Below are 101,494 nucleotides of genomic sequence, written 5' to 3'. Positions count from 1 at the left end.
TGAAAAATTTAAAAACAATCACCGCCGCAATTTTTATTGCACTGTTAATGAACACAACCACAAGCTTTGCCTTTCCGGCAATTAGCGCAACAGCCAACTCAGACAAGGAGCTTTACACAGCCATTGAACAATTGGTTCAATTCACAGAAGAACTTGCCGACCGCAGCGAATCAGCTTATGTTTGGACCACTTTTAAAGTAGACGAAGATGGCTGGCTCCAGGTAAAAGATGTAACAGGTAAAAAAGTTTTTGCCGACTACATCAAAAAGCAAATGGAACTCATATCTTTAGAAAACCCGGATCTTTTTGGAAAAACTTACCGGATTAAAATTAACTTTGATTTCAAGACGAAATAAGCAGTAATTTTTTCATAGTTGAACAAAGAAAAGGCGTCCTACAGATGAAGGACGCCTTTTCTTTGTTTGTAGCAAAAAACTATTTTAAATATTTATCGAGCCAACCAAAAAATTCACGTTGCCAGAGAATGCTGTTTTGTGGTTTCAGCACAAAATGGCTTTCTTCAGGAAAATAGAGTAGGCGGCTCGGCACATCGTTAAGTTGTGCAGCGTTAAAAGCCTGCAGTGATTCAGTATAAGGAATACGAAAATCTTTTCCTCCTGTTATAATCATTATCGGCGTATCCCAGTTTTGCACAAATTTGTGCGGTGAATTTTTATAAGAACGCTGCGCCACTTTATTATCCTTTTCCCAATAAGCTCCGCCAATATCGTGATTGGGGAAGAATGTTTCTTCAGTAGCAGCATAGAAACTCTCAAAATTAAACATTCCACAATGCGAAATAAAGGCACTAAAGCGACCTTCGTGATGACCGGCAAGGTAAAATACTGAATATCCGCCATAGCTGGCTCCCACAGCACCAAGACGGTCTTCGTCAATAAAAGGTTCTTTTTTTACTGCATCGATGGCTGAAAAATAATCTTTGATGTTCTGTCCACTGTAGTCGCCAGAAATTTGTTGGTTCCACTCCTGCCCAAAAGTAGGCAGACCACGGCGGTTAGGTGCAACAATAATATAATCGTTAGCTGCCATCATTTGGAAATTCCAACGGTAAGAGAAAAACTGACTTACCGCGCTTTGCGGGCCTCCCTGACAATAAAGCAATGCTGGGTATTCTTTTGTTTCGTCGAAGTTTGGCGGATAAATCACCCAAACCAACATTTTTTTGCCATCAGTTGTTTCTACCCAGCGCTCCTCAGATTTTCCCATGGTGATATGGTCATAAATATGCTTGTTCACATGGGTAAGCCTCGTTTCCTCTCCGCTTGCTTGGTCAATCACAAATAATTCGCTGGCCATACGCTGTTTCATTATCATACCGAGCAATTTCTCCCCGTTCAATGCAAATGACTGGTAGTTGTGATTACCGTCTGTAATTTGAGTGACCTCGCGTGTGGCCACGTTCATTTTGTATAACTGATATGTGGCATGTATACCGCTCACAAAATAAATTTGTTTGTTGTCTGGTGACCAGGTAAGGCCCGATACATTTTCCTCAAAATTTTTCGTAAGGTATTCACGTGTTTGTTTCTCTGTATCGTATACGAATAACCTGTTTTTATCAGACTCATATCCGGGTGTTTCCATTGATTCGTATGCAATGTAACGACCATCATGCGAATATGTCGGATATTTATCGAATCCCTTATTAGCTTCGGTGATATTGGTAGTCTCGCCATTGGCAAGGTTATAGAGATAAATATCAGAATTTGTGGAGATTGCATAATCCTTACCTGTAAGTTTTTTACAAGTATAAGCAATGGTTTTACCATCGGGCGACCAGGTTATTTGGGTATTGTCGAACCAGGGCGACAGCGGTGAATCCCAGGGTTCATCTTTCATTATATCTTTTCCATTTTTAATCAGTCCTTTTCCGGTTTCTGCATAAAAAATGTGACTGAATTTATCGTCGTTCCAGTGATTCCAATGCCGGTACATTAAATCATCAGCTGATATAGCATTGGCTTTTGGTAAATCGGGGTGCTTATCAGAAAGGTCTTTTATTACCTTGACATCTTTAGTGTATAGAATTTTACCACCGCCGGGGCTGTATTCAAAGCTATTGATACCACCTTTAATATCGGTAACTTTTTCCGGGCTTCCATCAGCTACAGTGGCTTTATAAACCTGTGCGCTACCCTGATGGGTGCTGATAAAAGCAAATTTCTCATTGTCGAGCCAACGCTGGTTAAATTGCGAGCCGTCCAGTTCAAGAACTTTCCGGGCATCTCCGCCGTTGAAAGGAATTACAAAAATCTCGGTCTTACTTTTATTGGTGGGTACATCATACACTGTAAGGCCAAAAAGCACCTGCTTTCCGTCCGGAGATAGCTTTGGGTCGCTTAAGCGGCGAAATTTCCAAAGAATTTCGGGTGTCATTACTCCACCCGCTTTCTCAGCCTGCGTCAACTCAATATTGAATTTTGGCTGTGGAGTGTCTTTTGAGGCTGTTTTACCAGCATTTTGATTACATGACCACGCAATGGAAGTAAGCACAATCATTATACTTATCAGGATTCTCATAATATTGATATTTAGTTAAGTTTGCTTATTGACGCTGTTTATTATACTTTTCGCTTAGCCGTGACAGGGCATTGTATGCTAAATCGAATTCGGGGTTTATTTTCAAACACATATCGTAACTGGCCATTGCCTTTTTTTCCTTGCCTGTAGCTTCATAACACTGGCCTATCCTGTAAAAAACACGATAATCTTCCGGATACTTTTCAATTACTTTTTGGTAATAATAAATTGCACTGTCAGGGTTCGATTTATAATTTTCCAGAATATATCCCAAATTGAATAAAAAATGCTGGTGTGTACTGTCAATGGTTTTTAATCCTTTTTTATAAGTCTCTATAGCTTTATCAAACTGCTTATTTTCCTGATAATACATTCCCAGATTATAAACGGCTTCGGGATTACCGGGTTGCACACGCATAGCATTCATGTAATGGTCGATTGCAATATCTTTGTTTAAACGCGCATTGATAAGGCCGAGCATCACATGAGCATCGTAATAATCCGGGTCGTATTTTAATGCGTCGTAAAGATCCTCAATTGCTCTTTCAGCATCACCCATTTCCTGAAAAATCATGCTACTTAGGAGATACAAGCGTGGATTTTCGGGTTCTACCCTGGAGGCTTTAATAAGATATGTTCGAGCTTCCTTATACTGCTCAACGGCCATATAAATATTGGCTAATCTTACCATAGCTTCCACATTTTCAGGAAACTTTTTATGGCATGCTTCCAATAAATCTTTTGCAATACCGGACTCACCTCTTCTCAGCTCCAGGTCAGCCAAATCAAGATAATAGACCGGTTCTTCGGGATTGAGTTTTTTTGCAATTTCCAAATCGTTCACCGCATTTTTCACATCACCATTCATCAAATGATATTGTGCCCGTTGATAAAAAAGGGTGTCTTCTCGGGGCGTTTCCCTAATGGCGCCCGACAAACTGTCAATCTTGAGTTGAACAGTATCTTTTGCCTCATTTTCTGATTGCCTGTCAGCAGCTTGTTCCTGATGATCCTTGCCGGAACAATTCCACATGAAAGCCGAAGCGGTGATTAAGATCAATATACTTTTGAACCACATAATATTTTCCTTACCTGTTAGTTATAAAAAAGCCGGATTAAGGGTTAACTTCTCCGGCAATTTATCGTTATTTAAATTATTCTTCTGGATTATTGAGTTTATCAATAATTTTTTGCTGCAGTTCATCAGCAAGTTCAGGATTGTCCATCACTACCTGCTTTACAGCTTCGCGGCCCTGTCCAAGTTTGGTTTCGCCGTAGCTAAACCATGAACCGGCCTTTTTGATAATTCCGTAATCTACGCCCAAATCAATAATTTCGCCTGTTTTAGAAATACCTACTCCATACATGATATCGAACTCTGCTTTACGGAATGGAGGTGCAACTTTATTTTTTACAATTTTGGCACGCGTACGGCTTCCTGTTATCTCGTCACCATCTTTAATGGTACTTATTTTCCTGATATCGACGCGCACTGAAGAATAAAATTTCAGGGCATTACCACCGGTTGTAGTCTCCGGATTGCCAAACATGACTCCAATCTTTTCGCGCAACTGATTAATAAATACACAGGTCGTATGTGTTTTACTAATATTGGCTGTAAGCTTTCTAAGTGCCTGCGACATAAGACGAGCCTGAAGTCCCATTTTCGAATCGCCCATTTCACCTTCAATTTCGGCTTTTGGCGTCAAGGCTGCTACCGAGTCTACCACAAGAATATCAATTGCCCCTGAACGTATGAGGCTATCGGTAATTTCCAAAGATTGCTCTCCGTTATCGGGTTGTGAAATGTAGAGATTCTCAATATCGACACCCAGTTTTTCAGCATAGAAGCGGTCAAAGGCATGTTCTGCATCAATAAATGCAGCAATACCTCCTGCTTTTTGAGCTTCAGCAATGGCATGTATGGCGAGTGTAGTTTTACCTGAAGATTCGGGGCCAAATATTTCTACAACTCTGCCACGTGGGAACCCTCCTACTCCGAGGGCAAAGTCCAGGCTAATGGAACCGGTTGAAATTGATGGAATATCTTCTATGGCACTATCACCCATTTTCATAATGGTGCCTTTACCATAACTTTTTTCAATTTTGTCGAGGGTAGCTTGCAAAGCCTTTTTCTTTTCAGCGTTTAAATCTGCGTTTTTTTCTTTGGTCATGTTATTTTATTTTTTCCAATATTTGATTGGTATGATCTTTTGGTTTTACTTGCTTAAAAATGTATTGAATCACTCCTTGCTCATCAATCACAAAAGTGGTACGGAGTAAACCCATGGACTTTTTTCCGTACATATTTTTCTCTCCCCACACACCATATTTGTTAATTACTTCTTTGTCAGGATCTGCTATCAGGTGAAAGGAAAGATTGTGTTTGGCAATAAACTTCTGATGTGATTCAATACTATCCGGACTAACCCCAACAACTTCAAAACCTTTCTCAGTCAATTCACTGTAATTATCGTTGAGGTTACAGGCTTCGGCAGTACAGCCGGGGGTATTGTCTTTGGGATAAAAATAAAGGATAAGCTTTTTCCCTTTGAAATCACTTAATGAAACAGGGTCACCATCTTGATTTTTAGCCTGAAATTCTGGTGCTTTATCTCCAGGTTGTAAGGTTATCATATTTTTTGCGTTTAACAGGTTAAATTTAATAAAATTAAAAGATGTATCCTGAAGGAGACAACAGAAATAAAAAAATTGTTCATAAAAAAAGGCTGCCTTTACAGACAACCTCTTTTTTTACTCAGTCAAAGTATTATTTGACCTCCCATGTATCACCTGTACGCATGAGGTCATCCATATTTTTAACTTTAGATTGTTTTTGCACATCCTTTATTTGCTGCTCAACGCGCTCATCGTAAGTAGGCTCAGGCATAGCCCTGATAACGCCAACAGCCACCGGAAAGTCCGGATAGCGCATATTGGCAAGCATAAGATGCATTCCGGGATTGGGCTCATGGGCATCGTGGGTTAAAATATCCTCAATAGTGTAACCATCTTTGCCAATGTTGACCACTTTCAGTTTTAATCCATCACGCACCAATCCTTTATCCTGATCTTTGCCGAAGATCATTTTTTCGCCATGCTTAAGCAAAATGGTTCGATCATCACGCACATCGCGATTTATAATATTTTCGTGAATGGCATCGTTAAAGATCACACAATTTTGTAAAATTTCAACTACAGATGTACCTTTAAAACGCGCTGCTTGCTCAAAGATTTCAGTAGTCACCTTAACCTGATTGTCAATAGCCCGTGCAAAAAAGTTACCCTGTGCGCCAATAACAAGTTCACCGGGATGGAAGGGTTTTTCAACAGTTCCGAATGGTGAGGTTTTAGATCGGGCTCCCAGTTGCGATGTTGGGGAATACTGTCCCTTTGTTAAGCCATAAATCTCATTATTGAACAACAGCAAGTTCATATCAATGTTGCGGCGAATCACATGGATAAAATGGTTTCCACCAATTGCCAAAGCATCGCCGTCGCCGGTAATTTGCCAAACCGATAATTCCGGATTGGCCACTTTGAGGCCACTGGCAATGGCTGCTCCACGTCCGTGAATACCATGAAAGCCATAAGTATTCATATAATATGGGAAGCGTGATGAACAGCCGATACCTGAAACCACGGCAAATTTCTCACGTGGGATACCGAGATTCGCCATAGTTTTTTGTACAGCATTCAGAATCGCGTGGTCACCACAACCCGGGCACCAGCGTATTTCCTGATCACTTTTAAAATCTTTCGGAGTTAATTTATTTACTTCAGCCATTGCTATTTATCCTCCAATATTTTGTTAAACGCATTTGTTAATTCATCGATGGTAAAAGGAAGACCTTGTACCTTATTATACTTTTGGTATTTAAAACCAGGAACTTTAATACTTAAATAATCAGCAAATTGCCCAAGGTTCAATTCACAAACAATTATATTGTCGAAATTTTCAAAAATCTTATCCACCCCTTTAGGTAATGGATAGATATAATTAAAATGTACAAAGCTTATCTTTTTCCCTTCTGCCTGCATTTTAGTCACAGCGGAATGAAGATGCCCATATGTTCCGCCCCATCCAACTACTAAAAGTTCTCCTTTGTCATCTCCTTCGATAGCGGGTACAGGAAAGTCTTCGGCAACTTTATTGACTTTTTTCTGACGGTACTCACTCATGAGCTGGTGATTTTCCGGGACATAGGAAACGTTCCCGGTCTTATCCATTTTTTCCAATCCACCTAATCTATGCTCAAAACCTTTCATACCGGGCACTGCCCATTTACGCACCAGCGTCTCAGGATCTCTTTCATACGGTAAATAATCTTTTTCGTCTTTATCAACGAATGGTGGATTAATTTTGGGAAGTGAACTCATTTCGGGCACCCGCCATGGTTCTGATCCATTGGCCAAAAAACCATCTGTTAAAAGAATTACGGGAACCATATGTTCAAGGGCAATTTTGCCAGCTTCAAAGGCATAATGGAAGCAATTTGAAGGGCTGCTTGCTGCTATAACTACTGCCGGACTTTCACCATGTCGTCCATATATGGCCTGCAACAAGTCTGATTGTTCTGTTTTGGTGGGTAATCCGGTAGAAGGGCCTCCACGCTGAACATCTACAATTACAAGTGGCAACTCAGTAATTACAGCCAACCCAACAGCTTCTGTTTTTAGTGCCAGACCAGGGCCTGAGGTAGTGGTAACAGCTAAATGGCCGGCAAAGCTTGCTCCTATGGCGGTGGTAATTCCAGCAATTTCATCTTCGGCCTGAAAGGTTTTTACACCCATGTCTTTGCGGGCAGAAAGCTCATGTAAGATTTCAGTAGCCGGTGTAATTGGATATGAACCGCAAAAAAGAGACATTTCAGCCTTCTCTGAAGCTGCAATCAAACCCCACGCTGTAGCCGTATTACCATTGATATTACGGTAAATACCTTTCTCAAGCTCAGCTTTTTTTACCACATAATGCGAGCTTAATGCTTCAACAGTATTGGCATAATTATAGCCGGCATGAAGTGCCAAAATATTAGCCTCAATGATTTCTGGCTTTTTGGCAAATTTTTGCTCAAAAAATTCTTCTGTGTGATTCATTGGTCTGTTGAATAACCAATATGTGATACCCAGGGCAAACATGTTTTTTGTTCTTTCAATCGATTTCATGTCCAGCCCCAAATCTTTCACAGCTTCGCGAACGAGTGTTTGTATTGGTGCTTCAATAACGTTATACTCTCCCTTTTTAAATTCAGGTAGTGGGTTTTCTTCAAAACCTGCTTTTTTAAGGTTCTTATCAGTGAAACTATCAATATTGACGATAATGGTACCGCCTTTCTTAACCCATCTTGTGTTAGCTTTAAGCGCAGCAGGGTTCATTGCCACCAGCACGTCGCAATAATCCCCCGGTGTGTGCACTTTCGCATTTCCAAAATGCAACTGAAATCCTGAAACACCACCAACGGTTCCCTGGGGCGCCCTGATTTCTGCCGGGTAATCGGGAAACGTCGCAACGTCGTTACCCAAAAGTGCAGTTGTGTTAGAAAATTGTGTACCGGTCATCTGCATTCCATCGCCGGAATCACCTGAAAACCGGATAACAACCTCTTCTTTTTCAATCTTCTTTTTTGTAGTTGCCATAGCTTATTTATTTGATAAACAAAAAGCGAACCTCGTGCGTATTATAAATGCTGTGCGAATAAACACACAGCACCTTAAAAATTTATGTACGCAAACAGATTCGACTTCTAATTTTGAATTTAACCCCATATAAGTTAAATTCTTTTTGATTGATTGATAAACGTTTTGGTTTGTATTTGAAAACAAAGTTAAGGCAATCTTAAATTTGGGCAAACAAAAATTGAAGTGTTTTTCATAGTTTTGTTGCCCAAAATGTTATTTATAACAATTATAAGTAAAAATATACTATGGCATTAATAAAATCAGTAAGAGGCTTTGATCCCGGGTGGGGATCGGAATGTTTTTTTGCAGATAACGCTACCATTATCGGAGATGTAAAAATGGGTGATGAATGTACCATTTGGTTTAATACCGTTTTGCGTGGTGATGTAAACTCAATCCGTATAGGAAATAAGGTGAATATACAAGATGGAAGCGTGCTGCATACATTGCATCAAAAATCGCAAGTACATATTGGCAATAATGTATCTGTTGGTCATAATGTAACGATTCATGGAGCAACCATTTTGGATAATGTATTAATTGGAATGGGGGCCACAGTACTGGACCATGTAGTGATTCACAGCAACACAATTATTGCTGCCAATGCTTTGGTATTGGCCGGTACCGAAGTGGAACCCAATAGTATTTATGCCGGTATTCCGGCAAAAAAGGTAAAAGACATTGACCCGGAACAAACGCAGGAAATGATTGAGAAAATTGCCAACAATTACACTATGTATGCTGGTTGGTACAAAGAGGATAAAACATCCGAAAAACAGGGTGATTAAAGATCTAATTTATATGTCTCGTACAGACCCTTTACAAAGGTACCGGCAAAATTTTTCAACTTATTTAAATCCCCGGTTGTATATAGTTGTACTTTTCCTTTTGAATTTGTTGTTACCGCCTTGTGGCTAAGCAATAATTGTCTTGTGCGCCTGGCTACAGGTAGTGCCGGGTCAATTATTTTTAGGGTAGGTGCAACTTTTTTGATCGTATTTATCAAAAAAGGATAATGTGTACAGCCGAGGACCAAATAGTCTGCGTGCTTCTCAATCATTGGTTTTGTGTATTCTTTAAGCAAATGGAAGGCTTCTGAACTGTTAGATTCATTGTTTTCGACCAGCTCTACTAATCCACATCCTTTCTGGATTAGGACTTCGACATGGCTAGCATATTTTTCGCGCGTTTCCTGGAAAAGATGCCCGTTGAAGGTATTTGGTGTGGCCAAAACACCAACTACGTTGGTTTTTGTGAGCTCTGCCGCAGGTTTAATTGCAGGCTCCATGCCCACAAAAGGCATGTGGTATTTTGATCTTAAATAATCAATGGCCGCGGCAGTGGCAGTATTACAAGCCACAACAATCAGTTTAACACCACGACCGATCAAGTAATCAACGATTTGGTCAATCCTTTTCCTGAGTTCGTCATAGCTCTTACTCCCGTAAGGGCACCATGAACTATCGGCCACGTATATAAAATGCTCATCAGGTAAAATATTTACCAGATGGTTTAAAACACTTATACCACCCAGACCAGAATCGAAAACACCAATTGCGTTATTTTTATGCATAAAAAAAGGCTATCTAATGCAAAGATAGCCTTCTATTTTAATTGTGAAAATCTCTTATTGAATACCCAACTTCTTTTTTACCATTTGGGTAATATCAATACTTGTTGGAGCTGTGTATAGCACGGGGCCACCTTCAACAGCATCAAGAATATAGGTAAAACCATTTTCTTGTGCTACATCATCAATAGCTTTTTGCACTTTAGTGATAATGGGCTGTTGCAGTTCCCTTTCTTTTTTTCTCAAATCTTCCTGCGCTGAATTTCTAAAGTTTTCCATTCTCCGTTGCAATTCTGTAATTTCTTCTTCTTTGGCTTGCCGCAACAGGGGCGAAAGAGAATCAGCTCTTGATGAGTAGTTTTGATATTTGGTTTGCAATTCTGTTTGCATTTCACCCAAAGCACTTTCAAGGTCCTTGGCGTGCTTTTGGAGTTCTTTTTGGGCTCGCTCAAATTCTGGCATTTGCTGCACCAACACATTTGAGTTAATGTGTCCTATTTTGAGGTCCTTTTGCGCAAAGGATACACCACCAGCAATGGTTAAAGCCGCTAAAAATAATAATACTCGCTTCATTTCTTTATCTGTTTAATTTTACATTCAAATTTATGTGATACAAATATACAAAGTTAATTCTGATAACCCAGTTTTTCAAGTACTTCATCGCTTTTATCGTACTTAGGATCATTGTACAAGATTCCCATGCCAGATGCTACATCAAAAATTATTGCATAGTTACCATTCTCTCCTATTTCTTTTATAGCATTAAAAACTTCATCCTGAATGGGCTTAATTAATTCCTGTCTTTTTTGAAAAAGGTCGCCTTCCTGACCAAAATGTTTCTTTTGCAACTCTTTAACTTCCCGTTCTTTCTGCAATATTTCTTCTTCCCTCTTTTTCTTCAGCTCATCACTGAGCAATACCTTTTCTACCTCGTATTCCTTATAAAGTTTTTCAATTTCGGTATACATGGTTTCTATTTCATTTTGCCATTCCTGGGCAATTATATCTAATTGCTTTTGGGCTGATTCATATTCAGGAATATTGTCCAGTACGTATCTTGTATCTACGTATGCAAACCGTTGGGCTTTGCCAATTCCTGCAAAAAGCAAAAGCGTCAGCAATATTAGACTTATCCTTTTCATATTTATAATTTTTAGAAACGTTGACCAATTGTAAATGCAAACTGTCCTTTATTGGCATCAGGTAAATTAGGAATATCATCGAAACCGTATCCATAATCGATACCCAGCATACCAAACATTGACAGATATATTCTAAGACCTACACCAACTGAACGTTTTAAATCAAATGGTGAAAACTCATTGAAATCGTACCAGGCATTACCAGCCTCAAAGAATGTGAGTGCATAAAATGTAGCATTCGGGTTCAATGACAATGGATACCTCAATTCAAAAGTGATTTTTTCGTAAAGGTTACCTCCGCCTTCTGGGGTTAAAGAACCATATTGACCTTGTAACCCCTGATTAGCATATCCCCTTAATCCAACTGTTTCTGTTCCATAAAGATTGTAGCCTGATAATCCATCACCACCTAACTGAAAGCTCTCAAAGGGAGATGGCCCGATACTATTGCTGAAATATCCCAAATAACCAAATTCCAGATTCGTATTCAAAACTAATTTACCAATTATTGAAGTATAGTTTGATGATTTGAATTTCCACTTATGGTATTCAATCCATTTGTATCGCTCTGCATTTTGACGTTTATCAATTTCGTAATTAGCTGCTGCTTCATCATCGGGGTATGTTTCATGAATATTGTCTTTTTCAGACTCAGACAACTTCCAAAAATCTTTTTCTTTAAATAAAGAGTATGGTGGTGTTATCTGTAGTGATAAGGACACGAGAGACCCGCTGCGTGGATAAATGGGCTGGCTAATGGAGTTTCTGGAGAATACCGTAGTTAAACTGAAATTATTAGAGCGCCCATTATCAATGAAGAAATAGGAATTGTACTCTTTAAGGTTATAATGTTCAAAACTTAGACTATTGTTTAATAAGAAATAAGTGTCTGGCCAGTCTAACCGCTGTCCTAAACCAACAGACCCTCCGGTTACTTTCATAAAACGCTGCACATCGTACAAACGCTGATCGACTGAACGCACGGTATGATAGAACGATACCGATAGTGAATTTGGTTTACGTCCGCCAAGCCATGGTTCGGTAAACGACATACTAAGTGCTTTGTAGTATGTACCGTTTGTTTGTCCACGTATATTCAGGGACTGACCATCGCCTGTTGGCAGTGGCCGCCAGGCACCTTTTTTGAAGAAGTCGCCTATAGCCAGGTTAGTAAGTTTTAGTCCAATTGTACCAATAAACATACCAGCACCATATCCTCCAGAAAGCTCTATCTGATCGCTCGGGCGTTCCTCGACAATATATTCAAGATCTACTGTACCATCAACCGGATTGGGTTGTGGGTTTACATTAAGCGTTTCAGGGTTAAAATAACCGAGAGTTGCCAACTCCCTGATTGACCGTTGCACATCTGTTTGACTAAAGAGCTCACCCGGTTTAGTTCGGAGCTCACGACGAATTACATGATCGTGTGTTTTGGTGTTACCTACCACGGTTACTCTGTTAATGCGTGCTTGCTTGCCCTCGTATAAGCGCATTTCAAGGTCAATACTGTCTTTAGTCACATTAACTTCTACCGGCGTAGCATTAAAGAACAAATAACCATTGTCGAGATACAACGTACTAACGGCATCTTGTGCTCCTCTTAACCGCTTCTGAAGAATTTTTTCGTCATAAACATCACCACGCTTAATACCTAAAACCATACTTAACTGCTCGTTAGAGTATTGGGTGTTGCCTATCCATTCTATATCTCTGAAATAATACTTATTTCCTTCCTTTATAAAGATATCAATTACAACAAGGCTATCCTCATTTCTATATATTGAATCACGCATAATTTTCGCATCGCGATAGCCATTTTCGTTATAAAAATCTATAATTTTCTTTTTATCTTTTTCATAGATGGCTTCAATAAATTTAGATCGCTTAAAAATATTATACCATGTTTTTTGTTTTGTATCCTTCATTTTCCGGCGTAATTGTCCGTCTTTGAAGGTTTCATTTCCATGGAAATTTATGGAAGCAATTTTTACCCGCTCATTTTTATCAATCTCGAATCCAAGAAGCATATGATTATTCAGCGCGGTATCCTGTTTTTTAATTACCTCGATTTCAGCATCGAGATAACCTTTATCGACAAAATAATTAGTAATGGTATTAACGGCTCGCTGAATTTTATTTTTTGTGACTTGTGTACCTCTTACTAAACTGAGTTTTTCTTTGATATCAGAGGCCTGGGATTTTCTTATCCCTCTAAAATAAAACGCCGAAAGACGCGGTCGTTCCTGAAGATAGATATCTAAAAATATTTTATTACCTATAATCTTTGTGGCTTTTACTTCCACGTCTGAAAACAATCCTTGTTCCCACAATTTTTTAATGGCTTTGGAGATTTTTTCTCCGGGTACTTCAATGGTTTCTCCTACTTCTAATCCCGATAGGGATACCAATACACCATGATCAAGAAATTTGACCCCGGATACAGTAACCCCACCAATTTCAAATGTTCTGGGGTTATTGTAATCAAGATTATTGAGTGTATTATTTAGCGAAACCTGTGTAAGTCCTGATAAAGATATGAAACTAAAGATTACTAATAAAAAGCTTATTCTACGCATTCCCGTCTAATTATTTTTTTTGTAGTTGTTCACTAATTTTGCCAAAACGTCTTTCTCTACTTTGAAAAGCTAAGATGGCCTCAAAGAAATCATTTTTTCTGAAATCTGGCCAAAGTTTTGGGGTAAAATATAATTCGGCATAGGCCAGTTGATATAATAAAAAATTGCTTAGCCTTTGCTCTCCACTTGTTCTGATCAGCAATTCCGGATCAGGCATATTGGCTGTTTCAAGATGATTTTTAAAAATTTGCTCGTTAATTTGCTCTGCATCTATTTCACCTGCCTTTACTTTTTGTGCAATATTTTTGAGTGCTTTGTTAATCTCCCATCGCGAACTATAACTCAATGCCAGCGTTAAGATTGTACGCTTATTATTGAGCGTTTTTTGCTTTGCCTCCACAAGTTTTTTCTGTACATCTTTTGGTAGCGAAGCAATATCCCCAATGGTCTCAAGTTTTACATCGTTTTTTAGCAGTGTGGAGGTCTCCTGGTTAATGGTTTGTATGAGCAATGACATTAATGCATCAACCTCAGTTCTTGGCCGATTCCAGTTTTCTGTTGAAAAGGCATACAATGTAAGATAGTCTACCCCAACCTCTGCGGCAGCTTCTGTTGTTTCCCTAACAGCAGCAACACCATTTTTGTGTCCAAAAATTCGTTTATTACCTTTCTTTTTGGCCCATCGGCCATTACCATCCATGATAATGGCAACATGTTTAGGTAGCTGGCCTTCAGCCACTTGTTCCTTCAGGGTCTTCATCGTCCTCTCTCTTCTGTTATTTTATAAATAGGCGGGGCAAGTTACACAATCTTTCAATTTATACGATAGGAAAACACCAAAAAATGTAAACCAATCGTCGTTTTGAGGATTCGCCCTCTGCTTTAACGGAAAACTTCCTGAGGAATTATATCTCCAGTCAGAAATTTTATCTAAATCGTCACGAAATGTTCTGTTTAATGTATATTCTAGTCCCATGGCCAAACGCTCTGTGAGCCCAATCTTCACTCCAACGCCAAACGGAATTGTAATATTCTCCATTGCATTTGGAGCCAATTTAAAATCGACTAGCATAAAGCCCAGGCCCGCTCCAATATAAGGGCTGGCATACCGATGTCTGACTGCTTGTTCGAACCGCAAAAAATTAAATTCGAAAAAAGCTGAGGCGCCCAGAATATCACTAGTAAACTGTTGGTTTCTCAATGTTTGATAACTAAATTCAGATAACGCATCATCTCCTGCAAGTCTGGTATATTGGAGGCTTCCTTTAAGGGCAAGCCGGCTATGAAAATTATACCTGTAAAACAGGCTTCCTGCTGGCCTTACAATTCTGAAGGGGGTCTCCTGATTGACATCCCCAAGGTATGTTGCTCCTCCTAACAATAAACCAATATCGGCGTTCTTTTGAGAAACGCCGATATGAAAAGTTATTAGAAGAATGATGGATATTCCTATTTGTTTCATCCGTTTATAATTTTGATTTTAGTTGTCGGATGGAACCTCCTTTGACTGACATTCCGTTGTTTACATGTAGTATTCCAAGTAATCATGGTCGTGTGTGTTAAGAGTCTTGTCATGGAGGTTTCATAGATACTATCGGTATAACCGAAGTCTTGGTTGTCCTTGCCTTCCGGTTTTCAGTTTGAAATTCAATGTGGCTGTGATAAATTGATACTGATCGTACCAATCACCATGACTTCTTTGTCCGCTGGGGACATAATCTTCTAGAGATTGCTGTAATTGGTCACTCATACGGTCAAATCCATGCGCCCGGTATGACAGTGCTGCACGGGTATAGTCTCCATTGGCCACTGCTTCTTCGAGGTCGGGATAATCTCCGTGTCCCAGGTCATCCATATAATCGGTAAAGGCTATACGCCACCCTGCCTCAATATTTAGAGAAATGTATTTTGCAATTTTAAATTGCACTCCAATACCAATTGGTATTGCAAGTGCTACAGGAAAATATGTTTCCTTACCGTTGGGCAGCACTTCGGTATTGTATTGACGCAACGATACCCATTGATCGTCAAATAAAGTTTTAGGATTGAAATACACGCCACTAATTCCGGCAAACAGATAGGTGGGTAAAATAAAATTCTTAAATCGTTGCGATGCGCCTAAGAAATTATAAATATTCCTTTTCTTCTGTTCTGTAATTATATAAAATTCATATTGTGCAGAGAATTCCGTTATGGAAGTTCTGACTTCGTATTGGTTCTGAGGGAATGCTCCATAAGCGTCATTTGCATAAAGAAAACCAGTAGTAACTACGGCCTTGGCTTTATGCCTGTCGCTAAATGCCATACGCATTCCAATTACACCAACAGGGCGCCATGCGTTTACATTTGTCCAAAAATATTTTGATAATCCACTATTTTCAGCTTCGCCCACATCGCTCATAAAATTAGAGATACCGCCTCCAGCGATAAGTTCGTAACGCAATTTGCGCCATTTGTATACCTGGCCGTCTGCATTAATACTGAAGCTTACAAAAAGCACCATAAAAAGCAGGAAATGCGTTATAAACTTCATATGTGATTGTTTTTGCATTTTGTTCTTACTTTTAACTAACAAATATAGATTAAAATTTTGGCATTCCATTACGACCAGTGCGTAATTTATAGGTTACGTTAATAACCATAAACATATAATAATCGTTGTATTTGGGGTTTCCTCTGATATCATTAGGGCCAACAGTAGGATAATCGTCAGTACTTGGATCCTGCAGGTATTGTTCTACGGGGTCATTAAAAAATGCCGGATCTACATATGTTGTACTTACATCGTCAATATAGTCGGTAAAGGTTATACGCCCTCCGTACTCCAAACCTATACTAATCTTCTGTGTTATAGGGTATTTAACACCAAACCCCAAGGGTATGGAAACCTGTAAACGGTTATATTTCTCGCGAGTCGCAATTTTGCCCTGCCCCTCAGTACCTATAGGTTGTAAGTTATACCATTTCCCATCTTGTGCCTTTGCCTGGGGATTAAACCAAAATAAATTAACACCCGTAAAAACATACGTATTAAGATTCAGATCAGCTAACGAAAAGCCTCCACGTCTTCTGGATCTCCGATAGCGACTAATTCTTTCTTTGATGATGGAATATTCGACCTGCGCGCCTAATTCTATTATTGGCGACCTGAAATGCAAGTTTCTATTGTAGCGATCCTCATTTTCAGATTCTTTATCATCTCCACTCAGATATCCAAAAGTTAATGCTCCTTTAACAGCAAGGGGTTCAAGAATCTTAAAACGCATACCAACAGATATGAGTGGCCTTGTTGATGAGAAATCGAAATCCTGCCAAAACTGACCGCCTGATTTTTCGCTACCCCCTAATTCTCCGAGAAAGTTTGTTGCCCCAAGTCCCCCATACAACTCGTAACGAGTACGTTTCCATCTCAAACTTTGTGCTGAAATTAGATTAGGCAGGAGGAGGGCTAATATGCCGATTACAACTATTTTTTTCATTCCATCGATTTTTAGAAAGCTGTATTTTTCCAGTTGGTAAAAATATACATATTTAAGAATCTATCAAAAGCTTAGAGCAATTTTAGACATATTTTACTGAACTACAATGATATTTTGATTAAACTACTAATTCCTTTTATCAATTCCCCACATGAGTTTATTCCTTATTGTACTAAAATAGGAATGCCCTTCAATCTTAATGATCTTTATAAAAAATGGTGCTTTTTTTACAGAAAACTTCATTGTTTTATTAAAGAAGTATGTTCGTGCATCAAGCGAAGCCACATGAGTTTCTGTACGGCTTTCTACATGAAAGGTTATTTTATGGTCGGCATTAACTACTAACGGCCTAACCGTTAAGTTATGAGAAGCAATCGGACTTATTATAAAATTATTTGTTTCCGGAACAACTATTGGTCCCCCAACAGACATGGAATAAGCTGTTGATCCGGTGGGTGTGGAAATAATAAGTCCATCGGCCCAATAAGTATTTAAAAACTCCCCATTGACCCATGTATGAATTTTTATTAATGTGGCCTGATCGTTTTTACGAATAGTGAAATCATTTAATGCAAATGGAAAATCACAATCGAAAGCCTCAGAAGTTTCCAGGGTAATAAGTGAGCGATTTTCTATTGTAAATTTTTGATTAAATACATCATTAAGGGCCTCAATAATGTTTTTCGGTGCAATATCGGCCAAAAAGCCGAGTCGACCACTATTAATTCCTAAAATCGGGATATTTCTGTTTCGTATAAAAGTGACTGTTTCAAGGAATGTGCCGTCGCCACCAATGCTTATCATCATATTTAATTCCGGATTCATATTGTCATAATGGTCAAATTCTGAAACATTATTCATATCGAAGCCGGCTTGCCTTAACTGGCTGGCAAATGCAGAATGGATGTGCAGTTTTGCAGATCGTTCATCAAAAAAATCCAATATTTCCTTCATTTTAGGAAAAAACTCCTTTTGAATTGACCTGCTATAAATTCCAATTTCCATTAATTTCTCTAATTAAAGGGGATCATTAAAGCAACGAATATAAAGAATATTTTCGGCTGAATATCAATAAAATCATACGATTTTGAAGCTTTTATGTTTGCGGTACCATTTAAGGTTGATTTTTAATCTATTGTTGAATTTATCAGAATGCCTGAATAGACAAAAAAATTATGTAAGTTTGCGGCAAATTTGAACAAAAATGGTACTGGAAGAAAAAATACTAATTCTTGATTTTGGGTCACAATACACACAGCTAATAGCAAGACGTGTAAGGGAACTAAACGTATATTGCGAAATTCACCCATACAATAAAATACCAAAGCTTGACACAAGTATAAAAGGAGTTATTCTTTCAGGAAGTCCTTTTTCTGTTCGTGACAAAGATGCTCCAGTACCTGATTTATCGGAAATAAAAGGTAAACTTCCTATGCTGGGGGTTTGTTACGGGGCGCAGTACCTTGCTCATGAAGCAGGAGGTGACGTGAGTCCATCAAAACACCGTGAATATGGCCGTGCCAATCTGACTTCTATCGATCAGGAATCGCCGCTTTTTAAAGGATTAACTTTGAATACACAAGTGTGGATGTCGCATGGCGATACAATAATTGATATGCCCAATTCTTTTAAAACCATTGCCAGCACACATGACGTCAAAAATGGGGCATTTCAAATAGGAGATCAAAATACATTTGGAATACAATTTCACCCCGAAGTCTATCATACAACAGAAGGCAAGACACTACTTGAAAACTTCGTAAAAAACATATGTGGCGTGTCAGGAAACTGGACAGCCGCTTCATTTGCAGAAGCTGCAATAGAGGAATTAAAAAACACTATTGGCAACGAAAAAGTGGTACTGGGTTTATCCGGAGGCGTAGACAGCAGTGTAGCAGCGGTATTACTTGACCAGGCCATCGGAAAACAATTGAATTGCATTTTTGTCAACAACGGACTGTTACGTAAAAATGAATTCGATGAAGTGCTCGCATCATACAAAGATATGGGTTTGAATGTAAAAGGTGTAGATGCCAGCGACAAGTTCCTTGATCAGCTTGAAGGTGTAAGCGACCCGGAGCAGAAAAGGAAAATAATAGGTCGTGTTTTTATTGAAGTGTTTGATGAAGAAGCCACCAAAATAAAAGATGTAAAATGGCTTGCCCAGGGTACCATCTATCCTGACGTAATTGAATCGGTATCAGTGAATGGTCCATCGGCTACCATTAAATCGCACCACAATGTTGGTGGATTGCCTGAAAGCATGAATCTGAAAATTATTGAACCATTGAAACTTCTTTTTAAAGATGAGGTTCGTAAAGTAGGAAAAACCCTGAATATATCACAGCAATTAATCGGACGGCATCCTTTCCCCGGCCCGGGATTATCAATTCGGATTTTGGGAGAAATTACCAGAGAAAAGGTACGGATTTTACAGGAGGTTGATTCTATTTATATTGGCCACATGCGTGAGGAAGGGCTTTATGATAAGGTTTGGCAGGCAGGTGCCATTCTTTTACCCATTCAATCGGTAGGTGTAATGGGGGACGAAAGAACCTATGAACAGGTGGTAGCGCTACGAGCCGTGACATCAACAGATGGTATGACTGCCGACTGGGTACATCTTCCATACGACTTCCTCAGCAAAGTCTCAAGCAAAATCATCAATAATGTTAAAGGGGTAAACCGTGTGGTGTATGATATCAGTTCAAAACCACCGGCAACAATCGAATGGGAATAATCCAGGTTATTAGCAATTATTTCTTGCCTTTAAAATCATCCAGTTCTCTGCGTTCTTTCTTGGTTGGCCGACCTTCGCCTCGTTGTCGGTAGCCATCTATATTGAAACGCATCATATCGAGTTTGGCAAGTTCTTCTTCCGGTGTAAGATCCTCCATATAATCTTTTACAAGTTTAGCTCCCATCCTTTTTTCGGCAAGTGCCAATACTTTGTATGTATGAATCAGGGGTGGTTTCTTAACATCAATAATTGTACCTACATTAACTGTTTTTCCTGGCTTTACAACATCACCATCGATAAGCACTTTCGATTTTTTACAGGCTTCAGCTGCCTGACTTCTGGTTTTAAAAACTCTTACAGCCCAAAGCCATTTATCAACTCTTACTGCGTCGGATTCACTCATAAAAAGATAATTTTCAACAAATGTAATAATCATATACAAAAAGTGAATTCTATTCGTTCTCAAATTCGGGAAAACGGGCAGAATTGTATGGATTTGTTTTAAAATTAATTATTAGTTTTGTAGCACTTTGATTTATAGTATATGCGGACGATTGTTGCTTTATTAAGCTTTCTTTTCATAGGACCTATTTTAACTTATAGCCAGACCAGTGAAAACTACATGGTGGGCAACAAAGTTTTAAATGCTACACAGGCAATTGACCCCAATTCCTTTCAAGAAACCTTTATAGAAAAACTGGTTTTTCTTCGTATCAATAAAGTGCGCACAGAACGTGGTTTTGATGCCTATCAGCAATCAGAAATTTTGGAAAAAGCTGCTAAGTTGCAGGCCAATTACATGGTAAAAATTGACGATCGTACCCACGAAAACGACAATAAAAATCTTGAAACCACATCAGAGAGGCTAAAACATTTCGGAGGCTCCGGACGAGGTATTGAACTTATTGAACAAGAATCGATTAAAAAACGTGGAATTTATTATACCTATAAGCAACTTGCTGACAACATTGCATTTGAATGGTTCAATTCAAGCCGAGATTCAAAGTATCTTTATTCAGACCAATACACCTTGATGGGATTAGGTATTTCACTGGGAAAAAAGAAAAGGCGCGTTTATATTTCGTTGCTCCTCGGAAATTTTCTTTCTAATAACGCAGGAGCTAAGCAAATAAAAACGCTAGCAATAGATGTTACACAACCAGCATTCTTTTTCTGGAACAGACTTGATCAATACGATGACCGGGCGTGCAGGCGCATTAACAGGTTGGAAAACCTGAGTTTGCTGCAATCGGCATTGACCATCAATGATGAAAATGAAATATATCTGGATTTTGACAATGCTCGTCCGCTAAAAAAATTTTTAAGAGAAAGAAAAGATGGCCTGGCCATTGACATTATCATCAAAGACCAGTATTTATGCGGTAGCCCCAACAAAGTTGACTATAGCTTAGTAAATCGTGGACTGAGACTTGACCCTGTATATAGTAATGCCTTTTGGCGTAAAAACGAAGTTGAAGGTAAATATGTGAGAACGGTTAAAGTACCTCTCGGAAAGCTGCCAGAAGAAGTGGCCAATAAGGATTACGAATTCAACCTGTTGCTCATACAGGACAATCATGTGTGCAAGAGTATTCCGGCATCATTTCTATCAGATTGCGAAGGTAAGTATGAACAACCTCTAAAAGTACTGGCCGACACTATAACAATAAATTCAAAATTCAACTATCATCCGGTAGCAGACAGTACAAAACTTAGTTTCAGGATTCCTTTCGAAAAGAAAAAACACACCTACCGCACCGAAGATATTGAGCCCTTTCTAAAGCTTTTGAACGAACCGGATTTTCTTATTTATGAACTTAAAATTTCGGCCTACTCTTCTATTGAAGGTATGAAAAAAGAAAATACCATGCTCCAAAAAAGACGGGCTCAAAGCATTGTAAATGCATTACGAGAAAGGCAAAAAGACAGCATCATTTCTGAAATAAAAACAAAACCGGCCTGGGAACAGTTCCTAAAAGATATACAGTCGACCCAACACAATGTACTTGCTTCAATGAGTATGCAGGAGGCACAGGAATACATTAGAAAATACAATTTGTCGAAAAAGCTGGAACCTATACTCAAAAAACACAGGTATGCCCAAATAGACATGAAGGTAACCTATGATATCTCGGGGCCGAAAGAGCAGGAATATGTACTTAGTAAATTCAATAAGGCAATAAAAAAAAGAGATTTGCCGCTTGCGCTTTCCATACAAAAGTACATTATGAAGAAAGTCATCGATGGACAATATCCAATGTCAGCAGTTTATAATCAGGAGATTCCCGAAAAACAAAAATTTGCCGGGTTACTCATGAACAAACTCTGGCTTCAGATGAAGGGCACAAATACAAGTGCAAGAGAACATAAAGAGCGTATCGCTGAATTACACAAACTGGACAGGTACAATGAGTACATTGCTTTCAATCATGCATTGTGCAGGGTGAAATATGAGCCAGTAAAAGGCGAAAGACAAATTCAGGATATACAGAACGATATTGATCGGTTTTACTACAAATCTTTTACAAAAGAAACTGTAGACAACCTCAACATGCGTTTTCAGTTTAAGGTGATTAATGCAGCCGATTCACTCAGTGAAGACCGGGATGATATTATTGAGAATCGCTTAGAAAAGATTAAAGAGATTGTAGATATTACAGAAGAAAGCATAGAGAATTCGCTCAGATTGGCGGAGCTTTTTATTCAAAATAAAGATTATACGTTTGCTTTGAAAATGCTTGATGCTTTTGTAGAGTCGCCAGCAGCTCCTGAAAACATGGTCTTTACCTACCTCTCGCTGTGTAGCCGTTTTGAAAATATGATGCTAAGCCGCAAATTTGCCAGGGTAATGCAAAAAGCCTATCAGATAAACCCTGCCCGTTTTTGCATGCTTTTCGATGGCAATCATTTTTCTTACCGGGTATTTGAGAACCCCTACATTAAAAAGTTTTATTGCGAAGAATGTGGCGATCCGAAAATATCCAATAACGGTGAATAAAGTATTCGATTATTTATTGTTGAACTGGTTCATGGCACGTTGTATCCCTACTGTACCAAAAGCTTTTATGGCTTCCATGCAAGTATCAATCCTTTCTGGGAGTAGCTTTTTCTCCCGGGCACTCCATTTGCCCAGTACATAATCGATCTGGTGCCCATGATGAAACTCATCACCTATTCCAAAACGCAGCCGTGCATATTTATTGGTCCCAATAAGTTCATTGATGTTCTTTAACCCATTGTGACCGCCGTCTGAACCTTTGGACCGAAGTCTTATTGTCCCGAAATTAAGTGCAAGGTCATCAGTTAATACGAGAAGATTTTCAACAGTAAGCTTTTCTTTTTGCAGCCAATAGTTTACGGCTTTTCCACTTAAATTAACATAAGTAGAAGGTTTAATAAGAATAAACTGGCGTCCTTTGAATTTAACATCTGCACGGTCGCCATAACGTGCAGGCGTAAAAGCAATATTGGACGCTTCGGCAAAAGCGTCCAATATTTGAAAACCTATATTGTGGCGTGTACCTCTGTACTCTGCGCCAATATTTCCTAAACCTACAATCAGGTACTTCACGGTTGAATGTAGTTTTTATTCTTCGCTGGATCCTTCTGTATCTCCTTCTCCTCCAGCCTCTTCTCCTTCGGCCTCTTCTCCTTCTTCAGCTTCTACTTCAGGTTCTTCAATAGTCATAGCGGCAGCAGCGGCACGACCAGAGATTACAGCTACAACCTGGTTATCGTGACGATCGAGGAATGTAAGGTTATCGCGTTTTAAATCACCTACCTTGAATCCGTCGTTCACCTTAAGTTTAGAAATATCTATTTCGATATTCTCAGGTATGTCTTTTAACAATCCCTGAACTCTAAGGTAACGTTTACGCAAACGCAGTTTACCACCACCTTGTACAACACCGGGTGCTGTTCCTACAAATTTAACAGGAAGCTTAACAGCAAATGGTTCTGCTTCGGTGATATTAAGGAAGTCGACGTGCAAAATATCGTCCGTTACAGGATGGAATTGCAGATCCTGCATGATTGCATCATACTTTTTTCCGTCGATGTCCAGCTGGATACGATATACATTATCTGTATATACGAGATCTTTAAACTCATTTTTATGAGCATAAAAATGCACGATCTCACCTGCTCCATACATTACACAGGGTACCATTTCCTGCTTACGCAGTTTAACAGTTTCCTTTTTCCCTGTTTTCTCTCTCTTCTTTGTTTTTAATTCAAATACTTTCATTTTTAAACGTTTTTGTGTTACTCAAACCTGCGATCAAAGGGTAACAGTTTCCCATCACACTTTAAACGTCATTTTTTCAGGGCGCAAAGATATAAAAATTATACAATAAAATTGCCACTTATGGATTCTCTGTGATAAACTTTTTTTATGGTATCGGCAAAAATGTTGGATACAGACAATACCGTAATCTTATCGCATTTTTCGCGAAGCGGAATTGTATTACTTACAATTACTTCTTTAATAGGTGATTTCTCAATTCGCTCTATTGCCGGGCCTGACAATACCGGATGTGTAGCTACCACGCGCACGCTGTTTGCTCCTTTTTCCATCATTATTTCTGATGCTTTGGTTATGGTACCTGCTGTATCAATCATATCATCCACAACTACCACATCGCGGTCTTTCACCGGACCTATTACAGTCAATTGACCTACCACATTAGCTTTCTCTCTCGATTTATGACTTACCAGCATGGGGGTTTCCAAAAACCTGGCATAAGCATTTGCACGTTTTGTACCGCCCATATCCGGTGAGCCAATCACCGGGTTTTTCAGTTTCAGGGATTTAATATAAGGTACAAATAAAGATGAAGCGTATAGATGATCAACGGGGATATTAAAAAAGCCTTGAATCTGGTCGGCATGCAAATCCATTGTCATTACACGGTCAACACCCAATGAGTGTAATGTATCTGCAACCACTTTAGAACCTATACTCACTCGGGGTTTGTCTTTACGATCCTGTCTGGCAAAACCAAAATATGGCATCACAGCAATAATCTTATATGCTGATGCGCGTTTTGCAGCATCAATCATCATCATAAGTTCAACCAGATTGTCGTTGGGTTGAAAAGTAGACTGAATTATGAATACATGGGCGCCTCGCACAGATTCCTCAAAGGAAGGCTGAAATTCACCATCACTGAATTTCTGTAAGGTATACTTACCTAATCTAGTGCCATAAGCACGTGCTATCTCTTCGGCCAGGTAGGTTGATTTTTCTCCTGCAAAAATCTTTATGGGTGATTCAATTGACATTTTGTATGGGTTTTGGGAATTTTTATGCAAAGGTAAAGATTTAATTGTACCGTTAAATTCAAATATGAATTTTAAATTATTTCTTTATTTCGGGTCTACTGAAAAAGTCTTAGGCGATTTAGTAATTAGTGCTTACCCGAAAAGTCCAATTTATTCGCATTCATAATAATCTAAAATTTGCTCATGAGCTAAAGATTCTGCGCTGCGCCGTCGGCAAGCCTTTGGCGGCCGATGGTTACGCCCTTTCTTGATTATCATGGCGGTTACTGTCTTTCAGCAGTCCCTAATTCTTTATTAACCTGTTCTATATAATCAAGCAACTCTTCGCGGCCCTGATTTTTCAATACTGACGTTACGAAAATTTCAGGTAATACTTCCCAGGTTTTTAATAACTCCCTCTTGTATTGTTCAATATTGAGGTTTAACTCATGCTGCCTGGGTTTATCTGATTTTGTAAATATTAGTGCTATTGGAATACCAACTTCACCAGCCCACTGAATAAATTCCAGATCGCTTTTAATGGGTTTGTGCCTGCTGTCAATCAGGATAAATAACATTGTCAGCTCTTTTCGGTTAAGCACATATGATTGAATAATTTTTTTTAACCGGGCCCTGAGTTTTTTTGATCGCCTGGCAAAACCATAACCCGGCAAATCAACCAGATACCATTGATCATTGATCAAAAAATGATTAATAAGCATGGTTTTACCAGGGTTTTCAGAAATCTTCGCCAGACCTTTTCGATTGGTAAGCATATTTATCAAACTGGATTTACCCACATTTGAACGACCAATAAATGCGTATTCGGGTTTATCATGATCCGGACATTTGCGGTAATCCTCGTTACTAATTATAAACTGAGACTGTATTATTTCCATATTTCAAAAGTTATAATCCGGATTATCTGGTGAAAACTCCATGGGCGAAAATACAATATTATTTTTGAACCAAAGGTACCTATATCGTTCAAATACACCATTATGGTCGTACACAACTATTGACTGAATAAACCGGGCAACAGGATTTATGATAATTTCTATTTTTCTTGCATAGGAAGAAGGGATCTTAACCAAATCACCTTCATTTAATTCCGATGAGACCGATAAATCATCGTTAAGTAACACGATAGAGTAAAAGTTTACATGATGCATTTTGGCAAAATCGTGTATCGTGATGGATTTCTCTATACCAACCTGTTCTATTTGGTAATGTGTGTTAAGGTAGGTAATCTTTTTGTATGATCGATTATCGATTGTTGTATCCTTACAATTTATTGTGCATCTATCGGGTTTGCATTTTTCAAACATATAAAAAAGTTGTTCCAATGTATAGAGCGGGTCGGCTTCAAACACACTGTGATGCTGTCTCCGCAAAATATAAGGCGAATATGGGGATAAATGCAAATTGGTATATGGAAAGCCGGCCGGGTTTATCAAGGCTTTCTTACTATTCACGGTCTCGTCAAAAAGCAGTTCTATTTGATTTCGTTCAAATTGCCGGTAATAAATTTTTAATGGATTTCGCTGAAATTTGAATAATGCCACCTGATGATAATCTTTGCCCTGCATACGGGCCACTAACTCTGCCTTAAACTCCATTCCATTGCTTTTACTTAAGACACTGTCCAGTGCTTCCAGCAAATCAACAGCCTGCGGATCAATTCTTTGGGCCCGGGTTTTCCCAACCCAATAAAAGCTATTCAGAAACAGAAACAGGATCAGGAATATATATTTCCAATAATTCGACAGATTCATCCGGAATGAGATTTATAGATTCAAAAACAGCCGGAATTAAAACAGTTTCGCCCTTTTTTATAAACTCCGTTTTTCCTGGCCTGTATTCAATAACAGCAGTTCCTTCGACACACATATAAGCCACAAATGAGTCTACAAGATTATATTCCGCATTATATGGTTCTGTGAGGGTTAGTTTTTTCACAATGAAATGTGGTGCATCCACTATTGTTGCGGGTCGGTTGGTGGCAGAGCTGAAGTGCGATTTATAATCATCGAGAACTTCAAAATCTAATGCTTCCAAGGCTTCCTGAACATGTAATTCACGAAGTTTACCATCAGTATCTTTCCGGTCCCAATCGTATACCCGATAAGTAACATCCGAAGCTTGTTGTATTTCGGCAAAAAGCACACCCGGCCCTGTTGCATGAATTCTACCGGCAGGGATGTAAAACACATCTCCTTTCTCAACAAATTCCTTGTTCAGTACTTCTTCAACTGTTTTTTGTTCAATATTATTCCGGAAAGCTACCGTTGTGAGTTTTTGGTTAAAACCTGCATACAAGAATGCATTTTCCGCGGCATCAACCACATACCATACCTCAGACTTGCCGTTAATACCATATTTATCCATAGCCATCTCATCATCGGGATGTACCTGAACGGAGAGCAGATCCTGGGCATCGATAAATTTTAACAGTAACGGAAACCTTGTCCCAAAACGCTCAAAAACAGATTCCCCGACAAGGTCGCTCATGTATACTTCAATAATTTCTGAAAGACTATTACCGGCAAGAAATCCGTTTTCCACTATCGATTCGCTATTTTCAAGTGGCGATATTTCCCAACTCTCACCTGTATTTTCAGATGTGTTAGTTTTCTTTAAAACTTTTTTCAGGCGATTGCCTCCCCAGATTTTCTGCTTATAAATTGGTGTAAATTTCAATGGGTATAATGCACTCATAGACCACTATAATTTTAGGATTGGTGAAGATATAAAAAACAGGAAAATAAGAATCAATCAATTGTAAAAACATTATATAACAAACTACCAATCTTGCAATTTTATATGCTCAGCCTAAAAATTGCTTTTCATAACGGAAGGATTTTTTTAACTTTAAGCCCAAAAATGATTATAGGCATTGCTGGCGGAACAGGATCTGGTAAAACAACAGTTGTTCGAAAAATTATTGAATCCATACCAGATAAGATGGTAAGTATACTATCGCAAGACTCTTACTACAAAGACAATAGTCACCTTCCCATGGAAGAACGCATGGAAATTAATTTTGACCATCCCAACTCATTGGAATTTGATTTACTTATAAAACACCTCAAGGAACTTCAGGAAAACAAAACCATTCACGAACCTATTTACTCATACGTAACATGCACTCGCAGCGATGAATACACAGAAGTAGAGCCCAAAAAAGTAATCATTGTAGAAGGTATACTTGTACTGACAAACCCGGAACTAAGGGACCTTTTTGATATTAAAGTTTTTGTACACGCCGATGCAGATGAACGGCTTATGAGAGTAATTAGCCGTGATATGGAAGAAAGAGGTCGTTCCGTTGCAAAGACGCTGGAGCGATACAACAAATCAGTTAAACCTATGCATGTGCAATTTATAGAACCCTCGAAATCTTATGCTGATATTATTGTCCCGCAGGGCGGTAAAAACAAAGTAGCCATTGATATTCTGACACAAATTATAAAAATGAACATCCAATAATTTTGTAGCATGCAAGAAAAAAGGCTTTACGACATAAAACTTAGCGATATACTGTTTCTTGATATTGAAACCGTACCCCTAAGATCTGCTTACGAAGAATTAAGTGAGACCGAAAAGGAGTTATGGAACAAAAAGGCTACAAAAATAGCCAAAACAGACGAAGATAATCCGGAAAACCTATATTCACGTGCAGGTATCTATGCTGAATTTGGTAAAATTGTGTGCGTTTCTTGCGGTGTTGCTGCGTTTGATCAACGTATCAGAATAAAATCATTTGCTTCCGACGATGAAAAAAAGCTTTTGGAAGGCTTTGCACAAATGCTGAACAAAAGTTTTGCAGACCCGTCAAAAATTATGTGTGCCCACAACGGCAAAGAATTTGACTTCCCGTATATTGCGCGCCGTATGCTTGTGAATGGTATTTTTTTACCAAACATACTTCAGATTGCCGGTAAAAAACCATGGGAAGTACCACACCTTGACACGCTGGAACTATGGAAATTTGGTGATTATAAAAACTATACCTCCCTGGCAGTGCTTACCCATTTATTTGATATTCCCACACCCAAAGACGACATCGACGGAGGCGATGTACACCGTATATACTGGGATGAAAAAGATTTGGACCGCATTGTAACCTATTGCCAGAAAGATGTAATTGCAACAATGCAATTATTTCGTCGGTACAGAAACGAACCGCTCTTTACCGAAGACCAAATTGAGTACGCTGATTAGTCCAGAAATTCTTTCACGACCTGCATAAAAGCATCAGGCTTTTCAGCATGTAACCAATGGCCGGTTCCTTTTATGGTTTCTACCTCCGAGTAAGGAAAGATAGCCCGGATTAAAGGCAGAACATCATCATCGATATAGCCGCTTTTTTCACCTCTTATAAACAAAACCGGAAAAGCTGTTAAAGGGCTGGTCATTTCGGGATCGATGCCCTCCAGAATATTATCCAGACTGGCCCATAAGGCTTCAAGGTTGAGCTGCCAGTAAAAAGACTTATCATCAGCCTTTCTTTGCAAATTTTTCAATAAAAACTTTCGGATTCTTTCTTGCGGAATATATTCAGCCAATTGTTCTTCAGCTTCTGTTCTGTTGTTTAGTTGCGACAAATTAAGTGACTGAAGGCCCTTAAAAATTTCTTTATGGTAAAGGGTTTTAGCATCCTCCATACTGTCATAAGCCTTAGGAGACATGTCAACTACAATCAAAGCGCTCACACGCTCGGGATGTGCAAGGGCAAAAAACATTGCTGTTTTACCGCCCATACTGTGCCCCAATATTACAGCTCGTTCTATTTGATGTTCATCCATATATTGCAGCAAATCACCTTCCATGGCTGTGTAATTGTGCTCATCGGAATGTGGCGAATTACCATGGTTTCGCTGATCAACAATGTGAACCTCATACTGTTCAGATAATTCTTTACCGTGCGACAACCAATTGTCTGATGAACCGTAAAGACCATGCAAAATGATAAAAGGATGTCCGTTACCTATAATTTGACTATTCAACTTCATAAACAACTTTTTCTATATGGTATAATACTAATGACTGGCATTTTGTATTTTACGCAAATACATCTGTATCACATTCTCCAAGCCAAAATACAATGCATCGCTAATTAAAGCATGCCCAATTGAAACCTCATGCAATGGCTGTACCTGCTTTACAAAATACTCCAGATTGTCGAGATTCAAATCATGGCCGGCATTGACCTCCAGCCCAATTTCTCCTGCCAGTTTTGCAGCTTCTGCAAAAGGAGCAACTGCCTCTGCGGGATTCTTAACAAAATCCGAAGCATAAGGTTCCGTATAAAGCTCAACACGATTGGTACCTGTTTCTTTTGCATGCCGAATAAGCTCCAGATCAGTTTCAATAAATATGGAAGTTCTTATTCCAGCAGCCTGAAACCTTGCAATCACATCTTTTAAGAATTCTTTATGCTTAATAGTATCCCATCCGGCATTGCTTGTTAAGGCATCAGGCGGATCAGGAACAAGGGTAACCTGATCGGGCTTAATCTCAGTAACTAACCTTATAAACTCTTCTGAAGGATATCCTTCTATATTGAATTCTGTAACTATTTCGGGCTTAATATCGCGCACATCCTGGTAACGGATATGTCGCTCATCAGGCCTTGGATGCACAGTAATACCTTCAGCACCATAACGCTGACAATTGATTGCTGCAAGCCTGACATCTGGCATATTCCCGCCACGTGCATTTCGAATAGTGGCTATTTTATTTATATTTACGCTAAGTCTCGTCATAAAATATTTTTTTTTGCACAGGATTTGTTTACATTGGGACTACAAATGTAACGTTTTTTAATCATTATGGTTGCTGAACAAATAATGTCTGATGTAGTTCCTGCACTCAAACCAAAGGACTACTGTAATACTGCCCTCAGTTGGATGGAAGTCTTTAAGCTTTCGCATTTACCTGTGGTGCATAATCAGACTTTTCGTGGACTTATTTCAGATACCATGATATACGATGCCAATGCATTTGACGTTCCGGTTGATTCGCTGAAAAAAAACTATATCAATGCTCTTGTAGAGCCACACCAGCATATTCTGGAAATAATAAACATGTTTCATAAATTTCAGCTCACGGCTCTGCCAGTAGTAAAAAACGAAAAAAATTTTAAAGGCCTCATCACACTGCCAACACTTATTGAAAGCATTTCAGAACTGTTTGCTACAGATTCACCCGGCAGCATTATTATTTTAGAAATGCATGCCAACGACTATTCTTTAAGCCAAATTGCACAAATTGTAGAAAGTAATGAAGCCAGAGTTTTAGCCTGCTATGTTTCCAACATCCCCGACTCCATGAGGATGCGTGTAACAGTAAAAGTCAATAAAGAAGATCTGACATCCATACTACGAACATTTGACCGTTATGAGTATGAGGTAAGCGCCTCTTACTCAGAAGAAGACAAGATGGATGATGTAATTAAAGACCGTTTCGATTCATTCATGCAGTATTTGGATTTCTGATGCGTTTGCTCTTAATTTTGTTCATATGCTTTCATACTACTTTTATACTGTTTGGTCAAAAACAGGACACAACCTTCATTAACAGAATTATTTTCCAGGGCAATGAAAAAACACATAGAAAAGTTCTGCTAAGAGAATTACCATTTAAAGCAGGCGATACGGTATTAAAATTAGAACACAAATTAGCCCTTACAAAAAATAATCTCATCAACACCAGGCTATTCCATTATGTGAAAATAGACCACATACGCCACAAAAAAATGATCAATGTAATAGTTGAAGTACAGGAAAGGTGGTACCTCTGGCCCATCCCAATTTTTGAATATGCCGATTACAATCTGGCCAGTTGGGTAAGAAGAAAAGAAATAGATTACCTTAATTACGGTCTCATAATCGAAGAAAGAAACTTCAGAGGCCGCAACGAAAAACTAAAACTCAAAGTACGTTTGGGTATAAGAGAACAATACGGCATCAATTACTCATTTCCGCGTATATTAAATCATCCTGATATTGGCGGTTATTTCGACATATCATATTTCAGACAAAAAGAAATTCGTCAATCAATCATTGACCAACAATATACTTATTTAAATGAGGATCAATACATTTTTCACGAAGGTCGTGCGATAGCGGGTATAAGATGGCGTCCGGGTTTTAATTATAGCCATCTTTTTTATGGTGGTTTAAGGCAATATCAGTATCACGAAAATATCGATACACTATTCAATGAGCCATCGCCAGAAAAGTTAGAATATCTCAGCATTGGCTATTCATTCCAATTTTTCAAAGGCGACTACATTGTTTATCCACTGGATGGAAACAAATTAGCGTTTACGGCTGAATATGGAACAGGTACAAACAACTATTTTTATACGGATGTAGCCTACAGCTCCCACTACCCTGTTCACCCAAAATTCACTTTGTCGTATGGGTTCAATGGTTATGCTTCTTTTACAAACCAATATCCGTACTTCCTGTTTACGGGACCCGGAAAAACCTGGTATATAAGAGGTTTTGAGGATTATGCCTACAATAAAGATTTACTTATACTTAACCGATTACAGTTAAAGTACACGTTTTTAAAAAGAAAGTCTTTCCATTTCGACTGGATTCCAACTGAGAAATTCAATTCACCATACTTATCAATCTTTTTCAACGCATTTATTGAAGCAGGCTATGGAACAAATTTCAATGCTGACCCAGAGGAAATAACGCCCATTAGTATAGGTTCAGGGATTGATTTTCTGACTTACTATGATTGGATTGGTAGAATAGAAGTAACTGTGAACAATAATGAGGAAACCTTTTTCAACATTCACTGGGGTTATATTTTTTAATATATAGTCTTTACAAGAAAACGCTAAAATACTGCGTTACGCTCACCTTTGAAAGCTTTGTATCTGACGCTTTCTTATCACAGACTAAAAATTGCACAGTTTTCTTACTGGCTCTATATAGAAGATAACTATCATGCCATTAACAAATTTTCTTCAAAGGGAACTTAACCAATAAACCTGGGTAGGCTTATTTCTGGAAAGGATTTATCAAAAGTTCCCATTGATCATTTCCACGAATCAATTGAAAAGCTTTTTGTTGATTATACGGCCATATGATTATATCACCATCACGGGCAGCGGTGGCATACTTGAACTCCTCACGGCTCTCTGTTTCAAATAATGATTCGTTTTTGTAGCGCGGGCTAAAGTGGCCTGTAAGTAAGTGTTTAATTTGTGTTTCGCGGGCAAATATCCCTGCCTGGCGAGCCGTAGTATGTGTGGTTTTTCTTGCCAGGGAAATATTTTCATGCAAAAAGGTAGCTTCATGATAAATCAGGTCTGTTTTCATTAGTAAATCCCTGTGCTGCCTGGAAAAGAGCGTATCAGTCATAAAAGCATATGACCTCGGTGGCAGTGGGTCATGGGTCAACTCCTCATTCGAAATTATCTGGTTATTTCTTTCGATATGTGCACCGTTCTTAATGTACTGTATTTCAGGAATTGAAATATTATATTCTGAAATTTTCACCGGATTGATTTTCCTGAGGCGTGGTTTTTCCTTAAATAAAAACCCCCAGACTGGCACAGTGTGTTTTAATGGAAACGCCGTAACCGTAAGGACTTTATCTTCATAAATAACGTCAGGGGACTGTTGATTGAGCGGGTGAAAATTAATTGGGAAAGGTGTTTTTTCAAATTGGGGTTTTAAAACCGTCTGTAGTAAATGTTTTAACTCAGGAGGTCCAAAAATATTGAGTGCTCTGTCTCTGCCAACCAGTGCCATGGACGAAATAAGTCCAAAAAGCCCAAAAAAATGGTCTCCATGCAGGTGGCTTATAAGGATATGGTTAATATGATTAAAGGATACTTTAAATTTGCGTAATTGATGTTGGGTACCCTCACCGCAATCAATTAAAAAAAACCGCTCAAGCACATTAAGTACCTGAGCGGTTGTATTTCGGTTTGATGTGGGTAATGCAGATCCGGAGCCAAGAATTGTCAGCTCAAAACGCATTACTCTTTATCAAGTTCTTTATTTAACATTTCTTCAGCCTGCACCATATCATCTGCAATGTTCAATACAGTATCAAGCTGAGATATAGTAATTAAACGTTCAACAGCAGTTTGAAGACCGGATAGAACAAATACACCATTGGCATTTTTGCAAAGGCGATTCGCAACCAGAATTGCACTAAGCCCTGAGGAATCGCAGTAACGTGCGTTACTCAGGTCAAGGATAATGTTTTTTTCACCATTTCCGGCAATAAGCACTAATTCTGATTTTAGAGATGGGGCAATATGGGTATCCAATTTGTCTACCATTACCTGAATCTCTGTGTACTTATCTTTCTTTTCTATTTTAAAATCCATAGGAGTAGAGAATTTTAGATAAAAATACGATATCCTTTCCAGTCATCCAAAAAAATATGACGCTATTACTCATCTTTTTTTGCCTCATCAGCCTTATCATCACTTTTTGATTTGGCCTTGGAAGCTGATTCATTGTCCATTTCATCCTTAAGGGCAGCCAGTTGTGAAATATCACCAAGGGTTGTTTTCTCCAGGTTATCTTTCATTTTTTTAGTTGCACTCTTGGTTGCTTTGCGTGTGGCCTGATTTTCTGCACGTTTTTCGTCTTCGAAAATACGACTATGCGAAACAATGATGCGTTTAGCGTCTTTGTTAAATTCAATTACTTTAAATTGAGCTCTTTCGTCAATGCCAACTTTACTGCCATCTTCTTTCACCATGTGTTTTGGAGTAGCAAAACCTTCTACACCATATGGAAGCGCAATTACAGCCCCTTTTTCGGTCATTTCTGTAACGGTTCCTTCATGAATAGAATCCACAGCAAAAATGGTTTCGAACACTTCCCATGGATTTTCTTCCAATTGTTTGTGTCCAAGGCTCAAACGACGATTATCTTTGTCGATTTCAAGCACAACAACTTCGATTTCTGCACCGATTGCAGTAAATTCAGCAGGGTGTTTCACTTTCTTAGTCCATGAAAGATCAGAAATGTGAATTAACCCGTCTACACCTTCTTCAATTTCTACAAATACACCAAAGCTGGTGAAGTTGCGTACTTTTGCTTTATGTTTAGAGTTAAGCGGATACTTTTTCTCGATATCTTCCCATGGATCCGGTTTCAGTTGCTTCATACCCAGCGACATTTTGCGCTCTTCGCGGTCAAGGGTAAGAATAACAGCTTCGATCTCATCACCTACTTTCAGGAATTCCTGTGCACTACGCAGGTGCTGTGACCATGACATTTCTGAAACGTGAATTAAGCCTTCTACGCCTGGTGCAATTTCAACAAATGCTCCGTAATCGGCCATCACTACAACTTTACCTTTTACTTTGTCACCAACTTTCAGGTTAGGATCAAGTGAATCCCATGGATGCTCAGTAAGTTGTTTTAGTCCAAGTGCAATGCGTTTCTTGTCGTCATCAAAATCAAGAATAACCACATTGAGTTTTTGGTCAAGCTCAACAATTTCTTCCGGGTGTGAAATGCGGCCCCATGAAAGGTCAGTGATGTGAATAAGACCATCAACGCCTCCAAGGTCAATAAATACACCATAAGAAGTAATATTTTTAACAGTTCCTTCGAGAACCTGTCCTTTTTCAAGCTTGGCAATAATTTCTTTTTTCTGTTGCTCCAGCTCAGCCTCGATAAGGGCTTTGTGCGAAACAACCACGTTTTTGTATTCCTGGTTAATTTTAACCACTTTAAATTCCATGGTTTTACCCACGTACATATCGTAGTCGCGGATTGGTTTCACATCAATTTGTGAACCTGGCAGGAATGCTTCAATACCGAATACATCTACAATCATACCACCTTTAGTGCGGCATTTGATGTATCCTTTAATAATTTCGTCTTTTTCAAGTGCTTCGTTCACACGATCCCATGAGCGGAGAGCTCTGGCTTTTTTGTGTGAAAGTATTAACTGCCCGTCTTTGTCTTCCTGGGTTTCTACATATACTTCAACAGTATCACCCACTTTTAAATCAGGGTTGTAGCGGAATTCATTGGCGTTTACAATACCTTCAGATTTGTAACCAATGTTGATAATAATTTCCCGCTTGCTAATAGCTACAACTGTACCATCGACCACTTCATTCTCACCAATAGTAGACATGGTATTGTTGTAAAGTTGTTCAAGCTCTTGGCGTTCTTCAGATGAATAACCATCAACTTCTTTGTCATAATTATCCCAGTCAAATTCTTCCGTTTGCTGAAAAGAGGTGGCTTGCTCTTCTTGTTGCTGTACCTCTTGATTTTCTAAATTCTTTTCTTCTTCGTTCATTTAATTAAACTCCTTTAAATTTAGTAAGTTAGACTTTATTTATAAATTAGATCTATTGAGCGCACAAAATAAATCTTTTTTTCTCGGATTTTCAACAGATTAATAGGTTTTTTTTAATAAATCAATGTCGCAGAGCATCTAATAAAACTTTCTCTGATGTTGTACAACAAATTCAGGCCATACGGCAAAAATTTTGGATACCTTTATTTGATTGATGTATGATTAGCGACATCGGTTAATGGGTATTGCAAATATTAAGCCATTGACTAATAAGTGAATCCGTAATGAGCTTTTCTATGAAAAAATATCTGCTTATCTTAGCGCCAATAATTTAGCATAATTAAAGAACTAAACAACAGTAACGACCTTATTTTGAACCAAATATTTATTAAACAATGAAAATATCTGTAGTTGGAACCGGCTATGTAGGCCTGGTAACCGGAACGTGTTTCGCAGAAACCGGTGTCACTGTAACATGCGTTGACATAGACAAAGACAAAGTTCAGGATCTTCGTCAGGGAATAATCCCAATCTATGAGCCCGGTCTTGAGCCTATGGTTAAAAACAATGTGGACAAGAACAGACTGTTTTTTACTACCTCGCTTAAAGATAGCTTAAAAGAAACTGATGCCGTATTTATTGCGGTAGGGACACCACCCGATGAAGATGGCTCGGCAGATTTAAAATATGTATTGAACGTAGCGCGCGAAATAGGCGAGCATATGGAGAATTATATGGTAGTGGTTACAAAAAGCACCGTGCCCATAGGAACTGCAGAAAAAGTGCGCAAAACATTGCAGGATGCTCTGGATAAACGTGGTGCAGATATTGAATTTGATGTGGCTTCGAACCCCGAATTCCTGAAAGAAGGTGATGCCATTGATGACTTCTTAAAACCTGATAGAATTGTTATAGGTACCGACAGCACCAAAGCAGAAGATATTTTAAGCAGATTATATAAACCATTTGTGCTTAATGGACATCCGGTAATTTCCATGGATATTCCATCGGCTGAGCTCACAAAATACGCAGCCAACTCAATGCTGGCAACCAAAATTAGCTTTATGAATGATATTGCCAATCTTTGCGAATTGCTAGGAGCAGATGTTAACAGTGTAAGAAGAGGTATTGGAAGTGATAGCCGTATTGGCAATAAATTCATATACGCCGGTACAGGCTACGGAGGCTCTTGTTTCCCGAAGGATGTAAAAGCATTGATTAATACGTCAGATAAAAACAGCCATAGCCTGGATATTTTAAAAGCGGTTGAGTCAGTTAATGAACGCCAAAAAACCACCCTGGTAAGGAAACTAATGGATCATTTCAACAATGATTTAAAAGGTAAAAAGATTGCACTATGGGGGTTGAGTTTCAAGCCACACACTGATGACATGCGAGAAGCCCCGGCCTTATCGATCATTGAAAAACTACAAGCTGAAGGCGCAGAAATTACAGGTTACGATCCTGTAGCAATGGAGGAAAGTAAGCGTAGAATTGGAGATACTATAAAGTATGCCCAGGATCAATACGAAGCGCTCGTGGATGCCGATGCATTATTACTCGTTACAGAATGGCCGGAATTCAGAACGCCTAATTATAATGTAATGAAGAAGCTCATGAAGAGTCATCTTATCATGGACGGTAGAAATATTTACGATATTGCTGAAATGAAAAATCAGGGCTTCACTTATTACAGTATTGGACGTAAATCAGTCAAACCTGAATAAGAGAATAACAGAATATAGAATCTCAAAAAAGCCGGGTTTTCCGGCTTTTTTCTTTTATACCCAGTTTTATTCTTAATTATACAGAACGCTCTTGCAGATCTTACGCTTCACGATATACAAATCCCCATTGAGTATGAGGGTTTATGCTACTTTTTTATATACAGCATTTTTAGACATAAAGTATTGGGCCACTCCGCGCGTAAAAAGAAAAGCAAGCAGTGCAATCCAAAGTGCATGATTACCTAATAAATCGCGCAAACCATAAAACACTGGGAAAAAAACCACTATGGTGGCGATAAGCATTGAATTACGCATTTGAACAGATGCCGTGGCCCCAATGTAGATTCCATCCCACAAGAAAGATGCAAATGCCATTAAAGGCATTAATCCAATCCAAAGGGCATATTCGTTAGCAGTTCTAATTACCTCATCATTATCAGTTAGCAGCCATACTAGCGAACGCCATCCAAATCCATAGATTACACTGAACACAACAGCAATTCCCAGCCCCCAGGCAAAAAGTCTTTTTACAGAAAGCTTGAGTAACTTTTTATCTTGAGCTCCAACATATCGGCCAGTAAGAGCCTCCGCGGCATATGCAAATCCATCAACAAAATAAGAATAAACAAAGAACAGTTGTAGTAAAACTGTATTAACAGCCAAAATATGTTTATTGACGGCAGCAGAAGAGCTTGTAAAAAAAGTAAAGACAATAATTATACACAACGTACGAATAAAAATATCTTTGTTCACAGTCATGAACTCTTTCAGGATACTGATATTTTTCAGTGTTTCTCTTTCGAAATGTTTTAATAGTTTGCCATAATATTTCCGGAAAAGGAACAAGCCAAAAATCAAACCTGAGTACTGCGCCAATAAAGTACCATATGCTACGCCATCTGATTTCATATCGAATCCGTACACGAATAATATATTGAGTCCGATATTAATCAAGTTAATTAAAATGGCCATAAACATAGGAAAGCGGGTATTTTGCATACCAACATACCAACCATTCAATGCATACAGACCTATTGTAGCCGGAGCTGCCCAAATGCGGATATAGAAATAGTTGCGTGCGAGTCGTTCCACTTCCGGCTCGCTTGAAATGAGCCAAAAAGTTAATTTTTCGATGGGATACTGCAATAAAATTAACGCAAAGGCACCAATAAAAGCAATAATTAGAGCCCTTGCCAGCGTATGAATGCTATCTGGCATACTCCTTTTGCCATAGGCCTGAGCAGTAAAACCCGAGGTTCCCATCCGTAAAAAACCAAATCCCCAATAGAGAAAATTAAATATCATGGCACCCAGGGCTATGGCACCAATGTAATTGACTGAATCCAGATGTCCCATTAAGGCAAGATCGACCATGCCGAGTAAAGGGATGGTGATATTACTGACTATGTTCGGGATAGCAAGTCTGAGAATTCGTCTGTTCACGTGGCTAAGTGTATATTATAAAAATTATTACGGGAATCACAATACCTGCTGTTACCAGCCACACACCATACCGTTTAAACCCAAATTTGCCTCTTAGAATAATCATACCGGTAATTGCAAGTATGATAAGTCCAAGGGCATAAATATCGCTAACCCAGGTCCAGATTTGTTTTAAATTGTTGCGATGCATTAAATTCATTTCCCGTAGCAAAAATCTTTGTTTTAAAATGGAAACCCTATAGTCATGGTCATCCGGATCAATGACAATAGAACCGGTACTGTTATCACCCACATCGAGAAATACTTTAATGTTCCCGTTACGTTGCAAAGAGGTACTTTTTACAGGATATGCGACATCAATTTCTTCTATTGCTCTTTGCACTGCAGCATCACGATCTTCCAGAAAATTGTACTGTTGCTCCAGCACACCTTCATACTCCTCAGTTTTTAAATCAGGATTCCAGTGGTGTAGATGGTTTAGCGCAATACCCGACACAGAATAAATTATTGTTAGACCCACAAAAAAGTAGCCCAGGTCGCGATGCAAATTTCTATTGAGTTTTCTCCACTTCATTTGTTTGTTTTTAGTTTCTAACATCCGGACAAAACTGCCAATGTACTAAATCTAACAGGGTTGACAGCTGATTGCCATATCATCGGTTGCAATTGTTTTATATCTAAATATCTTATAAAAACTGATAATAAATTGATGCACAAAATTAAAAAAATCCCGATGCAGAGCACCGGGATTTTTCAGAAAGAAAAATTAGATATTTTATTTGTTCTCAGATACTTTATCAGCTACAACAGAGAAAATGGGGATATATTCTTTTCCTGTTTCTTTAAGCTCTGCCTGGTATCCCTCAACTTTATCCATTCCGGGAATATGTTCGCCCATATCGGCTTGCTCACCATGTGAAGTATGATCGGATTCATGACCTTCACCTTCACCAGTGCCGTCGCCCTCTCCTTTATGATCTTCTGCAGCACCTTCGCGAAGTTCTTGCTCCCAGTTGGCCAGATAAGCTGAATCCATTTTCAAAATTTCAACTGTTCCGGTTACCTGCATAGATGAACCCTCAAAAGCCACATCAAAACTTGCGATATCTTCTCCAGTTGTTACCTTCAAACGATTTTCGGGCTTGCTTCCTACAAGAAACATGCGCTTACCACCATGCTTACATACGTGGTCTGCCTGCCCCTGCACAGATACTGTTTTACCGGCAAGCGCCTCTCCTTTGTCAAAAAACTGGTCAACAGTCAAAACCTTTTTCTCTGCCATCTCCTGGCTACTATCGCTTTTCTTATCGCCTTGCTGATTAGTACAAGCTGCCAGCGCAACCATTATAGCTGCAAAAATTACAATTTTCCTCATTTTTAATTTAATTTAAGTTATTGATCTACCAATCACTTACAAATAAAAAACATTTTAGGCAATCGTGAAAATAAAATAGAGCTTAATGTCTTTAATGATAAAAAACACTACTTCATTACGATATATTCTGTTAAATCTGAATGCAAAAAGTGGTCTACCTCTTCTTCGTCTGCAGCTCTTGTTTCTGAAAATGCAAAGGCAAAAACAGGATATTGACGATAATTGGTTTTGTGGATGCGCAACAGGTTTGAAAAATCTTTTTCAAATTTCTTGTAGTCCACATAATCAATCTCCTCCAACGCTATATCCCGGGGAATATCAGCAATAATTGCGTTAAATTGTCTTCCGGTACGTCCTTTGAATATGGACAACCAATCGGGTTTTTGTTGTTTAAAAAAGTATTCATAAGGATTAATACGCCAGGAATATTTACTCATATCTGTCATGCACCACCCTGCAAACCGCAATGGGTTAGATTCAATCGGTATAGCCTCTTCTTCTGGCGTAATGCGAAATTCAATGTGCATTGGAAAAAGCTTTACCCCGGTTTTTTTGCCTATAAATTCGAGTTTTTCCTCAAAAATATCATGTGTATTATCTATCACTTTCACTGAAGTAAAATAGGCACGGTCGTTTACATCTTTGGCATTGGTGAAAATATGCTCATAAATATTAAGAATCACAGGCTTACTATCCGCATCAAAATAAACATCTACAGCATATTCATCTCCAGGAATAAGCTGTTCGAGCAAAAATTGCTGTCCATTCATTACTTCGTCCGGATAGGTTCCGCTCACCTGCTTAAGCTCTTCTTGCAGGTCTTTAATGGCCTTGTCCCATTCTTGTTTATTCTCAACTACATAGATACCCATTGAAAAGAAACCCACAGCAGGTTTGATTATCAAAGGAAATCCAAAATTGTCAGGATTAAAATCCTTTAGTTGCTCGTAATCAATTTTCATATAGCGAAACTCCGGATAGAGCTCACCCAACATATCACGGAAAAGCCCTTTGTTTTTAAAGGTATTGACCTGGTCCGGCAATTTCGTATGCGCAAGATGTTTATTAATCCAGGAGATGGTGTTTTCTGAATTAACGTACATCATTGGATTTTTCTCATAGGCGGCCACGGCCTCCTCGTCACTCATAAATAAATCTTCAAGTTCGGGAGCCATTTCACGGGCAATATCTGTGCCTACAACGGGCCACTTATTTTTCCTGATTGTATTAATCAGTAGATCTGAAACATATGGTTTATCAACTAACAGCATATTTTATTTTTTTTGGCGCACAAAGTTAATCAAAGATTTGATTTCTAATATTCCGACAAGCTTGCAAAATTTCAGGACATAAAAAACCCGCAAGCTGAGCGTGCGGGTATATTCTATTTATTTGTACTTATAACCAGTTTTCATAATGCACTTTAGCAACATCGTATCGATATTCTTCCTCAAGATCTTCTGCAGGGACGCCCAGTGGGAATAATGCAAAAGGTTCTAAGTTATCGGGTACATCAATAACAGATCTCACACCATCAATTCTGGGTTTTACGCTCCATAATGCAATCCACACTGTACCCAAACCCAGTTCGTGTGCGGCAAGTTGTAAATTTTGTCCGGCACAAGCACAATCCTGTGGATAAAAACCCGGAAAACCTTCTTTTGCAGGGTCGCCAACCAATAAAATGGCAGCTTGTGCTTGCTTAAACATTTCATTTCCATCGTCAACTTTTTCGGCGAAAGCATCAAGCTTCTGGCGGTCTTTAATCACTGCAAAATGCCATGGCCGGCCATCTCCTGCGCTGGGTGCATTCATTGCTGCTTCAAGTATTGTCTTCATCTGATCATCAGTTACCGGAGTATCTTTAAATTTCCGTATACTCCTTCTGCTCATAATTGCTTTTAAGGTATCCATTGGTATATTTTTTGAATTCTTAGAAATACGAATCAAAATTCATACAATTTTAACTCATTTTCGAATATATTAATAATATTGACAAAGGCTTTAGAAAAAATTGTATTTTTCTCAACCTTTGGTAAACATGACGCTATATTTTTGAAAACCAAAAAAATCCGTAAATTCGCAAGCCGAATTAAAAAAAATTATTTGTGAAAGATATCATTGAAAAGAAAAAAGAAGCAGAAACCACAGTTTTGGTAGGAATTGTCAGTCAGCACCAAACAGAGGAACAAACAGAGGAATATTTGAATGAACTGGCCTTTTTGGCCAAAACCGCTGGCGTTGAACCACTGAAACAATTCACACAAAAACTGGATACCCCCAATCCGAAAACATTCATTGGATCAGGTAAACTCAATGACATTAAAAATTACATGGAGGAGCACGAGGTGGAGATGGTAATTTTTGATGATGAACTTACGCCTTCACAAATACGAAATATTGAAAAAATAATTAAAGGTCGTGTTATAGATCGCACCAACCTGATATTGGACATATTTGCCCAGCGCGCTCAAACAGCCCATGCAAAAGTACAGGTAGAACTTGCTCAATATCAGTACTTGCTACCCCGCCTTGCAGGATTATGGACCCACCTCGAACGTCAAAAGGGTGGTATTGGAATGCGCGGACCCGGTGAGCGCGAGATTGAAACAGACCGAAGAATTATTCGTGATAAAATAGCCCGACTCAAAGATCAGCTTGGTAAAATTGACAAGCAAATGGCCACCCAGCGGAAAAACCGCGGCAAAATGGTTCGTGTGGCCCTTGTAGGTTATACCAATGTAGGAAAATCTACGTTGATGAATATGCTCAGTAAATCGGAAGTTTTTGCCGAAAACAAACTATTTGCTACACTTGACACCACTGTTAGGAAGGTAGTTGTTGGCAATTTACCATTCCTCATGTCAGACACTGTGGGTTTTATCCGAAAACTCCCAACAACTCTTGTAGAAGCATTTAAATCAACCCTCGACGAAGTGCGCGAAGCAGATTTTTTATTACATGTGGTAGATATTTCCCACCCCAACCACGAAGAACAAATAGATGTGGTAGAATCGACCCTGAATGAAATAGGCTGCACTGACACGCCAACTTACCTTGTGTTTAATAAGATAGACCAGTACACTTACACGGCCAAAGATGATGATGACCTTACAGAACGCACCCGCGAAAACTGGACCCTCAACGAGTTGCAACGAAGCTATATGGCTAAAAATAATGATTCCTGCATATTTATTTCAGCAAAAGACAAAACCAATGTCGAACAACTGAAAGAAATGCTTTACGAAAAAGCCAAAGATATTCACACCAAACGATACCCATATAATGACTTTCTCTTTTAAGCATTTGGGATTGCTGTTTTGCTGAATATTCATAATAACGAAAAACCAACCTTTGTAGGATCAACTTGACGGTAAAACATTAAAATTAATTTCATAGAAGCCATCCACATACGCCCGTAGTAAATTGCAAATTTATACCCGGCAGAATATTAAAAAAATACAACAACTACCCAATTTCTGACACAAATCGCGTATTTTTACCCAATTCTCCGTATTAAAATTCGTCTTATTTTTGAAAAAAATCTAAACTGAAGTTCTTATGAAAAACCACATTTTACTTTTAGTAATTTTTGCAGCCATATTCACCGGTGTAAAGTCACAAGACAAAGAAAAATCTACTGTTCAATGGTACGGTTATATCAATTACGAGTCTATTTTCGATTCTTATGAATCGGTTACCACTCGTGATGCGGAGCTTTATCTTTTTCCAAGCAGGAAAGGTGACAATAACGCAAACGGACAGTTTGAAATGCTTGCTTTACAGTCGCGTTTGGGTATTAACGTAAAAGGGCCTTCAGTTTTAGGAGCTCAAACATCAGGAAAAATCGAAGGAGACTTTTTTGGGACTTCAGAAAATTTTAAAAACCTGTTTCGCATCAGGCATGCTTTCATGAAATTAAAATGGGAAAAAGCATCGCTACTTATGGGACAATATTGGCACCCAATGTTTGGCCCGGAAGTATTTCCTCGTGTAATAGCTTTTGGTGCAGCTGCCATTTACAACCCCCTAAACAGGGCTCCACAAATTCGTTTTGACTATAATCTGGCACCTGGTTTTCGTGCAACATTTGCCGCTCTGGGCCACGGATATCATTTCAGCAAAGGCCCCACCTCTGATTATGCCGGAAATGCTATAGATGCCTCAGACGACCAACGCGATGCTGGTGTACCTGACATGCAAATTCAGCTTTTGGCAGGTAAAAAGAAAGGTTTTCAAGTAGGAGTAACAGCCGGTTACATGATGCTTGAGCCAAGAGTTCCGACTGGTGAGGATACAATAAACGATAATACTATAGGTACGTATAATTTTAATGCTTTTGCCAAATACAACACCGGCCGCTTTACAGCCCAGGCAAAATTCAGCTATGGCCAAAACATGAGCCAATACGTAATGCTTGGAGGTTATGGAAAACTCCTGTCAGATGTTAATAAAACACACAATTACGGCTATACACCGTACAAGATCTATTCTATTTGGGGGGAGCTGGCATACAAACCCAATGATAATTTACAGGTAGGCATATTTGGTGGCTTAACTGGCAACCTGGGAACCGAAGAAAAAGTAGATACAGATAACACCTACACCCGAGATGGCAAGATCAGTCAGCTTGTAAGAATTTCCCCGCGTATCAGTTATACCATCAACCATTTCAGATTTGGATTTGAATATATGTACAATACAGCCGATTATGGGACAGGTGACCTTGATGAATATGGTGTTTATGGAGAAACAGAACAATCGGTTAATCACAGGATAATACTGGCAGCAAGGTATTTCTTCTAAAACAAGATTCGTTATGAACAAAATCACCAATAAAATTATTCTGCTTGCCGTTGTAAGTGCGCTTTTTGTGGCACTTGTTTCGGGGCTTATAATCGGGATTATATCTACCAACAAAAATGAAAAAGACATAAAGCAATTAAGAGAACTGCTTTATACGGATTATGACAATTTAATTAAATCAGAAGTAGAAACAGCCGTATCTATGCTGGAGCAGGTGAGTCAGCTTAGTGTGCGTGGAATAATAAGCCGGGACAGCGCCAAAATACTTGGTGCTGATATACTCAGGGAATTGCGCTATGGTAAAGAGGGTTACTTCTGGGCCGACAGGTCCGACGGAACCAATGTGGTGCTGCTGGGCAAGGATGCTGAAGGCAAAAACCGCATGAACATCCAGGATGTGAATGGAAAATACCTCATCCGGGAAATTATTGCGGCTGGAAAGTCAGGTGGAGGATATACCGATTACTGGTTTCCAAAAGCAGGGTCCGATGAAGCACTACCCAAAAGAGGATACAGTCTGTATTTCGAACCATTCGACTGGATTGTTGGCACAGGTAATTATATTGACGATATTGAAAAAACACTTAGCACCTATGTAGAAGAGACGAAAAAGTCTTATCAACAGTTAATGACCTGGCTTATTGCAACATTGGTAGTGCTCCTTGTCATTACCTTTATGGCAGCATTGTACCTCGGTAGAAGGCTTGCCAAACCCATAGTGCGCATTTCGGATGTAGCCGATAAAGTTGCCGCCGGCGCCTTAACTGTGAAATTCGATATTACTAATAACGATGAAGTTGGCAAGTTAGCCGCCAGCATGCGTCAAATGGTTAAACAACTCAGGGATATTGTAGGTTCTATTAACGGAGGTGCCAAAGAAATCTCCTCTGCCAGCGATCAAATTAGTTCAGGGTCTCAATCAATCGCCCAGGGTGCCAATGAGCAGGCATCTTCAATTGAAGAGGTTTCATCGACCATTGAGCAGGTAACGGCCAACATACAGCAAAATGCCAACAATGCTGCGGAAACAGAAAAGATTTCAGACAAATCGAATCAGAGCATGCAGCAAATGGCAGAATCGAGCCACAAAAGTCTGGAATCGATGCGGATGATTGCCGAAAAAATCAATGTTATCAACGATATAGCAGCCCAAACCAATATACTTGCACTCAATGCTGCCGTGGAAGCAGCCAGAGCAGGAGAACACGGCAAAGGGTTTGCAGTGGTAGCTGCTGAAGTTCGAAAACTCGCTGAAAAAAGTAAAGCCTCAGCCGATGAAATTATCGGATTGTCGTCAGAAAGCCTTCAAATAACCGAAGAGTCTGAGTCTTCTTTAAATGCGCTCATGCCCGAAGTACAAAAAACAACGGAACTGGTAAAAGAGATTTCAGCAGCGAGCGATGAACAAAAACGCGGTGTTGAAGAGGTTAATAAAGCCATTCAACAACTCAATAATGTAGCTCAGCAAAATGCCAGTTCAAGTGAAGAACTTTCCAGCAGTGCTGAAGAGCTTGCTTCGCAAGCCGAACAACTTATTGAGCTGATAAGCTTTTTTGAATACGAGGAAGCGTAAATACAAGTATGAAAGAAAATCCGTGATACTGTGAAATATAGCCAGTTTATTTTCTAATGATTTATAGCGGAACAAACTGACCAAAAAAAAGCTGCCCTTTAAGCGGGGCAGCTTTTTTTCTGTTTATTAGCTGAATAGCTTTTTAATTTTCTTTTCGTATTCGATTTTCATGTTTTTGAGTAATTCTTCGAAGGTTTTATCGGTGTAAATCCTGATCATATCATGGACTTTATAATCTTCAAAGTAAGATGCTAAAGCAGCATCATAATCAATAATCTCCAAATTATAATCGACCTCTTTTGCTATTTCCAAAAATTGGTCCATTTCAAGATGATGATCAATTGTAAAATAACCATGATTCTTTTCAACCTTATCACAAAAGAACCCGGGCTCATATTCTTCTAACTGAAAGAATTTTTTTATTCTGATGAAAGCTTCTTCCACATATTTATATTTTCTGGATTTTTTATGAAAATGCACACCATGTTCAACCATTAATTGCTGTAATTTCCGCAACTGGGCATAATCTTCAATTCTTCTGATTCTTATGGCATTAAAAGTTTCATCGAAAAATTCCAGGGATGCAATTGTGGCATGAAAGTCAAAATCGATTTCCTTTCTAATTTTTTCTTTAATTAAGAGTAAATCCTCCAAATGAAAATATCCATCTAGAATAAAATATACGTAAAGGGGTATCTCCTCGCTTGGCTTCGAACCGTAATAACCAGGAAAAGGCGAAGGACATTCGAACGCCAATGTGTTGGGTAATATGGCGTCGTCGGTGATAGTCTTTAAAGGTTCTATCTTTTTGAGGCTACCATACCTCTCAAAAATTTTTGTCTCCATATGCAGCAGTTATTTAGAAGTTGTAAAAACACCTATTTGGAAACGATCTGCTGATATTCGTAGGGCTCAAGATCGTCCATATAGAAATATAACGGATTTTGAGTCTGATTGTTCTTCCGTATCTCATAATGGAGATGAGGACCGGTTGAACTTCCGGTATTCCCTACATAACCAACTAACTGCCCTCTGCTTATTGTATCACCTTTTTGAACTATGTATTTGTTCAGATGCGCATAAATTGATAAATAACCAAATCCATGGTTTACTTTTACTACTTTACCGTAGCCTCGTGCATAATAAGCTGCTTTAACAATACCCTTTCCTGTGGCATAAACGGGACTTCCAATCTGCGCTGCATAATCTATTCCGTGGTGCATTTTCCAGCGTTTATAAATTGGGTGCAGTCTTCTGCCGTAATATGAAGAAATATATATTTCGTCTTTTTGGGTTATTGGCCTTATTGCAGGTTTTGCTGCATAAAATTCATCAATATATGATACTAATTCTTCGACTTCCTCAAATGATTTTTGTTGTATTTCAATTTGCTTATTGAGTTTATCAAATTCTTTAAATACTGAACTCAATGCTTCAGCGTTCTCCATACCTGCAAATTCGCGATAACGGTCAACACCACCAAAACCAGCTTCCCTGATATCTTTTGGGATTGGTTTTATTGCAGCAAAGGGTCGATATATTACATCATCATTTTCCTCTATTTCTATTAGTGTATCACGTAATGTAAAAATGGCATCTTTTTTCTGAATAATTTTTGTAGCAAGTTTCTCGTTTTTTTGGGAAAGAATCCATTCGTGCGGGGTTAACCTATAACTATTCAGAAGCAAAAAACCAATTATTGATGCCACAAAAATTACAGACGAAACCCACAGGCTTTTTCTATAAAAAAGCTTCCTGTCTTTTTTAACAGGCCTATAGGTAAGTGTATTTGGATCAAGATAGTATCTTGTATTCGACTTCATAATCAAAAATTAAACGTTGAACGCCAACACCTTACTTTTATTAACAGATTGTTGACATCCTAAGTTTGCATTTGTTTTGGACAAATTTACAAACAAATTGCTAAGATCAAAATTATTTGCCCTGCATTTGACTACTCTACAGTCTTTTTCGATAAACTAGCAAATATTTCCGATAAACTCTCTTTTAGTTTTCGTTGTCAGTGAAATTTGCGCTACAGATATTAATTCATACGAACGAAATAAAAAAAGGAACTGCTTTTTTAACAGTCCCTTACAAATATAGTTCCAATAAAGCAAATGAAAAATCTTTTCAGGTATCAGCCAATTAAGCTGGGCAAACCTGTTAAAGCTCTGTAATGTCTACTGATAGTCCTTTATTTCAATTTCATTGGTAAGTGCATAAAGTGCGTTGGTGGCAAGGGCTTTCATTTCATCTTCTCCTGCATAAACCATTACGGGTGCGATAAAACCGACCATTTCGCGCACATAATCTACCAAATATTTGTTATGTGCAATACCGCCAGTAAGTAGTATGGTATCAACTTCTCCTTTAAGTACCGCAGACATTTCGCCTATGGCCTTTCCAACCTGGTAACACATGGCATCCTGTACTATTTTTGCTTTTTCATCTCCACTATCAGCAGCTTTTTCAACGGTATAGGCATCGTTTGTATCCAAATAGGCCACAAGTCCGCCCCTGCCCTTAATCATTTTTTTAACCTCATCAAGGGTGTACTCACCGCTAAAGCATAGTTTTGCCAAATCGCCAGCGGGAAGGGTTCCTGTACGTTCAGGCGAAAATGGTCCTTCGCCATCCAGTGCATTATTAACATCTATTACCTTGCCTTTTTGGTGTGCTCCAACTGATATGCCACCACCCATATGCGCAATTACAAAATTCAGTTCCTGGTAGCGTTTATTCATTGACCGTGCGTGAATTCTGCCTATTGCTTTTTGATTTAATGCATGAAAAATTGATTTACGCTCAAATTTTGGATGACCTGCAAAACGTGCTACATCCTGCAGTTCATCTACTACTACAGGATCGGCAATAAATGCCTGTGCATCCTTCACATCCTGCGCAATATCGTAAGCGATTAAAGCACCAAGGTTGGAAGCATGTTCACCCCGTTCTGCTTTTTTGAGGTCCTCAATCATTTTTTTGTTTACCTTATAGCAGCCGCCTTCGACGGGTTTAATTAAGCCACCGCGGCCAACTATAGCGCTTAAAGAATCTATCTCTATCTCGGCATTGGTGAGCTCCTTTAAAATGATATCTTTTCTGAACTGAAACTCATCGGCAACTTTTTTAAAATTTTGCAGTTCAGCACTCTTATGCCTTAATGTTTTAAGAAATAGTGACTTCTCATTTTCATAAACTGCTATCTTTGTGGATGTTGATCCGGGGTTGATAGCCAAAATTCTGTAACAGCAATCCATATTTGTTTGTTTTTTTACTAGTTATTTTCGCTCATTAAGCATGAAAGTGCCACACAATAAAACTTTGATTTTGCACTTTCGCTCCTTGACATTACCACAACGGGTTTTGTAGTGCCTTGTATTAATCCGGCCAACTCTCCACCACCAAAAAGCATAAGCCCTTTATAAAAGCTATTGCAGGCTTCAAGCGTCGGAAACAAAAGAATGTCGGCATCGCCTGCCACAGGCGTGTCTACACCTTTTATACGAACACTTTCCGGGTCGCATGCTAAAAATACATCCAATGGTCCGTCGGCAATGCAAGGTTCGGTTTGTCCCCGTTGAGCCATCTTGCTCATCATGGCGTAGTCTATACTGTTCGGAAAACCTTCACTCACTTTTTCGGAGGCTCCAATCAGGGCTACTTTGGGGTTTTCAATACCAAACTTATTGGCCATTTGAACACTGTAATTAAGCATGGCTACTTTTTGCTTTAAATCAGGGAAAGGCAATACTGCTGTGTCTGTAACAAACAGGAGTTTGTGATATTTGGGCAGTTCTATTGCACAAACGTAACTCATAACAGCCCTGGGAGGCAATAAACCTTCTTTTTTATCAAGTACGGCTTTTAAAAATTTATCGGTGCCTACAAGGCCCTTCATCAAAACATCGGCCTCATCATTTTTCACAAGTTTTCTGGCATATATTGTGGCTTCATCATTTGAAACATCAATAATGTTGAAAATATCCGGATTTATATTTTGTTCCTTCGCAGCATTTTCAATTTCATTTTTAGGCCCAACCATCAATGCTTCAGCAAATCCGGCCTTCACAGCATTCGCAAGGGCTCCGATCGTGTTACTGTCTTGAGCGTTGGCCACAGCTATACGCTTCTTTTCTCCTTTATTCTTCAAATGCTCAACCATTTGGTCGAGTTTTTTGATTGGTTTCATAAGCTGTATTGTTTAAATAAAAACAGGGAACTCAGCAGAACTCCCTGTTTTGAAATTTTAGTTATTTAGACATTAAAGCCGCCAGAGCAATAGAATATAATTTAGTCTGCGTGCTGTCGCCTCTCGACGACAATACAGCGGGTACCTTTGCTCCTGCTACAACTGCGCCTAATTCTGCACCTGATAATTTGCTACTTGTTTTATAAAAAATATTGCCTGATTCTATATTGGGAAACAGCAGGCAATCTGCATCTCCGGCCACTTCACTTTCAATATTTTTAACTCTGGCCGATTCTTTATCTATGGCCAGGTCCAGTGCTAACGGACCTTCTACAATACCGCCCTTTAATTGGCCTCTTTCCGACATTTTCGCCAGAATAGTGGCTTCTGATGATGAGGGCAGATCTGCAATGACCTGTTCAGAAGCTGAGAGGGCAGCAACTTTTGGCTTTTCTATACCCAGGGATTGTGCTGCTTGTATAAGATAATTTGTAATAGCAATTTTCTGCTTTAAATCAGGTTGGGGTATCACGGCCACGTCACCTACCACCAAAAGTTTGTGGTATTTGGGAAATTCTATCACTGTAACATGACTAAGAATACCTTTATGTGGTAAAAGTCCATACTCTTTATTCAGGATACCGCGCATGTACTTATCGGTACTTAACAGGCCTTTCATGAGCACATCACCTTCCCCTTTTGCAACCATTTCTACGGATTTACTGGCCGCTTCAACATCTGTATCAACGTGTACAACTGTAAATTTATTGATATCGATTTTTTCGCTTTCACATGTTTGCTTAATAACTTGCTGATCGCCTACCAGGATGCCTTCAACTAAACCTCTATCTATGGCTTCACTTACAGCACCAATGGTGTGGGCATCATTGGCCCAGGCGACAACCAGTTTTTTCTTGGCCTGGTTTTTCAGGGCATCAAACATTTGGTCGAGCTTCTCAATCATTTTTAGTATGTTTTAGAATTATTTATTCTTTACGATATTGACCGTGTCTTTGGCAATGACAAGTTCTTCGTTGGTTGGCATCACAATGACTTTTACTTTAGAATCATCCGTGCTGATGACGGCTGGCTTACCACGCAAACCATCGTTTTTCTCCGGATCGATTTTAATGCCCAGGAACTCAAGGTCGCTCGCAACACCACGGCGGGTTGTATCAGCATTTTCGCCAATGCCACCGGTAAATATAAGCACATCAAGACCATTCATTGCTGCTGCGTAAGAGCCTATGTACTTTTTAATACGGTAATCATATGCTTTTAAAGCATTTGCACATCGTTCATCACCGTTTTCAGCAGCCTCTTCAATGGTGCGCATATCTGAGCTAACACCTGTTAGTCCAACCATACCACTATGTTTATTCACCAGGGTATTGGCAGAACGAAGACCAATTTCTTCTTTTTCCATAATAAACATAAAAGCACCTACATCAAGGTCTCCGGTGCGAGTACCCATAATTAATCCTTCAAGAGGTGTAAAACCCATTGAGGTATCAATTGATTGCCCACGATCGATAGCCGCAACAGAAGCACCATTGCCCAGGTGACAGGTTATGATTTTATGGGTTTCCATTTTAATATTGAGCATTTTGCAGGTTTCCTGGGCTACAAAGCGATGACTTGTACCATGGAACCCGTAACGGCGAATGCCGTATTTTTCATATAATGCTTTTGGTATGCCATAGACAAAGGCATGTTCCGGCATAGTTTGGTGGAAAGATGTATCGAACACAGCTACCTGTTCTACATTGGGAATTAATGACTGAATAGCATAAATACCTTTGAGGTTTGCCGGGTTATGTAATGGTGCCAATTCGGCGCATTCTTCTATTTTGCCAATAGCATCATCGGTAAGTAGTGCACTTGCTTTGAAATATTCACCTCCATGAGCTACTCTGTGCCCTACAGCTCCAATTTCATCAAGGCTCTTGATAGCGCCATGCTCTTTACTGATTAATACGCCAAGAATATATTCAATTCCGGTTTGATGGTCAAGTATTTCACCTTCGAGTTTGGCTTGATCACCGTCGCTGCGCTTACTTTTCAGGAAAGATCCTTTTAACCCGATTTTTTCAACTATCCCTTTTATAATTAGTTCTTCGGTAGTCATTTCCAAAAGTTGGAATTTTATGGATGAACTTCCGCAATTTAAAACTAAGACTTTCATTTGTTTATTTTTTTGATTTCAGCCTTTAGGTAAATTTCTATGTTAAAACAGATGTGACATAGAAATAAAATTACTAAATGATAGAAACCTGATGTTTATAAATTAATTTCCGGTATCGACCTCTATGGTATTACCTTTTATTTTCTGACCATTCTCATCATACTCATAAAACCCTTTGTGCGTTTTACGGCCGAGGTATCCGGCGCGCACGAGCCTTTTTAGAATAGGTGAAGGCTTGTATTTGTAGTCTCCGAACTCCTCGTAAAGATTGTCCATCCAGCGAATAACGCGATCGAGACCAATCTTGTCTGCCATTTCAAATGGGCCCAAAGGCATGCCCAAGCCGTTACGCATACTATAATCAATACTCTCCATATCACTAACCCTTTCCAAAAGCACATGGCATGCTTCACTTATGAAAGATACGGCCAGGCGAGCGGTTATCAAACCCGGTGATTCCTGTACGGGAATAGCCGTTTTACCAATAAGTTTTGCAAAACGTCTTACATCTTCACATATTTCATGCGATGTGTGCAATCCTTTTACAATTTCAATAATGCTGGCCTCAGGAGCCGTAGTTGAAATATGCAGGCTAATGCAGCGATCTTTATGCTCCAGCTCAGATGCCAACTCTGTAATAACAAGAGTAGTCGAATTAGTAGCAATGATTGCATGAGGTGACACATGCTTTTCAATATTTTTAAATACTTCTTTTCGAACATCAACTGATTCTTCGCGGGTGCGTGACAAAATAGACTCTATTACAAGGTCACATTTTTGGAAATCACTATAATCGAGGGTTCCTTTGATGCGCGAAAGGATACTTCTTTTATCTCCCTCGGTCATACCCCAATGATTAATCTGATGGTCGAGTTCTTCGGTAATTTCAGCAAATGCCTGATCAATTTTTGCTTTGCTCAATTCCAAAAAAACGACTTCAATTCCTTTCCCTGCAACCATCAGCGCTATTCGCTGGCCTGTATTACCACAACCAACAATACCAATGGTTGAAAACTGGCTTTTGGGTTTTGATTTTGCGCTTAAACCATATTTTTCAATAGGTTCAACTTTTATTTCCGACATACGGCTTAATTTTTAGTGTTTTTAGTTTTAAATGACAAATGGCAGTATGGGTGTAATACACCTGACTGCCATTTTTATGTTATTCGGTTCTCTATTAAGCATCCCTTTTCTCTGGGGTATAAATTTGAATTATTGTTTTTCGCTTACTGCCTGGTTCACTGTTATAGCGACAAGATTTACGATATCGCTCACAGAGCAACCACGGGACAGGTCATTAATTGGTGCTGCCATACCTTGTAGCACAGGGCCAATAGCTTCTGCGCCAGCGAGACGTTGCACTAATTTGTATGTTATGTTACCTGTTTCCAAAGTTGGAAACACCAACACATTAGCCTTACCGGCAATTTCGCTTCCGGGGGCTTTTTTATTACCTATGGCGGGAACTATTGCAGCATCTGACTGTAATTCTCCGTCAATCTTCAGGTCAGGGGCTTTCTCCTGAGCCATTTTTGTGGCTTCCACGACCTTATCAACCATCTCATTTTTGGCGCTACCTTTTGTCGAAAACGACAGCATAGCTATTCTTGGCTCGAATCCGCCAATGGCCCGGGTTGTTTCTCCTGTTGCAACTGCTATCTCAGCTAGCTCCTTAGCTGTTGGGTTTGGGTGGACAGCACAATCGGCAAAAACCAAAATGCCTTCTTCGCCGAAAGACTTGTCAGGTAAAATCATAAAAAACGCGCCCGATACTACACTAATACCAGGTTTGGTCTTCACAATCTGAAAGGCAGGGCGCAATACATCTCCTGTAGCATTATCAGCTCCGGCAACTTCCCCGTCAGCATCTCCCTGCTTTATCATCATAACAGCAAGATACAACGGATCTTTAAGTAGCTCTTCAGCCTCTTCTTTGGTGAGCCCTTTCTTTTTTCTAATCTCTACTAAAGCATCGATATATTCTGCTTTTTTCGGATGGTCCTCAGGATCTATAATTTGTGCCTTTTCTATTTCTGAAAATCCTGACTCCTGCGCCATTTTTTTAATTTTCTCAACATCTCCAAGCAGGATTATATCGGCTATACCCTCCTTGATTAATATATTGGCTGCTTCAAGTGTTCTGGGTTCTGTACCCTCTGGTAAAACTATTCTTTGTTTGTTCGATTTTGCTTTTTCCTTAATGCTTGTAATTAAATCCATTGTAAATCAGTATTTTAACTTGCGTTCTATAAAAACCCAAAGATAGCAATTTTTACCCAATTGCCGGACAAAATTCTAAAAAAGCGACGAAAAAAAATATGTTAAATATCAATGTTTTACTACAACCTTGATGATAATCCGGGATTATCTTGTTTTTTTGTACTTAAATTTCATGAAACGAACATAAATTTCAACATTTTAAAATACACACACGAAAATGATTAAAATTCATCGTGAGTTCCATCCGATAGCTATCGGATGACCATTGAAAACTAAAAATAAACGGATGAATGGGTAATTTAAACAATAATAAACAGGCCACTTTGCTCGCGCTGGTAGCTACATTTTTTTGGTCTACAGTAGCCACATCCTTTAAGTTTGGCCTTGAAGAACTTACTCCAACACAGTTTCTATGCTGGGTCATTATTTTTGCATGGATAATTCTAAGCATTATTAATTTAGCGAGTGGAAAATGGAAAATTAAAACAGATATGCGCAGTAAATATCTGGCCCTTGGGGGTGGTGTTTTAAATCCGTTTGCCTATTATCTGGTACTTTTCCATGCCTACAACCAATTACCTGCCCAAATAGCACAATCATTAAACTACACATGGCCGCTGGTGCTGGTTATTTTTTCTTCTTTATTCCTGCGTCAAACATTTAAACTCTCTGTATTTTGGGGTATGCTCATTTCATTTGGTGGTGTGTTTGTTATTTCATACGGGAGCATGCAATCAGACCTTGAGGTTAATATTATTGGGATTTTGCTGGCAGTTGGGAGTAGCCTTATTTGGGCTTCGTACTGGATTGTTAACAAACTCTCGAATGCACATCCTATTCAACAAATATGGCTGAACTTTACATCAGCATTAGTTTTGATGGTTCCTTACACCTTATTCACCGATGGTTTGCCCGTGCCCCAACTTCAAGGTGGATTGGCTGCCATATATGCAGCACTCTTTGAGATGGCACTCACCTTTGTAATTTGGTTAAAAGCATTACAGCTGGCCTCTTCTACCGACAAGATAAGCCACTATATTTATTTCTCACCCTTTTTATCACTGGTCTTTATCAATGCATTTCTGCATGAACCCATATTAATCTCTACAATTGGAGGATTGGCCCTCATTGTAGCCGGTATAATCTGGACAGAATATGCCAATAAAAAAGGAAAGTCCTAGATTCCAAAGAAATAAAACCATATTCAAACGTAAAGCCTGTATATTTTGCCAATTTATTAAAAATATGATTATTTTTGATTCTTAAGGAAATCGTATAAATCGAATGGTTATGCTCAGAGATAAGGATAAAAAACAGCTACAGGAAAAAGGAATGACCACCGCAATGGTAGAGGAACAATTAAAAAGATTTAAAACTGGTTACCCCCAACTTAATATAACAGCACCTGCTACCCTGGAAAAGGGGATTAACAAATATGGTGAAGAAGAAAAAGAAAAGCTGAGAAGCTTATACCAAAAAAAGCAAAAGAAAACTAAAATATGCAAGTTTGTCCCGGCAAGTGGTGCGGCAAGCCGAATGTTTAAAAATATTTTTGAAGTATTGTCCGCTTACGACGGCTCAGAAGAAAAATACCTGGAATTATTAACCGACCGTTCGGCAAATTCAGTCTACTTTCTTTGTGAACATATTCATGATTTTGCCTTTTACGATGACCTCGAACAAATGTGCTCACAAAAGGGTGATTGCATCGAAAGCAAGTTCACGAAAAAAGATTACGTAGGAGCTCTTAACCTCATTGTGTCAGAAAAAGGGCTCAACTATGGCAACTTTCCGAAAGGGTTAATCAAATTTCACAAATATAAAAAAGAGGAGCGAACTGCCCTTGAGGAGCAGCTGGTAGAAGGCGCCATGTATGCAAAATCGAAGCAAAAGGTCAACATACATTTCACTGTTTCGCCTGAATTTTATGATGATTTTCAGAAGCATATTAAAGAAATAACACCAAAATATGAAGAGCATTTCAATGTACAATTCGACATAGACCTATCCATCCAAAAACCACACACAGATACCATTGCAGTTACCTTAGAAAACAAACCTGTGCGCGACGAAGATGGGAAGCTCATTTTCAGGCCGGGCGGACACGGAGCATTACTGGTAAACCTTAATGAAATAGATGCCGACCTTATTTTTATTAAAAATATTGATAATGTGGTAACTGATCGACTAAAGCCAATTACCGTAGAATATAAAGAATTACTGGGCGGTGTACTGCTCGATTTCAAGGACAAAATAAACCATTACCTTGAGCGGCTTACTGGTGAGGAAGAACTTAAAGATGCATACATTACAAAAATCGCCAATTTTGCCAACCAAAGGCTGAACATTGATATTCCCGAAAATTTTAAAAATTTTGCGAAGCCCGAAAAAATAAAATTATTAATAGAAAAACTCAACCGGCCTTTCAGAGTATGTGGTATGGTAAAAAACGAAGATGAACCAGGTGGTGGTCCATTTTGGGTTACAGACCCTAAAAAGGAAGAAAGTCTCCAAATTGTGGAAAGTTCACAATTCGATAAAGAAGACAAAAAGCAAATGGGAGTTTTCGAATCTGCCACGCACTTTAATCCGGTAGATATTGCCTGCTCAACCAAAGATTTTAAAGGAAATAAATTCGACCTTTCAAAATACGCTGACCCGGAAACTGGTTTTATTTCGCATAAAACCATGAAAGGAGAATCCGTTAAAGCATTGGAGCACCCGGGACTATGGAATGGGGCTATGGCCAATTGGACTACAATTTTTGTTGAAGTACCTATGGAAACATTTAACCCGGTAAAAACAATTAACGATCTTCTGCGCAAGGAACACAGATTTTAATAGTTAGGTGATTACACAATTTTTTTGCACCTTTGTGCCCATTTTCAAATGAGCAAAATGCACTTTAATCTTCTTGCCAAATATGATGCAAATACCAGACAGATTTAACTATAATGAGGATTTCAGTGATATTTTAAAGCAGTTCGATGAAATGCTTACCCTTGAACGGGCTAAGTATTTCGATGTGGAAATATTCACCGAAATAATCAATTACCTGATTGATACAAACCAAAAAGACAAGGCCAGGCAGGCACTTCGAATGGGATTAAAGCAGCACCCCTATGCCGAAGAATTAATCTTAAAAGACGCTCAATTTTCTATTATTACCCAAAACTTTAAAAGAGCAAAAAACATACTTAAAGATTTACTAACCACCAATAAAGAAGATGCCGAAATTTATTACTATCTGGGTAAATTACAACTGGCTACCGATAAGCTGAATAAAGCTATCAGGTATTTTGATGCAGCACTAACACTATCAGAAATAGACGAAAAAATTGCTTTGCTATATATGATTACAGACGACCTGATGGACAAGGGCGAATACCATAGTGCTGTAAATTACCTGCATCAGATTCTCGAGATAGACCATTACGATTTTGAAGCCCTAATTGACCTGGGAACTTGTTATAAAGAGCTGAACCATATTTCGCAAGCTATTGTGGAATTTGACAAATACCTTGACCGTGACCCATTCAATGAAATGATATGGTATCAGTTGGGAACACTTTACGAGCAGGAAAATAACACAGAGATGGCTTTGGATTCCTATGAGTTTGCAGCTGCCATAGAACCCGAATATTCGTCGGCATATTTTAGCCTGGCGCTTATTTACAGCCGAAATGCGGAATACGACAAAGCCATCAAATATCTGGAGGAACTCATTGCGCACGAAGGTACAAACCTGCATGCATATTTTTACCTGGCAGAAAGTTATTACCAAACAGGCCAAAATGAAAAAGCCATGGTAAACTTTGAGAAGACCCTCAGCATAGACCCTGATTTTGCCGACGCCTGGTTCGGAATAGGCGAAATTTATTACGATGAAAATAAAATACACGAAAGCCTTGTATATGTAAGAAAGGCCATAAAAATTGACCCGGAAGAGCCACTCTTTTGGTTACGGCTTGCCACCATACAGCAAAACATGAAATACCTGACTTATGCTGTAAAATCATACAACAAAGTTATAAAACTGGACCCTTACGATGAACAGGCAAGAGTGCATTTGGCTGAATGTTACTTCGAACTAAAACAGTACAATAAAACAATACTTGTTTGCAAAAATGCATTAAAAACCTTTCTCGACCCGGCATTTTATTATTTGTGGGGAGCTGCATTAATTGAATCAGGTGAATCGACAGCGGGACTCAACCAAATTGAAAACGGGCTCAAAAAGGACAAGGAAGCCTTTAACAACTTTGTATATTTTTACCCAAAAATACTTAGCTTTGACGCCGTTAAGAAACTCGTCAACCTTTATGAAGGTTTATAACTAATGTAATATCAATAAACACGATAAAATGAGTGATAATCGGAAATTTCAGTTTCGGTGCGAAAAGTGCCAGTATGTAGTAAAAGATTTTTACGAATGGTTTAGTAACATGCAAAAATGTCCAAAATGTGGGCACAAGGTTGTATATGCTGAATATAGTGAAGACATTAACAAAGTTAAACCGTTCATTGAAGAGAAAAACGGAAAAGCAAAAAATGTGTTCCATTATTTCGACTTTCTGCCAATAAATAATCCCGATAATATCATTACATCAGGAGAAGGTGTTATACCTGTAGAAAACTGGGATTTCCTGGCCAATTTTGCAAAAAAACACTACAACATCGACTGCGAAGTGGTAGCTTACAGAAACGATATGAACCCAGGCACCGGCACATTTAAAGATGTAGCTGCTGCAGTAGCTGCTTCAGCCTTAAAAGAGAACGGTATAAAAGAGTATGCCGTAGCCAGCACAGGAAATATTGCCAATGCATTTGCCCACTATCTTGCAAAAGCAGGCATTTCACTTACTGTATTTATTCCCCAGGATGCCCTTAAAGCAAACGAAGCAGAAGTAAACACCTATGGACAGCGCGTTGTACGTGTAAAAGGTGACTATGCCAAAGCTAAAGAACTGGCAGCAGAGTATTCAGAAAAATACGGCATACTGCTTTCAGGAGGTAATACCGACCCAATGCGCGTCGAAGCCAAGAAAACTATGGTTTTTGAATGGTTGCGCCAATTGAAAAAAATGCCCGATGTGTATATACAAGCACTAAGCGGTGGTACCGGACCCATAGCCATAGACAAAGCCGTAAATGACCTTAAAGGCTCAGAAATGGAAATTAAACTACCCCGGTTCATTATGGTACAGCCAGACCACTGCGCACCTATGCGCATGGCCTGGGACAAAGCCAAATCGCATGGCTTCCCTGACGGCTGGGAAAACGATTATCCAAAACTCGAAAATCCTGTTACAAAAGTACCTACACTTGCCACAGGCAAACCCGGAACATACCCTATTATTGGTAAACTGACCCGCAAAAGCAACGGCGAAATCATCGAATTCAACGAAACATTGATTGCCGACATCTCCAGGTTGATTGCCTATATCAAGCATATTCAAGTTGGACCGGCATCAGCCATCGCTATCGGCGGATTCTTTGAAGCACTGCATCAGGGTATTATAAAAAATGGCGAAACCATTATGATTAATGTGGGTGAAGGTGTGCGCAGAGCTCCCGATTTTATGGAAGAGATGATTTATACCACACAGCATGCAGCATCAATTGACGAAATAGACCGTTACGAGAGAGAAATGTACAAAAATCAGTTGTGGGAACCTTTTGTAAACTACAAAAAATAAAACGAAGAGATAAATAAATATTGCCGGATTAGTATGCGCTATTCCGGCATTTTTATACTTTAACTACAAGGATATGCTTAAATATTTCATTAACCTGCTCAAAGGTGCAGCTATGGGAGCTGCCGATGTAGTACCGGGAGTATCGGGCGGAACAATTGCGCTTATTACCGGGATTTATGAGGAACTAATCGACTCCATAAAATCAATCAACGCCGAGGCAGTTAAAATCTTATTCTCAAAAGGTATAAAAAGCTTCTGGCAACATATCAATGGTTGGTTTTTGGTCAGTGTTTTTGCCGGTGTGCTTTTGAGTGTTTTTTCTTTGGCCAAAATATTGGAAACACTCCTTAGTAACTACCCTGTAATGGTTTGGTCGTTCTTTTTTGGACTTATAATAGCATCGGCCATCGCTATTTTAAAACAAATAAAAAAATGGGAGTTAACCAAGGTTGTTGCAGTAATTGCAGGTACAATTGTGGCATATTTCGTAACCGTATTGACACCCGCCGAAACGCCTGAAACCTGGTGGTTTGTAATGTTTTCGGGCGCTCTGGCCATTTGTGCCATGATTTTACCCGGCATTTCAGGTGCTTTTATACTACTTCTGTTGGGTAAATATGCATTCATTATCGGTGCTGTCAGCCAACTCGATGTAGCTACTATTGCCATTTTCGGTGTTGGAGCTATCATTGGTATTTTATCATTTTCCAACCTGCTTTCTTATTTATTACACCGTTTTCATGACATCACCATTGGTGTGCTGGCCGGCTTCATGATTGGCTCGCTCAATAAGGTGTGGCCATGGAAAGAAACGGTAGAAACTTTCACTAATCGACATGGAGAAGTTGTACCCCTGGTCGAAAAAAATATTGGGCCTTATAATTATGAAAATATCACTGGCGAGCCCTCATTTCTGGGCTATGCCATAATTTTTGCTATTGTTGGGTTTATGATTATCTGGGTGTTTGAATTTGTTGCCAAAAAATTTACAAAATAAATCATGCAAAAACGTTTCGGTCTCATAGGATATCCATTATCTCACAGTTATTCACCGGCTGTTTTTAAGAAATTAATATCAATAGCTAAACTGGATAATGTTACATACGAACTGTTTCCAATAGAATCGCTTGATGAGTTGCCATTGCTCATTAAAAAGTACCCTGATTTAGTTGGTTTCAGTGTAACAATACCCTATAAAAAGACAATTTTAAACCGACTCACTAAATTATCGCCAGTAGCCACCGGCATTGGAGCCGCAAACACTGTCAAAATTGAGCGCACAGGGGATTACTTTGAACTCACCGGCTACAATACTGATATGCACGGACTTAAGCATACCCTGGAAGCACACAATATACAGGAAAAAAGTGCCTTGATTTTCGGTGATGGAGGAGCAGCCCAGGCAGTTAAGCATGCACTTTCAAATAAAAATATGGACTTTGAAGTTGTTACCCGCGATAAGGCAGGAATTCACTACAGTAAATTAACACCTGAAATTATTAGCAATCACAAGCTTCTCATCAATACAACACCGGTTGGCATGTTCCCAAATACAAAGGATGTTTTACCCATTCCCGAAAGCGGAATAACTCACAATCATACATTGATAGACCTGATTTATAACCCTGCTGAAACCTCATTTATGAAAATGGGCAAAAAGCACGGAGCGAAAGTGATCAATGGGCAACTCATGCTCGAAAAACAGGCAGAGAAGGCTCTTGAAATCTGGTTAAAATAACCAACCAAATATTTTCGAAAGCAATATTGCGAACACCTCATAAAAAACTACATTCTTTCCGGCACATCAATACCGAGCAGCCACATACCATTTTTTATAATTTGCCCGGTTTGCCATGAAAGATTTAACCTCAGGTTGCGCACATCTGAATCCATTTCATTCAAAACAGAATGATCGTGATAAAACTGGTTAAATGTTTTCACAAGGTCGAATAAATAATTCGCTATAATTCCAGGATTCATGTTTTTACCACCTTCAGCCACCACATTGGGGAAATGTCCGAACTGCTGAATGAGTTCTTGTTCCTTCGGCTGCAAATCAATACTCAAAGGAAACTCCGGTAGATGATCGCCTACATCAGCTTTCCGCATTAAAGAACGAATACGGGCATGTGTGTATTGAATAAAAGGACCGGTATTACCATTAAAATCAATAGATTCTTCCGGATTAAAAAGCATATTCTTTTTGGGGTCCACTTTCAGTATAAAATACTTCAAAGCTCCCAGTGCCACAATTTTGTGTACATAATCAACCTCTTCCTGATTCAATCCTTCGAGCTTACCTGAATCTGCCGAAGCCTTTGTGGCCGTAATTATCATTGTATCGATTAACTCGTCGGCATCTACTACCGTGCCTTCTCGCGATTTCATTTTGCCAGATGGCAACTCTACCATACCATAGGAAAGATGAAACAACTGGGTGGCCCAGCCATAACCCATCTTTTGCAGAATAAGTGACAATACCTTAAAATGATAATCCTGCTCATTACCAACCACATATATATGTTGGTCGATATCATAATCGGCAAAACGTTGTACGGCAGTGCCCAAATCCTGAGTCATGTAAACTGAGGTGCCATCGCTACGCAGCAGTATTTTTTCGTCAAGCTTATCTTCAGTCAGATCGGCCCATACAGAGCCGTCATCTTTTCTTTTAAGCAAGCCTTTTTCGAGGTAATTTAATACAATTTCTTTCCCTTTTTTGTATGTATCTGACTCGTAATAAACTTTATCGAATTCTATTCCCAAACGTTTATAGGTTACATCGAAACCTTCATACACCCAATTATTCATTTTCTCCCAAAGCGCCATAACTTCAGGGTCGCGATTCTCCCATTTTCTGAGCATTTCGCGAGCTTCCAGTATCAAAGGAGCCTGGTTTTTGGCCTCGTCTTCTGTTTTGCCCGCTTGCCTGAGCTCTTCGATCTGCTTTTTGTATTCCTGATCAAATTTTACATAAAAGTCACCTACCAGCTTATCTCCTTTAACACTCAAGTCAGCTGGTGTCTTACCTTCTCCCCAGCGCTGCCAGGCCAACATGCTTTTGCAAATATGTATGCCGCGGTCATTTACCAAATTTACTTTCACCACCTCGTGCCCACAGGCTTCCAGGATTCTTGCAACAGAATAACCAAGCAAATTATTTCTAATATGCCCCAAATGCAGTGGTTTATTGGTGTTGGGAGAAGAATACTCAATCATAATTTTCTTTCCCGACCCCTTTTCTCCAAATCCAAATTGTTCTTTATGCACAATATCTTTCAGAGCATTCAACCAGAAGCCATGCGATAAAGTAAGATTCAAAAATCCTTTTACCACATTAAACTGCTCAAATACCACTGACTTTTCGACCAAATAATCACCAATTCGCTTGCCGGCATCCTCCGGCTTGGATTTAGCCAGCCTCAGCAATGGGAATACCACCAGGGTAAAATCTCCTTCAAAATCAGGTCTTGTACGCTGAATCTGCACTTGCTTTGGATCAATTGATTGATCAAAAATCGCCTCTAATGCCCTGTGAATCTCCCGGGTAAGATATTGTTCAATATTCATTCTCCTACTACTTAAATTTTGAGCTGCAAAGATAGTAAATTCTGCTCTTTGCATATGCCATTTCCTGTAAAACCTAAATTGCGTAAGTATTTAAGTTAACCTCAACTTAGAAAAACACCTGTTTGGATAAAGCTATGAGCACAAGCAGGATGTTTTGCTTGCGTATTTTGGGTAAAAGCAATTTGGTGAGTTTTTTTATTGGAAATTTCTATTTTTGTGACTAATAAAAATTACGATATGATGACGCACGAAATTGAAAAAGCAGATTTATCCAATATTATTCTCATAGGCGACCGCATACTGGTTAAGCCACGTAATCAGGAGAACAAAACCAAATCGGGACTATACCTGCCGCCCAATGTACAGGAAAAAGAGAAAGTGCAATCGGGCTATGTAATTAAAGTTGGGCCCGGCTACCCTATTCCTAAAATGACTGAAGATGACGAAGCGTGGAAACCCAAAGGAGACGATGTAAAATACGTCCCTGTGCAGCCCAAGGAGGGCGATTTAGCTGTATACCTGCCCAAATCAGGGTACGAAATCCAGTTAAACAATCAAAAATACTACATCGTACCACAATCGGCCATACTAATGGTTCTGAGAGATGAAGGTTTGATGAAGTAGGTTGTATAAATAAAATCTGGGCTTTCCGTCAAGAATTAAACTATAACGATTGTTTACCTGTCAACATTAATTCGTCAATGCTTCATACATAATTTCAATCGGGTGCGCGGCTTCGCGACTGGTGCCATCTTTAATTTGATGCCGACAACTTGTACCCGGTGCAGCAATAACCGTTTGTTTAGAAGCGCTGCGCACGGCCGGAAACAATACCAAGTCACCAACCTTCATCGACAGTTCATAATGCTCTTTTTCGTATCCAAAGCTGCCGGCCATACCGCAACAACCTGAGGGTATTTCGCTAACCACGTAATTTACAGGAAACGAAAGCATCCGCATGGTAGGTTTTGTAGATGCTACAGCCTTTTGTTGGCAATGTCCGTGCAATTTTATTTCCAGTTGCTTTTGGGTAAAATCATCCGGGCTTATATTACCTTTTTCAACTTCATTGATGAAAAACTCCTCAAACATCAGTGCATTTTTTGCCAGTGCTTTGGCTTTATCGCGCAGCGACTTACAAACAAGTTCGGGGTATTCATCCCGGAAGGAGAGTATTGTTGATGGTTCAATACCAATAAGCGGGGTTTCATTGTTGATGAGGTCTGCAAATTTATTCACATTGTTTTCAGCCATCTTACGAGCTGTACGCAATAGCCCTTTGGACAAGAAGGTTCTTCCGCTCTCTTGATGCTTTAAAGTTTTTACTTTATATCCCAGTTTATTAAGCAGCATGATGGTTTTAACACCAATGTGCGTGTCGTTAAAATTAGAAAATTCATCTACAAATAAATATACCGCACCTTTTGCTCCATCATTCAGGTCATGCGCATATCGTTTTAATTCTTTGCGAAGCGTTCTTTTTTGCAAGGCAGGAATACTGCGGTTAGCAGCAAACCCCAGGGTGCGTTTTATAATTTTTGATGTTACTTTGTTCTGCAGGAAAAAATTTGTCATGCCCGGGACCAAACTACCCAGCGCATTGATGCGGTTGATATATGCAATAGCCCGGGTGCGAAGCGGAATACCATTAGCATCGTAATAATGCTGTAAAAACTCTGCTTTGAGTTTGGCCATATCCACACTTGAGGGGCACTCACTTTTGCAGGCCTTGCAAGAGAGACATAAATCGAGCACTTCGTAGATTTCTTGGTGATTGAAAGGATTCTGCTTTGGAGAATGTGTGAGGAACTCCCGCAAAATATTGGCGCGAGCGCGCGTAGTTGCCGATTCATCGAGCGAAGCCATATAGCTTGGGCACATGGTTCCACCACTTAAGTGGGTTTTACGACAATCGCCCGAACCATTACATAATTCTGCGGCTCTGAGTATTCCGCCCTCACGGCTAAAGTCAAAAATGGTTTCAGGTTCTTCTATATCACGGTCAGGCTCATATCGCAAACTCTCCTTCATGGAAGGCGTATCGGTAATTTTCCCCGGATTAAACAATCCATGGGAATCCCAGGTTTTCTTCAATCGTTTCAGCAATTCGTAGTTTTCGTCTCCAATCATCAATGGAATAAACTCTCCGCGCAACCTTCCATCACCATGCTCGCCACTTAGCGAACCTTTGTATTTTTTAACGAGTTTTGCAATTTCTAAACCTATGGTATGAAAACGTTCAACATCTTCACTTTTTTTCAAATTTAGTACGGGCCTCAAATGTATCTCTCCTGAACCCACATGCGCATAAAAAACGCACGACATATTTTGTTGTTCGAGCACTTGCTTAAACGCTTTGATATAATCAGGCAGGACCTTTACATCAACAGAGGTATCTTCAATAACGGTTACAGGTTTAGCGTCGCCCGGAATATTAGACAGCACGCCCAAACCGGCTTTTCTCAAGGCCCAAACTTTAGGGATATCACTACCCATAACCAACGGAAAATGATACCCGTAACCTTTTGCCCGCATAGCTTGCTCCACATCATTGGCCAGTTTTCTTATTTCTGCTTCTGTTTCCCGGGCAAATTCTATTATCAAAATGGCTTTGGGATTACCCTTAATGAAAAACCGGTTTTTATTTTGTGTGATATTATCTTTGGTGGCTTCCAGCACAATATCGTCCATCAACTCCACGGCACCGGGCTTATGTTCCAGTGCCACCAAATTGGCGTACAAAGCCGCTTCAAGGGTCTCGAAATGCGCACAAACCAAACCTTTAAAAGGTGGCGGGGTATCTACAAGATTTAATTTAATGGCAGTGGTAAAAGCCAGCGTACCCTCAGAACCTGCTAGTACCTTTACCCAGTTAAAAAGTTCATTGCCGCCAAAAACCTCGCTATCTAACAGCAAATCTACGGCATATCCGGTATTTCGGCGATAAATTGCAGGGGCAGGATAATGTTCACGAATACGTTTTTGCACTTCGGCATCAGATAGTTCATCACGTATTTGCCTGTAAATATCACCTTCAAGCGTGGGCAGGTTGCACTTTTCTTCAAATTCCGTTTTCGTAAGATCCTTAAATAACACCTCACTCCCATCGCTGAGAATAGCTTCAATTTCCAGTGTATGGTCTCTTGTTGTTCCATAAATAATGGAATGGGAACCGCAGGAATTATTGCCTACCATGCCGCCCATCATGCACCGCGAGGATGTACTGGTTTCCGGGCCAAAGAAGAGCCCGTCGGGTTCCAGTTTCATATTGAGCTCATCCAGAATTACGCCGGGTTCCACTTTTACCCACCTTTCATCTGTATTGATTTCAATTATTTTTGTAAGGTATTGGGAGACATCCACAACGACCCCTCCTCCAACAACTTGCCCCGCCAGAGACGTCCCTGCTGTGCGCGGAATAATGGACGATTTATTGACTTTAGCCCATTCTATAATTAGCCTAATATCGCTTTTATTCTTTGGATATACCACCGCCCGGGGAACTTCACGATAGGCTGAAGCATCGGTAGCATACAGTAATCGTGTGCGGTAATCGGTATTTAATTCGCCCGCCAGTTTATTTTTTAACTCAATCATTGATTTTATTTTTGACAAGACCCGAAAGTTACGATATCGTCGTATTTTGCGCAAATGTAAAACTGTAATTTATGTTTATTGTCCAATGTTTCTTACAGTTTACAATTATTAAGCTTCATTAATGATTAAGTTTATATTAATTTTTTATTTTTGTAGAGACCATGGCAGTTATAAATTCTACAATGCACAGCAATTCCAATTACCACCCGTCTTTGCCTTTTAGAATTATTATGCCAGGGCTCGGTTTAAACCAGAAAATATAGAGCAATGAAATCAATGTTCCACTTGCAGATGAGGCTCAAAAACAGAATGCTGTTTTTAATACTTTCATTTACCATAGTTATCTTTATTATAGCTGTAGGCTATATTGGTCTATCATCGAGAAATATGGCTTATAAAGGCGCAAAAGAAAACGCCGACAAGGTTACTGCACAATCTGCCCTGGAAATTGAGAACAAACTCAATGTGAGTATGGACGTCATACGCACGCTGGCACAATCATTCAGAAAATGGGAAATGTGGCCAGACAGTGTGTGGCAACATTATGTGCAGGAAATGTACTATCCTGTATATAAGGAAAATCCTCAAATATATAAGCTATGGGACAGTTGGGAGATGAACATGGTAGACGAAAATTACAACCTTTCTCATGGCCGTTACACAAACACCTATTACCGATTAAACGGACAAATAAAATTCACTGCTCAAAAACGCAGCATCAATGAAGATCCGCCATTATATGCCAAAATAAAAAAAGAATCCCGTGAGTCTATTTGGGAACCTTACTGGGATGTATTCAGTGAACAAGGAGAAACCAGAAAATTCATGACCAGCATGTCGGTGCCCATTACAAAAGATGGGCAATATGTAGGAATTGTGGCAGTAGATATTACCATGGATGCATTACAGGAAATTGTGAGCAACATACGCCCCATGGAGCGAAGTTACGCTTTTCTAATTTCCAATGAAGGCACCCTGATCAGCCACCCAGATACCTCTGCCATTGGAAAATCGGTCACCGAGGTCATGCCAGACCACGATTTAAAATACGATCTGGCTGAAAAAATACGCAACGGTAAAAAAATTGCTTATCGCGAACAAGACAACCACCTCGGATCTGAAACATACATTTCTTATGCCCCCGTAACAGTTGGTAATACCAATACTCCATGGTCCATCGGGTTAAGTATTCCGGTTGATATTATCACCGAAGAGGCAGACTACAATTTACTCATCAGTATTATTGTAACCCTGTTAGGCTTGCTACTCCTTACAGCCATTATTTATTTTATAGCCATACGCATTTCCAGCCCGATTAGTCGTGCTACCAACATGCTGAAAAAGATTGAAGAAGGAGATATACATAATATAGAAAAAATAGAAATTGATCGGCATGATGAAATTGGGGATATGGCCAATTCACTGAATAAAGTTACTGACGGGTTGAATGAAACCGCCATATTTGCAGAAGAAATCGGAAAAGGTAACTTATCCTCTGAATACCAACCCAAAAGCGACCGGGATGTATTGGGCAATGCATTGATAGAAATGCGCCAAAGCCTTCAAAAAGCCAGAGAAGAGGAAGATAAGCGCAAAACCGAAGATGAAAAACAACGCTGGATAACCAATGGATTGGCCAAGTTTGGGGAAATACTACGTCAGGACAATGATGATCTGGAACAACTTTCATTCAACATTATCAGCAACCTGGTAGATTACCTCGGTGCCAACCAGGGAGCCATCTTTGTTTTAAATGACCAGGATGAAAACGACCAATATTTTGAGCAAATGGCCACAATTGCATACGACCGCAGAAGGTATATGCAGAAAAAAGTTAAAACAGGCGAAGACCTTGTAGGCCGCTGTGCACACGAAAAGGCCACCATTTATATGACTGACGTTCCTGAAGACTACGTGGAAATTACCAGCGGTATGGGAACAGCCAATCCAAATAGCATACTGATTGTACCGGTTATGATGAATGATATTGTTTATGGTGTTCTGGAGATGGCATCGTTCGATGAAATGGTACAATACCAGATTGAATTTGTTGAAAAAATAGGCGAAAGCATAGCCTCTACCCTCAACAGTGTAAAAGTAAACCAACGCACCCAAAAACTCCTGAGAGAGTCTCAGCGTCAGCGTGAAGAACTCTCCTCACAGGAAGAAGAAATGCGCCAGAACCTGGAAGAACTACAAACCACACAGGAAGAAGCTGCCCGCCGCGAATTTGAAACCCGTGGACTTATCAATGCCCTAAGTGCATCAACATACACCGTGGAATACGATTTAAACGGAACCATTACCGACGCCAACGACAGGTTTGCAACCCTTGTAGGCCTGTCCAAAGAACAAATGATTGGCATGAACCACAGCGATGGAATCGACTTGGAAGGTAAATCAAAAGAAGATTACAAACGATTCTGGGAAGATTTGCGCCATGGTATACCACGCACCGATATCAACCACATCAACTACGGTAATAAAAATATTTATTTAAAAGAAACTTATACACCGATATTAGATGAAGAAGACAAACCTTACAAAATACTTAAAATAGGTATAGACATTACAAAACAATACGAAAACGAAAAAGCACTCGAAAAAACCAAACAGCAACTGGAAAAACTATCGGAAGAGCAAACACAGAGTACAAAACTCATTGAAAAACTGAAACAGCAAGTCAATACTGAAAAAGCAGAAAATCTCAAATTAAAAAATCAATTAGAGGAACCGCAATCCCAAAACAAAAAAAAGCCGGATAAACCCACACCACCGGATGAAAACAAAGGACTGCCAAAGTCCGGAAAACCACTCGTAGATAAAAATCAGTCTTTATTAACGGGCATAGAAGAATTAGACGAACAACACCAACGCATCATCGACATGGTGAACGATATATTTGACGCCTTCCGTTCAAACGCCAACCGTGCACACATCAAAGAATTGCTGAAAACCCTCATTGACTTTAGCTCCTGGCATTTCAGTAACGAAGAGCGATATTTTGACCAGTTTAAATTTGATGCATCAGATGCACACAAAAAATTGCACGACAATTTTACCAAAGAACTGCAAAAATTTTCGAAAAATTACGATAAAGGAAGAACCGAAGGCTATAAAGACTTTATGCTCTATGTGAAACAATGGATTGAAGCACATTTTGCAAATGATGATCAGAAATTTGTTGAACTCTTTAAGTCAAAAGGCCTTTAAACCAAAAGAATCGTCTTCCTGACTATAATAGGCAACAAACAAATAAGCAGAAACCTGATATTGATAAAAAGGAATTATTGCTTAATTTTAACAATCTTAAAACAGATGTTTTGCCGGCATTCATAATTTGAGGTAAAACAGTAACCAGCGCTGCATAATGAAGAGAAAATTAAGAATACAGCAGAAAATTCAAATTTACATACTATCATCAGTGGCCCTGATTTTCATTTTAAGCCTTGGCTATACCGGTTGGCAATCAAAAGATAAAATGCTTTCGGCTTCCAGAGATCTTGCCGACACTTATGCCCGCGAGTATGCTAACCAGGCAAGCAATGAATTAAACTATTACGCAGATGCAGCCCTGTTTTTACAAACACTTTTCGAAAACTACACCTTTTTGCCACATAAGCAAAGGCGCGAAATCTTAAGCAACTACTTAAAAAGCATGCTTCAAGACAATCCTCAGTTTCTATCGGTTTGGTCAATCCTGGAGCCCAATGCCATTGACACCTTAAAAGAAACTTACAAAAATCAGGTTGGTAGCACTGTTTTGGGCAATTTTAGATATGTTTATTACCGGCAGGATGATAAAATCGTACTTAGCCAATATGTAGAGCAAAATCCGGAGGCCGTGCTTTCCGGTGATGTATATTCATTGGTAAAACAGCGTACGCAAACTACAGTGGTTGACCCCTACCATTACTCCTATTCAGGAAATAAATCAGACGAAATTCTTGAAACCAACATTGTAAGTCCGGTATTAGAAAATGATAAATTCCTTGGCGTCGTGGGCATTGATGTGCCACTCACAACCATAAGCCAGCAAATAAATCAATACAAACCTATCGAAGGTAGTTTTGCGTTTTTACTATCGCATAGCGGACAACTTGTGAGTTTTCCCGATGAAAATGCCATCGGGCACAATATCCACGATATTGGATTCATAACCAATGATTCAATTGACCTGCCGGCATTGATGAACACCGGACAGCAATTTTCTTATCATACCAACTATAACAATCAGGAAATTTACGTGACGGCTGCACCGGTGACAATATCAGGTACCAGCACCAACTGGTATGTAAACATGGCACTCCCGGAAAGCCATATTACCGAAAATGCACTTACCACCATTTATAATGCCATATTAGTGGCACTTGCAGGCCTCATCTTTCTCGCCATCATTATTACCATGCTGGCCAGACGAATTACAAGGCCAATCAAACAACTTACTTCTGTGATGGATAACATATCACGAGGCGATGTTTCTACCAACCGGAAACTTGATATCCATACCGGCGATGAAGTCAATGACATGGCCGTGGCCCTCAATAAATACATCGACGGGTATACCAAAAAAACAACTTTCGCCTCGCACATTGGAGATGGGGAGCTCGATGAAGACCTCGAATTACTGAGCGATGAAGATAAACTTGGCAAATCCCTCATGCAAATGCGCGATAACCTCAAAAAAGCCCGCGAAGAAGAGGAGAAACGAAAAGAGGAAGACAAAAAGCATCGCTGGACCAACGAAGGAATAGCAAAATTTGCCGATATACTTCGCCAAAACAATGACAATATCAAGAAACTGTCTTTTGAACTCATGCGCAACCTCATCAATTACCTTGAAGTAAACCAGGGTGCGCTTTTTGTAATTGAAGAAGAAGAAGAGGAAGAAACCGTTTATTATGAAGCCAAAAGCACCATTGCATTTAATCGCAGGCAATTTAACAAAACACAGTTTAAGGTTGGTGAAGACATCATAGGGCGATGTGCCCACGAGGGTAAAACCATTTATCTGAAAGAGGTTCCCAATGACTTTATTAAAATAACCTCCGGAATGGGCGAAGCCACTCCCAATACCCTGCTTATTGTTCCCGCAGTACTCAATGATAAGGTATACGCCATCATGGAGCTGGCATCCTTCAGACCACTGGAAGATTTCGAAATTGAATTTGTCGAGAAAATAGGCGAAAGTGTCGCCTCTACCATTGCCAACGTAAAAGTCTCTGAACGCACACAGGAACTGCTCAAAGAATCGCAGCATCAGCAGGAAGAACTAAGCTCGCAGGAGGAAGAGATGCGGCAAAACCTCGAAGAACTGCAAACCACGCAGGAAGAAGCCTCGCGCAGAGAATTTGAATTGCGCAACCTGATTGAAGCCCTCAGTGTAACCAATTACATGGTTGAGTACGATATGCACGGAATCATCACAGAGGTCAACGACCGCTTTGCCAAACTGGTAGGCCTGCCCAAAGAACAAATTATTGGCATGAACCACCGCGACGGACTCAAAATAACCGGGCTAACCAAACAAAAGTATGCACAGTTCTGGGAAGACCTCCGGCACGGCAACACACGTACGGAAGAAACCTGCATAGAATATAACGACCGTGAACTTTATCTTTACGAAACCTATACACCATTGCTCGACAAGGAAGAAAATCCATACAAAGTGGTGAAAATTGCCGTTGATATCACAGAATTAAAAAATGCCCAGTCTAAAGTAGAAGCTCAAAAAGCACAACTTTCCAGGAAAGATAACCGTATCGAGCAACTGGAAAAAGAAATAAATACCATAGAACAAAAGCTGAAAGAAGAAAAACAAAACAGCCAGAAGCTCGCAGAAGAACTAAAGCAAAAGCCACAAAAAGACAAGAAACCGGGGCAACCCGATACAACATCGAATCAGGAAACACCCCAGGTAGTGCTACCACCGGCCGGCGAACCGCTTGTAAATTTCTCTGCCGAAATGGAAAATGCCATTACTGAACTGAACGACCAGCACCACAGAATAGTAGACCTCACAAACGAGGTATACATTGGCCTGCGCACCGATAAACCAAAAAAAGAGATAAAAGAAACCCTCAAAATGCTGGTAGACTTTACAGCCTGGCATTTCAGCAACGAAGAAAGATACTTCGGGGAGTACGGATTCGAAAATGCTGATTCGCACAAAGCCAGCCACAAAGCCTTTATTGACCATGTTGACAGCTTCCGCAAAAAATACCAGGCCGGACACATTAAATTTTATGACGATGTAATGCGCTTTATCAAAGCATGGCTTGAAAAACATTTCGCAACCGAAGACCAGGAATATGTGGACCTGTTCAAATCAAAAGGATTATAGCACTATAAAAATGTTTCTGTTTACCGCAATTGCCGCGATATTCACTTTTATCTGGTGTACCAATGCAGGTGATATTTAACGATACCAGCTTTCATTACCTCATTGAGCAGAAAGCATATCCGTTGCGGTGGGGGATTAGTTTGGCCAGTCACCAGGTGAATTGTTCATTGCCAATTCTACACAGCCACCTGTCCCGACGTTTATAAAGAGTTCACCTGGTGACTTTCCAGCTTTTGGACGAGTAAGAGTTTCGCTCGAAGCAAAACCCTCACTACTCGTTGCGGCCAATCGGAGGCTGCCTCCAAGTCGGTCTCCGATTTAAGTATCCAATAAACCTGCAAGCGAGGGTTTCGCTCTAAGCGAAGCCCTCGATGCGCGGTGTTCGCTATTTCACACCCGCCTCCACAATCTGTATCTCCTCATCCGTTAAGCCGTAAAGCTCGTAAACCAGTTGGTCGGTATAACCGTACTATTCGTTTTTGTTTCTTTTCTTTAATTTTTTTTGTGTGTGTTCAATTTGATGTAAAAAATGTTTCTCTACCTCCGAAATATCATTTTTATGGATTTCTTTGAATTTTTCATATTCCTCATGTGCCTTTCTAAGCGCCTTCTGGTGGCTTATGCTTCCGGCATTTGTTAGAATATCTTTTCTTGCCATTTTTAAAAAGGAATCGAGTTGCTCAATCCAATCTTTCATGTACATGGGTTCCTGGTTGAGTGCCTGAATTTCTGCCAGTTCAAGATAACCTGTCACAATTCGATTTAAAACATTCAATTCTTCTTCTGTAAGATAATTTTTGGCAATCCCGACCTCCTGCTTTGTCGGCTGCTGACCTTTAAAATTACTCATGCCAAGGTTTTTCTTACCGGAATCGACCCGTTGGAAAATTATTGCGGCAGCAGTATGTCCATGCGATGCCCAATGCATCTTATTCTGAACAGTTTGAAAAAATTTTACCGACATTTCTAATGATGGATCATAGTCGATACTTGTGGCGTAAATGTCGAGGACCTTTCGCCAAAATACTTTCTCTGAAGAACGAATATCCCTGATACGGGCCAGTAACTCATCAAAATAATTACCGCCTCCGGCTTTTTTGAGCAAATCATCGTTCATGGTAAACCCTTTCACAATGTACTCTTTTAACCGTGCTGTAGCCCACTGGCGAAATTTCGTTCCCTGGTGACTTTTTACCCGGTAACCGACCGAAATAATGACATCGAGATTGTAAAAATTGGTGGGTTTAGTAGAAAAATCGGAATTTCCGATTTTTCTTATCGATGATTCTTTATTAAGTTCCCCTTCTTTAAAAACATTTATTATATGTTCATTAATAGTCGATCGAGACTTTTGAAACAAACGACTCATCTGTTCAATAGTGAGCCATACTGTTTCATCTTGCAGACGGACATCAATTTTTGTTTGCCCGTCGTCGGTTTGGTAAATGATTATTTCTGAGTTACTCATTTTGTTTTTGTTTTATCTTTTGCATCTGAATAAATGAGGTTTTCGCCCAATGGCCTCACTGTTTTCCCTCCCTCTTTAACAAGGGATTGCAACCCCTTGTTTGCAACGATTTCGCAGCAATCGGAGGCCGACTTCAAGTCGGTCTCCGATTTAAGTCTCCAATAAACCTGTAAGCGAGGGTTTCGCTCTAAGCGAAGCCCTCGATGCGCGGTGTTCGCTATTTCACACCCGCCTCCACAATCTGTATCTCCTCATCCGTTAAGCCGTAAAGCTCGTAAACCAGTTGGTCGATTTGGGATTCGAGGGCGGCTATTGAAGATGTAGGATTATTTGTCTTAATAGAAAATACTTCCTCAACTAAGTCTAGCATTTGCCCTGAATTATCCTCAACAACAGGAAAATCTTTCAGATACATATATCCTGGCTCAAAGAAATCTCCTCTTAATTTTGGCAATAAACTTTTAAATAAAAAAAAGAAAACTTTGCTGTTTAATACGCCTAATATTTCTTTATTAAATTGGGTAATTATAAAGCATTTTTGATTTGTATAACTATTATTATCATCAAATGTAAATTCAGGCCGCTTACAAATATTGGGATAGATAATTTTCTCTTTTTCAAAATGATGATAATAATCACAAGCTCTCAATTCCCACCAAAACCTCCCCTTATCATAACGTTTTTTTGCCTTTGTTTCGAAATTTAACAAATGCTCAAAAATAGCAGGATATTTATTCTGGATCTTTATCTTAGCAGCATTTTCACTTAAGCTCCCAAAAAGATTATGAGTAATGCCGTTTTCAAATAAAATTAAGTATTTTTTAATATTAGGTTTCCGAAAATGCTTAATATCTTTGCCTCCCACAAAGGGTTTTATTATCTCTTCACTTTTCGGATCCTCCTGAATCAACTTGCTTCTGGTTGCTTCATCAATTACAAATGCTTCGTTTAAGCCTGTTTTAATACCATAAAAAATGTCACCATTCGTATACTCCTGCAAGGTAGTTCCTTGAGCAAATATTTTCATCAACAATTTTTGTATCTTCACATCATTCAATGACCAACCCTTATCATTTAACCCTTTCACCAAAACACTAATTTTATTATTTTCTGCATACTGCTTCAGACTATTCTCGAATTTTAAGGTTTCAACATTTATTGCCATAAAGGTATCTTTTGGCGTATTTTTAGAAAGATGCAGAATTAGGGGATAAGTTGTTGCTTCTTCAAACACAGGCAAATCGCCAAAATCTAAAATATTCTCAATAGCTTGTTTCTTTATAAATGGCCTGAGATTTTTGCCATAACCTGCACGCAACCATTTATTTGGAACTATAAAAACAAACTCCCCCCTATCCCGTAAAACAGATAAGCTTCTCTCTATGAAATACACATACAAATCAGCTGTGCCATTATAAATTTCATAATTTAACTGGAGGTAGGGTTTTAAATCTGAAAACATTTCCTGCCTGATATACGGCGGATTCCCGATCACCACATCAAACCCGATGAAATCGCCGTTGTCGTCTAAAACTTCGGGGAACTCGAAGCGCCATTCGAAGGCGTTTTCGTAAATTTTGTTGCTTTTGATTGCTTCTATTTCGGCTTCGAGCTTTGTTTTATCTTTGGTGAGCTTGTCCATCTTTTTCTGCCATTTGCTTTTTTCGGCTTTGGAAAGCTCGAAGAGTTCGCCCTGGTTGGTGAGGTTGTAAATTTCGCCCGATAGCTTGCGCAGCCGCTGCACTTTGGGATCATTTTGGGATATTTCGCTGCGGAAGTTGGATTTAATATCATCGATCAACTGCTGCATTTCTTGTTTTTGCTCCTTGTTTTCGGCATTACGGTAGGTATCTACGGCAATGCGGTAGCTGTCGATGGTCCATTTGCTTTTATTAAGGGCTTGTTTCAAATCGGCATCCAACGGAAAGCGGCTGATGAGCGAGTTGCCGCATTTGATATTGATGTCGATGTTGGGCAGGGTTTCCAGCTCGGTTTCGTTTTTGTAATAAGCGTTTTTGAGCAGCTCAATCCACAGGCGCAGCCGGCAAATTTTCACGGAGTTGGGGTTAATGTCCACACCAAACAGGCAACTTTCGATCAATGTTTGTTTTTCGTGAAAAAGCGTCTCCTGCACGCGTTGAGTTTCGGCATTTTTGGGATTGTACTCGAACAGCTCGCCATCTTCATCGGTGACAATAAGCTCATCGTTTACCACCTCAAAATTGTACTCTTTCAACCGTCGATTGTTGCGGTCTTGTAGAATATTCAAATCGTGCTTAATGGCCAGTATTTCGTTGAGTGCCGACACCAAAAAGTGGCCGGAACCCACGGCAGGGTCGCAAATTTTTAGTTGGTTGATAATTTTATTGGCTTCGCCGGCATTGTCAATTTTATTGTAAAGGTCGTCGAGGTTTTGGCAATTCCAGCCTTTGGCATCGTTAAATTTTTGCACTACGGCTTTGCGTATGGTTTCGCGCGCCATGTACATGGTAATGAACCCGGGCGTAAAGAACGAACCGTCTTTGTAGCCGTTTATTTTCTCAAAAATCAGCCCCAGCACCGATGCGTTGATAATGGTTTTGTTTTCTTCCTGAATTTCTTCGCTGCCCTCGCTGGCAAAATCGTACGCGCTCAGGAAACGGAAAAGGTAATCGAGCGTAGTAAGTTTCCCGGTGAGCTTTTTGCCCGAGCTGTTTTTCAAAATGGTCTGGGCATAAAGCGGAATTTCTTTATCGTCGCGCAAGTTACTGATAAAAAGCGTTGTGTGTTCAATATTCGTGGGCTCGAACAATGAACTGTTCAGGTAAGGAATTTTGTCGAAAGTATCCTTAATATCTTCATTGCGTTCGCTTTGTTTACGCGCAAGCACCTGGAAAAACAGGCTGTTGAGATCGTCGTAATTGCTAATTTTATCTGAATTGAGAAACTCGTACGATTTATCGCCCTTGTGGTAGGTAACCAATTGGCCTTCCATCAACTTTAAAAACAAAACACGGTTTATCCAGGTAATGCTCAGCTCAAGAGCCACGTTAAAAAGGCGTTCCGGTAAGTTTTCGCCAAATTGCGATGGCTTTTCGAGCCGCGAAATTTTATCAAGACTATCGAGTTGAATAATGGCATTTTCGAGAATCGATCCCGTATTGCGTTTCTCTTCCGGTGCTCGTTCAATATACTTTTTGCCTTTCTCATTTCGTTCGGTAAGGCCGATAATGTGAAGCAATTCGCTGTAAAAACGTCTGTCGAGGCTGTTACTGTCGTTGGTAAAAGGCAATTTCAGCAAATGTTCCGGCGAGAGCAGTTTAAAAAGGGCGATGAGCTTGTTATCGTCTTTTTTATCGTTGTTTAGCAACGGTTTTTCATAATCGCGAATGTCGAAATGGGTAAATTCAATTTCAGCTGCAATGCTTTCCACAAAAGGCGCGGCAATTTGCGTGTAGAAGAAATCGGTTTTTGTTCCGGACAACCGTCCTGCCTCAAAATCTTCAAATTGCTTAACCAATTTTTTGTTTTCGGCAAACAATTTCTCGAACACATTGGAGTCAAAAACAAACCATTCGTTGATGTTAGTAGCAATAATGTGCTTAATTTCCGTGTTTTTGTTTAAAATACGCTCTCTCAGGTAGTAGAGAACCAGTTCATGAAATGCCTTTACATTGATGTTGTTTTTGGTGAGCATTTCACTTTTATTCGTTGGTTTTTTAGTTTCAATAACCACGCCCACGGGACTTTCGGCCTTTTCGGCAGTGTGAATCACCAAGTCGGTGCGTCCTTTGGTATTGATAAAATAGTCGGGTTTATAATACGTTTCCTTCAGAAAATCGGAAACCAGATTTTTATGAAACTCTTCAGATTCGTTGTCGTTTGTCCCTTTTATCAGTTGGGTAAGGTTCGTTTTAAAAAGCTCAATTTCTATCCGGTTGGGTTTTGCCTTAAGAAATGCTTTATTGAGTGCTTTGCGTGGTTTCAGTTGATGAATATTCATATACAAAAGCCTTTGTTAGCGTTCTACTAACAACAAATGTAGCGAAAAACAAACTACAATCGATCAATTGAGAGGATCATTTCTTTGCAAGTAAGAGTTTCGCTAAGAGCGAAATCCTCACTGTTCGGGGCTGTCTATCGGAGGCCACCCCGGAGGCGGTCTCCGATTATTTCGTTTATCCGTTTTAGCCTACGCTTAATCAGGGTGCGAGTCGTTGGCTAATCATCAACAAATCACCTTGTGAATTGGCCATTACCTATTAATCAAAACGAAATGTGCCTGTCTTTTACCAAAGTATTCACCAGGTGACTTACTCAATAGAGGGTTCGGCTTCAGGTGTCTCCGGACATTCCGCTAAATTTAAATACTTATATCAGCCTCCTGCTAAAAAGCACATTCTGTTAATTAATGTTTAAACTTGTTATACTACCTTGCGGGTTTCGAACGTTCAATTAATTTTGTGCCGATTACTTAACCCAAAACCATTACATTATGAAACCTATCTATCTAATCGTCATTGCTGTGTTGTTCAGCATGACTTTACAAGCCCAGAAGGGCGAAATGCGTTACATTTTTGGAGATCAAGACTACCACGTCAGCGGCTTTGGCGCCCCGATTGTAGAATTTTCTACTTATGACGGAAATTTTGCTGTGTTTAGCGGCGGCGGTGGCGCTGCCATCTTCAACAATACCTTTTTTATCGGGGGCTTTGGCATGGGCATGGCTTCGGAACACCAATTCCCGCAAATTTATGACCAATACGGAAATAAAATCAACGTGAACTACAATGTTGAATTTGGCTCCGGTGGCCTTTGGATGGGCTATATTTTTATGCCCAACAACCCGGTACATTTTGGCATAAGCTCAAAATTCGGGCTCGGGACCATTTCGCTCTACGACTCTGATTTTGAATACGATGAAAACGATCGCCATAACGATTTTATTGGCGTGATAGCCCCACAGGCAGAAGTAGAAATGAACCTTACGCGGTGGTTTAAAATCAGTTTCGGTGCCGGGTACCGTTTTGTTACAGGTATTGGCACAGAAACCTACATAGCCGATGGCCAGGAAAACACCAAACGGTATTTTGAAGATGATGCATTCAATGCGCCTTTCGGTAATATTACTTTCCTGTTTGGCGGATTTGGAGAAAAAAAGGATTAGTGTTGACAGCATCACTTTTAACTACTTACTTTCATTATGAAAACATATATAATAATTACAATACTTCTATTGTTGTGCCCGCTCGCAAACCGGGCCGACAATACTAATGAACGTAAACCGGTGCTCAGCGGATATATTACCGACGCTGCCACAGGCGAAGACCTCATAGGTGCTACGGTTTACGTACAGGAAATCGAACAGGGAACCATTACCAATGTCTACGGTTTTTATTCCATCAGCCTCGAACCGGGGACTTACAATGTACGGTACAGCTTCATCGGTTATAAGTCGCAAAGATTCACCATCACCATAAACGATAAAAATATATCGCGTAACATTGAGTTGCAACCCACAGCAGAAGAGCTGGACGAAGTGGTAGTAACCGGCGAAAAATCGAATGCCAACATCACCAAAACAGAGATGAGCGTAGAGCAACTGGGTAGCGACGATATCAGAAAAATCCCTGCGCTGATGGGTGAAGTAGATATCATTAAAGCCATACAACTCTTGCCGGGCGTACAAACACCCGCTGAAGGCTCCAGTGGGTTCAGTGTGCGGGGTGGCAACCTGGACCAAAACCTCATATTGCTCGATGAAGCCAATGTATACAACGCCTCACACCTAATGGGTTTTTTCTCTGTTTTCAATAACGACGCTATTAAAGACGTAAAACTTTATAAAGGCGATATACCGGCAAAATACGGCGGTAGGCTCTCTTCTGTACTGGATATTCACATGCGGGAAGGCAACATGAAACAATTCAGCGGCGCAGGTGGTATTGGACTTATCTCCTCAAGGGCCACAATTGAAAGCCCGCTGTGGGAAGACCGTATTTCTATGATTGCCTCCGGCCGCAGAACCTATGTAGACCTGTTTTTGCCTCTTTCACGCAACGAGGATATCAGAAACAACACCCTGTTTTTTTATGACCTCAACACCAAAATCAACTATAAAATAAGCGACAACGACCGGGTATTTCTTTCCGGGTATTTCGGTCGTGATGTGTTTGGATCTGAATTTGCCCGTATGGGTTATGGCAATGGCACTGGTACCATACGATGGAACCACCTTTTCTCGAAAAAGCTATTTTCAAACCTATCCGTTGTTTACAGCAACTACTATTACTCACTGGGAACAGCTGAAAATGAAGCCAATTCATTTATCTGGGAAGCAGGACTCAATGATTTAACAGCAAAATATGACCTGGCCTACTTTGCCACCCCAAAGCTCAAAATTAATTACGGGATGCAAAGCACCTTGCATATATTTAATCCCGGTTACGCCAGAGGCACAGGAGATAGTATTTCCTCGTTTGGTTCAGTCCGTGTACCCATTAACCGTTCCATTGAAAATGGTGTCTATGTGGGATTTGAGTATAAAATGAATCCATTGCTCTCTCTCAAAGGTGGTTTGCGCAATTCGTCGTTCGGCAATTATGGCAATAAACCAACCTACACATACGAAAACAGCGAGCGTGTAGCTACTAACGAGCATGATGGTGGTATTTACCAAACCTATTTTAACTGGGAACCCCGCTTAAGTATGAATCTTACATTAAGTGAGTATACCGCTGTAAAAGCCAGCTACGCAAGAACAGCACAATACATTCAAATGGCCCGAAACGGCAATGCTGGCACACCGTTGGATATCTGGTTCTCAGCATCGCCCAATGTAAAACCGCAAATTGGCGATCAGGTGGCCCTTGGGTTTTTCAGAAACTTTTTTGACAATAAGCTGAAAGCATCGGCCGAGGTCTATTACAAATGGATGGAAAACACCATCGACTTTAAAGATGATGCGGTGCTTCTGCTAAATAAAGATCTGGAAGGCGAATTGCGTTTCGGACGCTCATGGGCCTATGGAACCGAACTGATGCTCAAATTTCAGTTTGAACGGCTCAATGGCTGGGCCAGCTACACCTACTCCCATGCAGAACGCAAAATAAAAGGCGTAAATGAAGGGAACCCGTTTCTGGCTCCTTACGACAAACCGCACGATGTATCCATTGTACTGAACTATGACATCATAGAAAGGCTCTCCATTGGTGCCACATGGATTTATTCATCAGGATTGCCCGCCACCTTCCCCCGTGGAATGGCTGAAATATCGGGTAATTATGTACCCGTTTACACAGGTCGAAATGAAGATCGCTACCCCGATTATCACCGCATGGACATCTCACTCACATGGGATAACAAACCAATGATGGCGGGCGACAGGAAAGTAGAAAGTAACTGGAACCTGTCTGTTTATAACCTTTATGACCGGCACAATGCATGGGCCATAAATTTCGAGCAAGACAAGGAAAATCCGCATAAAATATATGCTGAAAAAACCTATTTGTTTGGTATTTTACCTACTGTTTCATTCAACATTAAATTTTAAGCCATGAAACAAATAATATTTCTAATCATAATCAGCACTACATTCCTGTTTTCATGTACAGAACGCATAGAGCTCGATTCGGAGCTGGGGAAAGATTTCCCTCCACATGCTGTAGTAGAAGGCCTTATAACCACTGACACCACAGCGCATGTAATAAAGCTCAGCTGGACCAAACAATTATCCAACGATCAGGAGCCTGAAAAAATAACAGGTGCCAGCGTAAAAATATCGGGCAACAATCAGGAAATATTTTTAACCGAACAGGAGCCCGGTAAATACTACACGCCTGAAGATTTTTATGCAGTAGAAGGGCAGCGCTATTATTTGCACATTGATAGTGTCGATACCGATAATGATGGTATTTTTGACCCCATTACTGCCAGCGACTCTGTACCACACGTGGAACCTCTCGACAGCATTCAACTGGAGTGGATTGACCCATGGGAAGCATGGGCTATAAAGGCTTATGCCAATGAGCCCGGCGATGAAGAAAATTTCTACATGTTTAAAGCATTTGTGAACGATACGCTCATCACGGATACGCTTTATGAAATATTTGTGACAGACGATGTATTTTTCAATGGTCAATACATCAACGGACTGGAGACTTATTATTTAAACGAGGAAGATACTGATGAACGCTTGTACACCAATGATACCGTTTCACTCAAAATATATGGAATAACAGAGCAGGCATATCAGTTTATATTCAGGGCACAGGAGGAAAGCAATTATTCTGCCCCGCTATTCAGTGGGCCACCATCGAATGTGGAAAATAATTTAGAAGGAACCAATGTATTTGGATTTTTCATGACCGCATCGGTCAAAGGTGCACAAGCCGTTTGGGATACTGCCTCAATAAAGCAATCGGGATACCATTACTAACTTACTTACAATGAAATTGTGCAAGCTTTCACTCATGTGGAAGCTTGCCTATTTTTTAGGAATCGTAACCTTAACAGTAGTTCCAACTCCAGGTTTGCTTTCAATATTTATTTTGCCGTTGTGATAATCTATTAAACGACGTGTAACAAGCAAGCCAAGACCAATGTCTGTTTCCTTCATACTGCCACTCCAGTTTTCGCGCGACATAATTTGGTCAACCTTTTGTGCGCTCATTCCTTTTCCCTCATCCTTTACCACAATAACACTCTCTTTGGTCTTGTCGATAAGCCTGAACTTAATTTTTGATTCTTTATCGGAAAATTTTATCGCATTATGCAATACATTGCTAATCATATAGGCAAGCATATCTTTATCACCATAAAAATACACCGGACCTTTTGTTTCATTGACAAATGTAATCTGCTTGCGTTCCATTATTGAAGCAAAAGTATCAACAAGTTTTTGAACCCATTTGGTTGCCTCAAACATTTCGGGCTGATATTCAACTTTACCGATTTGTATCCTGGACCAGACAAACAAATTACCCATCAGGTTGTTAGTCAGGTGAATAGAATCCTTCAATCCGTTGAGTAATTTATCCATTTTGGGGTCCTGACCGTAGAATTTACGATCGAGCAAACCGGCAAAACCATTTACTGCGCTAAAATGGTTACGCATATCATGTGTTATGATCTCAAATAGCTTACCTTTCACCTCATCGGCATCAGCCAGGTCTGTTTGCGATTGCTTAAGTTGTCTGGTAGTTTTCAGAATCCTCCTGTCTCGTTTTATAATTACCACAAAAGCTAATGTCAACAATAGATACAAAGAAAATAATATGGCCAGTCGTATGCTTAATTCCTTTTCTAACTGAAGGGCATAACTGTTCGGGTAAGCCATCAACATGCTGGCTACATGGCTTCCCTGAATATTCGGCACAGGATAAACTATGAGTGCATAATTTTGATCATCTAATACAATATTGGTTAAACTCGTAAAATTATCATTGATTGCATTTCTAACTTTATCGGGTTGTTGAGCTATTAGTTTATTAAGAAACTGAAAATCAGTTTTTCCGTTGGCTGTTTCAACAATATTTTTATCCCACACATAGCTTTTTTGCAGGTCAAAGGTTTTATAATTATCCTTTTCATCTTCGAAAACCTTCCCTTCAATAATAGATTTCTTTATCAGCAAGCTGATGTGGGATTGCTCGAGTTTCTCAAGTGCCTGATTAATCAACAAAAAGGAAGCACTTATCTCTACACTGCCCAAATGTTTATCACCCTTCAAGGTTGGAAAAACAAACCTGTAGGCATTAAAAATACGGCCTTCTTCGAACCCTGATGTAGGTTGCAGGGTTTCATTGGTTCGGGCGACAGAATAGCGGAATGGTTTCAGGTTATCTCCATATTTCGAGGGTCTGTGAAACCGAAGCAAACTTGTGCAATCGGGCAAATGAAAATGTAATTGTCTGAATCCGGCTTCTTTCATTTTTCTGTAATGCGGAAGTAAAAACTGATATAGCTCTTTTCTGTATTCATCACGCTCCTTACCATAATGACTCCCTGCTTGCTCAAGTATTTGGCGTACCCTGGGTTTATCAATTACATGCTCATAAAACACAGTAGCCGATTTGTCAACACCATTAATCACTGCCTTATAATTGGTTCGGGCTCTGTTGAGCAACTCTTTATCATTTTGAGCAGATTTTTGACTGTTGTTTGTTATCACCCAATAAACCATGGCAGCGGCAATAATTGTAACAGCAGCAATAACAGGGAAATAATTAATGGGCTTTTGCATAATTTCTAATGGTTTGTTGGTTTTTCTGTGGATGATTATAGGCCCGTGATCAAAATTAAGAAAAAACGAGCAATTTTACTTCATATTTGCAGAAAGGATTCATTGGTTTGTTTATCCTGAGCAAATTAGTGTAGCACCCTTATTTAATGCTTAAACCATTACATCATATGGCCAGCTTTGCACGTCTAAAGGTTTTGAATTATTTGATTCATGGCTTCGTATAGTTTTCGGCCATTGCATAATAACTATCAAAGCTTTTGTAAAATATTTCTTACATTTTATTCATTTTCTATACTTTTGCACCTGAGCACAACCAATTCATTAAAAACTATGAAGCAACCAACACTCATTATACTGGCAGCAGGTATGGGTAGCCGCTACGGCGGACTGAAACAGCTGGACCAAATGGGCCCCAACGGAGAAACCATTATGGATTATTCGGTGTACGACGCATTGAGAGCCGGATTTGGCAAAGTTGTATTTGTCATAAGAAAAGATTTCGAAACCGCCTTTAAAGAGCGGTTTATACAGAAAATATCAGATAAAATCGCCACAGACTACGTTTTTCAGGAGCTTACAGACCTGCCCGAAGGATTTGAAGTCCCAGAGGGAAGAACAAAACCCTGGGGTACGAATCATGCGGTTTGGGCAGCGAGAAATGCCGTAAATGAACCTTTCGCCGTCATTAATGCCGACGACTTTTACGGTGCAGATGCTTTCCAGGTAATGGCCCGCTATCTGAAAAATCTCACCAGCGACAGTACCAATTACAGCATGGTAGGTTATCCGGTAACCAATACCCTGTCCGACCACGGTACCGTAAACCGGGGCGTATGCAAGGTAGACGAAAGCAATCAGCTCGTTAATGTAACCGAACGCGAAGCCATTGGCTGGAAAAATGGCGAAATTGTCTCGGAAAAAGATGGCGAAAAAGTACCACAGGATGCACAGGTATCTATGAACTTTTGGGGATTTTCCCAATATTATTTCAAGCAGACAGGAGACGATTTCAGAGCTTTTCTTGAAGCAGAAGGCGATGAGCTGAAATCGGAATTTTACATACCATCAACCGTAACCAAACTCATTGAGCAAAACAAGGCCAGTGTAAAGGTGCTCGACACAACAGCCCAATGGTTCGGTGTAACCTACAAAGCCGATAAAGAAGCAACCATGAAACGTATTCAGGAAATGATTACACAAAATATTTATCCCGAAAAGTTGTGGTAACAGTATTGGTAATAATGACCGCAGGTACCCTGGTTGGGTATTTTTTGCGCAACCGACCTAAAATAATCCTGACCAACGATAAACTGATTATGGCGGCCGTGTTTGGTTTATTGTTCCTGATGGGTGTAGCCATTGGCAGCAACCCGACCATCATAAAAAAACTACCTGTGCTCGGCATGCAAGCTCTTGTTATCGCAGTGGTTGGCATAGTTGGTTCCGTGCTTGCAGGTGGTGTGGTTTATTATTTCTTTTTCCGGAAAAAATCCTGACCCATGCGCGCTACAATTTACATACTGCTATTTTTTGTGCTGGGCCTCTTGCTTAGCTGGCAAGGCTTTCTCCCGGATCATTTGCTCAAAAACGACTATTCGGTTTATGCACTCTACATTTTAATGTTTCTTGTAGGTATCAGCATTGGCGCAGATTCCAGTGCATTTAAGATCATCAAACAGGTGAAACTTAAAATTCTGCTGGTGCCGCTTTCCACCATTGTGGGAACCTTTTTGGGTATGCTCATCATAATGCCATTTTTGCCCGAAATAAAATTCATGGATCTTCAGGCCATTGGCGCCGGCTATGGTTATTACAGTCTCTCAAGCATTATTATTGCTGAAATGCGCACAGAAACCCTTGGCGTAATTGCCCTCATTGCCAATGTAATCCGTGAAATATTAACCCTGATCTTCACCCCCATACTGGCAGCAAAAGCCGGTAAACTGGCCCCTATAAATTCGGCCGGGGCTACTTCAATGGATACCACCCTGCCGGTTATCACACGATATGTTGGAAAACAATATGCCATTATTTCCGTATTTCATGGCACAGTGCTTACCATACTCGTCCCGGTTGTAGTATCGCTTTTCCTGGAAATCAACTAATCTGATCCAACATAGCCCTGGCAAAGGCGGATAAACCTGAAACATACATATCAAATTAAAACATTAGTACCCTTTAAATGTTAGCCGATTATATTTACTTTTGCACAATACAAAAATTTAGATAAAATAGGGTATTATTGTATCTAAATATCTATTTTTGTAGGTATATCAACATAATATTGTAATCAAAATAAGCTGTTATGAGTACATCTTTTCAAAACCAACTGGACGAAATGCTAAAACGGCACCAGTCGGTTGAATCTAATCCAGAACGTAAGTCGCTAATTCGCCAGTCGTTAGACCGCAAAGAAGCCATCACCATGCAAGGTGGTGCACTTGCAACCTGGACGCGGCCCGAATCTACCGGACGGAGCCCGAAAGACACTTACATTGTAAAGCACGATGCAACGGCAGACACCATCGACTGGACATCGCCCAATAATGTTCCACTCGACCCGCAAACGTTTGATATGGTGTTTGAGGATGCTTTGGCAACCTTAAACAAGGGTAAGGCTTATATGTCTGACCGTGTAATTGGTGCAGATTCAAAATATGCTCTACCTGTAAAAACCATTGCAAACAAAGCGCTTTCGCAGGTTTTTGTAGATAACATGTTTCGGGAGGTACCCGAGGATATCAATAAAAGTATTTTTGCCGAGCGTGGTTTTACCATTTTGGCACTGCCCGACAACAAGCTAAACCCCGAACGCTACACAGGTCGTTTGCGTGAAATGCCCGATGGCACTACCTCAAACATGTGTGTAGCCATGGACTTCGACCGCCGGGTCGGTATCGTATTCGGTTCAGCTTACATGGGCAGCATTAAAAAGCTCATGTTTACCGTAATGAACTACTATCTGCCACTCGAAGGTATTTTACCATTGCACTGCAGCGCCAACGAAGGCAAAGACGGCAGCTCCGCACTGCTCCTCGGATTGTCAGGAACCGGTAAAACAACCCTGTCGGCAGATCCTAAACGTGCCCTCCTGGGCGACGACGAACATGGCTGGAGCGAAGATGGTATTGCCAACTTCGAAAATGGATGTTATGCCAAAATGATTGACATCAAAGAAGAAAACGAGCCCGAAATCTGGAATGCTGTAATGCACAAAGATGAGCCGCTGGACCATGGTTCTATCGTGGAAAATGCCATGGTTTACCCCGATGGCACGGTAGACTACTTCGACGATCGTCTCACACCAAACAGCCGCGCATCATATCCGCTCAAATATTTATCCAATATTAAGCCGGCCTCCACTTCAGGACATCCCAAAACCATTCTCTTCCTCACAGCCGACGCTTATGGCGTATTGCCTCCGGTATCGCAACTCAACGCTGACCAGGCCATGTTGTGGTTCCTCATGGGCTACACCAGTAAGCTGGCCGGCACAGAAACAGGCGTAACCGAGCCACAAGCCACATTCAGTCGTTTCTTCGGACAGCCATTTATGCCGGGTAAACCCAGTGTTTACGCTGAGCAGCTGGGCGATAAAATGAAACAATACAACACCAAAGTTTACCTGATTAATACCGGTTGGAGCGGTGGTAAATATGGTGTGGGAGCACGTATAAAGCTTAAATACACCCGTGCTATGGTCGATGCTGCATTAAACGGAGAACTGGAAAATGCAGAATATGTGAAAAATGATATTTTCCACGTAAACGTGCCTAAATCTGTGTCGAATGTGCCCGATGAAATGCTGATACCAAAGAATACATGGGCAAACAAAGCCGACTACGACGCCACAGCTGAAAAGCTGGCTCAGAAATTTTGTGACCATTTCGACAAAGCCTACGGTTCACACGGACTGAAAGAAGATATTGTGAAATCATGTCCCGGAAAATAATCAACAGAATAAACAGAATAAAGAGGGTTGCCGCAAAACAGCCCTTTTTTTATGTCTTTTAAACGAAATGCCCCCTAACCTGTTATGTAATCAGATAAACATCAGCATTATGGAAATAAAAGCCTTTCAGGAATATTACCCCGACCATCTCAGCCATTGCTATGGCTGCGGAACAATGAACGAGCACGGTTACCAGATTAAAACCTATTGGGATGGTGACGAAACAGTAACCCGATACAAACCAAGACCATATCAAACTGCTATTCCCGGCTATGTGTACGGTGGATTGCTGGCTTCGCTGATCGATTGTCATGGCACAGGTTCAGCCTCCGCGGCGATGTACCGCAAAGAAAACCGCCCCATGGACACCGAACCATCTTTCCGCTTCCTTACCGGAATGCTTAACGTGAAATACATCAAACCCACCCCCATCGATACTACATTGGAAATACGGGGTACCATACGTGAAATAAAAGGTAAAAAAGTAATTGTTGATGTGCGGGTGCTGGCCAAAGGTGAAGTTACGGCCACAGGAGAAGTCGTAACAATTCAGGTGCCCGACCGCTACATTAAGGACATTATTGAAAAGGGGAATGGCTGAAAACGATTTCCAAACATCCAAAATCTATGTTTTGCCCCGGGACAGGTTAACCCGGCCTTTCAGGCCGAAAGAAAGGTCAAATATTGAAGTGAAAATAGTTAAAACCGCGTTGTACCAGGTCGGGGTGTGAGTTCGCAAATAAATAACATAAAAAAAAGCTGTGAAACGACTCATTAATTTAATCACACCGCGACTCGCCAAAGTAAGAACCGTAAATGATCTAATACAACGGCCATTTCGATTCTCACAACCAAACGCACAAGCCACTCAATGGCCTTCGGAGGAGCAATTAGCAAAACGTAGAATTCAAGATCTAAGATCGTTGTGGCGTTGAAGCGAAGGCCTTACTTGAAATGACCGTTCAAGCTACACAAAGCCAAAATTGAAACCTCGAACATACGTAAACACACATACTGCCTTTTTACGCCGCGGTTACCAGTTGTTGTTTATGCTATCTCCAATTTGTCGGAATCAAAATTAACGGTCATTTTAACCGTTGCTTTCAATGCTTCAAAAACTCTTAAAATCGTCGAGAATCGAACATCCTTTGTGTTATTTTCAATCTTAGAAATCTGTGCTTTCTGTACGCCAACAAGTCGTCCGAGTTGTTCTTGAGTCAGTTTGCGTTCTTTTCGGGCTTTTTTAATCATATCGCCCAATATGTCCAGTTTTAATTCAAATTCGAACTGATCACGCTCTTTAGTTCCTTGTTTCCCGATATATTTATCTGTCAGGTTTTCAAGTGAATATGTTTTCATAGTCGGTTACTTTTTAGTTGATAAATATTCCTCTCTTAGTCTCTCTGCTCTATCAATCTCTTTTTTTGCGGTTTTCTGCGTTTTCTTTATCAGTCCGTGTGTCGCAATTACCAGTGTTGATTTGTCGTCACGTTTATCCCAAAATGCGAATAGTCTAATTTGCTTTGTCAAAAACTTTGTCCGAAACTCCCAAATATTTCCTTTTAACTTCTTAAAAAGTTCGGGGTCATTTATTTCTCTAGATTTCCAGATATTGAAAAGAACCTTTTTTCTTGACTTGTCATCCAAATTGTCCATAAAATCTTTGGCAGGTTCAAGAAATTTAACGTCAAACTTTTTCATTCACTAGTTTTTACGACAAAGACAATAAAAAGTTTCCTTTTAGGGAAATAATAATAAGGCGGTGAAATTTTGCTGCAATAACTGGCATTTAGAATCTAATACAACGGCCATTTCGATTCTCACAACCAAACGCACAAGCCACTCAATGGCCTTCGGAGGAGCAATTAGCAAAACGTAGAATTCAAGATCTATGATCACATATCCATGATCTAAGACCCATTACCCCTGATATTCTTTCACCGCTTCTTCGCCATTAATTACCGCAACACCCTTCATGGCAAGGGTTTCAATATCATCAGAACCGGGATAGAGTACGATTTTACCGAAATGCTCCACCCTATCCACAATTTTTTTCACTAACCACTCACTATTGGCCATAGGCCCGGTAATGATAATGGCATCGACCTGACCATAAAGCACAGCATACATTGAGCCAATGGTTTTGGCCACCTGGTAACCCATGGCACCAAATATTAATTCAGCCTGTTTATCACCTTTGGTTACCATTCTATCCACATCAATACCGCGTGGTGTGCCAAAATGTGCAAAAAGGCCACCTTCATGACTTACTCTTTTAAGCATTTCATCTTCGGTATATTTGCCACTGTAGCAGAGTTTAATTAAATCTCCGGTGGGCAAACTTCCGGCACGAATTGGTGAGAAAGGACCATCGCCATCGTAACCCATGTTTGCATCAATGACCCGGCCTTTGTTGTGCGCACCTACCGTAATACCGGTTCCCAGGTGGGCAATAATAAGGTTCAGATCTTCGCACGCTTTATGTATAGATTTGGAATAGCGGCAAGCTGCCTGCTTTTGGTTGAGTGCATGAAAAATCGATCTTCTTTCTATTTCCGGGAGCCCAGTAACCCTGGCCACGTCATCATATTCATCCACCACCACCGGATCAGCTATCACGGCTTTGGCCCTGGGCAAATCCGATGCAATGGCATCTGAAATTAATCCACCCAGATTTACTATATCGGAGCCCTGCACAGAATTATACAAATCATCTTTCACCTTTTTATCTACAGCATAAATACCCGACTTTACCGGCTTTATGAGGCCGCCACGACTAATCACTATCCGTATATTATCCACATTCACATCATTCTCTTTGAGTTGTTTAATGATGGAATCTTTTCGGAGTTGTGTCTGATCCTCGTATTTTGAAAACTGCTCTAAATCCGCTTCAGGATGGCTAATTTTTTTTAAAAAAATAAGTTTGCTGTTATTATACACTCCGATCTTCGTAAATGGAACTCGTGGATTTACCACCAATACCAGATTGTCAGCAGAATAATCAGTTTTAAAATTCATATGCTATAGGTTTAGAGGATTATAAATTTGTATAAATATAAAAAATATGTCTACATGTTGCGTCTGTATTCCCCACCAACTTCGAATAAAGCATTGGTAATTTGACCTATTGAACAGTATTTGGTGGCCTCCATCAGGTATTCAAAAGTGTTTTTATTCTCCAGCACAGCCGTTTTGAGTGCGCTAAGCATATCTTCAGCTTTTTGGCTGTTCAGTTTATGAAACTTTTTGATATTTTCAATCTGATGTTGTTTTTCTTCCTCGGTTGCTCTGATCACTTCATTGGGTAAAATGGTGGGTGAACCGCTTGAAGAGAGAAAAGTGTTCACGCCCATGATGGGCAGTTGACCATTGTGTTTTAATGCTTCGTAATGGTGCGATTCATCCTGTATTTTGCCGCGCTGATACATCGATTCCATGGCTCCGAGCACACCACCGCGGGCGGTAAGCCGGTCAAATTCGGTCAGCACAGCTTCCTCTACCAAATCTGTCAACTCTTCGATAATAAATGCGCCCTGCAGCGGATTTTGATTTTTGGTCAGTCCGTACTCGCGGTTAATGATCATTTGAATGGCCATAGCCCGCCGCACCGACTCCTCCGTGGGTGTGGTAATGGCCTCGTCGTAGGCATTGGTGTGCAACGAATTGCAGTTGTCGTAAATACCAGAGAGGGCCTGCAGCGTGGTACGAATATCGTTAAACTCAATCTCCTGCGAGTGCAATGAACGGCCGGAGGTTTGAATGTGGTACTTCAGCTTTTGCGACAGGGCATTGCCCTTATACTTATGTTTCATGGCTTTGGACCATATGAGTCTGGCCACACGACCAATCACCGAGTATTCGGGATCGAGGCCGTTGGAAAAGAAAAACGACAACCGCGGTGCAAAATCATCGATGTGCATGCCGCGCGACAGGTAATATTCCACAAAAGTAAAACCGTTGGCCAGCGTAAATGCCAGTTGGGTAATGGGATTGGCTCCGGCCTCGGCAATGTGATAGCCCGAAATAGAGACCGAATAGAAATTTTTCACGTTATGATCGATGAAGTATTGCTGAATGTCGCCCATCATTTTCAGGGCAAAGTCGGTGGAAAATATACAGGTATTTTGCGCCTGATCTTCCTTCAGGATGTCGGCCTGAATGGTACCGCGTACTTTTTGCACGGTATCAGCTTTGATAGCGCTATACACATCTGCCGGCAGCACCTGGTCACCGGTTACGCCAAGTAAGCGCAGGCCCAGTCCATCGCTATCTTCCGGCAAATCGCCGAGATAGGTTGGCGGTTCAATACCGTTATCTTTATAAATTTTATCAACCTTTTGTTTGACCTCTTGCTCCATACCCTGCTCCACAATGTATTTTTCGCATTGCTGATCAATGGCAGCATTGAAAAAATAACCCACCATAAAGGGCGCCGGACCGTTGATGGTCATAGAGACCGATGTGGCCGGATCGAGCAGGTCGAACCCGGAATAAAGTTTCTTGGCATCATCGAGGCAGGCCACAGAGACGCCTGAGTTACCGATTTTACCGTAAATATCGGGCCGCATGTCAGGATTGGAGCCGTACAAGGTTACCGAATCGTAGGCCGTAGAGAGGCGTTTGGCTTTTTGGTCTTTCGACAGGTAATGGAAACGTTTGTTGGTGCGTTCGGGACCACCTTCACCGGCAAACATGCGCGTCGGGTCCTCAAATTCACGTTTGAACGGGAACACCCCGGCTGCATAAGGAAATTCGCCGGGCACATTCTCCTTCTGCACCCATTTTAAAATATCGCCCCACGCCGTATATTTAGGTAAAGAAACCTTGGGAATGCGGGAGTGCGAAAGGGTTTCCACATGGGTTTCGACCTTAATATCTTTACCGCGCACCTGGTAGGTGTAGTGTTCATTTTTGTAGCTTTGTTTCTTGTCTTCCCAGTTATGGAGGATGTCCATATTTTCGCTGCCCAGTTGCTTTTTCAGCGCTTCAGCCTTTTCGTTCAGTTGGGTTTTGATATTTTCCTCGGCAGACAATTCTTCCACGGCTGTGAGCAACGACTGCAGTCGATTGGCCACCCCTGCGTGCTCCTCCACCTCGTGGTTATAGTTGCGTATAGTTTCGGTTATTTCTGAAAGGTAGCGCACCCGGTTCGAGGGAACAATCTCCTGGTTGTTGTGGCTGATGCGCAAATCTTTTTCGTTTGCAGGAAACCGGAACGCTGTTTTTTCGCTGATAATGCGCGTAAGTTCACGGAACAGAATGTTGACCCCTTCGTTGTTGTATTGCGAAGCAACGGTGCCGTAAACAGGCATATTCTCCAAAGGCTCCTCAAACAGCATATGGTTACGTTGGTATTGTTTTTTGATGTCGCGCAGGGCATCCAACGCGCCTTGTTTATCGAATTTATTGAGCGCCACAATATCGGCATAATCGAGCATGGCGATTTTTTCCAGCTGTGTGGCAGCGCCGTACTCCGGGGTCATTACATAAAAATACACATCACTTTGGTCAATAATTTCCGTGCCTGACTGCCCAATGCCTGAGGATTCCAGCAAGATGATGTCGAAACCGGCATATTTGAGAATCTCTACGGCATCTTTCACATGGGAAGATAGTGCCTGGTTCTGGCTCCGGGTGGCGAGAGAACGCATGTACACGTTGGGGTGGTTTATGGCATTCATGCGTATGCGGTCACCAAGTAGGGCGCCGCCGCCCTTGCGCCTCGTAGGATCAACTGAGACAATCCCCACATTGAAATTCGGATATTTATCATTGAAGCGGCGAATGATTTCATCCACCATAGACGATTTTCCGGCTCCGCCCGTACCGGTCATCCCGATTACCGGCGCTTTGGATTTTTGGGCTTCACGCCTTACCTGCTCCATCAATGCCCCGGCTTCATCGGGGTAATTCTCCACTTTAGAGATCAGCGATGCAATGGAGTATTGTTCACGTTTTTTAACCTGCTCCAGGTCCACACCATTGTTCCCCAGCGGGAAGTCGCTCTGTTGTATAAGGTCGTTAATCATACCCTGAAGGCCCATCTTACGACCATCATCGGGTGAATAAATGCGTGCTATACCGTATTGATGCAGGGCCTCCTGCTCTTTGGGCAAAATTACACCACCGCCACCGCCAAAAATCTTAATGTGCGGGCAACCCCGTTCCTGCAACAGATCGTACATGTACTGGTAAAACTCCATGTGCCCGCCCTGATAGGAGGTAACAGCTATGGCCTGTACATCTTCCTGTATGGCGTAGTTCACAATCTCATCTACCGACTTATTGTGGCCCAGATGTATTACCTCGCAGCCGCTCGACTGCAAAATTCTGCGAATGATGTTAATAGTGGCATCGTGTCCATCGAACAACGATGTGGCTGTAATAACCCTGATCTTGTTGGTTGGTGCGTACACCTTACTTTTCTTCATAACACTTACTTCTTTATTCTTCACTACTTACACCGATTTTAGGCATTGGTGATGGCGCGGGAAATAACAATTTTTTGTATCTCAGACGTACCCTCATAGATTTGTGTAAGCTTGGCATCGCGCATCAGGCGTTCCACATGATATTCTTTCACATAGCCGTAACCTCCGTGAATTTGCACGGCTTCGGTAGTGATTTGCATGGCTTTTTCAGCACAGGCGAGCTTGGCCATGGCGCTGGCTGTGCCAAAAGGCTTACCGTTGTCTTTAAGCCACGCAGCCTTGATCGCCAGCAGACGCATCATTTCAATGTCGGTGGCCATATCGGCCAGTTTAAAGGCTATGGCCTGGTGATTGATGATTTCGGTACCGAACGCCTTACGCTCTTTGGCGTATTTGAGGGACAGCTCGTAGGCACCCGATGCCAGGCCCAGCGCCTGCGCTGCAATACCCAAACGACCAGCTTCCAGGGTTTTCATGGCAATTTTAAATCCCATGCCATCGTCGCCCAGCCGGTTCTCTTTGGGTACTTTTACATCGGAGAACATCACCGAGTGGGTATCGGAACTTCGCATGCCCATTTTATCTTCATGCTGACCCGGACTGATACCTTCGGCATGGCGATCAACAATAAAGGCATTGATGCCCTTGTGCCCTTTATCCGGGTGGGTATGTGCAATGACCACATAGGTGTCGGCTGAGTTGCCGCTGGTAATCCAGTTTTTGGTACCGTTGATCACATAATGGTCGCCTTTATCTTCAGCTATGGTGCGCTGTTTGGTGGCATCGGAGCCGGCTTCGGGTTCCGACAGCAAAAATGCACCCAACTTATCGCCCCGGGCTAAAGGTTTCAGATATTTTTCTTTTTGCTCCTCGTTGCCGTATTTTTCTATGGGAAAACATACCAGAGAGTTGTTCACCGACATAATCACGCCCAGCGATGAGTCTACTTTGGATATTTCTTCTATTGCCAGCACGTAAGAAACGGTGTCCATGCCGGTGCCATCGTATTGCGGATCGACCTGCATACCCATAAAGCCCAACTCGGCCAGTTTTTTTACGTGTTTTTCTGGAAAAATGGCGTGGGTATCACGCTCAATCACATCCTGTATAAACTCCTTCTGGGCAAGGTCCCTTGCGGATTGTTGCGCCATGATTTGCTCTTCGGTGTATTCAAAATGCATAGTAATTTAGTTTTAGTGATTAAAAATCCTCCCCGTAAAATCATCCCCGGTAAAAATATATTTGGTTATACAAGTTAAAAAAATCGAATCAATAATAAAAGCATATACATATATTAATTTGTTTTTGTATAATATTTTGTATATTCAAAGCACTTTTAATTACTTAACTAAAATCCTGAACAAAAGTTGACCTAAAAGTCTTTTATCTTACGAGTCACCAAAGACAGTTTTTATTGAACCTCTGCAATAGCAGGATAAGCGAAAGATTGATAACACTATATTTTTTACACTGCGATAAAACATTAACAGGCAAAAAAACAAATTATGCAAAATGAGGTTGTTATAGTCATTAACCCGGGTTCCACATCCACAAAAGTTGCCTTTTACGACCGTGAAGGTGAGCTTGACGCCAAATCTATCACGCATACGCAAAGCGAGCTGCAACAATTCGAAAAAATTGCCGACCAGATAGATTACCGTTATAACGTTTTAATACCTTACATTGAAGATTTTATGCGCAACACCAACTACAAAGTGATTGGTCTTGTGGGGAGGGGCGGCATTGTGAAGCCCATTGAAGGCGGTACTTACCGTATCAACGAGGCATTTCTGAAAGATGCCCGATCGGGCCATTACGGCGAGCATGCCTCCAATCTGGGCAGCTTGCTGGCAGATAAGCTGAAAGATGCATTTAATTTGGAGCATTGCTACACGGTAGACCCGGTATCGACCAGCCGGCTGAGTGAGGTAGCCAAAATATCGGGTGTGCCGGGCATTGTGCGCGATGGCCGGGCCCACACACTGAATGTAAAGATGACCGCCCGCAAACTCTCCAAAATGTATCAGGCACCCTTCAGGGATTCGGCCTTTGTGGTAGCGCATCTCGGTGGTGGTATCTCCATTGCACTGGTCAGCAGCGGCCGCATTGTGGATGTAAATGACGGCCTGCTCGGAATGGGGCCCTTCTCTCCTAACCGGGCCGGAGCACTCCCCTTGCGTGGTGTAATGAAATTATGCTACAGCAAACCAGAGCCGGAAGTAAAAAAACTACTCTCACAAAACAGCGGTTTTAAAGCCTACCTTGGCACCACTGATGTACGGGAAGTGCTTAAAATGGTGGACAACGGCGATAAAAAAGCCGAACTGATTTACAATGCCTTTGTGTACCAGGTAGCCAAGGAGATTGGCGCCTGCTTTGCTGCCTCCAAAGGCCGCGCCCAGGCCATTGGCATTACCGGCGGCATTGCCCACAGCAAACGATTCGTCGAAGACCTGGAGACATACGTGGGCAACCTGACCGATTACCACGTGTTTGCCGGCGAAAGCGAGATGGAAGCGCTGGCCGAAGGTTTTTTCAGAGCGTTCGACGGCACAGAAGATATTTTAGAATACCCGGGAGAGTGAGTTTGGAGTTTGAGTGAGGAGTGTGAGAAGTTGAGTGTGGGTGAAGAGTGTGAAAAAGAAATAGGCTTATTCAAAAAAGTGTTGTGCGAGCCCGGAAAAGCTGGCACGGGAAAACCGGAAATGGCAATAAAAGAGCGGTGGGCCTGCTTTTGCACCAAAACCCGCTCAATTAAAACTTTCAAAATTTGCGAATTACTCCTACCCTAATGGCAATGTATTGATAATCCAGGGTCGTTGAAATACCTTCGAAATCCATATCGCGGCTCAGCGCATTAAACTTGACACCCGGATTCAGGCTCCAGTTTTCACCCAGATTGAAATTCAATCCTCCGGCTACCTGAAAACCTAATCCGTGCCCGGTATCATGAATAATTTCGCCATCGGCATTTTCGATCTCAATATGGTTATACAAGCCGGCGCCCCGCACGTAATAAGAAAACGGATAATCGGCTATGGGATGCATAAACTGCAAACCAAAAACATAACCCGTTTCTTCGAAACAGACATCATTGCCGGCAAAGGAGTTATTGGCTGAAAGTTTGTTCCAACCCCAACCGGCATAAACGCCCAGGTGCGGCATAAAGCGATAGTGTAAAAGACCCTCAAATCCTGCTCCGGGATTCAGTTTGGTCTCCCCGATTTCTTTCACAGGAAAGGCTGCCCCGGCGTTAAATTCAACACTAAATTTTTTCTTACTTTTTTGAGCCAATGCGCCCAACGTTAAAAGTGCAAACATGCTTGTAATAACTAATACTTTTGATTTCATCTTTCTGTAGCTTTTAGGTTATTAATAAATCTGATGACACAAAAGTATGCAGCCTGCACAACGTGGTAAATTAAAACCCGACGAGGGGTGCATATCCATGTACTGAGCCTGCATTTATCTGGCATGAATATGGAAAGTGTATCGATACACACGATAAAACTTAAAATCCGTATACTTAAAAGGCAAAAAGTTTATTAGTCACCAGGGGAAGACTCTAAAACTGTTCGGAGGAGGTTGCTTTGTGAAATTGTTAGCGGCGTTCGCGGTTATGAAGCGAAGGCCTTACTTGTAAAAATCTCTCAACTTCACAGAGCCAAAACTTTGTTTTACAAATTTACATTTTTAAACGTCAAAACGAAGTTTTGGCGGTGTTAAATAAAATTTCGAACACACGAAAACACACTTAATGCCTTTGCTTTATGAACCGCTGTTGTGCAAAGTGCTTTAGAACATGAGGTTAAATCCTCTATCTTTCTTCTTGTACTTGCTGATCTCTGCTTTATAAAACTTAATCTGTTGTTGACAAACAAAATCTCTAAAAATCGAAATATCCTCCAATTCTTCTGTTTTGTTTAACGCATTGATATAATCAGCTCGATCTTCTGTAAATATTTTAATCAATGGTTCGTCATGGTAAAGTTGAATATAATTCATCATTAATCTCGAAGTTCGTCCATTTCCATCACCAAAGGGATGAATGTTGACCAAGTTGTAATGAAAATCTGCAGAAAGTTTAATGATATCATTTCCTGAAACATCGTCAATTCGTTTGTTAATATTATCCACTAAGTTCCCTAGAAGACTTTCCATTTTAGAGTAATCAGGAAAATATTTTTTATCAACGTATACTTGCGCTTTACGCAAATCACCTTGTGATGTATCAAATGAGCCAGAAATTGTATTAATTGGATAATCTGATTCGATTTGTGCCACCATTTCCGGAGTGGTTTGTGCCACTAATTCCGGTTCAAATTGTGCCACTTTTTGGGCGCGCGCAATTTTAATTCGGATTCGTTTTGTGCCAGTTTTATG

The 101,494-nt window shown here is 40.3% G+C and carries 82 protein-coding genes; 30 read left to right on the top strand and 52 right to left on the bottom strand.

Annotated elements, in window-relative coordinates; genetic code table 11:
• Positions 1–356 (top strand): hypothetical protein (locus ACTB0Y_RS03755; protein WP_463205458.1); only part of this gene is annotated, 356 nt, incomplete at its 5' end.
• Positions 357–435: 79 nt separating this feature from the next.
• Here the strand turns inward: ACTB0Y_RS03755 and dpp5 are convergent.
• The 6 genes from dpp5 to ACTB0Y_RS03725 form a co-directional block, all read right to left on the bottom strand.
• On the bottom strand, positions 436–2,541 hold the full coding sequence (gene dpp5 / locus ACTB0Y_RS03750; RefSeq protein WP_463205457.1) for a dipeptidyl-peptidase Dpp5: 2,106 nt from the start codon (positions 2,539–2,541) through the stop codon (positions 436–438).
• Positions 2,542–2,566: 25 nt separating this feature from the next.
• The gene (locus ACTB0Y_RS03745; RefSeq protein ID WP_463205456.1) at positions 2,567–3,619 is read right to left on the bottom strand and encodes a tetratricopeptide repeat protein; all 1,053 of its coding nucleotides are present in this window, start codon (positions 3,617–3,619) and stop codon (positions 2,567–2,569) included.
• 76 nt (positions 3,620–3,695) lie between these two features.
• Positions 3,696–4,715 (bottom strand): recombinase RecA, encoded by a 1,020-nt coding sequence (recA, locus tag ACTB0Y_RS03740; RefSeq protein ID WP_463205455.1) that lies wholly within the window; start codon positions 4,713–4,715, stop codon positions 3,696–3,698.
• Position 4,716: 1 nt separating this feature from the next.
• Entirely contained in the window at positions 4,717–5,178 is a 462-nt protein-coding gene (gene bcp / locus ACTB0Y_RS03735) for a thioredoxin-dependent thiol peroxidase (protein WP_463205454.1), read from the bottom strand.
• 133 nt (positions 5,179–5,311) lie between these two features.
• Positions 5,312–6,328, bottom strand: a complete 1,017-nt coding sequence (locus tag ACTB0Y_RS03730) for a 2-oxoacid:ferredoxin oxidoreductase subunit beta (protein WP_463205453.1) — start codon at positions 6,326–6,328, stop codon at positions 5,312–5,314.
• Positions 6,329–6,330: 2 nt separating this feature from the next.
• Positions 6,331–8,178, bottom strand: coding sequence for a 2-oxoacid:acceptor oxidoreductase subunit alpha (locus ACTB0Y_RS03725; protein WP_463205452.1), 1,848 nt, complete (start codon positions 8,176–8,178; stop codon positions 6,331–6,333).
• A 287-nt stretch (positions 8,179–8,465) separates the two neighbouring features.
• Between ACTB0Y_RS03725 and ACTB0Y_RS03720 the strand changes: the two genes are divergently transcribed.
• On the top strand, positions 8,466–9,008 hold the full coding sequence (locus ACTB0Y_RS03720) for a gamma carbonic anhydrase family protein (protein ID WP_463205451.1): 543 nt from the start codon (positions 8,466–8,468) through the stop codon (positions 9,006–9,008).
• On the opposite strand, the gene murI is transcribed toward ACTB0Y_RS03720, so the two are convergent.
• From murI to ACTB0Y_RS03675, 9 genes are all read right to left on the bottom strand, one after another.
• Positions 9,005–9,793 carry a glutamate racemase gene (gene murI / locus ACTB0Y_RS03715; RefSeq protein WP_463205450.1) on the bottom strand — a complete coding sequence of 263 codons (789 nt, stop codon included), beginning with the start codon at positions 9,791–9,793 and terminating at the stop codon, positions 9,005–9,007. The genes ACTB0Y_RS03720 and murI overlap by 4 nt on opposite strands.
• Before the next feature lie 54 nt (positions 9,794–9,847).
• Positions 9,848–10,363, bottom strand: a complete 516-nt coding sequence (locus tag ACTB0Y_RS03710) for an OmpH/Skp family outer membrane protein (protein ID WP_463205449.1) — start codon at positions 10,361–10,363, stop codon at positions 9,848–9,850.
• 53 nt (positions 10,364–10,416) lie between these two features.
• Complete coding sequence (locus ACTB0Y_RS03705; RefSeq protein ID WP_463205448.1) at positions 10,417–10,932, bottom strand: OmpH/Skp family outer membrane protein; 516 nt, start codon at positions 10,930–10,932, stop codon at positions 10,417–10,419.
• Between the two features lie 11 nt (positions 10,933–10,943).
• Positions 10,944–13,511 carry an outer membrane protein assembly factor BamA gene (gene bamA, locus ACTB0Y_RS03700; RefSeq protein WP_463205447.1) on the bottom strand — a complete coding sequence of 856 codons (2,568 nt, stop codon included), beginning with the start codon at positions 13,509–13,511 and terminating at the stop codon, positions 10,944–10,946.
• Between the two features lie 10 nt (positions 13,512–13,521).
• Positions 13,522–14,271 (bottom strand): isoprenyl transferase, encoded by a 750-nt coding sequence (locus ACTB0Y_RS03695; RefSeq protein WP_463205446.1) that lies wholly within the window; start codon positions 14,269–14,271, stop codon positions 13,522–13,524.
• A 21-nt stretch (positions 14,272–14,292) separates the two neighbouring features.
• Positions 14,293–14,973 carry a type IX secretion system protein PorG gene (gene porG, locus ACTB0Y_RS03690; RefSeq protein ID WP_463205445.1) on the bottom strand — a complete coding sequence of 227 codons (681 nt, stop codon included), beginning with the start codon at positions 14,971–14,973 and terminating at the stop codon, positions 14,293–14,295.
• A 129-nt stretch (positions 14,974–15,102) separates the two neighbouring features.
• Complete coding sequence (locus ACTB0Y_RS03685) at positions 15,103–16,044, bottom strand: DUF6089 family protein (RefSeq protein ID WP_463205444.1); 942 nt, start codon at positions 16,042–16,044, stop codon at positions 15,103–15,105.
• A gap of 49 nt (positions 16,045–16,093) precedes the next feature.
• Positions 16,094–16,990, bottom strand: coding sequence for a DUF6089 family protein (locus ACTB0Y_RS03680; RefSeq protein WP_463205443.1), 897 nt, complete (start codon positions 16,988–16,990; stop codon positions 16,094–16,096).
• A gap of 126 nt (positions 16,991–17,116) precedes the next feature.
• Complete coding sequence (locus ACTB0Y_RS03675) at positions 17,117–17,995, bottom strand: NAD kinase (protein WP_463205442.1); 879 nt, start codon at positions 17,993–17,995, stop codon at positions 17,117–17,119.
• Positions 17,996–18,200: 205 nt separating this feature from the next.
• On the opposite strand from ACTB0Y_RS03675, the gene guaA reads away from it, so the two are divergent.
• Complete coding sequence (gene guaA, locus ACTB0Y_RS03670; RefSeq protein ID WP_463205459.1) at positions 18,201–19,730, top strand: glutamine-hydrolyzing GMP synthase; 1,530 nt, start codon at positions 18,201–18,203, stop codon at positions 19,728–19,730.
• Positions 19,731–19,746: 16 nt separating this feature from the next.
• On the opposite strand, the gene ACTB0Y_RS03665 is transcribed toward guaA, so the two are convergent.
• Entirely contained in the window at positions 19,747–20,133 is a 387-nt protein-coding gene (locus tag ACTB0Y_RS03665; protein ID WP_463205441.1) for an RNA-binding S4 domain-containing protein, read from the bottom strand.
• Between the two features lie 141 nt (positions 20,134–20,274).
• Here ACTB0Y_RS03665 and ACTB0Y_RS03660 point away from each other — a divergent pair, with 141 nt between their 5' ends.
• Positions 20,275–22,728, top strand: coding sequence for a CAP domain-containing protein (locus ACTB0Y_RS03660; protein ID WP_463205440.1), 2,454 nt, complete (start codon positions 20,275–20,277; stop codon positions 22,726–22,728).
• Positions 22,729–22,737: 9 nt separating this feature from the next.
• On the opposite strand, the gene pth is transcribed toward ACTB0Y_RS03660, so the two are convergent.
• From pth to ACTB0Y_RS03630, 6 genes are all read right to left on the bottom strand, one after another.
• Positions 22,738–23,301 (bottom strand): aminoacyl-tRNA hydrolase, encoded by a 564-nt coding sequence (pth, locus tag ACTB0Y_RS03655; RefSeq protein WP_463205439.1) that lies wholly within the window; start codon positions 23,299–23,301, stop codon positions 22,738–22,740.
• Between the two features lie 15 nt (positions 23,302–23,316).
• Positions 23,317–23,976, bottom strand: a complete 660-nt coding sequence (locus ACTB0Y_RS03650) for a 50S ribosomal protein L25 (RefSeq protein WP_463205438.1) — start codon at positions 23,974–23,976, stop codon at positions 23,317–23,319.
• Between the two features lie 98 nt (positions 23,977–24,074).
• Complete coding sequence (locus ACTB0Y_RS03645) at positions 24,075–25,013, bottom strand: ribose-phosphate diphosphokinase (protein ID WP_463205437.1); 939 nt, start codon at positions 25,011–25,013, stop codon at positions 24,075–24,077.
• Between the two features lie 263 nt (positions 25,014–25,276).
• Positions 25,277–25,891 (bottom strand): ribosome biogenesis GTP-binding protein YihA/YsxC, encoded by a 615-nt coding sequence (yihA, locus tag ACTB0Y_RS03640; RefSeq protein ID WP_463205436.1) that lies wholly within the window; start codon positions 25,889–25,891, stop codon positions 25,277–25,279.
• A 3-nt stretch (positions 25,892–25,894) separates the two neighbouring features.
• Positions 25,895–26,767, bottom strand: a complete 873-nt coding sequence (locus ACTB0Y_RS03635; protein WP_463205435.1) for a hypothetical protein — start codon at positions 26,765–26,767, stop codon at positions 25,895–25,897.
• Positions 26,709–27,710, bottom strand: coding sequence for a type I phosphomannose isomerase catalytic subunit (locus tag ACTB0Y_RS03630; protein WP_463205434.1), 1,002 nt, complete (start codon positions 27,708–27,710; stop codon positions 26,709–26,711). Before ACTB0Y_RS03630 ends, ACTB0Y_RS03635 begins: the two co-directional genes overlap by 59 nt.
• A gap of 165 nt (positions 27,711–27,875) precedes the next feature.
• On the opposite strand from ACTB0Y_RS03630, the gene udk reads away from it, so the two are divergent.
• Both udk and ACTB0Y_RS03620 read left to right on the top strand, forming a co-directional pair.
• A complete protein-coding gene (gene udk, locus ACTB0Y_RS03625) occupies positions 27,876–28,481 on the top strand; it encodes a uridine kinase (RefSeq protein ID WP_463205433.1) in 606 nt (201 codons plus the stop codon).
• Positions 28,482–28,490: 9 nt separating this feature from the next.
• Positions 28,491–29,216 (top strand): 3'-5' exonuclease, encoded by a 726-nt coding sequence (locus ACTB0Y_RS03620; RefSeq protein WP_463205432.1) that lies wholly within the window; start codon positions 28,491–28,493, stop codon positions 29,214–29,216.
• Here the strand turns inward: ACTB0Y_RS03620 and ACTB0Y_RS03615 are convergent.
• Together ACTB0Y_RS03615 and ACTB0Y_RS03610 are read right to left on the bottom strand one after the other, a co-directional pair.
• Complete coding sequence (locus ACTB0Y_RS03615; RefSeq protein ID WP_463205431.1) at positions 29,213–30,007, bottom strand: alpha/beta fold hydrolase; 795 nt, start codon at positions 30,005–30,007, stop codon at positions 29,213–29,215. The genes ACTB0Y_RS03620 and ACTB0Y_RS03615 overlap by 4 nt on opposite strands.
• A gap of 27 nt (positions 30,008–30,034) precedes the next feature.
• Positions 30,035–30,760 carry a pyridoxine 5'-phosphate synthase gene (locus ACTB0Y_RS03610; RefSeq protein ID WP_463205430.1) on the bottom strand — a complete coding sequence of 242 codons (726 nt, stop codon included), beginning with the start codon at positions 30,758–30,760 and terminating at the stop codon, positions 30,035–30,037.
• Positions 30,761–30,826: 66 nt separating this feature from the next.
• Between ACTB0Y_RS03610 and ACTB0Y_RS03605 the strand changes: the two genes are divergently transcribed.
• Together ACTB0Y_RS03605 and ACTB0Y_RS03600 are read left to right on the top strand one after the other, a co-directional pair.
• Positions 30,827–31,492, top strand: a complete 666-nt coding sequence (locus tag ACTB0Y_RS03605) for a CBS domain-containing protein (protein ID WP_463205429.1) — start codon at positions 30,827–30,829, stop codon at positions 31,490–31,492.
• Positions 31,492–32,829, top strand: a complete 1,338-nt coding sequence (locus tag ACTB0Y_RS03600) for a POTRA domain-containing protein (protein ID WP_463205428.1) — start codon at positions 31,492–31,494, stop codon at positions 32,827–32,829. The genes ACTB0Y_RS03605 and ACTB0Y_RS03600 overlap by 1 nt, the downstream gene beginning before the upstream one ends.
• 187 nt (positions 32,830–33,016) lie before the next feature.
• Here ACTB0Y_RS03600 and ACTB0Y_RS03595 read toward each other — a convergent pair whose 3' ends face one another.
• From ACTB0Y_RS03595 to rpsA, 3 genes are all read right to left on the bottom strand, one after another.
• The gene (locus tag ACTB0Y_RS03595) at positions 33,017–34,003 is read right to left on the bottom strand and encodes a ribonuclease Z (RefSeq protein ID WP_463205427.1); all 987 of its coding nucleotides are present in this window, start codon (positions 34,001–34,003) and stop codon (positions 33,017–33,019) included.
• Complete coding sequence (locus tag ACTB0Y_RS03590; protein ID WP_057953910.1) at positions 34,003–34,359, bottom strand: STAS domain-containing protein; 357 nt, start codon at positions 34,357–34,359, stop codon at positions 34,003–34,005. The genes ACTB0Y_RS03595 and ACTB0Y_RS03590 overlap by 1 nt, the downstream gene beginning before the upstream one ends.
• A 65-nt stretch (positions 34,360–34,424) precedes the next feature.
• Positions 34,425–36,302 carry a 30S ribosomal protein S1 gene (gene rpsA, locus ACTB0Y_RS03585; RefSeq protein ID WP_463205426.1) on the bottom strand — a complete coding sequence of 626 codons (1,878 nt, stop codon included), beginning with the start codon at positions 36,300–36,302 and terminating at the stop codon, positions 34,425–34,427.
• A 395-nt stretch (positions 36,303–36,697) separates the two neighbouring features.
• Between rpsA and ACTB0Y_RS03580 the strand changes: the two genes are divergently transcribed.
• Positions 36,698–38,029 (top strand): UDP-glucose dehydrogenase family protein, encoded by a 1,332-nt coding sequence (locus ACTB0Y_RS03580; protein ID WP_463205425.1) that lies wholly within the window; start codon positions 36,698–36,700, stop codon positions 38,027–38,029.
• A gap of 141 nt (positions 38,030–38,170) precedes the next feature.
• On the opposite strand, the gene ACTB0Y_RS03575 is transcribed toward ACTB0Y_RS03580, so the two are convergent.
• The 5 genes from ACTB0Y_RS03575 to ACTB0Y_RS03555 form a co-directional block, all read right to left on the bottom strand.
• Positions 38,171–39,472 carry an MATE family efflux transporter gene (locus ACTB0Y_RS03575; RefSeq protein ID WP_463205424.1) on the bottom strand — a complete coding sequence of 434 codons (1,302 nt, stop codon included), beginning with the start codon at positions 39,470–39,472 and terminating at the stop codon, positions 38,171–38,173.
• Between the two features lie 4 nt (positions 39,473–39,476).
• On the bottom strand, positions 39,477–40,046 hold the full coding sequence (locus ACTB0Y_RS03570) for a PepSY-associated TM helix domain-containing protein (RefSeq protein WP_463205423.1): 570 nt from the start codon (positions 40,044–40,046) through the stop codon (positions 39,477–39,479).
• Between the two features lie 201 nt (positions 40,047–40,247).
• Positions 40,248–40,847 (bottom strand): hypothetical protein, encoded by a 600-nt coding sequence (locus ACTB0Y_RS03565; protein ID WP_463205422.1) that lies wholly within the window; start codon positions 40,845–40,847, stop codon positions 40,248–40,250.
• Between the two features lie 107 nt (positions 40,848–40,954).
• The gene (locus ACTB0Y_RS03560; RefSeq protein WP_463205421.1) at positions 40,955–42,118 is read right to left on the bottom strand and encodes an ATP-grasp domain-containing protein; all 1,164 of its coding nucleotides are present in this window, start codon (positions 42,116–42,118) and stop codon (positions 40,955–40,957) included.
• Between the two features lie 127 nt (positions 42,119–42,245).
• Entirely contained in the window at positions 42,246–42,761 is a 516-nt protein-coding gene (locus tag ACTB0Y_RS03555; protein ID WP_463205420.1) for a nitroreductase family protein, read from the bottom strand.
• Positions 42,762–42,955: 194 nt separating this feature from the next.
• Between ACTB0Y_RS03555 and hflX the strand changes: the two genes are divergently transcribed.
• The 3 genes from hflX (at position 42,956) to ACTB0Y_RS03540 (ending at position 47,226) form a co-directional block, all read left to right on the top strand.
• On the top strand, positions 42,956–44,149 hold the full coding sequence (gene hflX / locus ACTB0Y_RS03550; protein WP_463205419.1) for a GTPase HflX: 1,194 nt from the start codon (positions 42,956–42,958) through the stop codon (positions 44,147–44,149).
• 259 nt (positions 44,150–44,408) lie between these two features.
• Positions 44,409–45,653, top strand: coding sequence for a hypothetical protein (locus tag ACTB0Y_RS03545; protein WP_463205418.1), 1,245 nt, complete (start codon positions 44,409–44,411; stop codon positions 45,651–45,653).
• Between the two features lie 13 nt (positions 45,654–45,666).
• Positions 45,667–47,226: a methyl-accepting chemotaxis protein gene (locus ACTB0Y_RS03540; RefSeq protein WP_463205417.1), complete on the top strand. Its 1,560-nt coding sequence runs from the start codon at positions 45,667–45,669 to the stop codon at positions 47,224–47,226.
• A 126-nt stretch (positions 47,227–47,352) separates the two neighbouring features.
• Here the strand turns inward: ACTB0Y_RS03540 and ACTB0Y_RS03535 are convergent, their stop codons facing one another.
• The 8 genes from ACTB0Y_RS03535 to pta all read right to left on the bottom strand — a co-directional run bounded on the left by ACTB0Y_RS03535 (position 47,353) and on the right by pta (position 55,826).
• The gene (locus ACTB0Y_RS03535; protein WP_463205416.1) at positions 47,353–48,072 is read right to left on the bottom strand and encodes a hypothetical protein; all 720 of its coding nucleotides are present in this window, start codon (positions 48,070–48,072) and stop codon (positions 47,353–47,355) included.
• A 32-nt stretch (positions 48,073–48,104) separates the two neighbouring features.
• Positions 48,105–49,049, bottom strand: a complete 945-nt coding sequence (locus ACTB0Y_RS03530; protein ID WP_463205415.1) for a M23 family metallopeptidase — start codon at positions 49,047–49,049, stop codon at positions 48,105–48,107.
• Positions 49,050–49,409: 360 nt separating this feature from the next.
• On the bottom strand, positions 49,410–50,489 hold the full coding sequence (gene buk / locus ACTB0Y_RS03525) for a butyrate kinase (RefSeq protein WP_463205414.1): 1,080 nt from the start codon (positions 50,487–50,489) through the stop codon (positions 49,410–49,412).
• Between the two features lie 17 nt (positions 50,490–50,506).
• Complete coding sequence (locus tag ACTB0Y_RS03520) at positions 50,507–51,421, bottom strand: phosphate acyltransferase (RefSeq protein ID WP_463205413.1); 915 nt, start codon at positions 51,419–51,421, stop codon at positions 50,507–50,509.
• Positions 51,422–51,482: 61 nt separating this feature from the next.
• Positions 51,483–52,385, bottom strand: coding sequence for a bifunctional enoyl-CoA hydratase/phosphate acetyltransferase (locus tag ACTB0Y_RS03515; RefSeq protein WP_463205412.1), 903 nt, complete (start codon positions 52,383–52,385; stop codon positions 51,483–51,485).
• An 18-nt stretch (positions 52,386–52,403) separates the two neighbouring features.
• Positions 52,404–53,606: an acetate/propionate family kinase gene (locus ACTB0Y_RS03510; protein WP_463205411.1), complete on the bottom strand. Its 1,203-nt coding sequence runs from the start codon at positions 53,604–53,606 to the stop codon at positions 52,404–52,406.
• 102 nt (positions 53,607–53,708) lie between these two features.
• Complete coding sequence (locus ACTB0Y_RS03505) at positions 53,709–54,689, bottom strand: 3-hydroxyacyl-CoA dehydrogenase family protein (protein ID WP_463205410.1); 981 nt, start codon at positions 54,687–54,689, stop codon at positions 53,709–53,711.
• Positions 54,690–54,818: 129 nt separating this feature from the next.
• Positions 54,819–55,826 carry a phosphate acetyltransferase gene (gene pta, locus ACTB0Y_RS03500; protein WP_463205409.1) on the bottom strand — a complete coding sequence of 336 codons (1,008 nt, stop codon included), beginning with the start codon at positions 55,824–55,826 and terminating at the stop codon, positions 54,819–54,821.
• A 290-nt stretch (positions 55,827–56,116) separates the two neighbouring features.
• On the opposite strand from pta, the gene ACTB0Y_RS03495 reads away from it, so the two are divergent.
• The 6 genes from ACTB0Y_RS03495 (at position 56,117) to ACTB0Y_RS03470 (ending at position 63,263) form a co-directional block, all read left to right on the top strand.
• Positions 56,117–57,007, top strand: coding sequence for a DMT family transporter (locus ACTB0Y_RS03495; RefSeq protein ID WP_463205408.1), 891 nt, complete (start codon positions 56,117–56,119; stop codon positions 57,005–57,007).
• A 109-nt stretch (positions 57,008–57,116) separates the two neighbouring features.
• A complete protein-coding gene (locus ACTB0Y_RS03490; RefSeq protein WP_463205407.1) occupies positions 57,117–58,667 on the top strand; it encodes a DUF4301 family protein in 1,551 nt (516 codons plus the stop codon).
• 82 nt (positions 58,668–58,749) lie between these two features.
• Positions 58,750–60,162, top strand: a complete 1,413-nt coding sequence (locus tag ACTB0Y_RS03485) for a tetratricopeptide repeat protein (RefSeq protein WP_463205406.1) — start codon at positions 58,750–58,752, stop codon at positions 60,160–60,162.
• A 28-nt stretch (positions 60,163–60,190) separates the two neighbouring features.
• The gene (locus ACTB0Y_RS03480; RefSeq protein WP_463205405.1) at positions 60,191–61,525 is read left to right on the top strand and encodes a threonine synthase; all 1,335 of its coding nucleotides are present in this window, start codon (positions 60,191–60,193) and stop codon (positions 61,523–61,525) included.
• Between the two features lie 73 nt (positions 61,526–61,598).
• Entirely contained in the window at positions 61,599–62,522 is a 924-nt protein-coding gene (locus ACTB0Y_RS03475; RefSeq protein WP_463205404.1) for a polyprenyl-phosphate transporter, read from the top strand.
• A gap of 3 nt (positions 62,523–62,525) precedes the next feature.
• Entirely contained in the window at positions 62,526–63,263 is a 738-nt protein-coding gene (locus tag ACTB0Y_RS03470) for a shikimate dehydrogenase family protein (RefSeq protein ID WP_463205403.1), read from the top strand.
• A 47-nt stretch (positions 63,264–63,310) separates the two neighbouring features.
• Here ACTB0Y_RS03470 and argS read toward each other — a convergent pair whose 3' ends face one another.
• Positions 63,311–65,095 carry an arginine--tRNA ligase gene (argS, locus tag ACTB0Y_RS03465; protein ID WP_463205402.1) on the bottom strand — a complete coding sequence of 595 codons (1,785 nt, stop codon included), beginning with the start codon at positions 65,093–65,095 and terminating at the stop codon, positions 63,311–63,313.
• A 237-nt stretch (positions 65,096–65,332) separates the two neighbouring features.
• On the opposite strand from argS, the gene ACTB0Y_RS03460 reads away from it, so the two are divergent.
• Complete coding sequence (locus ACTB0Y_RS03460) at positions 65,333–65,719, top strand: co-chaperone GroES (protein ID WP_463205401.1); 387 nt, start codon at positions 65,333–65,335, stop codon at positions 65,717–65,719.
• Between the two features lie 66 nt (positions 65,720–65,785).
• Here the strand turns inward: ACTB0Y_RS03460 and ACTB0Y_RS03455 are convergent, their stop codons facing one another.
• Positions 65,786–68,692, bottom strand: a complete 2,907-nt coding sequence (locus ACTB0Y_RS03455) for an FAD-binding and (Fe-S)-binding domain-containing protein (RefSeq protein ID WP_463205400.1) — start codon at positions 68,690–68,692, stop codon at positions 65,786–65,788.
• 267 nt (positions 68,693–68,959) lie between these two features.
• On the opposite strand from ACTB0Y_RS03455, the gene ACTB0Y_RS03450 reads away from it, so the two are divergent.
• Both ACTB0Y_RS03450 and ACTB0Y_RS03445 read left to right on the top strand, forming a co-directional pair.
• Complete coding sequence (locus ACTB0Y_RS03450; protein WP_463205399.1) at positions 68,960–71,905, top strand: bacteriohemerythrin; 2,946 nt, start codon at positions 68,960–68,962, stop codon at positions 71,903–71,905.
• A gap of 157 nt (positions 71,906–72,062) precedes the next feature.
• A complete protein-coding gene (locus tag ACTB0Y_RS03445; RefSeq protein WP_463205398.1) occupies positions 72,063–75,035 on the top strand; it encodes a bacteriohemerythrin in 2,973 nt (990 codons plus the stop codon).
• 469 nt (positions 75,036–75,504) lie between these two features.
• Here the strand turns inward: ACTB0Y_RS03445 and rhuM are convergent, their stop codons facing one another.
• Both rhuM and ACTB0Y_RS03435 read right to left on the bottom strand, forming a co-directional pair.
• Positions 75,505–76,503, bottom strand: a complete 999-nt coding sequence (rhuM, locus tag ACTB0Y_RS03440; protein WP_463205397.1) for a RhuM family protein — start codon at positions 76,501–76,503, stop codon at positions 75,505–75,507.
• Between the two features lie 217 nt (positions 76,504–76,720).
• Positions 76,721–80,485: a class I SAM-dependent DNA methyltransferase gene (locus ACTB0Y_RS03435; RefSeq protein WP_463205396.1), complete on the bottom strand. Its 3,765-nt coding sequence runs from the start codon at positions 80,483–80,485 to the stop codon at positions 76,721–76,723.
• 492 nt (positions 80,486–80,977) lie between these two features.
• On the opposite strand from ACTB0Y_RS03435, the gene ACTB0Y_RS03430 reads away from it, so the two are divergent.
• From ACTB0Y_RS03430 to ACTB0Y_RS03420, 3 genes are read left to right on the top strand one after another with little or no spacing between them, the layout of a single operon-like run.
• Positions 80,978–81,649 carry a hypothetical protein gene (locus ACTB0Y_RS03430; RefSeq protein WP_463205395.1) on the top strand — a complete coding sequence of 224 codons (672 nt, stop codon included), beginning with the start codon at positions 80,978–80,980 and terminating at the stop codon, positions 81,647–81,649.
• 36 nt (positions 81,650–81,685) lie between these two features.
• A complete protein-coding gene (locus ACTB0Y_RS03425; protein WP_463205394.1) occupies positions 81,686–84,034 on the top strand; it encodes a TonB-dependent receptor in 2,349 nt (782 codons plus the stop codon).
• Between the two features lie 3 nt (positions 84,035–84,037).
• Complete coding sequence (locus tag ACTB0Y_RS03420; protein ID WP_463205393.1) at positions 84,038–84,919, top strand: DUF4249 domain-containing protein; 882 nt, start codon at positions 84,038–84,040, stop codon at positions 84,917–84,919.
• Positions 84,920–84,967: 48 nt separating this feature from the next.
• On the opposite strand, the gene ACTB0Y_RS03415 is transcribed toward ACTB0Y_RS03420, so the two are convergent.
• Positions 84,968–86,725, bottom strand: coding sequence for an ATP-binding protein (locus ACTB0Y_RS03415; RefSeq protein WP_463205392.1), 1,758 nt, complete (start codon positions 86,723–86,725; stop codon positions 84,968–84,970).
• Between the two features lie 330 nt (positions 86,726–87,055).
• Between ACTB0Y_RS03415 and ACTB0Y_RS03410 the strand changes: the two genes are divergently transcribed.
• The 5 genes from ACTB0Y_RS03410 to ACTB0Y_RS03390 all read left to right on the top strand — a co-directional run bounded on the left by ACTB0Y_RS03410 (position 87,056) and on the right by ACTB0Y_RS03390 (position 91,278).
• A complete protein-coding gene (locus tag ACTB0Y_RS03410; protein WP_463205391.1) occupies positions 87,056–87,952 on the top strand; it encodes a nucleotidyltransferase family protein in 897 nt (298 codons plus the stop codon).
• Entirely contained in the window at positions 87,946–88,221 is a 276-nt protein-coding gene (locus tag ACTB0Y_RS03405) for a LysO family transporter (protein ID WP_463205390.1), read from the top strand. Before ACTB0Y_RS03410 ends, ACTB0Y_RS03405 begins: the two co-directional genes overlap by 7 nt.
• 3 nt (positions 88,222–88,224) lie before the next feature.
• Positions 88,225–88,830, top strand: coding sequence for a LysO family transporter (locus ACTB0Y_RS03400; RefSeq protein ID WP_463205389.1), 606 nt, complete (start codon positions 88,225–88,227; stop codon positions 88,828–88,830).
• 200 nt (positions 88,831–89,030) lie between these two features.
• A complete protein-coding gene (locus tag ACTB0Y_RS03395) occupies positions 89,031–90,677 on the top strand; it encodes a phosphoenolpyruvate carboxykinase (RefSeq protein WP_463205388.1) in 1,647 nt (548 codons plus the stop codon).
• A 109-nt stretch (positions 90,678–90,786) separates the two neighbouring features.
• Positions 90,787–91,278 (top strand): PaaI family thioesterase, encoded by a 492-nt coding sequence (locus ACTB0Y_RS03390; protein WP_463205387.1) that lies wholly within the window; start codon positions 90,787–90,789, stop codon positions 91,276–91,278.
• Between the two features lie 446 nt (positions 91,279–91,724).
• Here the strand turns inward: ACTB0Y_RS03390 and ACTB0Y_RS03385 are convergent, their stop codons facing one another.
• The 5 genes from ACTB0Y_RS03385 to ACTB0Y_RS03365 all read right to left on the bottom strand — a co-directional run bounded on the left by ACTB0Y_RS03385 (position 91,725) and on the right by ACTB0Y_RS03365 (position 98,292).
• Entirely contained in the window at positions 91,725–92,036 is a 312-nt protein-coding gene (locus ACTB0Y_RS03385; RefSeq protein ID WP_463205386.1) for a helix-turn-helix domain-containing protein, read from the bottom strand.
• 6 nt (positions 92,037–92,042) lie between these two features.
• Complete coding sequence (locus ACTB0Y_RS03380) at positions 92,043–92,378, bottom strand: type II toxin-antitoxin system RelE/ParE family toxin (protein WP_463205385.1); 336 nt, start codon at positions 92,376–92,378, stop codon at positions 92,043–92,045.
• 219 nt (positions 92,379–92,597) lie between these two features.
• Positions 92,598–93,698 (bottom strand): butyrate kinase, encoded by a 1,101-nt coding sequence (gene buk, locus ACTB0Y_RS03375; RefSeq protein WP_463205384.1) that lies wholly within the window; start codon positions 93,696–93,698, stop codon positions 92,598–92,600.
• Between the two features lie 50 nt (positions 93,699–93,748).
• Positions 93,749–97,111, bottom strand: a complete 3,363-nt coding sequence (locus ACTB0Y_RS03370; protein WP_463205383.1) for a methylmalonyl-CoA mutase family protein — start codon at positions 97,109–97,111, stop codon at positions 93,749–93,751.
• 38 nt (positions 97,112–97,149) lie between these two features.
• Positions 97,150–98,292 carry an acyl-CoA dehydrogenase family protein gene (locus tag ACTB0Y_RS03365; RefSeq protein ID WP_463205382.1) on the bottom strand — a complete coding sequence of 381 codons (1,143 nt, stop codon included), beginning with the start codon at positions 98,290–98,292 and terminating at the stop codon, positions 97,150–97,152.
• Between the two features lie 324 nt (positions 98,293–98,616).
• Between ACTB0Y_RS03365 and buk (ACTB0Y_RS03360) the strand changes: the two genes are divergently transcribed.
• Positions 98,617–99,696: a butyrate kinase gene (gene buk / locus ACTB0Y_RS03360; protein ID WP_463205381.1), complete on the top strand. Its 1,080-nt coding sequence runs from the start codon at positions 98,617–98,619 to the stop codon at positions 99,694–99,696.
• A gap of 178 nt (positions 99,697–99,874) precedes the next feature.
• Here buk (ACTB0Y_RS03360) and ACTB0Y_RS03355 read toward each other — a convergent pair whose 3' ends face one another.
• Together ACTB0Y_RS03355 and ACTB0Y_RS03350 are read right to left on the bottom strand one after the other, a co-directional pair.
• Complete coding sequence (locus ACTB0Y_RS03355; RefSeq protein WP_463205380.1) at positions 99,875–100,462, bottom strand: outer membrane beta-barrel protein; 588 nt, start codon at positions 100,460–100,462, stop codon at positions 99,875–99,877.
• 444 nt (positions 100,463–100,906) lie between these two features.
• On the bottom strand, positions 100,907–101,494 hold a 588-nt coding region (locus ACTB0Y_RS03350), incomplete at its 5' end, for a Fic family protein (RefSeq protein ID WP_463205379.1).

This window comes from Salinivirga sp. (assembly GCF_055145285.1).
This window is presented reverse-complemented; position numbering and strand designations above follow the sequence as displayed.

What these genes read in the sequence shown, in the direction of transcription:
- dpp5 (WP_463205457.1), bottom strand. Translation starts at nt 2,541, where the DNA reads ATGAGAATCCTGATAAGTATAATGATTGTGCTTACTTCCATTGCGTGG.
- ACTB0Y_RS03745 (WP_463205456.1), bottom strand. Translation starts at nt 3,619, where the DNA reads ATGTGGTTCAAAAGTATATTGATCTTAATCACCGCTTCGGCTTTCATG.
- recA (WP_463205455.1), bottom strand. Translation starts at nt 4,715, where the DNA reads ATGACCAAAGAAAAAAACGCAGATTTAAACGCTGAAAAGAAAAAGGCT.
- bcp (WP_463205454.1), bottom strand. Translation starts at nt 5,178, where the DNA reads ATGATAACCTTACAACCTGGAGATAAAGCACCAGAATTTCAGGCTAAA.
- ACTB0Y_RS03730 (WP_463205453.1), bottom strand. Translation starts at nt 6,328, where the DNA reads ATGGCTGAAGTAAATAAATTAACTCCGAAAGATTTTAAAAGTGATCAG.
- ACTB0Y_RS03725 (WP_463205452.1), bottom strand. Translation starts at nt 8,178, where the DNA reads ATGGCAACTACAAAAAAGAAGATTGAAAAAGAAGAGGTTGTTATCCGG.
- ACTB0Y_RS03720 (WP_463205451.1), top strand. Translation starts at nt 8,466, where the DNA reads ATGGCATTAATAAAATCAGTAAGAGGCTTTGATCCCGGGTGGGGATCG.
- murI (WP_463205450.1), bottom strand. Translation starts at nt 9,793, where the DNA reads ATGCATAAAAATAACGCAATTGGTGTTTTCGATTCTGGTCTGGGTGGT.
- ACTB0Y_RS03710 (WP_463205449.1), bottom strand. Translation starts at nt 10,363, where the DNA reads ATGAAGCGAGTATTATTATTTTTAGCGGCTTTAACCATTGCTGGTGGT.
- ACTB0Y_RS03705 (WP_463205448.1), bottom strand. Translation starts at nt 10,932, where the DNA reads ATGAAAAGGATAAGTCTAATATTGCTGACGCTTTTGCTTTTTGCAGGA.
- bamA (WP_463205447.1), bottom strand. Translation starts at nt 13,511, where the DNA reads ATGCGTAGAATAAGCTTTTTATTAGTAATCTTTAGTTTCATATCTTTA.
- ACTB0Y_RS03695 (WP_463205446.1), bottom strand. Translation starts at nt 14,271, where the DNA reads ATGAAGACCCTGAAGGAACAAGTGGCTGAAGGCCAGCTACCTAAACAT.
- porG (WP_463205445.1), bottom strand. Translation starts at nt 14,973, where the DNA reads ATGAAACAAATAGGAATATCCATCATTCTTCTAATAACTTTTCATATC.
- ACTB0Y_RS03685 (WP_463205444.1), bottom strand. Translation starts at nt 16,044, where the DNA reads ATGAAGTTTATAACGCATTTCCTGCTTTTTATGGTGCTTTTTGTAAGC.
- ACTB0Y_RS03680 (WP_463205443.1), bottom strand. Translation starts at nt 16,990, where the DNA reads ATGAAAAAAATAGTTGTAATCGGCATATTAGCCCTCCTCCTGCCTAAT.
- ACTB0Y_RS03675 (WP_463205442.1), bottom strand. Translation starts at nt 17,995, where the DNA reads ATGGAAATTGGAATTTATAGCAGGTCAATTCAAAAGGAGTTTTTTCCT.
- ACTB0Y_RS03665 (WP_463205441.1), bottom strand. Translation starts at nt 20,133, where the DNA reads ATGAGTGAATCCGACGCAGTAAGAGTTGATAAATGGCTTTGGGCTGTA.
- ACTB0Y_RS03660 (WP_463205440.1), top strand. Translation starts at nt 20,275, where the DNA reads ATGCGGACGATTGTTGCTTTATTAAGCTTTCTTTTCATAGGACCTATT.
- ACTB0Y_RS03650 (WP_463205438.1), bottom strand. Translation starts at nt 23,976, where the DNA reads ATGAAAGTATTTGAATTAAAAACAAAGAAGAGAGAGAAAACAGGGAAA.
- ACTB0Y_RS03645 (WP_463205437.1), bottom strand. Translation starts at nt 25,013, where the DNA reads ATGTCAATTGAATCACCCATAAAGATTTTTGCAGGAGAAAAATCAACC.
- yihA (WP_463205436.1), bottom strand. Translation starts at nt 25,891, where the DNA reads ATGGAAATAATACAGTCTCAGTTTATAATTAGTAACGAGGATTACCGC.
- ACTB0Y_RS03635 (WP_463205435.1), bottom strand. Translation starts at nt 26,767, where the DNA reads ATGAATCTGTCGAATTATTGGAAATATATATTCCTGATCCTGTTTCTG.
- ACTB0Y_RS03630 (WP_463205434.1), bottom strand. Translation starts at nt 27,710, where the DNA reads ATGAGTGCATTATACCCATTGAAATTTACACCAATTTATAAGCAGAAA.
- udk (WP_463205433.1), top strand. Translation starts at nt 27,876, where the DNA reads ATGATTATAGGCATTGCTGGCGGAACAGGATCTGGTAAAACAACAGTT.
- ACTB0Y_RS03620 (WP_463205432.1), top strand. Translation starts at nt 28,491, where the DNA reads ATGCAAGAAAAAAGGCTTTACGACATAAAACTTAGCGATATACTGTTT.
- ACTB0Y_RS03615 (WP_463205431.1), bottom strand. Translation starts at nt 30,007, where the DNA reads ATGAAGTTGAATAGTCAAATTATAGGTAACGGACATCCTTTTATCATT.
- ACTB0Y_RS03610 (WP_463205430.1), bottom strand. Translation starts at nt 30,760, where the DNA reads ATGACGAGACTTAGCGTAAATATAAATAAAATAGCCACTATTCGAAAT.
- ACTB0Y_RS03605 (WP_463205429.1), top strand. Translation starts at nt 30,827, where the DNA reads ATGGTTGCTGAACAAATAATGTCTGATGTAGTTCCTGCACTCAAACCA.
- ACTB0Y_RS03600 (WP_463205428.1), top strand. Translation starts at nt 31,492, where the DNA reads ATGCGTTTGCTCTTAATTTTGTTCATATGCTTTCATACTACTTTTATA.
- ACTB0Y_RS03595 (WP_463205427.1), bottom strand. Translation starts at nt 34,003, where the DNA reads ATGCGTTTTGAGCTGACAATTCTTGGCTCCGGATCTGCATTACCCACA.
- ACTB0Y_RS03590 (WP_057953910.1), bottom strand. Translation starts at nt 34,359, where the DNA reads ATGGATTTTAAAATAGAAAAGAAAGATAAGTACACAGAGATTCAGGTA.
- rpsA (WP_463205426.1), bottom strand. Translation starts at nt 36,302, where the DNA reads ATGAACGAAGAAGAAAAGAATTTAGAAAATCAAGAGGTACAGCAACAA.
- ACTB0Y_RS03580 (WP_463205425.1), top strand. Translation starts at nt 36,698, where the DNA reads ATGAAAATATCTGTAGTTGGAACCGGCTATGTAGGCCTGGTAACCGGA.
- ACTB0Y_RS03570 (WP_463205423.1), bottom strand. Translation starts at nt 40,046, where the DNA reads ATGAAGTGGAGAAAACTCAATAGAAATTTGCATCGCGACCTGGGCTAC.
- ACTB0Y_RS03565 (WP_463205422.1), bottom strand. Translation starts at nt 40,847, where the DNA reads ATGAGGAAAATTGTAATTTTTGCAGCTATAATGGTTGCGCTGGCAGCT.
- ACTB0Y_RS03560 (WP_463205421.1), bottom strand. Translation starts at nt 42,118, where the DNA reads ATGCTGTTAGTTGATAAACCATATGTTTCAGATCTACTGATTAATACA.
- ACTB0Y_RS03555 (WP_463205420.1), bottom strand. Translation starts at nt 42,761, where the DNA reads ATGGATACCTTAAAAGCAATTATGAGCAGAAGGAGTATACGGAAATTT.
- ACTB0Y_RS03545 (WP_463205418.1), top strand. Translation starts at nt 44,409, where the DNA reads ATGAAAAACCACATTTTACTTTTAGTAATTTTTGCAGCCATATTCACC.
- ACTB0Y_RS03540 (WP_463205417.1), top strand. Translation starts at nt 45,667, where the DNA reads ATGAACAAAATCACCAATAAAATTATTCTGCTTGCCGTTGTAAGTGCG.
- ACTB0Y_RS03535 (WP_463205416.1), bottom strand. Translation starts at nt 48,072, where the DNA reads ATGGAGACAAAAATTTTTGAGAGGTATGGTAGCCTCAAAAAGATAGAA.
- ACTB0Y_RS03530 (WP_463205415.1), bottom strand. Translation starts at nt 49,049, where the DNA reads ATGAAGTCGAATACAAGATACTATCTTGATCCAAATACACTTACCTAT.
- buk (WP_463205414.1), bottom strand. Translation starts at nt 50,489, where the DNA reads ATGGATTGCTGTTACAGAATTTTGGCTATCAACCCCGGATCAACATCC.
- ACTB0Y_RS03520 (WP_463205413.1), bottom strand. Translation starts at nt 51,421, where the DNA reads ATGAAACCAATCAAAAAACTCGACCAAATGGTTGAGCATTTGAAGAAT.
- ACTB0Y_RS03515 (WP_463205412.1), bottom strand. Translation starts at nt 52,385, where the DNA reads ATGATTGAGAAGCTCGACCAAATGTTTGATGCCCTGAAAAACCAGGCC.
- ACTB0Y_RS03510 (WP_463205411.1), bottom strand. Translation starts at nt 53,606, where the DNA reads ATGAAAGTCTTAGTTTTAAATTGCGGAAGTTCATCCATAAAATTCCAA.
- ACTB0Y_RS03505 (WP_463205410.1), bottom strand. Translation starts at nt 54,689, where the DNA reads ATGTCGGAAATAAAAGTTGAACCTATTGAAAAATATGGTTTAAGCGCA.
- pta (WP_463205409.1), bottom strand. Translation starts at nt 55,826, where the DNA reads ATGGATTTAATTACAAGCATTAAGGAAAAAGCAAAATCGAACAAACAA.
- ACTB0Y_RS03495 (WP_463205408.1), top strand. Translation starts at nt 56,117, where the DNA reads ATGGGTAATTTAAACAATAATAAACAGGCCACTTTGCTCGCGCTGGTA.
- ACTB0Y_RS03490 (WP_463205407.1), top strand. Translation starts at nt 57,117, where the DNA reads ATGCTCAGAGATAAGGATAAAAAACAGCTACAGGAAAAAGGAATGACC.
- ACTB0Y_RS03485 (WP_463205406.1), top strand. Translation starts at nt 58,750, where the DNA reads ATGATGCAAATACCAGACAGATTTAACTATAATGAGGATTTCAGTGAT.
- ACTB0Y_RS03480 (WP_463205405.1), top strand. Translation starts at nt 60,191, where the DNA reads ATGAGTGATAATCGGAAATTTCAGTTTCGGTGCGAAAAGTGCCAGTAT.
- ACTB0Y_RS03475 (WP_463205404.1), top strand. Translation starts at nt 61,599, where the DNA reads ATGCTTAAATATTTCATTAACCTGCTCAAAGGTGCAGCTATGGGAGCT.
- ACTB0Y_RS03470 (WP_463205403.1), top strand. Translation starts at nt 62,526, where the DNA reads ATGCAAAAACGTTTCGGTCTCATAGGATATCCATTATCTCACAGTTAT.
- argS (WP_463205402.1), bottom strand. Translation starts at nt 65,095, where the DNA reads ATGAATATTGAACAATATCTTACCCGGGAGATTCACAGGGCATTAGAG.
- ACTB0Y_RS03460 (WP_463205401.1), top strand. Translation starts at nt 65,333, where the DNA reads ATGATGACGCACGAAATTGAAAAAGCAGATTTATCCAATATTATTCTC.
- ACTB0Y_RS03455 (WP_463205400.1), bottom strand. Translation starts at nt 68,692, where the DNA reads ATGATTGAGTTAAAAAATAAACTGGCGGGCGAATTAAATACCGATTAC.
- ACTB0Y_RS03450 (WP_463205399.1), top strand. Translation starts at nt 68,960, where the DNA reads ATGAAATCAATGTTCCACTTGCAGATGAGGCTCAAAAACAGAATGCTG.
- ACTB0Y_RS03445 (WP_463205398.1), top strand. Translation starts at nt 72,063, where the DNA reads ATGAAGAGAAAATTAAGAATACAGCAGAAAATTCAAATTTACATACTA.
- rhuM (WP_463205397.1), bottom strand. Translation starts at nt 76,503, where the DNA reads ATGAGTAACTCAGAAATAATCATTTACCAAACCGACGACGGGCAAACA.
- ACTB0Y_RS03435 (WP_463205396.1), bottom strand. Translation starts at nt 80,485, where the DNA reads ATGAATATTCATCAACTGAAACCACGCAAAGCACTCAATAAAGCATTT.
- ACTB0Y_RS03430 (WP_463205395.1), top strand. Translation starts at nt 80,978, where the DNA reads ATGAAACCTATCTATCTAATCGTCATTGCTGTGTTGTTCAGCATGACT.
- ACTB0Y_RS03425 (WP_463205394.1), top strand. Translation starts at nt 81,686, where the DNA reads ATGAAAACATATATAATAATTACAATACTTCTATTGTTGTGCCCGCTC.
- ACTB0Y_RS03420 (WP_463205393.1), top strand. Translation starts at nt 84,038, where the DNA reads ATGAAACAAATAATATTTCTAATCATAATCAGCACTACATTCCTGTTT.
- ACTB0Y_RS03415 (WP_463205392.1), bottom strand. Translation starts at nt 86,725, where the DNA reads ATGCAAAAGCCCATTAATTATTTCCCTGTTATTGCTGCTGTTACAATT.
- ACTB0Y_RS03410 (WP_463205391.1), top strand. Translation starts at nt 87,056, where the DNA reads ATGAAGCAACCAACACTCATTATACTGGCAGCAGGTATGGGTAGCCGC.
- ACTB0Y_RS03400 (WP_463205389.1), top strand. Translation starts at nt 88,225, where the DNA reads ATGCGCGCTACAATTTACATACTGCTATTTTTTGTGCTGGGCCTCTTG.
- ACTB0Y_RS03395 (WP_463205388.1), top strand. Translation starts at nt 89,031, where the DNA reads ATGAGTACATCTTTTCAAAACCAACTGGACGAAATGCTAAAACGGCAC.
- ACTB0Y_RS03390 (WP_463205387.1), top strand. Translation starts at nt 90,787, where the DNA reads ATGGAAATAAAAGCCTTTCAGGAATATTACCCCGACCATCTCAGCCAT.
- ACTB0Y_RS03385 (WP_463205386.1), bottom strand. Translation starts at nt 92,036, where the DNA reads ATGAAAACATATTCACTTGAAAACCTGACAGATAAATATATCGGGAAA.
- ACTB0Y_RS03380 (WP_463205385.1), bottom strand. Translation starts at nt 92,378, where the DNA reads ATGAAAAAGTTTGACGTTAAATTTCTTGAACCTGCCAAAGATTTTATG.
- buk (WP_463205384.1), bottom strand. Translation starts at nt 93,698, where the DNA reads ATGAATTTTAAAACTGATTATTCTGCTGACAATCTGGTATTGGTGGTA.
- ACTB0Y_RS03370 (WP_463205383.1), bottom strand. Translation starts at nt 97,111, where the DNA reads ATGAAGAAAAGTAAGGTGTACGCACCAACCAACAAGATCAGGGTTATT.
- ACTB0Y_RS03365 (WP_463205382.1), bottom strand. Translation starts at nt 98,292, where the DNA reads ATGCATTTTGAATACACCGAAGAGCAAATCATGGCGCAACAATCCGCA.
- buk (WP_463205381.1), top strand. Translation starts at nt 98,617, where the DNA reads ATGCAAAATGAGGTTGTTATAGTCATTAACCCGGGTTCCACATCCACA.
- ACTB0Y_RS03355 (WP_463205380.1), bottom strand. Translation starts at nt 100,462, where the DNA reads ATGAAATCAAAAGTATTAGTTATTACAAGCATGTTTGCACTTTTAACG.